This window comes from Mycobacterium sp. ML4 (assembly GCF_054515735.1).
On record NZ_JBTNSY010000001.1, the window covers coordinates 57672 to 173014 of the forward strand.

The following is a 115343-nucleotide window of genomic DNA, read 5'->3' on the forward strand; positions in this document are numbered from 1 at the left end:
CTCGCCGCCTGAGTGCGGGGAGTTCTTCGCACCCTGTCAATCCGAAATTCACCGTCGTCGGCGTTGGCGCGCAAACTCCTGATCCGGCCGCAAGGCAGCCGCCGGAGTGCCGGTATGCGGGCTCCGGAAATACCTGCGCCGCTGTGGCGAGCCTTCGACCACGATCCGGCGCCCAGCGCGGCGCGGTTCACTTCGGCGGTGTCCGGCGCGGCTGCAAAGCCCCCGGCGGCGGTCGGCTCACAGCGGCGCATCGGTAGCGACAGCAAAGTGACCAGTGGTCGTTTTTTATCCACCCGCTGGTTGCCCAGAGTCCCCCGGCTCGGTTTCTGAAGCACTGGCAGCCGCACGCTTGGGCGCTGCCAACTGCGAATCACAGCGCCGGTTCCGGCTGGGTATTCTGCGGATAACCTGTGAAATCCGGTCGATTTGTGGACACCCGGTCCTTTCGTTTAGATGCTCGTCGGGGGGGTTGCGGTCAATCGCCCCGCACGCTGGTAGCGGGTACGATCGGGTTTGCACTTGGTGGTGAACACGATCAGTCGCTACCATGATCAGCAAATACCTATTGATAACCGTTCCCTCATACAGCCCGGTGGAGGTCTTATCGATGAGCACGACGTTCGCTGCCCGCCTAAACCGCCTGTTTGACACGGTTTACCCGCCCGGAAGGGGGCCGCACACCTCCGCGGAGGTGATCGCCGCGCTCAAGGCGGAGGGCATCACGATGTCGGCTCCCTACCTGTCGCAGCTACGTTCCGGCAACCGCACCAATCCGTCGTCGGCAACCATGGCCGCCCTCGCGAACTTCTTCCGGATCAAGTCGGCCTACTTCACCGATGACGATTACTACGAGAAGCTCGACAAGGAGCTGCAGTTCTACGCCACCGTGCGCGATGACGGCGTGCGCCGTATCGCGGTGCGCGCGCACGGACTTCCCGCGGAGGCGCAGCAGAAGGTCCTGGACCGCATCGACGAGCTGCGCCGGGCCGAGGGCCTCGACAACTGAGACCGAAGGTCCACACCTGACCTGGCAGTCCGGCCGCACCCTGTTCGGATTAGGGTTGGCCCAGCGTCGCGCACACGCATCGCGTCAGTTCACGAGATACCGGGAGGCGGCCGGGAATGGGCCTGTTCCGCAAGCGAAAGAGCCGCGCGACCCGTCGCGCCGAAGCCCGCGCGATCAAGGCCCGCGCCAAGCTGGAGGCCAGGCTTTCGGCGAAGAACGAGAGGCGCCGCATCAAGTCCGCCCAGAAAGCGGCTGACAAGGCACTCAACGCGCAACTCAAGGCGCAGAAAGACAGTGACCGGGTCGCACTGAAGATCGCCGAAACCGAACTCAAGGCCGCGCGCGAAGGCAAGATTCTGTCGCCCACCCGAATCCGCCGGACTCTCACCGTATCCCGCCTGCTGGCACCGGTCCTGGCGCCCCTGATCTACCGGGCGGCCGTCGCCGCTCGCGGCGTGATCGATCAGCGTAGAGCCGATCGACTGGGCATCCCGTTGGCCCAGATCGGCCAGTTCTCCGGGCACGGTGCCCGGCTGTCCGCCCGCATCGCCGGAGCCGAACAGTCGCTGCGGGCAGTTCAGGAGAAGAAGCCCAAAGACCCCGAAACCAAGCAGTTCGTCGCGGCCATCGGTGACCGGCTCTCCGAACTGTCCGCGGCCGTCACCGCCGCGGAAAATATGCCGACGCAGCGGCGCCGGGCGGCCCATGCCGCCATCTCCGCCCAGCTCGACGGGATCGAAGCCGACCTGCTGGCGCGTCTCGGGGTGTGACGCGGATGAAACGTCTGGTACGCACGGCGCCGCTGTGGGTTGCCATGGCGGTGGTCGCTGTGCTGATGGCCGGGACGGCGTCTGCGCATTCCGCCGCACCCCAGGACCCCGACGCACAGCTTCCCACCTGGCCGTTCGCGGTGGGAGCGATCGCGGCGGTCGCCGCCGTCGCGATCTGGTCCGTACGGCGCAGACCGTAGCCCACAGCTGTCCTGGCATGATGGGACCCGAGTCTCGCGCGACCTAGCGACCAAGCTGCAAAGGAGCCGCCGCATGGCAGACCCGCAGGATCGACCCGACGGCGCACCCGAATCCGGTCCGCCGGCCAAGAAAGCACCCGCCAAAAAGGCCGCCGCGAAAGCGCCGGCCAAGAAAGCACCCGCCAAGAAGGCCGCCGCGGCTAAGGCGCCGGCCAAAAAGACGCCCGCGAAGAAGGCACCGGCCAAGAACGCCGCCGCCAAGCAGGCTGAGCCGGCCGCCCCGAAGTTGGTTGAGCAGCGTGTCGACCTACAGCAGCGCGCCGAAACCAATGGACAGCTCGAAGCTGCTAAAGATGTTGCCGCGCAGGCAAAGTCGACGGTCGAGAGTGCGCAGAACCCGTTGCCCCGGGAGGTCTCGGAGCCGTCGGCCCTGCAGTCCCCCGTCCCGTGGGTGGTCGCGGTCACCCTGAGCCTGCTGGCCCTGCTGCTGGTCCGGCAACTACGTCGTCGCTGACCTATGTCGATCGCGTTCCGGCCCACCGCTGACCTGGTCGACGACATCGGACCCGAGGTGCGTAGTTGTGATCTGCAGTTCCGGCAGTTCGGGGGTCGCGCGGAGTTCGCCGGTCCGATCAGTACCGTCCGCTGTTTCCAGGACAATGCGCTGCTGAAGTCGGTGCTGTCGCAACCTGGCGAGGGCGGGGTCCTGCTGATCGACGGCGGCGGCTCGTTGCATACCGCGCTGGTGGGTGACCTGATCGCCGAGCTGGCCCGGTCCAACGGGTGGGCCGGGCTGATCGTCAACGGCGCGGTGCGAGATGCCGCCGCACTACGCGGAATCGACATCGGTATCAAGGCGCTGGGCACCAATCCCCGCAAGAGCACCAAGACCGGTGACGGGCAGCGCGATGTCGAAATCACGCTGGGCGGCGTGACATTCGTGCCAGGCGAGCTGGCCTACAGCGACGACGACGGCGTTGTCGTCGTCGCTGCAGGAGATTGAGCGCGCGACTAGACCGCTACCGCGGCGGGCTTTTTGGCGAAACGCAGACCCTCGTCGGCGATCTTGCCCCGCCGGATCAGGTGAATATCACGCAGATAGTTCTGGTTCAGCCGCCACGGGGTCCGGGAGCCCTGTTTGGGCAACTGGTCCAGCGACCGCAGCACGTAGCCCGGGGTGAACTCCATGAACGGCCGGTCTTCCACATCGGGGGCCGGCTCGTCCACCACGACCGTGTCGAAGTTGTTGTCGTCCATGTAATTCAGTAAGCGACAGCCGAATTCGGAAACCAGGTCGGCTTTGAGTGTCCATGAGGCGTTCGTGTAGCCGACGGTGTACACCATGTTCGGGATGCCGGACAGCATCATGCCCTTATAGGCCATCGTTCTGGTCAGATCCACCGGCTCGCCGTCGATGCTGGTTGTCGCGCCGCCGAACAGCTGCAGATTCAAGCCCGTTGCGGTGACGATGATGTCGGCCTGCAGCTCGCTGCCGGAGTTCAGCCGGATACCGGTCGGGGTGAACCTCTCGATGGTGTCGGTGACGACATCGGCCTTGCCGTGCCGAATGGCACGGAACAGGTCGCCGTTGGGCACCAGGCATAGCCGCTGGTCCCAAGGGCTGTAGTGCGGACCGAAATGCTTTCGCACGTCGTAGCCCGCAGGCAACTGACGCTGGGCCAAACCCATGAACATCTTCCGCATCCGCCGCGGCCATTTCTGACACGCGCCGTATACCGCCGCTTGCCGAAGCACGTTCTTCCACCGGATCGCGGTGTAGGCCGCTCTCTCCGGAAGCCAGCGGTTGAGCTTGTCGGCGACGCCGTCCGTCTCCGGCTGCGACACGATGTAGGTCGGCGAGCGCTGCAACATCGTGACGTGCTTGGCGCCCGAATTCGCCAGTGCCGGAACCAGCGTGACGGCCGTCGCGCCACTGCCGATCACCACGACGTTCTTGCCCTGGTAATCGAGATCCTCGGGCCAGTGCTGCGGGTGGATGATCGGTCCGGTGAAGTCGCCGGCGCCGGCGAATGTGGGTGCGTAGCCCTCCTCGTAGTTGTAGTAGCCGCTGCACAGGAACAGAAAAGAGCAGGTAATCGTGCTCGGCGTGCCGTTGCTGTCGATCTGCAGCGTCCACTGGTTGTCCGCGGTGGACCAATCCGCGCCCGTCACCCGCTGCCGAAAGCGCATGTGCTTGTCAATGCCGTACATGGCGGCAGTGCTTTTGACGTAGTCGAGGATCGGTTTGCCGTCGGCGATGGCCTGACGCTCGGTCCAGGGGCGGAATCGGAAGCCCAACGTGTACATGTCGGAGTCCGAGCGGATGCCCGGATAGCGGAACAGGTCCCAGGTGCCGCCCATATCGGCCCGCTTCTCGAGGATGGCGTAGCTCTTCGCGGGGCACCGGTCCTGCAGATGCCAGGCCGCGCTGACCCCCGAGATGCCGGCGCCCACGATCACGACGTCAAGGTGCTCAGTCATACCGGCCACGCTATCAACACTATGTCGAGTCGGCCAACGAGATGTCGACAAGGAACGCGCCGATACGCTGATGGGGGGGGGTGGGCGGCCAGGACGGCAGCCAAGGCTGGCCGTGCCCGTTGTCGACATGGTGTCGAGATTCTCGACGCGGTATACGCTGCTTGGATGGCCACCTCCCCCGCGACCAGGACGTCGCTGCCGCGCGGGCGGCGCAGCGCACGACCGTCCGGGGATGAACGTGAGCTCGCGATACTGGTCACCGCCGAAAAGCTGCTGGAAGATCGCCCGCTGGCCGACATCTCGGTCGACGATCTGGCAAAGGGTGCCGGCATTTCCCGGCCCACCTTTTACTTCTACTTCCCATCCAAAGAGGCGGTGCTGCTGACCCTGCTAGACCGGGTGGTCAACGAGGCCGATACTGCGTTGCAGGCACTTGCGGAGCGTCCCGAATCCGGACGCGACGACATGTGGCGCACTGGCATCAACGTGTTCTTCGAGACGTTCGGCGCGCACCGGGCCGTCATTCGGGGCGGCCAGGGTGTCCGGGCCGTCAATGCCGAAGCCCGGGAGCTGTGGTCGGTGTTCATGCAGAAGTGGATCGCCTATACCGCTTCGGTCATCGAGGCCGAGCGGGAACGGGGAGCCGCGCCCGACACGCTGCCGGCCGCGGAGCTGGCCACCGCGCTCAATTTGATGAACGAGCGCGCCCTGTCGGCATCGTTCCTGGCCGAAGAGCCTTCGGTACCCGAGGCCAGCGTGCTGGACACGCTGGTGCACATCTGGGTCAGCGCCATCTACGGCGAGAAACGCTGAGCTGTCGGCCGCTTGTGCGAACATATGTTCGTGCGCTGTGAGGCGACCATTCTGCACGCGGACCTCGACTCGTTCTATGCCTCCGTCGAGCAGCGGGACGACCCTGGATTGCGGGGGCGCCCGGTGATCGTCGGCGGCGGTGTCGTGCTGGCCGCCAGCTACGAGGCCAAGGCCTACGGGGTGCGCACCGCGATGGGTGGGGCGCAGGCACGCCGGTTGTGCCCGCATGCGGTGGTGGTGCCGCCGCGGATGAGCGCGTACTCCAAGGCCAGCGACGCGGTCTTCGAGGTGTTCCGCGACTGCACGCCGCAGGTGGAGCCGCTGTCGGTGGACGAGGCGTTCCTGGACGTCGCCGGATTGCGCCGGATATCCGGAACTCCTATTCAGATCGGAGCCAGGTTGCGCACCGACGTGCGCGACCGGGTCGGCCTGCCGATCACCGTTGGCATCGCCCGCACCAAGTTCCTGGCCAAGGTCGCCAGCCAGGAGGCCAAGCCCGACGGGCTGCTGCTCGTGCCTCCGGATCGTGAGCTGGAGTTCCTGCATCCGCTGCCGGTCCGCCGGCTGTGGGGGGTGGGCGCGGTGACTGCCGAGAAGCTGCACATGCACGGCATCACGACGGTGGCCCAGGTCGCCGAACTCGGCGAATCCATGCTGGCGTCCCTGGTCGGACCCGCGATGGGCCGCCAACTCTATGCCCTCTCGCGCAACATCGACCGCCGCCGGGTCAGCGCCGTGGTGGGGCGGCGCTCGGTAGGAGCCCAGCGGGCGCTGGGGCGGGCAGGCACCGGCATGTCGCGCGCCGAGGTCGACGCGGTGGTGGTCAATCTGATCGACCGGATCACCGGCCGGATGCGCGCCGCGGGTCGCACCGGCCGCACGGTGGTACTGCGGCTGCGCTTCGAGGACTTCAGCCGCGTCACCCGATCGCACACCATGCCGTGGGCCACCTCCTCGACGGCGCCCATCCTGGCCAGCGCCCGCCGGCTGGTGGCATCGGCGGCGCCGTTGATCGCCGAGAAGGGGCTGACGCTGGTCGGCTTCGCCGTCTCGGGCATCGACCGCGGCGGCGCCCAACAGTTGGCGTTGCCGTTCGCCGGGGAGTCACCCGCCGTCGACGCGGCGATCGACGAGGTTCACCGCCGCTACGGCAAGTCGGCGCTGACGCGTGCCGTGCTGGTCGGGCGCGACCCGGGGCTGGAGATGCCGCACCTACCGGACTGACCAGGTCAGCAACTCCTCGACCGGCCACGTGTTGATGATGCGGTCGACGGGGACTTCCGCGTCCAGCGCCCGCTGCGCGCCGTAGCCAAGGAAATCCAGCTGCCCCGGTGAGTGCGCGTCGGTGTCGATGCTGAAGACGCAGCCGATATCGCGCGCGAGGTTGAGCAGCCGGCCGGGCGGGTCGCGGCGCTCGGGCCGGGAGTTGATCTCCACCGCGGTGCCGTGGTCGCGGCAGGCGGTGAACACCTTCTCGGCGTCGAACTTCGATTCCGGACGAATTCCGCGGTTGCCCGAGACCAGGCGACCGGTGCAGTGCCCCAGCACGTCGACATGCCCGTCGGAGACCGCGCGCACCATTCGCCTGGTCATCGCCGCCGGTTCCATCGACAGCTTCGAATGCACGCTGGCCACCACGATGTCGAGACGATCCAGCAGCTCGGGTTCCTGGTCCAAAGTGCCGTCCTCCAGAATGTCGACCTCGATCCCGGCGAGAATCCGCAGCGGCGCGAACTTCTCGCGCAACTCGTCGATCAGGTCGAGTTGCTTACGCAAGCGGTCCGGCGAGAGGCCGTTGGCGATGGTCAGCCGCGGTGAATGATCGGTCAGCGCACAGTACTCATGCCCGAGGCTGGCCGCGGTGGCCATCATCTCCTCGATCGGCGCCGATCCGTCCGACCAGTTCGAATGCAGGTGCAGATCCCCGCGCAACGCCACGCGTACCTCACCGCCACCGAGATCCTCTGCAGCGGCGCGCAATTCGACCAACTGGTCCGGCTCGTGACCGGCCCACGCCTGCGCGATGACTTTGGCGGTCTTGGGGCCGATGCCCGGGATCGACTGCCAGCTGCCGGCCTGGCCATGCCGTTCCAGCGCGGCTTCGTCGAGACGCTCGATGATGTCGGCGGCGTTGCGATAGGCCATCACCCGCCGGGAATCCTGGCGTTCGCGATCCTTGTAATACGCGATCTGACGCAGCGCAAAGACCGGATCCATCAGAGCAACTGCCCGGCGATGAACCCGGCGAACACCACGGCGAACCCGCCCATCTCACCGACGATCAACAATGTCATCATGACGCCGGTCCCTCGCACCGGCGGGTCGAATTGGTTCTCGGTGTCACGTCGCGCGCCATGCACGATGTAACTCACGATCGCGCCGACGAAGAACAACACCGCGACGCCGGTCGCTGTCAGGTTCACCCACACCGGCCACGCACTGAGTTCGACGAACGGCGCGAACAACAACGTGGCGAATGCATACAACAGCGCCGCCCGGTGGGCGATGTCGACGTACACGTGGGCGCGGTGGTCGTGGGCGGCCATGATCTGCCGGTACTTCCACACCCCGAGGCCGAGCGCGAGCAGAAAGATCAAACCCGTTGCGAGCAGGGTGAGTTTGGTATCGAGTCCGAGAAGCATCGTCTGACCGAGTCTAATGTCGGAATCATGCGATTCGCATTCAAGACCTCACCACAGAACACCGCCTGGGCCGACATGCTGGCCGTGTGGCGGGCCGCCGACGACATCGACGTCTTCGAATCGGGCTGGACCTTCGACCACTTCTACCCGATCTTCTCCGACTCAACCGGGCCCTGCCTGGAGGGGTGGACGACGCTGACCGCGCTGGCTCAGGCCACCAAGCGGCTGCGCCTGGGCACCCTGGTCACCGGCATCCACTACCGTCACCCGGCAGTGCTGGCAAACATGGCGGCCACGCTGGACATCATCTCGGGCGGCCGCCTCGAACTCGGCATCGGCGCGGGCTGGAATGAAGAAGAATCCGGGGCGTACGGCATCGAACTGGGCAGCATCAAGGAACGCTTCGATCGGTTCGAGGAGGCCTGTCAGGTGCTGATCGGACTGCTCAGCGACGAGACCACCACCTTCGACGGCACGTACTACCAACTCAAGGACGCTCGCAACGAGCCGAAGGGGCCACAACGGCCGCATCCGCCAATCGCCATCGGCGGCAGCGGGGAAAAGCGGACTCTGCCGATCACAGCGCGCTACGCGCAGCACTGGAATTTCGCCGGCGGGACGGCGGAGGAGTTTGCACGCAAGCGCGACGTGCTCGCCGCGCGGTGTCAAGATATCGGGCGGGACCCGACGGAGATCACCCTGTCGGCCCATCTGGGCCTGGGGCCCGATCGCAACTACGGGCAAGTCATGGAGACCGCGGCCGCGTTGGGTGCGGAAGGACTGGACCTCGGCATCGTCTACCTCGCTCCGCCGCACGACCCTGCCGTCCTCGAGCCGCTGGCCCAGGCGATTCGCCAATCAGGTTTGCTGAGCTAGCGCGAGCAAACCGCATGCCCGTGCGACCGCCAGATCGCGTCAGATGGCGAAACGCAGCAGCTCTTCGGCCGTGACCAGACGTTCGTGTTTTGCCGGAAACTCACGGCTCTTGACCGGGTGGCGAACCAGTGACCAGGCGATTCTCGCCATTCTTGTCCGGGGAACTGGGTTCATGCGCACGGTGGTGACTCCTGCGATCGATTGACGCAACCGTGGCTCCCGGGCGGCCCGAGCTCCCTGTGACGGAGACCACAGACAGTTATTAGACACCGATGCGCTGGCAAACGTTCGGCGGCGCGCCGAACATTTATCAAATGTTTCGGATGTGACGGATGAGGTTAAGCGAGTGGTGCCGCGGTCGGCTTGATCGGCGCCGGCAACGCACTGGCACCCATCAGATAACGGTCCACCGCCGCGGCGGCGGATCGGCCTTCGGCGATCGCCCAGACGATCAACGACTGGCCGCGGCCCATGTCGCCGGCCACGAACACACCCGGAATCGAGGTCTCGTAGTCGTCGCCGCGTGCCACGTTGCCGCGCTCGGTGAACTTCACCCCCAGGTCGGTGAGCAGACCCGGCTTCTCCGGCCCGACGAATCCCATCGCCAGCAACACCAGGTCGGCTTCGAGCTCGAAGTCGGTCCCTTCGACCTTGACGAACTTTCCGTCCTGCATCGCCACCTCGTGCACCCTGAGCGCCGTCACGTGCCCGTCCTCGCCGACGAACTCCTCGGTATTCACCGAGAACACCCGCTCGCCGCCCTCCTCGTGCGCCGAGGCGATGCGGTACATCAGCGGATACGTCGGCCAGGGCGTGGACGCGGCCCGGGTCTCCGGCGGCCGGGGCATGATCTCGAACTGGTGAATGCGCGCCGCGCCCTGCCGGTGCGCGGTGCCCAGGCAGTCCGCGCCGGTGTCACCGCCTCCGATGATCACCACCTTCTTGCCCTTGGCGGTGATCGGCGGCTCCCCGTCCGGCCCCAGCACGTCGTCACCCTCCTGGACCCGGTTGCCCCACGGCAGGTACTCCATCGCCTGGTGGATGCCGTCGAGATCGCGGCCCGGCACCGGCAGGTCGCGCCACGCGGTGGCGCCCCCGGCCAGCACGACCGCGTCGAAGTCGGACAGCAGCTGCTCGGCGGTGATGTCCTCCCCGACGTTGACGCCGGGCCGGAATTGGGTGCCCTCGGCCACCATCTGCTGCAGCCGGCGGTCGAGCACCCGCTTCTCCATCTTGAACTCGGGAATGCCGTATCGCAGCAATCCGCCGATCCGGTCATCCCGCTCGAACACGGTGACCTTGTGCCCGGCACGCGTCAGTTGTTGCGCCGCAGCCAATCCCGCGGGACCCGAGCCGACGACGGCGACCGTCTTACCGGTATCGCAATGCGGCGGTACCGGTTCCACCCAGCCTTCGTCGTAGGCCCTGTCGATGATCTCGAGCTCGATCTGCTTGATCGTCACCGGGTCCTGGTTGATGCCCAGCACGCACGCCGGCTCACACGGAGCCGGACACAGGCGTCCGGTGAAGTCGGGGAAGTTGTTCGTTGCATGCAACCGGTCGATCGCGTCGCGGAAACGCCCCCTGCGAACCAGATCGTTCCATTCCGGAATCAGGTTGCCCAGCGGACAGCCGTTGTGGCAGAACGGAATACCGCAGTCCATGCAGCGCGTCGCCTGCTCGCGCAACGTCTCGCCGTCGAACTCCTCGTAGACCTCTTTCCAGTCCTTGAGCCGCAGCGGGACGGGTCGCCGCTTGGGCAATTCCCGGTGCGTGTACTTGAGAAAGCCAGTTGGATCAGCCATGCGCCGCCGCCATAATCGCCTTGTCGACATCGGTGCCGTCGCGTTCGGCGTCAGCGATCGCCTGCAGCACCTTCTTGTAGTCGCGCGGCATCACCTTCACGAAATGCCGCTGCTGGTTACGCCAGTCGGCCAGGATACGTCGGCCGACAGCAGAATCGGTGGCATCCACGTGCGCCGTGATGATGCCGTGCAGGAACTCCGCATCGTCGGAGTCCAGTGCCTCGGCGTCGACCATCTCGATGTTGAGGTTGCTGGGCAGTTGCTCCTCGGGGTCATAGACGTAGGCCACGCCGCCCGACATGCCGGCGGCGAAGTTGCGCCCCGTGGCGCCCAGGATGACCACCCGGCCACCGGTCATGTATTCGCAGCCGTGGTCGCCGATGCCCTCGACCACCGCATGGGCGCCGGAGTTGCGGACCGCGAACCGCTCACCGACCACCCCACGCAAGTAGACCTCACCGCTGGTGGCGCCGAACAGGATCACGTTGCCACCGATGATGTTGTCCTCGGCGACATAATCCTCGGGTGCATTGTCGGACGGGCGCACCACGATCCGGCCCCCGGACAGGCCCTTGCCCACGTAGTCGTTGGCATCGCCGTAGATACGCAGAGTGATCCCCCTGGGCACGAAGGCTCCGAAGCTGTTGCCGGCCGACCCCTCGAACGTGATGTCGATGGTTCCGTCCGGCAACCCTTGTCCGCCATAGGCTTTCGTCACCTCGTGGCCGAGCATCGTGCCCACGGTGCGGTTGACGTTGCTGATCGTGGTGGAAAAACGGACCGGCTTCTGGGAATCCAGCGCTTCCCGGCTCATCACGATCAACTGCTGGTCCAGCGCCTTGTCCAAGCCGTGGTCCTGCCGCGAACTGCAGTACAGGTCCTGGTTCATGAACGCCGATTCCGGCTCGTGCAGCACCGGTGTCAGATCCAGCCGGTGGGCCTTCCAGTGCGCCCGGGCCAACGTGGTGTCCAGCGCTCCGGCCTGTCCCACGGCCTCGTTCACCGTCCGGAAGCCCAACTGCGCCAGGTACTCCCGCATCTCCTCGGCGATGAACATGAAGAAGTTCTCCACGAACTCCGGCTTGCCGGTGAACCGCTCGCGCAGCAGCGGATTCTGGGTGGCCACGCCCACGGGGCAGGTGTCGAGGTGACAGACCCGCATCATGATGCAGCCGGCCACCACCAGAGGGGCGGTGGCGAAACCGAATTCCTCGGCGCCGAGCAACGTCGCGATCATCACGTCGCGACCGGTCTTGAGCTGGCCGTCCACCTGGACCACGATCCGGTCACGCAACCCGTTGAGCAGCAGGGTCTGCTGCGTCTCGGCCAGACCCAGCTCCCACGGGGCGCCCGCGTGCTTCATCGACGTCAGCGGAGTCGCGCCGGTGCCGCCATCGTGCCCGGAGATCAGCACCACGTCGGCGTGTGCCTTGGACACGCCTGCGGCCACCGTCCCGACACCGTTCTCCGACACCAGCTTCACATGTACTCGCGCCGACGGGTTGGCGTTCTTGAGGTCGTGGATCAGCTGTGCCAGATCCTCGATCGAGTAGATGTCGTGGTGCGGCGGCGGGGAGATCAGCCCGACGCCCGGCGTGGAGTGCCGCACCGAGGCCACCCACGGATACACCTTGTGCCCAGGGAGTTGGCCGCCCTCACCGGGTTTGGCGCCCTGGGCCATCTTGATCTGGATGTCGGTGCAGTTGGTCAGGTAATGCGAGGTGACGCCGAACCGGCCGGAGGCGACCTGCTTGATCGCGCTGCGCCGCCAGTCGCCGTTGGGATCCTTCTCGAACCGCGTGACGTCCTCGCCGCCCTCACCGCAGTTGGACCGGGCACCCAACCGGTTCATCGCGATGGCAAGTGTCTCGTGCGCTTCGGCGGAGATTGAGCCGTAGCTCATCGCGCCGGTGGAAAAACGCTTGACGATTTCACTGGCCGGCTCGACCTCGTCGATCGGCACCGATGGGCGCAGGCCGGCACGGAACTTGAGCAGCCCGCGCAGCGATGCCATCCGCTCGCTCTGGTCGTCGACCAGCCGGGTGTACTCCTTGAAGATCTGGTACTGCCCGGTCCGGGTGGCGTGCTGCAGCTTGAAAACGGTCTCCGGGTTGAACAGGTGGTACTCGCCCTCGCGACGCCACTGGTATTCCCCGCCCACCTCCAGCTCGCGGTGCGCTCGCTCGTCCGGCCGGTCCAGGTAGGCAAGTGCGTGCCGGGACGCGACATCGGCGGCGATGTCGTCGAGGGTGATGCCGCCGGTGGGACAGGCCAATCCGGTGAAGTACTCGTCGAGCACGTCCTCGGAGATGCCGACGGCCTGGAAGAGCTGCGCACCGGTGTAGGACGCCAAGGTCGAGATGCCCATCTTGGACATCACCTTCAGCACGCCTTTGCCCGCGGCCTTGACGTAGTTGTTGAGCGCTTGGTTGCGTTCGATGCCGTCGATCAGGCCGCGGTCCAGCATGTCTTCGATCGACTCGAACACCAGGTACGGGTTGATCGCGGCCGCACCGCACCCGATGAGCATTGCCATGTGGTGCACTTCGCGGGCGTCGCCGGATTCGACGACCAGACCCACGTGCGTACGGGTGCGATCCCGCACCAAGTAGTGGTGCACACCAGCCACGGCCAGCAGCGACGGGATGGGAGCCATCGTCTGGTCGGAGTTGCGGTCGGAAAGGATGATCAGCCGTGCACCGTCGGCGATCGCCGCCGACGCCTGCGCGCGCACGTCGTCGAGTGCGGCGGCCAGCCCGGCACCGCCCTCGGCGACCCGGTACAGGCAGTGAATCACCTTGGACCGCAATCCATGTGGCCTGCCGTTGACCTCGTCCTCGGGGTTGAGGTTGATCAGTTTGGCCAATTCGAAATTGCGCAGAATCGGCGATGGCAGTGAGATCTGGTGGCAGGATGTCTCATCCGGGTTGAGCAGGTCGCGCTCCCCGCCGGTGGTGCCTTGCAGGCTGGTCACCACCTCTTCGCGGATCGCATCCAGCGGCGGGTTGGTCACCTGGGCGAACAACTGGTGGAAGTAGTCGAAAAGCATCCTCGGACGCTTGGACAGCACGGCGATCGGGGTGTCGGTGCCCATCGACCCGAGCGGCTCCGCGCCGGTGCGCGCCATGGGAGCCACCAGCAGGTTCAGTTCCTCGTAGGTGTAACCGAAGGTCTGTTGCCGTACGACCAGGCGGTGATGCGGCATGCGCACGTACTTGTTTGCCGGCAGTTTCTCGAGCGGAACCAGACCCTTGTCGAGCCACTCCTGATACGGATGCTCAGCGGCCAGTTCGGCTTTGATCTCCTCATCGGAGACGATGCGGCCCTGGGTGGTGTCCACCAGGAACATCCGGCCCGGTTGCAGCCGCATCCGCTTGACCACGGTGGAGGGGTTCAGGTCCAGCACCCCGGCCTCCGACGCCATCACGACCAGGCCGTCTTCGGTGACCCAGATCCGGGACGGTCGCAGGCCGTTGCGGTCCAACACGGCGCCCACGATGGTGCCGTCGGTGAACGTGATCGACGCGGGGCCGTCCCAAGGCTCCATGAGAGCGGCGTGATACTGATAAAAGGCTCGCCTACGCCGGTCCATACTCTCGTGGCGTTCCCACGCCTCGGGGATCATCATCAACACCGCGTGAGCCAGACTGCGGCCGCCCAGGTGCAGCAATTCGACCACCTCGTCGAAGCGGGCGGTGTCAGATGCCCCGGGCGTACAAATCGGGAACAGCTTCTCGACGTCCTCCTGCGAACCGAAGATGTCGGTCTTGATCAGCGCTTCCCGGGCCCGCATCCAGTTCTCGTTGCCAGTGACGGTGTTGATCTCGCCGTTGTGCGCGACCCGGCGGAACGGGTGTGCCAGCGGCCAGGACGGGAAGGTGTTGGTGGAGAACCGGGAGTGCACGATTCCCAGCGCGCTGGTCACGCGGTTGTCCTGCAGATCCAGGTAGAAGGCCTTGAGCTGGGGAGTGGTCAGCATGCCTTTGTAGACGAACGTCTGACCCGACAGGCTCGGGAAGTACACCGTCTCGCGGCCCGGGCCGTCCTGACCCGGGCCCTTGGTGCCGAGTTCATGCTCGGCCCGCTTGCGGACGATGTAAGCGCGCCGTTCCAGCGCCATGCCGGACGCGCCGGCCATGAAGACCTGGCGGAAGGTGGGCATCGCATCGCGCGACAAGGCGCCCAGCGAGGAGTCGTCGGTGGGCACGTTGCGCCAACCGAGCACCTGCAGGCCCTCGGATTCGGCGATCTTCTCGACCGCGGCGCACGCCGACGCGGCGTCCTTGGACGACTGGGGCAGGAACGCGATGCCGGTGGCGTAGCTACCCGCCTCGGGGAGCTCGAAATCGACGACCTCGCGCAGGAAGGCATCCGGGACCTGAATCAGGATGCCGGCGCCGTCACCGCTACGCGGTTCGGCGCCCGCGGCACCGCGGTGTTCGAGATTGAGCAGTGCGGTGATCGCCTTGTCCACGATGTCGCGGCTACGCCGACCGTGCATGTCTACGACCATGGCCACACCGCATGAATCGTGTTCGTATGCGGGGTTATAAAGCCCGACGCGCCTGGGCGTCATTCCCACCTAACCCTTCAGCAGACTTTCTGCACGGCCGCTTCGCGAATCGACTTTCCGAATCGATAGGACCGCACTCGGAGGTTGCGGGCTCGACCCCCTCGGTCTCATCGACAGGCTGTCCGCCAAGCGGAGATAATCCGGTCGGGGATTCGTCCGTGCAGCATTGAACGGTAGCCCCGAACCTGGTTTCGACAAGTCGTAAAACGATATGACAAAAACCGCCTGACATGCCAACTTACCAATACTAACCGTTCACCTGGCAGCGCCGTAAATTCGCTGTTACCAGCGCTTGACGGTGGCGTGGCTGTGGCGGGGATCGCAACGCCCGGGCGATCAGCGCAGCTGTCCGGTTCGACTTTGCTGCAACTACCCGGGGGCCGTCCCGTCCCGCGGTCACCCCATGGCCCCCGCGTGTCACACCGGCAACACCGCACGCAATAACGCGTGGCAGCAATGTCAGGGATATCGGCACCGGGCCTGCGGCCAGCCGGCGTGCCGACGCGAGACACGGCTCGGGCAGAGTTTGCACGGCCCGGGCCCGGCTGGCGCGGACCAGCCGGTAGCCGATACTGGAGGGGCCCATGAACGAGCCCCAGGAATTTCTGCGCAACCGTATCCGGCGCGATCAGCGGGGCACACCTCCGCCCGAACAGCGCACCGCGAGTCCCCGGACGCCGTCCCCCTCGCCCGCGCCCCCGCCGGTGCAACACGCCCCCGCTCCGCCGCCGAAACCCGTTCCGCCGGCTCCGCCCGAGCCGGCGCGGCGCGAAATGCCACCGCCGCCACTCCGCGCCGACGTTCCCGCCCGTGCGGTTCCGCCCCTGCCCGGACCGGCCCGCCCGGTGTCACCGCCCCGGCGTCCCGACCATCCCCCACTACCGGCCGGACCCTGGCCGGGCGCCGCGGCGTCACCGACCCACACGCGGGCCCAGCCGACCGAACGCGGTTGGCGACGCGTGGTGCGTGCGGCAACATTCGGCCTGTTCAAGCCCGGGCCGTCGGCCGCGCAGCGCGATGCGGCCCGATTCGAAGCCGCCATCCGAACCGCCCTGCACGGCAACCACAAGGTCGGCGTGCTCGGTAAAGGCGGCGTCGGCAAGACTTCGGTGGCTGCCAGCGTCGGCTCGATCCTCGCTGAGCTGCGCCTGCAGGACCGCATCGTCGCGATCGATGCCGACACCGCCTTCGGCCGGCTCAGCAGCAGGATCGATCCGGGCACCACCGGCTCGTTCTGGGAGCTGACCGCCGACAAGAACCTGCAGTCCTTCGCCGACGTGACCTCCCGCGTCGGCAGAAACTCCACCGGCCTCTACGTGCTAGGTGGTGAACCGCTGTCCGGACCGCGCCGGGTGCTGGACCCCGCCATCTACCGGGAAGCCGCGTTGCGGCTGGATCGGCACTTCGCCATCTCGGTCATCGACTGTGGCTCCACGATGGATGCGGCCGTCACCCGCGAAGTGCTGCGGGATCTGGACGCCCTGATCGTGGTCTCCTCGCCGTGGGCGGACGGCGCCGCCGCTGCCGCCAAGACCGTCGAGTGGTTGTCGGATCACGACCTCGGCGATCTGCTGCGGCGCAGCGTCGTCGTGCTCAACGACTCTGACGGCCACGCCGACAAACGCACCCGGTCGCTCCTGGCTCGCGAGTTCGTCGACCACGGACAACCGGTGGTCGAGGTGCCGTTCGACCCCCATCTGCGACCGGGCGGCGTCATCGACGTCACAGCGGAGATGGCCGCAGCGACGCGCCTGAAGTTTTTGCAGATCGCGGCGACCATCACCGGCTACTTCGCCTCGCGAGCCGAGGCACCCCGCCCTCGCGGCCGCGGCTAGCGCCTCGGATCAGCCGCTGCCTGGACCCTGGAGATCACGGCGCCGCGCACGGTCAACACGTTCACCCCGAACAGCTGCCGGTCGACGGCCGACGACGCGCGGCCGGTCTTGCGCGCATTACCCGCCAGGGTGCCCGTCGGCGGTGCCGACGGGTTCGAGTCACTGGCGGGCCGCTCGCCGCATCCGGTTCCACCCGGTCGATGCGTCGTAGCAACCCGCAGACGCAAACAGCGCGAGAAATCTCAATGATTTCTCGCGCTGTCGACGCAGTCGGCTGATCACGGCCCAGACCGCAGACCCCTCGAAGCAGGGGCTCGGAACTGTCGCGACCTATGCCGATTGGGCGGTCACCCGCTCACGGACGGTGAAACCGTTGCGCTCGGCCAGCGACCGCAGCTGGGCCAACGCGAACGCCCGCGGACGGCCCGAGTCAGGGATCACCACACCGGCCCAAAGCCCCTCAGCGCCAGGCGATTCCACAGCTTCCTTCGCGCACGGCCACCGGCGTGGGCAGGCCCGGCACAACGTCTTGGCCTCTTCGTCAGGGGTCGTCGTCCAGCGGTCGGGGTCTTGCGTGCACACGCCCAGCTGCGGGACTTCGTACAGCGTTGTTGCGGTCATGTCGTGCATTCCTCCATAAAGCGTTGCGCGTTCTGCCCCTCCGCCAGAAGGTTAGCGCAATCAACCGTCGCAGTGCAACAGTTCATTGTGCAGCGGGGCGCAGCTAGCGCTACGGCTTTCCGGCGGGACGGGCGAGTTTACCCATTCAACCTGCAATCACCAGGGGTTATCTGCTGGCAATCGGCTGTGCGTCGGCTGATGATCAGCTGCTTCGATCGACAGCATTCGAACAAAGTGTTTCGCGTAGCGACGGTTGGCGCTATGGTTAACCGTAGCGGTTGGCCGGTTTCGGCATCTCGGCACCTGGCGTGACGACCGCACGCAAAGCGTAGCGAAGGTATAGCAATAGAAGGGTGCAACGGTTACGATGTTGGTCAGCGGAAGGCGGGTCCCGCGGCTCGCCGTGCCGACCGCCCTGACCAGCGCGAGCGAGGATTCCACGCAGATGCCCAACGCCGAATCGACTGTGCGGCCGGCTGCGCCGGCCGTCGCCGGCGGTGTCGCGGCCACTGCGATCGCGACCGGCTACACCGTCGTGGACATCGGCCGTCCGCAGCGTTATGGCCCGCAGGCCGCCGGTGTGGACCTGCGGGCGGTGGCCAATCACGGAACGTGGCGCGTCGTCGACGATCACCCGAGCGGTATGTTCGTCGACGGACTGCACGAGAGCCCGTCCGTCAGCGACAACTACAACGTCCGGTTCGGCGATCCCACTGGAGGCAAGGCGTTGACGTTCGAAGTCGTCAGGCCGTCGAATCCGCCTGAAGAGCACCGTCAGGACGATCTGACCAATGACGCCGACCCCGGCGTGGTGAGAGCCGGTGCGGCTGCCGCCGCCCGCCGTCGCGAACTCGACATCAGCCAGCGCAGCCTGGCGGCCGACGGCATCATCAACGCGGGTGCGCTGATCTCCTTTGAGAAGGGACGCAGTTGGCCTCGGGAGCGCACCCGCGCCAAGCTCGAGGAAGTACTGCAGTGGCCGGCGGGCACAATCGCCCGCATCCGTGAGGGTGAGGCCGTCGCCAATCAACCCGTTCCGACACCGGCCCCCGATGGCGCAGCCCAGGCCCCGCCCGCCGGTGACGGGCCCGCGTCGCTGATCGCCCAGGCCGTGGCCGCCGCCGTCGACACCTGCAGCCTGGCCATCGCCGCGCTGCCCTCTCCCGACGATCCGGAGTTCACCGAGCGTGCGGCGCCGATTCTCGCGGACCTGCGCCAACTCGAAGGCATCGCCGTACAGGCCACGCGAATCAGCCGGATCACTCCCGAACTCATCAAAGCAATGGGGTCGGTGCGGCGATACCACGACGAATTGATGACACTGGGCGCAACGGCACCGGGCGCCACCTTGGCCCAGCGTTTGTATGCGGCCCGGCGGCGGGCCAATCTTTCCACTTCGGAAACGGCGCAAGCGGCCGGAGTCAGTGAAGAAATGATCGTCCGAGCCGAAGCCGAAGAAGTCTTGCCGGCCGAAACTGCCGAAGCGATCGAAGCCCTCATAAGTCAGATCAATTGACATGGTCGGGCGGCGCAATCACACGCTGACGCGGTGGGATGCGATTGTCCGGGGAACGTGCACGCCGTTGCCAAACGCAGCTGTGAAGTTGGATCCGTGGTGCGCCCGAAATGGCCCGCCCCACCCGAAAATTCGTGCATCTAGCCCTGTCAGAGCGCTGCTAAGCTCAACATACGGTGCGAAGGTGCATAAAGAAATGACCGTGCACACCAACAAGCCAACGTAAGGAACCACTCAAATGTCGGGTAGCGCGATGTGCAGGACCACCAGCAACTTCATCTATGCCCAGTTGTTTTTGCTGGGCGAGGGTATTCCTGACCCGGGTGACATATTCAATGCGGGTTCGTCATTGTTCAAAGGCGTAGCCGACAAGATCGGTCTGGCCATTCCCGGCACCAACTGGATTGGCAGCGCCGCGGACGCCTATTTGAACCAGAACACAGCCCAACAGCTGCGCGCCAAGTTGATGGGTGACATCGACAATCTCACGGGCAACCTGATCTCGAATCAGGCCGAGCATGTTTCCGACACGCGTGACGTACTGCGTGCCATGAAGAAGATGGTCGACGGCGTCTACAAAGCCTGCAAATGGCTCGAAGACCACCTCTGGTTTGTCGGTGACGCCCTGTCGGTGGCGCTGGCCATTCCGGCCTGCGGCCTCGCGATGGCCGTCGTCGGCGGCGCCCTGCTCTACCTGACCATCATGACCGCGATGAACGCGGCCAGCATGGTCGGACTGGGCGGACGATTGCTCGACATCCTGACCAACCTGCCCAACCTGGCCGGGCTGATCCCCGACATCATCGGCGGCATCATCGGCGACCTCTGGCCGCCGAAGCTGCCCGACCTCCCGATCCCCGGCTTCCCCAACATCCCCGGCCTGCCGGAATTCACCTGGCCCCCCACCCCGGGCATTCCGGACTTCAACCTGCCCATCCCGGGCCTACCCGACTTCCAGTGGCCGAACATCCCGGGACTGCCGAACTTCGGCGGCCTCATCCCGGGCTTCCCGGACTTCGGCGGCGGCGGCCTGATCCCCGGTTTCCCCAACCTGCCCGGGATGCCCGGCATCCCCAACCTGTTCCCCGGACTGCCCAGCCTCGGCGACCTGTTCCCGGGTGTCGGCAACCTGGGCGCGCTGCCCACCTGGACGGAATTGGCGGCCCTTCCCGACTTCCTGGGAGGCTTCGCCGGCATGCCGGCACTGAGCTTCAGCAACCTGCTCAGCTTCGCCCAGTTGCCCGGCGTCGGACAGATCACGTCGACGATGGGCCAGTTGCAGCAGCTCGTGGCGGCCGGCGGCGGCCCGGGCCAGATGGGAAGCATGGCCAGCCAGCAGGCCCAGATGATCTCCGCGCAAGCGCAACAAGGCGCCCAGAAGGACGACCAGCAAGACATGGGGGCCGCGGCAGCGGGCTCCGAAGGCGAGCGCGCACCCGTCGAGGCGGGTGCCGGCGGCCAGCAGGGCCAGCAGGGGACCGTCCTCTGATTGCGAACACTCGGCCACTAAACGGCCAAACCCATAGCAAGCCAAAGCCATAGCGAGTAAAACGTTAAACGTAGAGGAGGGTCTACCCCATGTCCGGAGTTCTCAGCGTCGCGCCATCATTTCTGAAGGTGCTGTCAGGCATGCAGAACGACATAGCGAACCAATTCAAAACCGCGACCGACTCGGTCAGCGGGATCAGCAGCAAGGTCTCGATGACCCATGGTTCGTTCACATCCAAGTTCAACAATGCGCTGCGCGAAGTGGAAACCAACCGAGGCAATACCGGCAAAGGGGTGCAGGGCGTGGCCACCGGACTTGCCACGAACCTGATCCAGGCCGCCACCGCCTACCTCAACGCCGACCAGGGGCTGGCCGGCGTCATCGACAAGATCTTCGGCTGATCATGTCCGGTCCGCTCGCATCCGGTCGCGCGGGCTTGGTCGACGACGTCGTGGGCGTCGAGGTGACCATCGACGGCATGCTGGTCATCGCCGACCGGTTGCACCTGGTGGATTTCCCCGTCGCGCTTGGGATCCGGCCCAACATTCCGCAAGAGGACCTGCGCGACATCGTCTGGGAACAGGTGCAGCGCGACCTTACCGCGCAAGGCGTGCTGGACCACAACGGCCAGCCCCACCCGAGCGTCGCCAGGATGGTGGAAACCATCAGCAGGGCGGACCGGACCTTGGAGTGCCGGTGGTGGCGCCGCGACCGCGCGGACGGCGTGATGGTGCGGTTTGCGGTGTGCCGCAAGGGCGATACCCATGTGATCGCGGCGCGCGACGACGACATGCTGGTGCTGCAGCTGGTGGCGCCACAGGTCGGTCTGGCCGGAATGGTGACCACCGTGCTGGGCCCGGCCGAACCGGCCAATGTCGAACCGCTGACAGGAATCGCCAGCGAGCTGGCCGAATGCACGACGGCCGCGCAGCTCACCCGGCACGGGGTCCCGCCCGCCCAGGCGCGCATCTACGCCGAGATCGTGAGCGACCCGACGAGCTGGGTCGAGATCATCGCTACGCAACGGCATCCCGGTGGCACCACCACCCATACCTCAGCTGCCGCAGGGGTTCTGGACTCAAAGCATGGCCGGTTGGTCTCGCTGCCGCGGCGGGTCGGCGGCGAGCTGTACGGCAGCTTCCTGGCCGGCAGTCAACAGAACCTGCAGCGTGCCCTCGACAGCTTGCTGGAGCTGCTACCCGCCGGCTCCTGGCTGGATCACGCCCAAGCCTCCGCCTGAGGACGACTTCGCAAACTTCCGATACGAGAAAGGGACCCGACAGTGGACCTGCCCGGGAACGACTACGACAGCGATGATCTCGGAGCGCTGGACTTCTCCGGTGGTGCAGCCGCCGTCGAGCAGTCACCTCTTGACGCGCTGAGCGACTATGCACCCCCGACCGAATCCGGCGACGACGGAACGGAGCTCGACGCGCTGCAGGGACTGACGGAGAAGGAAGAAGAACCCGACCTCGCGTTGTTCACCGTCACCAACCCGCAGGGGTCCGTCTCGGTCACCGCGCTGATGGACGGACGGGTCCAGCACATCACCGTGACGGACAAGGCGTCGAGCATGTCCGAACCCGCGCTAGCGGAAGAGATCTTCGTCATCGCCGACCTGGCCCGGCAGAAGGCGCGGGCCGCACAGCACACCTTCATGGTGGAGAACATGAGCGAAATGACCGGCGACAGCGACCAGCAGAACGCGCTGCTGCACGAGTTCGTCGGCATGACCTTGAACCTGCCCACACCGGAAGAGGCCGCCGCGCGCGAGGCCGAGGTGTTCGCCACCCGGTATGACGTGGACTACACGGCCCGCTACAACGGTGATAAATGACTGATCGCCTGGCCGGTATGTTCGATAGTGCCGTCGGCATGCTGCCGTTGTCGCAGGCACGGTCCCTCGACCTGTTCACCGAGATCACCAATTACGACGACGCGGCCTGCGATGCCTGGGTCGGGCGGATCCGCTGCGGCGACACCGACCGCGTGACCCTCTTCCGCGCCTGGTATTCGCGTCGCAACTTCGGGCAACTTTCCGGTGCCGCCCAGATATCGATGAGCACGCTCAACGCGCGGGTGCCCATCGGGGGCATATACGGCGACATCACCTACCCGATCACCTCGCCGCTGGCGATCACCATGGGTTTCGCGTCGTCCGAAGCGGCGCAAGGCAACTACGCCGACGCACTGGAAGCGATCGACGCCAGCGCGGTCGCCGGATCGGAGCATCTGGTGGCGTGGCTCAAGGCGGTGATCTACGGGGCCGCCGAACGATGGACCGACGTGATCGACGAGGTCAAGGGCGCCTCGAAGTGGCCGGACAAATTCCTCGCCGGCGCTGCCGGCGTCGCGCACGGGGTGGCCGCGGCGAATCTCGGCCTGTTCACCGAAGCCGAACGCCGGCTTACCGAAGCCAACGACTCGCCGGCCGGTGAGGCGTGCGCACGGTCCATCGCCTGGTTTCTGGCGATGGCGCGCCGCAGCCAGGGTAACGAGGATGCCGCCGTGGCGCTGCTGGAGTGGCTGCAGACCACTCATCCGGAGCCCAAAGTCGCCGCGGCACTGAAAGATTCGTCGTACCGGCTGAAGACCACGACGGCCGAGCAGATCGCTTCTCGCTCGGACCCGTGGGATCCGGGCAGCGTAGTGACCGACCACTCCGGGCGCGACCGGCTGCTGGAGGAGGCCCAGGCCGAACTGGACCGCCAGATCGGGCTCAGCCGGGTCAAGACGCAGATCGAGCGGTACCGCGCAGCGACACTGATGGCGCGGGTTCGCGCCGCCAAGGGAATGAAGGTCGCCCAGCCCAGCAAGCACATGATCTTCACCGGGCCCCCGGGCACCGGCAAAACCACGATCGCGCGCGTGGTGGCCAACATCCTGGCCGGGTTGGGCGTCATCGCCGAGCCGAAGCTGATCGAGACCTCCCGCAAGGATTTCGTCGCCGAGTACGAAGGACAGTCAGCGGTCAAGACCGCCAAGACGATCGACCACGCCCTGGGCGGGGTGCTGTTCATCGATGAGGCCTATGCGCTGGTGCAGGAACGCGACGGGCGCACCGACCCGTTTGGTCAGGAAGCCATGGACACCTTGCTGGCCCGCATGGAGAACGACCGTGACCGCCTGGTGGTGATCATCGCGGGGTACAGCAACGACATCGACCGGCTGCTGGAGACCAACGAGGGTCTGCGCTCGCGGTTCGCCACCCGCATCGAGTTCGACACCTACAGCCCCGAGGAGATCCTGGAGATCGCCAAAGTCATTGCCGCCGCTAATGACTCGACACTCAGCCCAGAGGCCGCGGACGAGGTACTGGAGGCCGCCAAGATGCTGCACGACCGGACGCTGCGCGGCCGGCCGGCCCTCGACATCGCCGGGAACGGCCGCTACGCGCGGCAATTGGTCGAGGCCGCCGAGCAGACCCGCGATATGCGTTTGGCGCAGGGTCTCGACATTGAGGCTCTCGACGTGGACCGTCTACAGGAGATCAACGGCACGGACATGGCCGAGGCGATCGCCGCGGTACATGGACACCTCAACATGAGAGAGTGACACATGGGGCTTCGCCTGACCACTAAGGTTCAGGTCAGCGGCTGGCGCTTCCTGCTTCGCCGAGTCGAGCACGCCATCGTGCGCCGCGACACCCGCATGTTCGACGATCCCCTGCAGTTCTACAGCCGCTCGGTCTGGCTCGGTGTGGTCATCGCGGTCATCATCCTGGCGGGCGCCGGGCTGCTGGCCTATTTCAAGCCTCAGGGCAAACTCGGCGGTACGACCCTGCTCACCGATCGCGCGACCAACGAGCTTTACGTGATCATCTCGGGGCAACTCCATCCCGTCTACAACCTGACCTCCGCACGACTGGTGCTGGGCAACCCGGCCAGCCCCGCGACCGTCAAGTCCTCTGAGCTGAACAAGCTGCCCCTGGGCCAGACCCTGGGCATACCCGGCGCACCGTACGCCACCCCGGTGTCCGGTGACACCACCTCGGTCTGGACCTTGTGCGACACCGTCGCCCGCGCCGACACCGCCTCACCGTCGATACAGACGTCGGTGATCGCGATGCCACTGCAGCTGGACTCCTCGAATGATCCGGTCGACTCGAACGAGGCGCTGCTGGCGACCTACCAGGGTCAGCAATGGATCGTCACCGAAAAAGGCCGTCACTCCATCGATCTCGCCGACCGCGCGCTTACTTCGGCGATGGGGATACCCGTCACCGCCAAGCCCGTCCCGATTTCCGAGGGGATGTTCAACGCGCTGCCCAGCCAGGGCGCCTGGCAGTTGCCGCCCATACCGTTGGCCGGCACGCCCAACACCCTCGGCCTGCCCGATGATCTGGTGATCGGCTCGGTGTTCCAGATCCACACCGACAAGGGTCCCCAGTACTACGTCGTGCTGCCCGACGGCATCGCCATGGTGAACGCGACCACCGCGGCGGCGTTGCGCGCCACCCAGTCACACGGGCTGGTGGCACCGCCCGCGGTGGTGCCGAGCCTGGTGGTTCGGATGCCAGAAAAGGTCTACGCCTCACCGCTTCCCAACGATCAGCTCAAGATCCTGTCCCGGCCTGACGAGCCGACGCTGTGCTGGAGCTGGAGCCGCGCGGCGGGTGACCAGGCCCCCAAGACGACCGTGCTGTCCGGCCGGCATCTGCCCATCCCGCCATCGCAGATGAACAACGGCATCAAGCAGATTCAGGGCACGGCAACCATTTACATCGACGGCGGCCGGTTCGTTCAGTTACAGTCCCCTGATCCGCGCTACGGCGAGTCGATGTACTACATCGACCCCGAAGGGGTGCGCTACGGGGTGCCCAATGCCGATGCGGCAAAGGCGCTGGGGCTGAGTTCGCCGAAAACCGCGCCCTGGGAGGTCATTCGGCTGCTCGTCGACGGGCCGGTGCTGTCCAAGGAAGCGGCCATGCTGGAGCACGAGACGCTACCGGCCGACCCGACTCCCCGAAAAGTTCCGGGCGGAACCCCGGGAGCCCCGCAATGACGACGGATGAATCATGACGACGAAGAAGTTCACCCCGACCATCACCCGCGGTCCCCGGCTGACGCCGGGCGAGATCAGCCTCACCCCGCCCGATGATCTCGGCATCGACATTCCGCCGTCGGGCATCCAGAAGGCACTTCCCTATGTGATGGGCGGTGCGATGGTCGGCATGATCGCGATCATGCTGGCCGGTGGCACCAAGCAGTTGTCGCCCTACATGCTGATGATGCCGCTGATGATGGTCGTGATGATGGTCGGTGGCATGGCCGGCGGCACCGGCGGTGGGGGCAAGAAAGTGCCGGAGATCAACGCCGACCGGAAGGAATACCTGCGGTATCTGGCGGGCCTGCGCAGCCGGGTGACCGCGTCGGCCACCTCGCAGGTCGCCTTCTTCAGTTACCACGCGCCACACCCGGATGACCTGCTGTCGATCGTCGGAACGCAGCGGCAGTGGTCCCGACCGGCCAACAGCGACTTCTACGCTGCCACCCGGATCGGCATCGGCGACCAGCCGGCGGTGGACCGACTGCTGAAACCGGCCGTCGGCGGCGAATTGGCCGCCTCCGCTGCGGCACCCCAGCCGTACCTCGAGCCGGTCAGCCACATGTGGGTGGTGAAATTCCTGCGCACCCACGGCCTGATTCACGATTGCCCGAAACTGCTTCAGCTGCGCACCTTTCCGACGGTCGCGCTGGGCGGCCACCGGCCGAACGCGGACCGGATGCTCGCTGCGATGATCTGTCACCTGGCGGTTTTCCATCCGCCGGACCTGCTGCAGATCCGGGTGCTCACCGACGATCCCGATGATCCGGATTGGTCCTGGCTGAAGTGGCTCCCGCATGTTCAGCACCAGACCGAAACCGACGCCTCAGGGGCGGTGCGGATGATCTACACCAGGCCCGACCAACTGGCCGATCTGGCCGCGCGCGGACCGCACGCACCCGACGCGCTGCCCACCGGCCCCTACGTCGTCGTGGTCGACCTCACCGGAGGAAAGGCGGGGTTTCCCCCCGACGGACGTGCCGGCGTCACCGTCCTCACACTGGGCAACCACCGCGGGTCGGCCTACCGCATCCGCGCCAACGAGAACGGGTCGGCAGAAGACCGGTTGCCCGGCCAACAGTTCCGGCTGGTGACCTCGACCGCCGACAGCATGACGCCGCTGGAAGCCAACCGGCTGGCCCGCAAACTCGCCGGCTGGTCCATCACCGGCACCATCCTGGACAAGACGCAACGCGTCCAGAAGAAGGTTGCCACCGAATGGCACCAGCTGGTCGGTGCCAAGAGTGTCGAAGAGGTGACGCCGGCCCGCTGGCGGATGTACACCGACACCGACCGGGACCGCCTCAAGATCCCGTTCGGCCACGAACTCAAGACCGGCAACGTCATGTACCTCGACATCAAGGAGGGCGCGGAATTCGGGGCCGGACCACACGGCATGCTCATCGGCACCACGGGTTCGGGCAAGTCCGAATTCCTGCGCACCCTCATCCTGTCGCTGGTCGCGATGACCCACCCCGATCAGGTGAACCTGCTACTCACCGACTTCAAGGGTGGTTCGACCTTCCTCGGAATGGAGAAACTTCCCCACACCGCGGCGGTCGTCACGAACATGGCCGAGGAGGCCGAACTGGTCAGCCGCATGGGTGAGGTGCTCACCGGCGAACTCGACCGGCGGCAGAACATCCTGCGGCAGGCCGGTATGCAGGTCGGTGCCGCGGGCGCCCTGTCCGGCGTGGCCGAGTACGAGAAATACCGGGAACGCGGGGCCGACTTGAAGCCGTTGCCAACGCTTTTCGTGGTTGTGGACGAGTTCGCCGAGCTGTTGCAGAGTCACCCGGACTTCATCGGTCTGTTCGACCGGATCTGCCGCGTCGGCCGGTCGCTGCGGGTACACCTGTTGCTGGCCACCCAGTCGCTGCAAACCGGAGGTGTCCGCATCGATAAGCTCGAGCCCAACCTCACCTACCGGATCGCGCTGCGTACCACCAGCTCTCATGAGTCCAAGGCGGTCATCGGTACGCCGGAGGCGCAGTACATCACGAACAAGGAAAGTGGTGTCGGGTTCCTCCGGTGCGGTATGGAAGACCCGGTCAAGTTCAGCACCTTCTACATCGGTGGTCCCTACATCCCTCCGGCAAAGGTGGAGACCAATGGGGACGGCAGCGGCCGCACCCCGGCCGTCAAGCACTCCGTGAAGATCCACCAGTTCACCGCGGCTCCGGTGATCGACACCGCGCCGGCTATCGAAGAGGCACTGATATGACCGACACGGAAGTTCGCGCGCTTCGCGAGGTGGTGCTCGACCAGCTGGGCACCGGCGAATCCCGGGCGTACAAGATGTGGCTGCCGCCGTTGGCGGACCCGACACCGCTGAACGAGCTCATCGCACGGGATCGGCGACAACCGCTGCGCTTCGCGCTCGGAATCATGGACGAGCCGCGCCGGCACCTCCAGGACGTGTGGGGAGTCGACGTCTCGGGGGCAGGCGGCAACATCGGCATCGGTGGCGCCCCGCAGACGGGGAAGTCGACCCTGCTGCAGACGCTGGTGATGTCGGCAGCCGCTACCCACTCCCCGCGCAACGTGCAGTTCTACTGCATCGACCTCGGCGGCGGTGGCTTGATCTACCTGGAGAACTTGCCGCACGTCGGCGGCATCGCCAACCGGTCCGAGCCCGACAAGGTTTACCGGGTGGTGGCCGAGATGCAGGCCGTCATGCGGCAGCGGGAGCAGATGTTCAAAGAGCACCGGGTCGGTTCGATCGCGATGTACCGACAGCTGCGCGATGATCCCAACAATCCCGTCTCGGCCGATCCCTACGGCGACGTCTTCCTGATCATCGACGGGTGGCCGGGTTTCGTCAGTGAGTTCAACGAGCTCGAAGGTGCGGTGCAGGACCTGGCCGCCCAGGGCCTGGCATTCGGCGTGCACGTCATCATCTCCACCCCGCGATGGACGGAACTGAAGTCACGCGTTCGCGACTACCTGGGCACCAAGATCGAGTTCCGCCTCGGTGACGTCAACGAGACCCAGATCGACCGGATCACCCGGGAGATTCCGGCGAACCGGCCCGGGCGGGCCGTCTCAATCGAGAAGCACCACCTCATGATCGGCGTGCCCCGATTCGACGGCGTGCACAGCGCTGAGAACCTGGTGGAAGCCATGACCGCGGGCGTCAACCACATCGCGTCGCAGACCACCGAGAAGGCACCGCCGGTCCGGGTACTGCCCGAGCGCATTTACCTGCACGAACTCGACCCGAACCCGCCAGGCCCGGAGTCGGACTACCGCACCCGCTGGGAGATCCCGATCGGACTACGCGAGACGGACCTCACCCCGGCCTACAGCCATATGCACACCAACCCGCATTTGCTCATCTTCGGCGCGGCCAAATCCGGCAAGACGACGATCGCTCACGCCGTCGCGCGGGCCATCTGCGCCCGCAACAGTCCCGACCAGGTTCGGTTCATGCTTGCCGACTACCGCTCGGGCCTGCTGGACGCCGTGCCGCAGTCACACCTGTTGCAGGCGGGCGCGATCAACCGCAACAGCGCGAGCCTGGACGAAGCGGTGCTGGCGCTGGCGGCGAATCTGAAAAAGCGGCTGCCGCCGACCGATTTAACGACCCAACAATTGCGCTCGCGTTCATGGTGGAGCGGTTTCGATGTCGTGCTGTTGGTGGACGACTGGCACATGATCGTCGGCGCCGCAAGTGGCATGCCCCCTATGGCGCCACTCGCCCCGCTGTTACCGGCCGCCGCGGATATCGGATTGCACATCATTGTCACCTGTCAGATGAGCCAGGCGTACAAGGCCACGATGGACAAGTTCGTCGGCGCCGCCTTCGGGTCGGGCGCCCCGACCATGTTCCTCTCCGGAGAGAAGCAGGAGTTCCCTTCCAGCGAGTTCAAAGTGAAGCGGCGGCCTCCTGGCCAGGCTTTTCTCGTGTCTCCCGACGGAAAGGAGGTCATCCAGGCGCCCTACATCGACCCCCCCGACGATCTCCAAGAATAAGTGCACGGACCACCCCCAAGTCCCGGTTAGGATTATTTCAGTGCCAGTCGACAAGCCGGCGGAGCTGGTTCCGGGGACTCCGAGTAATCGAACCCCAGGGAAACGCTGACCAACGGTTTAGTTTCCGGCAATAAACGGCGCAGTTTTTGCCCGGAGCACAATTGCAAAGGCCATAACTGAACGAATAGAAATGGCGTATTGCGCCTTCGCGTGATCGCCGGCAGGATCCAGAGGGGAGTTGATCACCATGCTGTGGCACGCCATGCCACCAGAGCTGAACACAGCACGGCTGATGGCCGGCGCAGGCCCGGCTCCCATGCTGGCAGCAGCGGCGGGCTGGCAGGCACTTTCGGCCGCGCTCGATGCGCAGGCCGTCGAGCTGACCGCCCGGCTGAACTCACTGGGCGAAGCCTGGACCGGTGGCAGCAGCGACAAAGCGATCTCCTCCGCTCTGCCGATGATCACCTGGTTGCAGACCGCGTCGACACAGGCGAAGACGCGTGGCCTTCAGGCCACCGCGCAGGCGGCGGCATACACCCAGGCCATGGCCACCACGCCGTCACTGCCCGAGATCGCGATGAACCACATCACCACCGCGGTGCTCACGGTCACCAACTTCTTCGGCATCAACACCATCCCGATCGCCCTCAACGAGATCGACTACTTCGTGCGGATGTGGACCCAGGCCGCCGTCGCGATGGACATCTACCAGGCCGAAACGCTGGCCAACACCATGTTCGAGCAGATCGAGCCGATGGCTTCGATCCTCGACCCGGGAATGAGCCAGAGCATGGCGTCCAGCCCCATGATGGGCATGCCCACCCAGCTCGGCAGTGTCACACCCGGCCAGTTGTCGGCGACCGCCGGCCAGGTCGCGGAGCTGAGCGGACCGATGCAGCAGCTCACCCAACCCGTGCAGCAGATGACGTCGATGATCGGCCAGATGGGCAGCAGCTCGGGCGGCAGCGGCACGGGACTCGGAAGCGACGAATCCCAGCTAGGTCTCGTCGGTGCCAGCCCACTGTCCAACCACCCGCTGGCCGGCGGGTCGGGCGCGAGCGTCGGCGCGGGCCTACTGCGCGGCGAGGCGCTGCCCGGCGCGGGCGGCACGCTGGCCCGCACGCCACTGATGACGGGCCTAATCGACAAGCCCACCGGTCCCGCGATGATGCCGGCGGCGGCCGGCGAGTCGGCCACCGGAGGCGCGGCCCCGGTGGGTGCGGGGGCGATGGGCCAGGGCGCGGGCGGAGGCGGCAGCTCCCGGCCTGGCCTGGCGGCTCCGGCCCCGGCCGCTCAGGAGCACGACGAATCGGAAGAAGACCTGTGGGACGACGAGGACGACTGGTGATCGCCCACAGCCACAACAGACTTCCCGGCCAAACCGGGCCGGAAGACTTGCCAACCCATGGCGAGGAATGGAATGAGAGAAAGTAGTCCAGCATGGCAGAGATGAAGACTGATGCCGCTGCCCTCGCGCAAGAGGCAGGTAATTTCGAGCGGATCTCCGGCGACCTGAAGACTCAGATCGACCAGGTCGAGTCCACCGCGGCTTCGCTGCAGGGTCAATGGCAGGGTGCCGCCGGCCAGGCCGCTCAGGCCGCCGTCCTGCGCTTCCAAGAGGCCGCGAACAAGCAGAAGGCTGAGCTCGACGAGATTTCGACGAACATCCGTCAGGCCGGCGTCCAGTACCAGCGTGCCGACGAGGAGCAGCAGCAGGCACTGTCGTCGCAAATGGGCTTCTAGATAAATCCCCCCAGATACCACCAAGAAACGGAGCAAGAAACATGACAGAACAGCAGTGGAATTTCGCGGGCATCGAGGCCGCGGCCAGCACCATCCAGGGGAATGTCACGACCATTCACTCCCTGCTCGACGAGGGCAAGCAGTCACTGACCAAGCTTGCCGCCGCGTGGGGCGGTAGCGGTTCGGAGGCCTACCAGGGCGTGCAGCAGAAGTGGGACGGCACCGCTCAGGAGCTGAACAGCTCCCTGCAGAACCTGGCCCGGACGATCAGCGAGGCCGGTCAGGCCATGCAGTCGACCGAGGGCAACGTGACGGGAATGTTCGCGTAAGTAGGGCCTTCCTACGCGTAGAATCTCGAAGCACGAGATCGGGCGAGTTCAACCCATCCGGGGGATCTCGCCCCTTCTCGTGCTTCGTGTTTTTTGCCTACTGTGACGACCTTCAGAGAGGTTCTCATGCCGGCCGACTATGACAAGCTCTTTCGGCCGGCTGAGGATTTCGATTCGTCCGACGACGACGCGGGCGCGACTTTCTTCGACCCGAATGCGTCCGTTACCACAGCGCCTTCGGGCAATGGTGGTGCAGGCGTGCCTGCGGTCGATTGGTCGCCGCCGGCCTCCCCGTCGCCGCCGAGCGCTGCGGCGGAGCCCGCCCATGCCCCACCGCCGGACCTGCCCCCGATGCCGGTGAGCGAAGCATCTCCCGAACCGCCCGAACCGCCGCCGGCCGCGTTCGAGCCGCCGCCGGTAGCCGCTCCGGTGACCGGGCCTGCGGGGGCAGGGCCGAGGTCGTCGCGACCGCCGATGCCGATCGGCGGCCCGCCCCCGGCACCGCCCGAACCCCCCGCCCCCGAGCCGGTCGCACCGCCTGCTGAGGTTGCCGAGCCGGCGCCGGCGGCTTCCGAGCCGACTGCCGCAGGCAAACCACCCCGGCCACCGATGCCCGTGGCCGGACCGCCGCCGGCGGCGGGTCCGCAGCCTTCCGGCGAGCCGCGGTCGGCACCACCGAGGCCGCCGATGCCGATCGGCGGCCCGCCTCCGGAACCTCCACCGCCGCCTCCCGAACCGCCGCCGGCACCGCGGCCGGCCGCGCACCAACCGCCCCCGGCACCGCCGGAACCTCCACCGCCGCCTCCCGAACCGCCGCCGGCACCGCGGCCGGCCGCGCACCAACCGCCCCCGGCACCGCCGCCCCCTCCGCCGGCGCCGCGCGAGCGGCCGCCGGGTCCGGTACCCGGCAACGGACCGCCGCAGCCGAATGCCGGCGAGGCACCGCCGGCCCAGCCCGACGCCAACCGTCGGGTCCGGCTCGGCGCAAACAAGCAGCAGCCCGGCCCGCCGCCGGCACGACCGCAGGCCGAGGCGCCCCCGCCATCACATCGGGCCCGGCGGGGTCACCGCTACCTGCCCGACCCGGACTCCGGCGAGGTCGATCCCGACGCCGGCCCCTACTTCCGGGTCCCCATGCCACCGGATTCCCCCACGAGGCGAACACCCACCGGACAATCGTCGCCGCCGCCGTCTCAGGGCGGCAAGCGGCGAGCACCGTCGGGTCCGATTCCTGTCCATTCCCCGCAGGCACCACCCGCGAATCGATCGCCGACGGCCGCGCCACCGCCGTGGGCCCGCGCTCCCGGAACCCTGATGCCGGCGCCCGCCGCCGAACCTGCGCCGGTCAGCCCGGCCGCGGATTATGAGCAGCGGCCGACGCCCTCGAAGGGCACCAAACCCGTGCCGCATCGCGGCTGGCGGCGCGTGCTGTACACACTGACGCGCATCAACGCCGGTCTGTCCCGCGACGAGAAGTACGAACTGGAGCTGCGTGAGCGGGTCAGCCGCAAACCGCGCGGCTCCTATCAGATCGGCATGCTCGGACTCAAAGGCGGCGTCGGCAAGACGACGACGACAGTCACCCTGGGTACCATGCTGGCCCAGGTGCGCGGCGACCGGATCCTGGTACTTGACGCCGACCCCGGATGCGGCAACCTCGCCGAACGCGCCGGTCGCACCTCTTCGTCATCCATCGCGGATCTGATCGCCGACAAGAATCTGTCGCACTACAACGACGTGCGGGCGCACACCAGCGTCAGTGCGCACAATCTCGAGATCCTGCCCACCGCCGAGTACACCACCGCTCAGCGCGGGCTCAGCGGTGAGGACCTCCGGTTCGCGGTGGACACCGTTTCGAAGTTCTACAACCTGGTGCTGGCCGACTGCGGGCCCGGTCTGTTCGACCCGGTGACCCGCGGCGTTCTGGAGACGGCCTCGGCGATCGTGATCGTGACCAACGTGTCGCTGGACAGTGCGCGCCAGGCCGAGAGCGCCCTGGAGTGGTTGCGTAACAACGGTTACCAGGACCTGCTGAGCCGCGTCGTGGTGGTCGTCAATCACGTCGCGGTTGGTGAAACCAACGTCGCGGAGAAGCAGTTGGTGAGACAGTTCCAACAGCTGGTCCAACCGAACCGCGTCGTGCTGCTGCCCTGGGACAGGCACATCGCAGAGGGAACTGAGATTCAGCTCGACCGGCTCGGCCCCGTCTACAAGCGGCGGGTGCTCGAGCTGGCCGCGGCTTTGTCCGACGATTTTGAAAGGGCTGGACGTCGTTGAGCGCACCTGCTGTTGCTGCCGGCTCTGCCGCCACGGGGACTGCCCCCGCCCGTCCCGCCACCACGCGGGTGACAATCCTGACCGGTAGACGGATGACCGACCTGGTGCTGCCGGCGGGAACGCCGATGGCCACCTACATCGACGAGACCGTATCGGTGCTGGCCGACCTGCTGGAAGACACCCCGCAGGAGGTGCTGGCGGGTTTCGACTTCGCCGCCCAGGGCGTGTGGACCTTCGCCCGCCCCGGCTCACCGCCGCTCAAGCTCGACCAGTCGCTCGAAGAGGCCGGGGTGGTTGACGGCTCGTTGCTGACGCTGGTGTCGGCGAGCCGGACCGAGCGGTACCGGCCTCTGGTCGAGGACGTCATCGACGCGATCGCGGTGCTGGACGAGTCCCCGGAATTCGATCGCTCGGCGGTCGATCGTTTCATCGCCGTGGGGATCCCGATTCTGACGCTGCCGATCACCGCCATCGCCCTGCGTGCGTGGTGGGTCACCGGGCGGAACTGGTACTGGGCGGTGGCGCTTGCGGTGGTGGGGGCCGCGGCCCTGATGGCCTCGTTCGTTGCGAAGCGGTTCTACTCCAGGGCCGAGCTGTCGGAATGCCTGCTCATCGCGGCCTACCCGTTACTTGCCGCCGCGGCGGCCATCGCCATACCACTGCCGCGAGGAGCCACTTCGCTCGGAGCGCCTCAGCTCGCCGCTGCGGCGGCAGCGGTGCTGTTCCTGACGCTGGCGGTCCGTGGCGGTCCGCGGCAGCGTCATGAGGTGGCGTCGTTCCTCGTGGTCGCGATGATCGCGGTGGTCGCCACCGCCGTCGCCACCGGGTACGGCTTCAAGGACTGGGTGCCGGCCGGTGCGATCGCGTTCGGGCTGTTCGTCATCACGACCGCGGCGAAGTTGACCGTGGCGGTGGCCCGAATCGCGCTGCCTCCCATTCCCGTCCCCGGTGAGACCGTCGACAACGAGGAACTGCTCGACCCGGTGACCGCCGACCCCGCTATGGCCGACGCCGCCAGCGATGAAACTCCGACCTGGCAGGCGATCATCGCGTCGGTGCCCGCATCGGCGGCCCGGCTGACCGAGCGCAGCAAACTGGCCAAGCAACTACTGGTCGGGTACGTGACCGCGGGCGCGTTGATTCTGGCCATTGGTGCGATCGCGGTCGTCGTGCACGGTCACTTCTTCGTGCACAGTCTGGTGGTCGGCGGCCTGCTCACCGTGCTCTGCGGGTTCCGGTCGCGCCTCTACGTCGATCGTTGGTGCGCCTGGGCGTTGCTGACCGCGGCGGTCACGATTCCGACGGGCCTGGCCGTCCGGCTGAGCCTGTGGTATCCGAACTGGGCTTGGCTTATCCTGACCGGCTACCTCGTGCTGGTGGTGGTCGCCCTGACCCTGTACGGCGCGATGGCGTCGCTCCGCCGGCTGTCACCGGTGATGAAGCGCATTTTGGAACTGGTTGACGGTGCGGTGGTGGCGTCGATCATCCCGTTGCTGCTGTGGATCACCGGCGTCTACGACATGGTCCGTAATCTGCGGTTCTAATTTTTCTAGATCGGTGCCGCGACCGAACCCGCCGGTTGCGTGCCCCCGCCCGCGGTTTCGACGGGTGCGCTGACCAAGGTCGCGTTGCCGGCCGCCGCACCGTCGACCGGCTGACCGTCCGCCTCGTCCTTGCCGTCGTCGTCCTTCTTGTCCTCATCCGCCGGCTTGGTGTCACTGGCGAGCTGCGCCGGGGCACCGCCGCTCTGGCCCGCCTGCGAGGCGGCTTGCTGCACACTCTGGCCGACCTGCTGGCCCATCGGCGCCATCTGCTGAGCCAGCGGCGCGAGCTGAATCAACTGCGGAACGGTCGCTGCGATCTGCGGCGACATCGCCTGAGCCTGCGCGCCGACATTAGCCACCTGCGCCGCCGCGCCGGCTGTGGCCGTACCCAGCAACTGTTGTGCCGCGCCGGCCGGCCCGCCCAGCATCGCGGCCGCCGCACCCGCACCAGCACCGGAGCCTGCGCCGAGCAGCCCGCTGGACTGACCCGTCATGGCTCCTGTGACAGTGGCGCTCAGCGATTGACCGCCCGCAGCGAACCCGTACTGCGACAGTGCCTGACCCAACGACTGATCAGCCTTGGCGTAGATGTCGGCCGCGGTGCCCATGCTGGTTGCGGTGCGCTTCAGCGAGGCGGTGACGCCGGGCAGCCCGTCAGTGACGAGCGATTCGATGCTGGAGATGGTCTGGTTGATCGCGGCCGAGACCGAGTCCGATCCCGTCACGGCCATCGGGGCCGGCGGCGTCGGAAAGACGAGCTCGGTGAGTTTGCTTGCCGCGGCGATCAGGCGGGCCGGGTCAACGGCTAGCGGTTCCGCCATCACAGCGTCCCTTCTGTACGTTTCCCATCGGGAAAATCTTACCCTCGCCGCTGCGGCCCCCCGCGCGGCAATTCGCGCAGGTTTGCCGGCGAGCAGGTTACGGCTTCTCGGTCAGCGCGCTGTCGAGCAGTCCGGCGATGAAACGCCAGTACAGGAAGTCGACGACCGCCGGACGTTGGGCCGCCGGATCGGCGGCGGCGTAGGCCTGGTGCAGCGCGAGATCCCGGCTGTGTGCGGCGTAGGCATGGAACGCCCGCAGGTGCGCGACTTCACGGCCGGTCGCCGTGCTGGTCATCGGCGTCATCACGTCGAACCACAGCATGTGCCGCTCGTCGTCGGGTGCCTTGGCGTCCACCGGCGCCGGCGGCAACAGGTCCACCAGGTGCAAGTCGTCGGTCTCTTGCAGCTGAGCCGCGGCCGAGGGATCGACCACCTCGAGCCGGGACCGGCCGACCATCTTGCCGCTGTCCGGAATGTCGTCCTCTTCGAGGATGACCTTGGGCACGCCGGGGTCGGAGTTCGCCAGCTGCTCCGCGGTGCCGATCACCGCGCGCAGCTTGAGGTCGTGGAACGCGGCCCAGCCCTGTATCGCGAGCACCGGGTAGGTGGCGCAGCCGGCCTTCTCATCGGCGGGGACGTTGCGGTCGGCGCTGGCCATGTGAACCTTGGCGGGTAGTTCGACGCCCTCCGGGATGTAGGCCAGTCCATAGCTGTTTGCCACCACGATCTCGCCGTCGGTGGTGACCGCGGTGATCCAGAAGAAACCGTAGTCGTCTTCACCGCCGCTGTCGCTGGCGTTCAGTGCGGCGGCGACGCGCCGCGCCAGCCGCAGCGGGTCCTTCTTGGCGCCGCGCGCCGACGCCGCGGCCACCGCGTCGCGTGCCGCGCGCGCTGCCGAGATCGGCACGGACGGCAACACCGTCACGTCGTCCGCGGGCGGGCTCTTCTCCTTCTGCGCGTCATCGCTGCGCTCTGGCGCAGCCGGACGCGCCGGCGGCGCGGTGCGCGCCGAGACCGGACGCGGTGTCGCGCCGGCAGGGGCCCTACCCGCCGCGCCCAGCGGTGCCCGGCCGCCCGCGGCACGCGACCCGGCGCCGGGTGCGGCGGCCGCACCACCGGCGGGGCCGGCGCCTGAGGAGGCGCCGCCGCCTCCCAGGCCGGCCGAGGAGCCGCGGGCGGCGGCCGGCGGAATGCCGGTGGCCGCCGCCGGTGCCATGGCCGGCGACCCGTCGTCGCTGCGATGCGAGGAGCCCGAACCGGTCGCCTGACCGGGGTGAGTGGGCGCCTCCGCCGCCGCCGCCGGCTTGACGTGCGGGGTGTCGGTGGACGGGGTGAACGGGGTCGACGGCGTGCTGGGGTCGGTGGGCAGCGACGGCGCGTCGGGCGACGGCGGACCGACCGGTGTGGGGGCCGGGCCGGTACCGGGCGCCGGGTTCGCCGGGGCCGGCGCAGGAGCGGGGGTCACCGGGGCCGGCGCCGGTGCCGGCGCGACCGGGGTGACCGGCTTGTCGTCCGGCTTCGGCTTGACCGGCGTGATCGGGCTGATCGGGGTCCCGGGCGTGGACGGATTGACCGGGGCGGCCGGGATGGACGGGTTGAGTGGGGACACCGGCGTGCCGGGAGTGGTCGGGTCCAGCGGGTTGAATGGTATGCCGGGATTGAGCGGGTTGTACGGGTTGGCGGGCACGGGCTCGAACGGCCGCGGCGTCACCGGCTTCGACGGCGCGCCGGGGGTCACCGGGTTGTACGGGTTGGCCGGTACGGGCTCGAACGGCGTTGGGGCCGGACCGACCGGGGTCGGCCTTGCCGGTGTGGGCACGACGAGCGTCGGCACCTCCGGGGTCGGCGGCGCGACCTGATGCAGCAGATCCTCGAGCGCGTTGTGCGGCGGCTTCCAATTCCTGGATTCCAGCACCTGCTGGGTCGTTTCGGCGATCAAACTGGCATTGGCCTGCTGGGTGGCCCGCACCAGGGAATTGATTGCGTTTTGACGCTCCTCGGGTTCCAGCTCGGTGTCGTTCTCCAGAATGGAGATTTCCCGGTGTGCGCCGTCGACATTGTTTCCGATTTCCGATTTCGCCTGCACCAGCAAATCACCGATGTGCTGGTGCCAGGTAATGACGGTCGCGAGATAATCCTGCAGCGTGCTGATTTCGTTCAGATTCGCGCCCAACGCGCCGTTCGCGGCGTTGGCGGCACCGCCGGACCAGACGCCGCCCTGAAATACCTCGACCTGCTGGTGCCGGGCGGAATCCATCACGTCGGCGACCTGGTGCAGCATCCCGTTGAACGCCTGGGCCCGGTCGTAGAAGGCGTCCTCGTCAGCCTCGGGCCAGCCGCCCTCCAGCATCTGACCGGCATATTCGCCAGTCGGTCGTGGAATGCCCATTGCCTACTCTCCTACCGGGCGTCGGGGAGCCGGAGGGAATCCGGCCCCGCTCGGTGCCACCCGAACGTCATGGTTACCAAGCCTAACCGAGCTTAAAGCCTGCCAGCTGCGGCAATTTCGCGGTGCCGATGCGATTGCGGCATACTCATAACGATCTCAGATTTCGCTCGATAAACTCTCGGGTGCGCACCACGAATAATTCCGCAATTAGGGCGCGATCCATCCAGCAGGCACACCGCCGGATGAGTTCCGCTCGATGCTGTGGTCAGCCGCGGTTGTTGCTGGCGGCCTTGGTCATGGCCTCGAGCGCAGCGGTGAGCTGCTCACCGGCGGCGGAGTTGTACTGAGTCGCCGCCTGTTGCGCGTTCTGCAGGGCCTCGTTGATCCGGGCACCGACCACCTCGGCGCCCAGTTCCTTGATCAGACCTTCGTTGATACGCACACCGGTGAGCCACTGGTGGCCGTTGATGTTGACTTCCACAGTTGCGGCTTCGTCCTCGCCACGGAAGTTCCCGCTGTTCATCTGGTTCAGCGTGCCTTCCAGCGCCTGCTGAAACCGCGCCGCCAGCGCCAACGCCGCCGCGACATGCGGGTCCATATCCATGTCCATTATTTCGACTCCTTCATGTCCTGCCGGCGGCGCTGACCGATAACGGCCTCGGTCCACGCCCTGTCCTCGGTGTAGAGCGCTTCCTCATCCTGTTGCGCGCCCTTGGATTTGGAGCCTCCCCCACCCTGACCGTGACCACCCATCGGCATTCCCATGCCGCCGCCGGCCGCAGCGCCGCGGCCGGCCGCGCCGGCCGCACCTGCGGCGCCGAGGTCGCCGGCACCCGCCGGCCGCATCGATTCGCCCTCGATGCCACCGGTTGCCGGTGCCAGCGGCATCGACGGCATACCACCGCCGCCTCCACCGCCGCCCAACGACATCGGTTTCATACCAGGCTCTTTGGGCAGGTTCGCGGCGGCGTCACGTGCCGCGGCCAGCTCTGCGCCCACACCAGCCGGCATGCCGCCTCCGGTACCGGCGCCACCCATGGGCGACATCATTGGAGCCTGCATCCCGGAGCCCGAACCGCCGCCGGCCATGGCCGCCGCCTGCATCACCTGGGGGGGGATGAGGCCCGGTGTCTGCGCGGGCGGTGGCGGGTCAATCTTGATGGCTGGCGGCGGCTTCTTCAGGTTGAACGCCTTGACTTGTGCGGATTTGGTGTCGTATTCCTCCAGCACCTTCTCCGAAGTCTGCTGGTATTCGGCGTACACCTTGATGGCTTCTTTGTTGCCATCCGCGACCATCTTTTTCAGTGCCGCGATGTCCGCTGACGAGGGGTGGGCGCGTTTGGCGTAATCCTGCAGCTTCGCCATGAAGTAGGCCTGCTGGGCCAGCGCCGTCGCATTCTCCGACATGTAGACAATCCATTGGCGCTGCTGCTCCAGCGACTCTTCGCACGCGGTGGCGGCGTCGCCTTCCCACTTCTGAAAGATTCGGAACCGCTTGACATCTCCTTGCAGTGCGAAGCTGAACTTGTTCCATGCGTCGGACACGTTGTAGAGCGACAAACCCTGATCGCCGGTCTCGATCTTCTTCGCCGCGGTTTCCAGATCGGTGTAGCCCGCGTCGCCCGCCGCCGCCACCTGCTCGGTGTCCTGCAGGCCCGCCGAGCTGTCGCCACCGGCGCCGCCGGCGGATTCTCCGGTCACCTCACCGCCATCGTTGTCGAGGGCGGCCGCGCCCTCCTCGTCGACGTCGCCGTAGGCCTTCGCCGCGTTGCGCAGGGAGGTCGCCAGGCGGCTCCGCTCGCGGGCACCGGCCTCCAGGAAGGTCCGCATGTTCTCAGCGTTCAGCCGGATCTGCTCGGTCGCGTTGGTCGCGCAGGTCAGTGCACAGGGTGCGACCGGAACGTCGGTCGGCGGGTCGCCCATCGGCGCCTCGACCTCGTTGGCCCGGTCCAGAATCTCTTGCTGATCGACCGTCACGGTCTGTGGCTGAGTCATATCGGATCATCCTCCTTAATGCTCTAACCATTATCGTCGCTAAAGTTCGAGGTTCTTGCACCAAAAATCTCGGATGCGCACTATTTCGGCAGTGCCAGCTGGAAACGGCTCTCCTCCGGCGGCGAGACGCGGCGTATCGGCAACTTGCGGTGGCGCGGTGTGCTCACCATGTTGTGGCGCAGCACCACTTTTTCCACCCCCGGGTGCGGACCCAGATAGGTCGTCGCGTTCGGCCATGTCACCTTGGCGACCGGACCTACGGCAGCGCCGACGAGCCGGGCGAACTCCTCGAAATGCGGCCCCAGGATGACGTGCCCGCCGGCCGCCGCTGCGCGCACCACGAACTGGGTGAACGTCTGAGCGTCGCCGAGGTTCAAGCTGGCGTCGACCTCGTCGAACGGCAGATACACCGGACACCGGTTCACCGTCTCGCCCACCAGCACGCCGGCCGGCCCGATGGGGACCTGGCAATGCCGGTCGGCGATCAGGTTTTGGCCCGTCAGCGCCGGTCGCTGCCCGCCGAAGAGACGGGAGAAGCCGCGTGGCGTCTTCGGTTTGCCCGCCGTAGTGAGCAGCACGGTGGCCTGCGGCGCCCTGCCGGGCGCGATGCGCACCCGGGTGATGGTGTGGTCGGCCCGCGCCGACCACCACAGGTCGGGTCCGCCGGGCGCGGTGTAGGCCGCGGTGTAGGAGTCACGGCCCTTGATCATCGACCACTTCTCCCGCACGAATCCGATGTCGATGGCATGGTCGTAGTCGTCGAAGCTACGTCCGCAGACCGCGTCGACGCCGTGGCCGGCCAGGTTGTCGGCGATGCGGGTTGCCGAAGCCACCAGATAGCGGGCCAGGCCGGCGACGCCTTTGTCGCGGCGTTGTGCTGACTTGCGGGTGCGTTCCGGATCGGCGCGCAGCATGATCCACGTGCGGCGGTTGGCCGGTGCCGGGTCGGCGCCGATCACCTGCTGATAGAGGTTCACCACCTCGGGGCTCGCCGTCCTGCCCACCCGGAACCCGGCAGATACGATATCGGCCTCCAGGTCGGGGCAGTGCACTTGCAGCAGGTGTTCCAGCAGCCTGGTGTCCAGCACGTCGTCCGTGTGGGCCTGCCCGTCGACGACCACGGTCGGCGTGAACGGCCGAGGCTTGAGTTCGATGACGGCGATCAAGGTGTTGCGGCGCCACCTCACCGCGACGTGGTCGCCGGGTTTCACCGTCGCCCCGACTTCGGGCTCGGACGGCACGTCCGGCGGCTTGCGTCGACGCCGCAGCCAGGCGAACACCGTGGCCACCCATCCGGTCACGCGCCGGCCGAAGAACGTGACGAACACGACGATGGCCCCCGCCGCCACCAGCGCAATCCCCACCCACCAGTGCCGCATCGGCAGGAACACCAAAATGACCGCCGGCGCCAGTACCGCCCACACCAGCGTGTGTCCGGTACTGAACTTCAGCCGAAGCGGATTCCTCATCGCCGGCGCCTCAGCGCCCTGGCCAGCAGCGACCCGAAGCCGAGCGCCAGCAGCAGCCCCCCGACGGCGAGGGTGACCACCGTGATCGGCAGCCGGTCGGGTGCCGGTGCCATCACGGGTGGCGGCATCCGGCGGACGTCGTACGGGATGGTGGCCGGGCCGGGCGCGATGTCCCACGTCAAGGCCGCCAGGGCGTTCACAGTGCCCGAACCCACGAGGTTGTCCACGCCGCCACCGGGGTGTCGCGCCGTGGCTTCGATCCGTTGCATCACCTGCACCGGCGTCAGCTCGGGGAACCGTTGTCGCACCAGGGCCGCCACCCCGGAGACGTAGGCTGCGGCGAAGGAGGTCCCCGCGATCGGTACCGGTCCTTCCTTGCCCTGCAGGGCATTCACCGGGTCGCCGCGCTCACCGAGCGATTCGATGTTCTCCGCCGGGGCCGCCAGGTTGACCCACGGGCCGTGCATGGAGAAGGTGCTGGGCACACCGGTTTGGCCGATGCCGCCCACGGTGATCACCGAGTCGCCGTACCACGCAGGGGTGACCACGGTCTGGACCTTGTTCCATCCGCGGGGGTCGCCCGGGTTGGCCGCGTCGGGCGGCGGATTCTGAGCGCAGTCCCCGCCGGTGTTGCCGGCCGCGACGATCACGACCGCGTTCTTGACGTTGACGGCGTAATCGATGGCCGCTCCCAGGCTCGCCTCGTCGATGGGCCGAGTCACCTTGTAGCAGGCGGCTTCGCTGATGTTGATCACGCCGGCGCCGAGGTTGGCGGCGTGCACCACCGCGCGGGCCAGGCTGCGGATCGACCCGGCGGCCGGGGTGGCGTTGGGGTCGTTCGGATTCGATTGTGCGCCGACGGGTTCGAAGGCCTCCGAGGTTTGCCGGATGGAGAGCAGGCGCACGTCGGGCGCGACGCCGACGTAGCCGTCGGTGGGAGCCGGCCGGCCGCCGATGATGGCCGCGGTCAGCGTGCCGTGGGCGTCGCAATCGGACAACCCGTTGCCGGCCTGGTCGACGAAGTCGCCGCCCGGCTCCGCCGGGACGCGGGGTGAGGCGTTGACCCCGGTGTCGATGACGGCGACCGTCACGCCGGCGCCGGTGGCGAACTTGTGGGCCTCGGAGACGCCGATGTAGGCGTTGCTCCACGGCGCATCATGAAAGCTGGACTCCGGCAGCACCGTGGGACTCGAACACTGGACGCGTTGCTCGGTGGGCTGGTCGGGACCGGTGACATCCGGTGGCAACGCACCGGGATCGATCGGGGGCGGAGTCACTGCCAGTGCCGGCGGCGCGGTGAACGGTGCCGTTGCGACGGCCAGCGCCACCGTCATCAGCAAGATCCGGTGCACCCCCGAATCACTCCATTCATTGAGTTCGTGCGGCGTGTCAAACCCTGGCAGCAGTTTAGACGTAACGGCTGCGTGAACGGCGCTATTCGGGCCGCGTCGTTATGCGATGGATAGGGTGCCCGTCCACGCCGTTTGCGGACCCGCCACGACAAGTCCGATGCCCAGTCGGGCGCACCGCCGTATCCTCTCCCGCCCTCCCTCGATGCTGTGGCACTAATCCGTTTCCGTGCCAACCAATTTCCTGTCGCCCGGCGATGGTTTCGAGGTGCCGGCGCTCGCGGGGTTCATGGCGAAGTGATGACAGCGGCGGGTTCATCTTCTCGGGCCCGTTCATGGTGTACGGCGGCGTCCACTCGCTCACCCGCGAGCCGGCTCAATGTGGCTCGAGCACTACGCATTCCACTGACACCTGCGTTGAACTCTTCCGTTCGACCGGACACAGCAGCGCCCGGGCTGGGTGTCGAGCTGTTTGCCTTTCGGTGTGGTCGTCGGTGATCGTCATCGTCCGGATGAGAAGGGGCCGGGCGCCCCCTCAGCGGCTATGGCCGCGGCCATGGGTAGCGTTACACCTCTGTTTACTATTGTAAATACGGTACTTGCTACGATAGGCCTCGATCCCCCAGGAAGGGTTAGCAGATGCCCACACCCGTAATCGTTGGCGCCGTCCGCACGGCGATCGGCCGGTCCTTCAAGGGCACGCTCGTCAACACCCCGCCCGAGACGCTGATCACGGCGGTACTGCCCGAGGTGGTGCGGCGCTCGGGTGTCGACCCGTCGGCCGTCGACGACATCATTTTCGCCGAATCTCATTACGGCGGAGGTGATTTAGCCCGCTATGCGGCCACCGCGACCGGTCTCGAGCACGTGCCCGGCCAGTCGGTGAACCGACACTGTGCGGGCAGCCTCACCGCGATCGGCAACGCCGCCGCGCAGATCGGCTCGGGTATGGAGCGGGTGCTCATCGCCGGGGGCGTGCAGTCGCTGTCGATGACGCCACTGACCAACTGGCGCATCCCGGGCCCGGAGCTGAAGTTCGAGGAGCGGTGGATGCCGCCCACGCATGTCGAGACGCCGGATGCCCCGGCCAAGGACATGTCGATCACCGTCGGCTGGAACACCGCGCAGTCGGTCGGCATCACCCGCGAGGAGATGGACGCCTGGGCGGCTCGCTCCCATCAGCGGGCGGTCGGCGCGCAGGACGCCGGCAAGTTCGCCGACGAGATCCTGCCGCTGAAGATCACCCAGTTCGACGGGTCGGTCACCGAGTTCGCCGTCGACGAGCACCCGCGCCGGAACACCACGGTGGAGAAGCTGGCCGGACTGAAGGTGCTGCACCCCGAGATCGAGGGCTTCTCCATCACCGCCGGCAACAGCAGCGGCACCAATGACGCCGCCGCGGCAGTTGCGTTGGTGGATGCCGAGTATGCCGCCGCCGAGGGGTTGCACGTGATGGGCAAGGTCCGGGCCTGGGCCGCCGCGGGCGTGGCACCGCGCGACTGCGGGCTGGGCGCGGTGAAGGTGATCGGCAAGGTGCTGCAGCGGGCCGGCCTGTCGCCCGGCGACGTGGCGCTGTGGGAGATCAACGAGGCCTTCGCCTCGGTGCCTATCGCCGCGTGCCGGGAGTACGGCCTCGACGAGGAGAAGGTCAACTTCTCCGGCAGCGGCTGCAGCCTGGGCCACCCCATCGCCGCCTCCGGTGCGCGGATGGTGACCACGCTGACTTACGAGTTGATGCGGCGCGGCGGCGGGATCGGTGTGGCCGCGATGTGCGCTGGCGGCGGTCAGGGCGGGGCGGTCGTCATCGAGGTGTGATGTCCAGCGAGACATGCTTTTCCGCGCACGCCTCCAGTACCGCGGCCACCACGTCCTGACTGTGTAACGTCTGCAGGTCCTCGACAGTCACCGACCCTTTGGCGCTGCGGTGTTGAGCGGCCACCCGGGAATCGCGCAGCCGCTCGGCCCGTTCGACAACATTGCGTGCGAATCGTCCGTTCTGCATCAGATCGATTCCGTGCCTGCCGTCGGGTGCGCGATGTGACCGTAGCGTTGCGCAGGCCGCGGTCAGCGACTCAGCCGCACTCGGATCGATGATCGTCGCCCTCGGACTGCCGTAGCGCACCGCAATTTCCACCAGTTCGTCCGGCGTGTACGACTCGAAGCGCAGCTTGCGATTGAACCTGCCGGCCAGGCCGGGGTTCACGGTCAGAAACTCGTCGACTTCCTTCTCATACCCCGCTCCGATAAAGCAGAAGTCGAAACGGTGCACTTCTAGCGCCACCAGCAGTTGATTGACCGCCTCCATGCCGATCATGTCCGGCCGGCCGTCCTGATGCCGTTCCACCAGTGAGTAGAACTCGTCCATGAACAGGATCCGGCCCAGCGAACGGCTGATCAGTTCGTTGGTTTTGGGTCCCGAGGCCCCGATGTGCTCGCCGCAGAAGTCGGCCCGCTTGACTTCGATGATCTCGGGGTGGCGCACGATCCCCAGCCCCGCATAGATCTTGCCCAACGCTTCGGCGGTCGTCGTCTTGCCGGTACCAGGCGGTCCGACCAGCAGCATGTGGTTGGTTTGGTTGGTCACCGGCAACCCGGCCGCGAGTCGCAGTGCCCGGACCTCGATCTGATCCTCCAACTCGGCGACCGCGCGCTTGACTTCGGCGAGCCCGACTTGGTTGTTCAACAGCGCACGGCCCTCCTCCAGCAGCTGGTTGCGCCGTTGCTCCTGTTCGGCTTCGGTTCGCTGCTGAGCCGACCGCTGGGTGCTCACGTCCCACTTGTCTGTCCGGGTACCGATCGTCTCCTCGTCAGAGATCACCAGCCGCAGGGTGGTGTCGGTCAATGCCTGCTTCGCCGAAACCAACAACGCCCCATTGATCGTCGCTTTGGACAACCACATCTGTGCCTGCGGTTCATCGCCGAGGTGGCGGTACGCCATCCCCCGCACGTAGGCCAGATCTGCTGCGATCAGTGGAAAGTTTCCGGAATCAATTGCAGTGGTGGCGTTTTCGTTGCGGCCCTGCCGTGGTGGGCCGGTCACGTTATGCACCTCGACCCGATCGGCCCACTCGAGTGCCACCCGCGCCTGCCCGAGATGGGCGGCCGCATGCGCCGCCAGGGCACAGGTGGCGGCGCTGACCGCCGACATGATGATTGCTTGTGGTGGCAGGACCGCCGCCGCGACCGCGATGACGTCGGGCCACCGCTGTGTGACGAACATCAGGTACGCCTCGATGTGTTGCTGCCATTGGTAGTTTTCCCAGTTGTCCAGCAGGGCTGGATTTTTCAGCAATACGTCGGCCTCGTGGTACCGACCCGCATCGATCAGCGCGCTGGCCAGGGCCAGCCCGGCGTGTGATGACTCGCTCACCGAAATCGACAGGTAGGGGCCGGCTTTGATGGGCGCCGACAGTCGCACTCCGAGCCGGTTGGTTTCCCGGTGTAACCGCGGCCCGTACGTGTAGAGCTGCTGGACCGTCGTCAACGACTCGTCGCCACCGGCGATCCGGCCCAGCCACGCGTCGGCCATCGACGGATCGATATCGGTGGCCTCCCGGAATCTTTCGGCCGCCGCCGCGGGATCCCGGTCCAGCAATGTCATGGCGTGATCGAAGCGCTTACGCGCGGCGGTGATCACGGCACTGCTCGTCATGGCGAGTCCGCCGCTGCCAAGTCGCCGCTGCGTAAGCTGGTGGGCTCGAAGGAGACATAACGGTTTTCGGCACGGAAGAGTTCGATCTCCACCGAGTAGTCCTTGCCCGCGGCCGCTACCCTCACCGTTGCCGGACCGGTCTGGGCGATCAGCACATTCGCGGTGCCCCGAGCTTCGGTGTCCGGTTCGCCGACGGAAACAACGGTATTCGGGCGCGGTGCCGGTGTCACCGTGCCGTCCACGACACTGATCGTGGTTCCGGCCATCGGCCGGGCCAGCTCGGTGACCGCAATCTCCGGTGTCCGAACACTGGCCCAGCGCTGGGCGCTGCGGGTGTGCACGGTGATCCGCTCGCCTGCGCCGGCCAGCCGGACCACGATGCGCTTGGCCAGCGCGTCGTCCGCGGCGATATGCACACGGGTGAACTCGCCGGGGTCATCCAGCGGCAGCATCATCCGATTGCCGGCGTCCACTTTGCCAAGTAGCACACCCGAGGGTCCGATCGGGACGACCAGCGGACCCGCCATCGGCCCGCGGCGAATACCACGCAGCCGCGGCAAAGGACCGCACAAGTTGGCCGCAAGGGCCGCGGCTTGTTCGCCGGGTAGGGTCTGCCACAGCACGCTCGGTGGGGCGGTCGGGGGTTGCGCATTGCGCACAGTCACGGTGGCTGTGACATTCCCGTCGCCGAACAGGGTGACATTCTGTGTGATTCCGTCGGCGCGAATCGCCCACGCCTGCGCCAGGTTCTCGGTGCTGATGTCGGCGGGACGGTACCAGTAGGTAGTCAGCCAGCCCCCTTCCCCGCGCACCGATCGCCAACGGCGATTGAGCACCTGCAGCGCCGAAACCCCCAATCGGCGCTCCAATTCGACGATGTCCGTGGCGGTTGCCACCCTCGCGCGGATTCCGGCTTGACGCATTGCGGCGGCGATCCGCTGCGCGGCAGCCAGCGTCGTCGTCCCGATCGAGCTCCGGGAGCGCAGCGCCTCGACGTTGTCCAGTGCCGAGACGCGAAGCACAAGCCAGGTTTCACGCTGCCCGGCGTAGGGCGGGGTTCCGATGAGGGTGTCGTATACCCGGGGATAGTCGCCGGTCGGTCGTCGTCGCGCTCCGCTGCTGACGATGCTGAGCGACCCCACCCGCAACCCGAGGCTCTGCCGCAGCAACGGCACCAGATCGGCTATCTCGAGCGCATTCTCGGTGTGTGTCGACGTCGATCCGGTGAAGAGGGTCGGAGCATGGGCCTTGCCGAGCAGTTGCACCGCGGCGACCGCGATCCCGTCCTGGAAGCGGACTCCCCCGCCGGCGCGGTCGTTGGCCACCACACATGGCTCGATCAGGTGGATCACCCGTTTGCGCCGCCACCACAGGGAGAACCACGACCAGGGCGTCTGACGTCGCCAGGGAACGACGGCGATGACTGTCGCCAGCACCAATCCCGCAGCCGCACAAAGAGTTCCACCGATAGCATAACCAGCCAGGGTGGTGAGAAAGATGGCGACGATGACCGTGCGCCGGTGCCCGTCCGTCATCGCCCCCGCCGCGCCCGCGCGATCAGCGCGCCGCCCACCACGACGACAACGACGATCCCGGTGAAGATCATCGCAACGTTGCGAGCGCGGTGGTCCGGCATCGGCGGCGGCGCGGCCGGCGTGATGATCCGGCTGTGTGCCGCAGGTGGAAGTCGTTCGCCTGCAGGCACATCGAAGGTCAGCGCCGCCACCGGATCCACCACGCCGTAACCGACCTGGTTGTCGACTCCGCGTGGTGGATTGTGCGCCGTCTGCACGATCCGGTTGATGATCTGGTGCGCGGACAACCGGGGATACTTGGCACGCACCAGCGCCGCGACCCCGCTGACATAGGCGGCCGAGAAGCTGGTGCCCCAGATCGGCATGTTCTTCTCCCCGGGCCGGATCGGAGGATAGGCGTTGACGGGCCCGCCGGATTGCGGCGACAGGCCCATGATCCCGACGCCGGGGGCCGCCACCGCCACCCAGGGTCCGGCCAGACTCTTGGCGATGGCCGCACCCGTGTTGTCGACTGCCCCGACTGAGAGCACAAAGTCGGAGAACCACGATGGCGATGACACCGTTTTCACCTGATGCCAGTCGCGGGGATCGGACGGGTCCAGGGGGTCGAACGAAGGATTCTGGGAACAGCCGTCTTCGCTGTCGTTGCCCGCGGCAGCCACGATCACCGCATCCTTGACAGTGGCGGCGTACCACACCGCGGCGCCGATGGCGGCCTGGTCCAAGGGGTCGGCGGCGGGCACGCACGAGGTGACGCTGATGTTGATCACTTTGGCGCCTATGTTGGCCGCGTGCACGATGGCGCTGGCCAGGGTGGCGATGGAACCGGCCTTCTTCCGGACCTCCATGTCGCCGGGTCCGGGATTGATCGGCTCGTACGCCCGTGACGACTGGCGGACGGAAATGACCACCGCGTGCGGTGCGACGCCCACGACACCGTCCGGTGCGCCCGGAGGCGGACCGGGGACCTCGGCAATGTCGGTCCCTCCGGTGCCGGGATCACCCGGTGCGTTGGACGGTTCATCGGCGGGCGGAGGTGGCGGCGCCGGTTTGGTCTCGGTCACCGTTACGGGGGTGGGCGGTGGCGGGGGCGCGGGCGGCGGCGGCGGCCCGCCTGGCGGAGGCGGCGCCCCATCGACGGCCGGCGGCGCGGCCGGTGGCGGAAACGCCGGGGCGCTGGGCATCGGCACCGGCATGGGGCTTCCCTGCGGTGCGGCGCCGATCACCGAAGCCACGATGGTGCCGTGCGCATCGCAGTCGGTCAGGCCGTCGCCACCCATGATGTAGTCGCCGCCGGCAACCACCCGCAACCGGGGGCTCGGATTGATACCGGTGTCGATGATCGCCACCGGCACCCCGTTGCCCGTCGAATACTGCCAGGCCTTGCTGATGTTGAGCATCGTGAACCCCGGAGCCGTGACTGACACGTTGGGATCGGCCACGGTGATCGTGCGTGCGCACATGTTGCTCTGCCGCATCGGTTGATCGGACGCGGGTCTGCCGTCGGCGGGTACCCGCGCCGGGTCGATGGTCGGCGGCGGAACCGCTTGGGCGATCGGATAACTCGCCAACAGGCCGACGATCGAGCCCACCAGCACAAGCGCACACATTCGCTGTACCACAGCGGCTGTCCGGCTCATCGCATGCGCACCCAGGTGAACAGCCCGCCGATCCAGGCGGCCAACGGAAGCGCGGCGATGATCGCCGCGATCTCAAGCCATTCCGCGGCCATCCGAACCAGTGGAGTGAACCTGGTGACCGGAACGAGCAACGCAGCCAACAGTCCGGCGCCGGCGAATGCGACCAGCAGCAGCGTTCCATTCACCAGCGCCTGACCCGAGGAAGCCGGCTCGTGGACAACGTATTTCACGACACCGGCACAGGTCGCCGCGGCGGCACCGGACACGAGCGCAACGGCTTGGCGCTTGTCTGCGTACGCCCGGCCGCGACTGATGAAGATCACGACGAACAGCGCGGCGAGTACCGCGGCCGCGGTATCGCGATCGCGACCCGGCATCAGCGACGACCACACCGCGACCGGCAGCGCCGCCGCGGCGCCGGCACAGATTCCGGTGAGCACGCTGTTGGCGCGTATCGCAGCCGTGGCGATCTGCGCGCCCCGCGGCGTGGTGTCGGAAGTCACGTCATCATCGACGGCTTCACTCACCGGAGCGACCGCGTCGGCCGGGAGTCCGGCGCTGCGCCGGAACAGGTCCCGGCCGGTGATGGAGCCGAAGTAGGGGGGCCGGATCCGCGCCACCCAGAGCGCCACCGTCGGGGCCGAGGTCAGCACGAACAGCAAGGCGACCAGGGTGCACATCCCCAGCCACTGGGCCGGAACGGGCCACCACATCCGCACCGCGGCAACCGTTCCGCTCAGTGCGCACAACGTCACCACCGCCGCCGCCACATCGGCATGTCGTCCCGTGAACGCAGTGATTGTCCAGATCATCACGGCCGCGGCCAACACGGCGATCACGACATGGGCCGATCCCAGCCGACCCGGGGCACCGGCACCCAGGCTCGCCGCGATCAGCGGTGCGCCCAGCCATGCCAATGCGTCCAGCATGTCGGTGCGGTGCGGCCACCACCGCCACACCACGACTACCCCTGCGGCAGTGAGCAGGCCGACACCACCGGTGACGACGGTAGGCATCAGTGTGTCGGTCGATAAACGTTGGCGCACAGCAAGTCCCAGCACCGTGATCACGACGGCGGCGACGATGGCCAGGGCGGTACGAGCGGCGGTTTGCACCGTGACCGGTTCGAAGAGTTTCTTGCCCACCCGCGCCAGCCCGGTCGACAACGACTCGTATTCCGGTTCGAAAGAGTCTCCTTCGATCGCGGGTACCAGAGTCAGCGTCGCGCCGTCCTCGACGCCGAGTTCATCCAGTGTTTTGGTCACATCCAGGCGCACACCGTTGGCTTTGTGCAGTTCGTAGCCGACACCGGCTTCCAGCCCGCTGAGGCCACGGCGCTTGAGCTCGTCGTTGAGGAGTTCGACAGCGTTGTCGATGAACACCTCGATCGGAACCGACGCCGGGTAAACCTGCGAAAGCAGGTGATCACCGCAGACCACCGCGACCGCGCAGCGCGCCGGGAACGAGACCTTCGCCATCAGCGTGGCCTGTCGGCATCCGGAATGTACTTATCGGCCAGCGCCGCGGTGATCTCGAACGCCCGCAACCGCGTTGCCTTCTTCAGTTCATGACGGGTGTCGATGATGCCGCCCTTGGCCAGATACGGGTCGTAGGGCATGAATTCGACGGTCGCTCCGGATTGCCGGAAGCGTTCGGTGAGGTACTTACGCGCGTCCGGGTCGTACTTGTTGCGGCTGTCGTTGAGCACGACGGTGCTGCGGGACACCAGTTCGTGATAGCCCATCGAGCGAAGCAGATCGATCGCGCGGGTCACCGGCAGCGACGTGTCTGCTGTCAGACCCGAAACGAAAACCAGTGCGTCACACGCGTCGAGCACCGCCTTCATCACTGGGTGCTCGAGGTCGTCCGACGTGTCCACCACGATGACCGTGTGGGTGCGGCGCAGCCGCGACAACACTCCGGTGAACATCGAGGGCACCAGTGGCCGCGGTTGGTCCGAAGCCCGGTTGCCGGCCAGCACATCAAGGCCAATGCTGTTCTGCCCCAGATGTTCCCGGATGTCGGCGTAGCCCTGAACGTCGGTGTCGTTCAGGACCGCCGAATAGTCACCGGGCGGAGATTCGTCGATCCGCCCGGCCAGCGTACCGAATCCCGGTGCCGCGTCGATGGCGACGACGTTGTCCGGCCGGCATTCCCGGAACACTCCGCCGATGCAGGCGGTCATGGTGGTCTTGCCGACTCCGCCTTTGCCTGAGGTCACTCCGATCACGTACTGCTTGCGGATGTGGCGCCGGATCCGTGCCCGCAATTCGCGGTAATGACGTTCGGCCGGGGACTCGCCGAGGTTGATGGTCTGAAAGGACACGGCGTACAGGAGCTTGCGCCAGCCCGATCCCGGCGGAATCTTGCGCGGCGCCACCATATCGGAGATCCGTAGGGTGCCGGACACGGATTCTTGCTGCTGGTATCGCCCGCCGGAGTCCTCCCGCGGGCGAGCCGCGGTCTGGTCCGCGGCACTGGGGCCTGTGGTCCACGAATTCGTCACGGTGCGACTGCTAACACTTGATACCTCTCGACTACACGACTTTGCGGTACGAATGCCAGTGCTGTTGAGCGGGCAGGCGTCGCACCATGCGATTGATCGCGGTGGCGATGTTGGTCTTGATGCCGGGCGCGATGATGATCCACTTCTTCCCCGCCGATTCGACGTCCTCTACGAGGAGTCGCCCTTCCGGAGTGTCGATGATCGTCACCGCACCCGGTTCGATGTGGGTGCGCAGCAACCGTCCGGTGGGCACCCCGGACTGAATCGCAACGATCGAGGCCTGTGCGGAGCGCTCCGGATCCGCGGCCACCGTCAGCGTCCGCAGTTGATCGGCGTCGAGGGGTTGTCCGGCCAGGAAGGCGCCCAGCGCCTCCCTCCCGGTTGCGTCCCTGCGCAGCGCCTCGGCATCGAGAGTTACCGGGCGCAGCGGCGCCGGCGCGTTGGCGCCGCACAACCGCTCGATTTGCGCGACGACAACCGTGCTCGCCGCCCGCTCGGCGCCGGCGATGCCGGCTCCGCTGAGGCGAATCATGTCCTCCGATCGTTCCAGGGCAACCCACCACTGTGCGAATCTGGCCAGCAGCGCCCGGGCCGGTTCGTCCCCACCCGGAACGCGCATCTGCAGGCACAGTGCGACGTCCCGGCGCGAGAGGACGGTCAACCACTCCACCACCGTCGGGTCGACGGCATCGAACTCGTCGATGACTCCGACGGCGCGCAACTCGGCGGTGACCGGATGGTGCAGCGCCAGGTGCTTGGGTTCCACGCTGGGCAGGTGCGGCCGCAGGCCCAACTCCGGTGCCAGCGTCTCGATCCCGGTGAGTACTTGCAGGGCCCAAAGCCCGTCGACGGTGGTGGTTAACACGATGTCCTCACACGCGGGCCAAGGGCGCACGCTGTGCGTGCGCCCCGCCGGCCCGCTTCAGTGGCTAGGTGAACAAGGTGCCCATCTGGGCGTCGGTGGCTTGAGCCATCTCGTCCACGTTGTGCACGGTGTGGGCGTGACGGCTGACCGTCTGGATCAGGTCTTCCAGGCCGCGCAGCATCTGCTGCTGGGCGTCGAAAAACGCCGTGGCGCCGTGGCCCTGGAAGAAGTCCCCGAGCGCCTGGGTCATGTGCAGGACGTCGGCGTGGATCTCCATCAGTTGCGCGGCCTGGGCACCAACCTCGCCCGCGAAGCCGATGACGGCACCGTGGTTGTAGACGATCTGATCTGTCATGACGACTGTTTCCTTTTCTTCGATTGCGGAAGCGGTTTCAGGGTGTGGGTCCGACGCGTGCTAAACCGCCTGCACTCCCCCGCCGAACACACCGTTGAGATCATGGGCGGCGTCCGCTTCGTGGTTCTCCATCAGCACCGCCGCCCGGCCCAGCCCGTGCGCCAGCCGCTGTCCGCCCGTCATGATCTGCTGCAGGTCGTGGTGAATGTGACCCGCGGTACTCAGTGAGGTGGAACCTGCGTCGCCCGCCCACCCCGTCGCACTGATGATGTTCTCGTGGCCGCTCAGGTACTGGTTGGCTATCACAACCGCCTCCTGCAGTCGCGTTTCAATCCGTTGCTGAGTACTGCGCAGCAGTTCCGGAGTGACAACGGTCGCATTTGCCATTATTTACGTCTCCCTCAATTATCTGGGCTCCCCGAGCCTCGGTCTGCGTAAAGCTAGACCAGCTACCGCAAGCTGTCACTTCAGCTGATGCCGGTGCTACACAGGGCTTTAACAGGCTGTTCAGTGCACATGAGAATCGACCGCGTGTCAAACGCTGAGGGGTGTCATCGCGCGTTGACGGGCGTCGGTGGAACGGCTCGAACGCGCTTCTTCGGTTAGCTGCCATTCTTCTTATCTGGATTCATAGGGCAGTGGCTCCGTCGGCGGTCCCGTCAGCGTCGGTATCCATAAGGCGAACGTTCCAGCGCCCGTCGCCGTCGGTATCGACGTATCCGGTCACGCCCTGCGGCCCGGCACTCAGCACGCGGTCGGCCGTTCCGTCACCATCGGTATCGAACAATCGATCGTCGGCCCGACCCTGGCCATCGAAGTCCACGAGGGGACCGCCGGTATGTTCGGCGCCGTCCAACCCGAACCAGCGCAGCTGTCCGCCGCGGTCGACCGCTACCGACCACGTCCCGGTGCCGTCATCGACGAAGTAGCTTTCCGGCGTCCCGTCGTTGTCGATGTCCAGCACCGCGTGATCGGCTAGTCCGTCGCCGTCGAAGTCGGCCAGGGCGTCGTCCCGCATGCCGTCGGCATCGAGGTCGAGCCCCACCGCATCGAGCGTTCCGTCGCCGTCCAGGTCGAGGTCAGGGGGACGGGTCCACATCGAGGCCGCGCCGTCGTCGGCGCCCAAGCAGTAGTCCATGCGGGCTTCGACGGAACCCGACGCCCTGCGGTTCCCCGGGGTTGTCGTTCAGTGTCGGCCTTATTCCTTCGGCGGTACCGATCGTCGAAACTTCGCCGCGCTCATCGAAGCCGTCCGCTTCTGTGCTGGACACGATCTTGCAGCGGATCACCTACGCCGCCGCATGCAGAGTGTTGGCACTAATCCGACGAGTCGGCGCCTCGCGTCTGCCACCAGGCCAGCAGCTCCGCCGTCGCCTCCTCATGGGACAGCGGCCCGCGGTCCAGCCGCAGCTCCTTGAGGAACCGCCACGCCTCCCCCACCTGCGGGCCGGCCGGGATGTCAAGCAGCCGCATGATCTCGTTACCGTCCAGGTCGGGACGCACCCGGTCCAGGTCCTCCTGGGCGGCCAGCTCTGCGATGCGTTCCTCCAGCCGGTCATAGGACGCGCGCAGCCGGGCGGCCCGGCGCTTGTTGCGCGTCGTGCAGTCCGCGCGCACCAGCTTGTGCAGCTGCGGCAGCAGCGGTCCGGCGTCGGTGACATAGCGACGCACCGCCGAGTCGGTCCACTTGCCCTCGCCGTAGCCGTGGAACCGCAGGTGCAGATACACCAGCTGCGACACGTCGTCGATCATCTGCTTGGAGTACTTCAGCGCGCGCATCCGCTGGCGCACCATCTTGGCCCCGACCACCTCGTGGTGGTGGAAGCTGACGCCGCCGTTGGGTTCGTGGCGTCTGGTGGCGGGCTTGCCGACGTCGTGCAGCAGCGCGGCCCACCGCAACACCAAGTCAGGTCCTTGAGCGCCCTCCAGTTCTATGGCCTGGCGCAGCACCGTCAGCGAGTGCTGGTAGACGTCCTTGTGCTGGTGGTGTTCGTCGATGGCCATCTGCATGCCGCCGATCTCGGGCAGCACCACCTCACCCATCCCGGTCTGCACCAGCAGGTCGATGCCGGCCACCGGGTTGGCCCCGCACAACAGCTTGTCCAGCTCGGCGGCCACCCGCTCGACGCTGATCCTGGCCAGCTGCGGGGCCAGCTGCTCGATCGCCGCGAGCACCGGCGGTGCCACGGTGAAGCCGAGTTGGGAGACGAACCGCGCCGCGCGCAGCATCCGCAGGGGGTCATCGCCGAAAGACACCTCCGGGGGCATCGGAGTGGCGAGCACCTTGGCCCGCAGGGCCACCAGCCCGCCCAGCGGATCCAGAAATTCGCCCAGCCCGTCCGCGGTGATGCGCACCGCCATGGCGTTCACCGTGAAGTCGCGGCGCACCAGGTCGTCTTCGAGGCGGTCGCCGAAGCGCACCTCCGGATGGCGCGTCACCTGGTCATAGGTGTCGGCCCGGAAAGTGGTGATCTCCAGGCGGTGCCCGCTTTTGCCGACGCCCACCGTGCCGAACTCGATGCCGGTGTCCCATAGCGCGTCGGCGAACGGCCGCACGATCTGCTGGATCTGCTCGGGCCGCGCGTCGGTGGTGAAGTCCAGGTCCGGGCTCAGCCGGCCCAGCACCGCGTCCCGCACCGACCCGCCGACCAGGTACAACTCGTGGCCGGCGGCGGCGAAAGCCGCACCCAGTTCGCGCAGCTGCGGCGCGTACTGATGCAGTGCGACCGCGGCGGCGGTCAGCAGTTCGGCATCGGGGACGGGTTCGGCCACGTTCGGTGAGCCTAATAGGAACGCGGCGGTGACTCAGCGCACGTCCGGGCGGCACTCGGGCTTCGAGTGTGCGTTCACAGACTCGCGTGTGCTCCCACCGCGGCCTGAGGGCGAATATCCCGCAGCCACCGCACACTCGACTTAGCCACCGCACACCCGACTTAGCCACCGCACACTCAACGCCACCGCCGCACACCCGCCACTTGAGGCGGGCAAACGCCCACCCTGCCATTCCAGCGACTGCTGTGACAGCTGAGCCACATGCGACACACGTGACCAAAGGTGCCCGCCGACGGCGAGTGCATCAGGAAGACCGCCCTGTGCCAGCTAATATCGCTTGGGTGTCGGACGGCGAACAGCCCAAACCACGTCGGCGCCGGGGACGGCGTCGCGGTCGTGGCGGCGCGCGCCCGGCTGAGAACAATACGGACGGCCAACCGGCCGGCGACACGGCGCCCACCCCCGCCACCGCGGCCAACCGCCGGCCGCGACCGCGCCGCGCATCCGAGCGGATGCGCACCGTGCACGAAACCTCGGCCGGCGGCCTGGTCATCGACGGGCTCGACGGGCCACGCGAATCGCAGGTTGCCGCGTTGATCGGACGCATCGATCGGCGTGGCAGGATGCTGTGGTCGCTGCCCAAGGGCCACATCGAGATGGGTGAGACTGCCGAGCAGACCGCCATCCGTGAGGTCGCCGAGGAGACCGGGATCCGCGGCGGCGTGCTTGCGGTGCTGGGACGCATCGACTACTGGTTCGTCACCGACGGGCGGCGGGTGCACAAAACCGTGCACCACTATCTGATGCGGTTCTTGGGCGGGGAGCTGTGCGACGAAGACCTGGAGGTCGCCGAAGTGGCGTGGGTACCGATCCGGGAGCTGCCATCGAGGTTGGCCTACGCCGACGAACGCCGCCTGGCCGAACGGGCCGACGAGCTGATCGACAAGTTGCAGAACGACGGAGAGGAAGCACTGCCGCCGCTGCCACCGAGCGCGCCGCGGCGCCGCCCGCAGACCCACTCCCGCACCCGTCACGCCAAGGACCCCGAACCGGGCAAGAAGAACGGTCACGGGCGAGGGCCGTGACGGCGCCACGATCTCGCCGGGCCAGATTGGTGCGACTCGCCGCAGTGATCGGCATCGTGGCCGGTTTCGGGGTGTTGCTCACCGCACCCGTCACCACACCGCACGCGAACGCGGGCGAGCCCACCGCGACGCCCTTCGTCCAGGTACGGATCGATCAGGTCACTCCGGACGTCGTCACCACCACCAGCGACCCGGTCGTCACAGTCAGCGGCATGGTCACCAACATCGGCGACCGCCCGGTGCGCGACGTGATGGTCCGCCTCGAGCACGCCGCGTCCGTCACGTCCTCACCGGGGTTGCGCACGTCGCTGGACGGCAGCACCGATCAGTACGAGGCCGCCGCCGACTTCCTCACCGTGTCCCCGGAACTGCAGCGCGGTCAACAGGCCGGATTCACCCTGTCCGCGCCGCTGCGTTCGCTCGACCAGCCGTCGCTGGCCGTCGACAAGCCCGGCATTTTCCCCGTCCTGGTCAACGTCAACGGCACCCCCGACTATGGCGCGCCCGCCCGGCTGGACAATGCCCGGTTCCTGCTGCCGGTGGTCGGCGTCCCGCCGGATAAGGCCGCGGGCGCCGAAGTCGCTGCCGCCGTGGCGCCGGAAACCGGCAAGCCGGTGTGGATCACTATGCTCTGGCCGCTGGCCGACCGTCCCCGACTGGCGCCCGGCGTGCCCGGCGGCACCATACCGGTGCGCCTGGTCGACGACGAGCTGGCCAACTCCCTGGCCGGCGGCGGTCGCCTGGATACCCTGCTGTCCGCGGCGGAACTGGCCACCAGCCGCGACGTCGACCCCGACGGCGCCGTCGGGCGGGCGCTGTGCCTGGCTGTGGACCCAGACCTGATCGTCACCGTCAACGCGATGACCGCCGGCTACGTCGTGTCCAATTCCCCCGACGGACCGGCTCAACTCCCCGGCACCCCCACCCATCCGGGCACCGGCCAGGCCGCCGCGACCAACTGGCTCAACCGGCTTCGGGCCCTGGCCCACCGCACCTGCGTAGCGCCGCTGCCCTACGCCCAGGCCGACCTGGACGCGCTGCAACGGGTCAACGATCCCGGCCTGAGCTCCACGGCCACCGTCAGCGCCGGCGACATCATCGACCGCATACTGGACGTGACCTCGGTGCGCGGCACCGCCCTGTTGCCCGACGGGCCGTTGACCGGCCGCGCCGTCACCCTGCTCAACGCCAACGACGACACAGTCGCGGTCGCGGCGGCCGACCTGTCCGCTCAAGACGCCGTCGATGGCGGCGGCGCCAACGTCACGCCGCGCCGATTGTCGCCCCAGGTGGTGGAGGCGCCGTTCGATCCGGCCGTGGGGGCCGCGCTGGCCGCGGCCGGAACCAACCCGATCGTCCCGACCTATCTGGATCCCTCATTGTCCATCCGGGTCGGCCACGACTCCGCCACCGCCCGCCGCCAGGACGCCCTGGGCGCCATACTGTGGCGCAGCCTCACCCCCGAAGCCGCCCCGCGCACCCAGATCCTGGTGCCGCCGGCGGTGTGGTCATTGCAGGGCGACGACGCGCAGTTCATCCTGACGGCGCTGGCGACGTCCATCCACTCCGGTCTGGCCGTGCCGCGTCCCCTGCCCGCGCTGGTCGCCGACGCGGGCGCCCGCATCGAAACCCCGGTGCCACCCGCCGTCTACCCGTCCGAGCGGGGCAGATTCAGCGACGACGTCACCGGGCAGATCGCCGGCCAGGTGGGCCGGCTGTGGAAGCTGACCTCGGCCTTGATGACCGACGAGCGCACCGGTCTGACCGGACCTCAGTACACCGCGCCACTGCGCGAGGACATGCTGCGCGCGCTGAGCCAGTCGGTACCGCCGGACACCCGCAACGGGCTCGCCCAGCAACGCCTCGCGGTGGTCGGAACCACCATTAACGAGTTCTTCGGTTCGGTCACCATCGTCAACCCTGGCGGCTCCTACACGCTGGCCACCGAACACAGCCCGCTGCCACTCGCGTTGCACAACGGTCTGGCCGTACCCATCCGGGTGCGGCTTCAGGTCAACGCCCCGCCAGGGATGACGGTCACCGACGTCGGCGAGATCGAGTTACCGCCGGGCTACCTGCCGCTGCGGGTCCCGATCGAGGTCAATTTCACCCAGCGGGTTGCCATCGACGTCGGGCTGCGCACCCCGGACGGGACGGCGCTGGGTGAACCCGTACGGCTCTCGGTGCACTCCAACGCCTACGGCAAAGTGCTGTTCGCGATCACGCTCACGGCGGCAGCGGTCTTGGTCGCCCTGGCCGGGCGCCGACTGTGGCACCGCTTCCGCGGCCAGCCCGACCGCGCCGACCTCGACCGCCCCGACCCTCCGGCGGCCGAACACCTGCGCCCCCCGAGTAAGCGGGTGATCGAGCCGCGGGTGCACGAAGAGCACCGCGTATGAACTCCGCACCCGGGGGGGTGCAACCGGCGCCGCAGCGGCCGACGCCGCAGTCCCCTCGTCATCAGCTGTCCCAGCCGCGAAGCACCATGCCGCCGCCCGGCCTGCCGCCGCAGCCCGGCTGGACACCGCAGCAACGGCGCCCCGCGGCACCGCAGCGGCCCCGGCAGGAAGAGCTTTCCGATGCCGCGGTGGTGTCGCGGTCCTGGGGCATGGCTTTCGCCACCCTGATCAGCCGAATCACCGGTTTCGCCCGGATCGTGCTGCTGGCCGCGATTCTGGGTGCGGCGCTTTCCAGTTCGTTCTCGGTGGCCAACCAGCTGCCCAACCTGGTCGCCGCGCTGGTCCTGGAGGCGACCTTCACCGCGATCTTCGTGCCGGTGCTGGCCCGGGCGGAGCAGGACGACCCCGACGGCGGCGCGGCGTTCGTTCGCCGGCTGGTCACTCTCGCCACCAGCCTGCTGATCGTGGCCACCGTGCTGTCGGTGGCTGCGGCGCCCCTGCTGGTTCGGCTGATGCTGGGCCGCAACCCCGAGGTCAACGTGGCCCTGACCACCGCGTTCGCCTACCTGCTGCTCCCGCAGGTGCTGGTCTACGGCCTGTCCTCGGTGTTCATGGCGATTCTGAACACCCGCAACGTCTTCGGGCCGCCGGCGTGGGCGCCGGTCGTCAACAACGTCGTCGCCATCGCGACGCTGGGGATCTACCTGGCCGTGCCGGGCGAGCTGTCGGTCGATCCCGTGCAGATGGGCAACACCAAGCTGCTGGTCCTCGGTATCGGCACCACCCTCGGCGTCTTCGCGCAGACGGCGGTGCTGCTGGTGGCGATCGGACGCCAGCACATCAGCCTGCGCCCGTTGTGGGGAGTCGACGACCGGCTCAAACGATTCGGCACGATGGCCGCCGCCATGGTGCTCTACGTGCTGATCAGCCAGCTGGGACTGGTGGTCGGCAACCAGATCGCCAGCTCGGCGGCGGCGTCGGGACCGGCGATCTACAACTACACCTGGCTGGTTCTCATGCTGCCGTTCGGCATGATCGGCGTCACGATCCTGACGGTCGTGATGCCGCGGTTGAGCCGTAACGCCGCCGCCGATGACATCCCGGCAGTGCTGGCCGACCTGTCGCTGGCCACCCGGCTGACGATGATCACGCTGATCCCTGCGGTGGCTTTCATGACCGTCGGCGGACCGGCGATGGGCAGCGCGCTGTTCGCCTACGGCCACTTCGGTCAGGTGGATGCCGGATACCTGGGCGCGGCAATCGCGTTGTCGGCGTTCACGCTCATCCCCTACGCCCTGGTGTTGCTGCAGTTGCGTGTCTTCTACGCGCGCGAGGAGCCGTGGACGCCGATCGTGATCATCATCGTGATCACGTCCGTGAAGATCGCCGGCTCGCTGCTGGCGCCGCACATCACCGGCAACAAGGATCTGGTCGCCGGATACCTCGGAACGGCCAACGGGCTGGGCTTCCTGGCGGGTGCCGTCGTCGGCCATCTCCTGCTGCGGCGCAGCCTGCGCCCCAGGGGCGGCGCACTGATCGACCTCGGCACGCTGCGCACCGTCCTGGTCGCGGTGTCGGCGTCGCTGCTGGCGGGCCTGTTCGCCCACGTCGCCGACCGGTTGCTGGGACTGCACCGGTTGACCGTGCACGGCGGCATGGGCTCGCTGCTCCGCCTGTTCGTGCTGGGCGTGATCATGGTGCCGATCCTGGCCGCTGTCATGCTCGGCGCGCGCGTCCCCGAAGCGCAGGCGGCAGCAGCGGCTGTCGGGCGCCGCATCGGCCGCGTACGGTCGCTTCCCGCCACCGCCACTGTGTCGTCCGCACGTCGCGCCGTCACGTACCCTGAGCAAAGTAATTCGTCCCTGCCGGGGGGACATACGGTCCAGGAGCCGATCCGGCGCAGACCTCCGGTGGCCAGGACCGGGCTAGCGAAAGGACCGGAGGTGACCGACCGCACTTCGGATAACGCCTCACCCAGTTCGATGGCGGGCGATAGACCGCAACGGCCGCGCGCCGACGACTTCCAGCCCGACATTCCGACGCGGGGACCGCATGATCCGGCCAACAGCGGCCCGGACCTGCGCGGTCCGACGCCATTCGACGCCCCCCGCGAACGGGATGCCGAGCCGTCCCCGGACGATCTCAACCTGGTGCCCGGGGCCCGCATCGCCAACGGGCGCTACCGCCTGCTGATCTCGCACGGCGGCACTCCTCCGCTGCACTTCTGGCAGGCGCTGGATACCGCTCTCGACCGCCAGGTGGCGCTCACCTTCGTCGACCCCGAAGGCGCCCTGCCCGATGACGTCCTGCAGGAGATCCTGTCGCGAACCTTGCGACTCAGCCGGATCGACAAGCCCGGCATCGCACGCATCCTCGACGTCGTGCACACCGGATCCGGCGGTCTGGTGGTCTCGGAGTGGATCCGCGGCGGTTCGCTGCAGGAGGTCGCCGACACCTCACCGTCTCCGGTGGGGGCCATCCGGGCGATGCAGTCGCTGGCCGCGGCCGCTGATGCCGCGCACCGCGCCGGCGTCGCACTGTCCATCGACCATCCCAGCCGGGTGCGGGTCAGCATCGACGGCGACGTCGTGCTTGCCTATCCGGCAACCATGCCCGACGCCAACCCGCACGACGACATTCGCGGGATCGGCGCCTCGTTGTACGCGCTGCTGGTCAACCGGTGGCCCCTGCCGGAGTCCGGCGTGCGCAGCGGGCTCGCCCCGGCCGACCGCGACGCGAACGGGCTGCCGATCGAACCTACCGTAATCGACCGCGACATACCGTTCCAGATTTCCGCGGTCGCCGTCCGCTCGGTCCAGGAGGATGGCGGAATACGAAGTGCATCAACGCTTTTGAACTTGATGCAACAGGCCACCGCGGTGGCTGACCGGACCGAGGTGATCGGTCCGATCGCCGAGGCTGCGGCACCTGCGACGCGACGCCGAGCGGCCGAACCCGACAGCGAGGTCTACTCGCGACGGCGCCGCAACCTGCTGATCGGACTCGGCGCGGGCGCGGCCGTCCTGCTGGTTGCGCTGCTGGTGCTCGCCTCAGTGGTGAGCAAGATCTTCGGCGATGTCGGCAGCGGCATTAAAGGAGACCAGCTTGGCCTGAACAACCCGACGTCCTCGGCCGCCTCCGAATCACCCGGCACCTCGGCGCCGGCGGGCAGCGTCGTCAAACCCACCAAAGCGACCGTCTTCTCCCCGGGCGGCGACGCCGACAATCCCGGGGATGCGAACAACGCGATCGACGGCAACCCCGGCACCGCATGGCAGACCGACACCTACTCCGACGCGGTTCCCTTCCCCGGGTTCAAGAACGGGGTCGGACTGATGCTGCAGCTGCCCAAGCCGACCGTGGTCGGCGTGGTCTCCCTCGACATCTCGAGCACCGGCACCAAGGTGGAGATCCGTTCGTCGGCCTCTCCCACGCCGTCGAAGCTGGAAGACACCACGGTGCTCACGCCGGCCACCGCGCTCAAGCCCGGCCACAACACCATCCAGGTCAAGGCGTCCTCCCCGACGTCGAACCTGCTGGTCTGGATCTCCACGCTGGGCACCACCGACGGCAAGAGCCGCGCCGACATCTCAGAGGTCACCATCCAAGCCGCTTCATGATCCGGGTGAAGTGCTGGGCGGTCACCGATTGGTTACCGTCCGGCGGTGGGTTCCCGGGGAGCGGCACGTAGCGACACAGAACTGCTCGCGGCACACGCCGCCGGCGACCGCCGCGCCTTCGCCGAGCTCTTCCACCGCCACCACCGCCGGCTGTACCGGCTGGCACGCCTGTCCAGCCTGACCCGCGAAGACGCCGACGACGCGCTGCAGGACGCAATGCTCTCGGCCCACCGGAGTGCAGCCAGATTCCGCGAGGATGCCGCGGTCAGCACCTGGTTGCACCGCATCGTGCTCAACGCCTGCCTGGATCGGCTCCGGCGTGCCCGCGCCAAGCCCACGGTTCCCATCCGCGACGAATACCCGGTGGCCGACCGCAGCGGCCAGGTGGAAACGGCGATCCTGGTGCAGCGGGCGTTGCAGCAACTGCCGGTACAACAGCGCGCGGCCATCGTCGCCGTCGACATGCAGGGTTACTCCATTGCCGAGACCGCGCGGCTGCTCGGGGTGCCCGAGGGCACCGTCAAGAGCCGCTGCGCCCGGGGCCGGGCCCGCCTCGCGCACCTGCTCGGCTACCTCGAGGTGATCGGGGCCGGTTAGCCGGCGCCGCGGGCGCCTCCGGCCTGCGGTAACCGGGCCGTCCTCACGGCCCGCACGTCCATGGCGGACACTGGGTGCGATGAGTTCAGCCGAGGACGCGGACCCGCCGTTGACTGTTGAGGTCCTCGCCGACCTGCAGGCGGGTCTGCTCGATGACGAGACCGCCGAGCGCGTTCGCCGGCGAATCCGCGCCGACCCCCGGGCGGCGGCGGCGCTCGAGGCACTTCACCGGGTGCGCCGCGACGTCACCGCCGCCGGTGCGGCGCCGGCGCCGCAGGCACCCCCGGAGGTCGTGGAACGAATCGCCGAGTCACTGACCGGCGCGGGGGCCGCCCACGCCGCCCGCCCGCCGCTGCGACCGGCCCGCATCGCCGCCGGTGTCGCCGGCCTGGGCGCGGTGGTGGCAGCCGTCGGTCTGGGCACCGCGGCGCTGCTCGGCGAGCCGGACTCCGCGCCCAGCGCGGCGGTCACCGCCGATCACATCACCGTGTCCACACCGGTCCCGGTGATCCCGCTGTCCGACCCGGAGATACGTGAGCTGACCCGTCGTCCGCCGGATTTCGGTGCGCTCGCCAACGCCTCCCTGCGAGCGTCCTGCCTCGGCGGACTGGGCTACCCGGCGACCGAAGAGGTGCTCGGCGCCCGGCCCGTCGAAGTCAACGCCCGCCCGGGTGTGCTGCTGGTGATGCGAGGCGACACTTCCGACACCCTGGTGGCCTACGCAGTGGCGCAGAACTGCAGCGCCGCCGACACCGGGTTGCTGGCGACTACTGCCATTCCGCGCGCGTAAGCCGCGCTTCAGTGTCGTGCGTCGCACCCGGGAACACCCGCGCCTACGCTGGCGTTCGTAGGATTTGCAGATCACGCTCCGATCAGCTTTCGCTCCGAAAGGCAGGCATGACCGCTTCCTCAGACACCATCCACGACGTCATCGTCATCGGTTCCGGTCCCGCCGGCTACACCGCGGCGCTGTATACCGCTCGCGCGCAGCTCAAGCCGCTCGTCTTCGAGGGCACTTCGTTCGGCGGGGCGCTGATGACCACCACCGAGGTGGAGAACTATCCCGGATTCCGCGACGGCATCACCGGCCCCGAGCTGATGGAGCAGATGCGCGAGCAGGCGCTGCGGTTCGGGGCGGACCTGCGCATGGAAGACGTCGAGTCGGTGTCGCTGGACGGTCCGGTCAAATCAGTCGTGACCGCCGACAGCGAGACGTTCCGGGCCCGCGCGGTCATCCTGGCGATGGGAGCCGCGGCGCGCTACCTGCACGTACCCGGCGAGCAGGAACTGCTGGGCCGCGGCGTGAGCTCGTGTGCCACCTGCGACGGATTCTTCTTCCGCGACCAGGACATCGCCGTCATCGGCGGCGGCGACTCCGCGATGGAGGAGGCCACCTTCTTGACCCGCTTCGCCCGCAGCGTGACCCTGGTGCACCGCCGCGAAGAGTTCCGCGCCTCCAAGATCATGCTCAACCGGGCCGAGGCCAACGAGAAGATCACCATCCTGACCAACAAGGCCGTGCTGGGTGTCGACGGCGACACCACGGTCACCGGGCTGCGCCTGCGCGACACCGTCACCGGAGAGGAATCCGCCCTGGCGGTAACCGGCGTCTTCGTCGCGATCGGCCACGAACCTCGCTCGGCGCTGGTGCGCGATGCGGTAGAGCTGGACCCCGACGGCTACGTCCTGGTGCAGGGCCGCACCACCAGCACCTCGCTGGAGGGCGTGTTCGCCGCCGGCGACCTGGTGGACCGCACCTACCGGCAGGCCATCACCGCCGCGGGCAGCGGCTGTGCGGCCGCCATCGACGCCGAACGGTGGCTGGCCGATCACGAAGCGACCGGACCGGCCGACACTACCGAGTTGATTGGAGCACAGCGATGAGTGAGAAATCCGGCACGATCGAAGTTTCCGACGCTTCCTTCTCCACCGACGTGCTGTCCAGCAATAAGCCTGTGCTGGTTGATTTTTGGGCGACGTGGTGCGGACCGTGCAAGATGGTGGCTCCGGTGCTGGAAGAAATCGCCGCCGAACGGTCCGCGGACCTCACGATCGCCAAGCTGGACGTGGACGCCAACCCCCAGACGGCCCGCGACTTCCAGGTTGTCTCGATCCCGACGCTGATTCTTTTCAAGGACGGCGAACCGGTGAAGCGGATCGTCGGCGCCAAGGGTAAGGCGGCTTTGCTGCGCGAGCTGGCCGACGCCGTTCCCAACCTGGGCTGACCGGCGGTCGCACGCAATTCTCGTGCAGGAAACAGGCGCCCGATTGGCCTGGGGTTTTCTCGAAATGGACGAGGTCTGCGACAATATCGGTTAACTGCGCTGCTTTTAGCAGCGATGTCAATTAGTACCGGAGGGCCCTTGGTATGCCGAGTCCGCGCCGCGAAGACGGCGACGCGCTGCGCTGTGGCGACCGCGGTGCAGCTGTCACCGAGATCCGGGCGGCGCTGGCCGCGCTGGGAATGCTGGAGCACTCCGACGACGACCTGACCACCGGCCGGCATGTCGCGGCTGACGTGTTCGACGGCGAACTCGATCACGCCGTGCGCGCTTTTCAGCAGCATCGTGGGCTACTGGTTGACGGCGTGGTGGGCGAGGCGACCTACCGTGCACTGAAGGAAGCCTCCTACCGGCTGGGCGCCCGCACCCTGTATCACCAGTTCGGTGCGCCGCTGTACGGCGACGACGTGGCGACGCTGCAGGCCCGGCTGCAAGACCTCGGTTTCTACACCGGGCTGGTCGACGGACATTTCGGCTTGCAAACTCACAACGCGTTGATGTCCTATCAACGCGAGTACGGCCTGTCCGCGGACGGTATCTGCGGCCCGGAAACGTTGCGGTCCTTGTACTTTCTGAGCTCGCGAGTAAGCGGCGGTTCGCCGCACGCGATTCGCGAGGAGGAGCTGGTGCGCAGTTCGGGGCCCAAGCTGTCGGGTAAACGGATCATCATCGACCCGGGTCGTGGCGGAAGCGACCACGGTCTGATCACCCAAGGCCCGGCGGGCCCGATAAGTGAAGCAGACGTGTTGTGGGACTTGGCAAGTCGACTCGAAGGCCGGATGACAGCCATCGGCATGGAGACCTTCCTGTCGCGGCCCACCAATCGCAGCCCGTCGGACGCCGAACGTGCCGCCACCGCGAATTCCGTTGGCGCAGATCTGATGATCAGCCTGCGCTGCGAGACCCAGACCAGTCCGTCGGCCAACGGTGTCGCGTCGTTTCACTTCGGGAATTCGCACGGCTCGGTGTCCACCATCGGGCGCAACCTCGCCGACTTCATTCAGCGGGAAGTGGTGGCTCGCACCGGATTACAGGACTGCCGGGTACACGGGCGAACGTGGGATCTGTTGCGGCTGACCAGGATGCCGACCGTTCAGGTGGACGTCGGTTACATCACCAACCCCGGCGACCGCGAGATGCTGATCTCGTCACAGAGCCGGGACGCCATCGCCGAGGGCATTCTCGCCGCGGTCAAGCGGCTCTACCTGTTGGGCAAAAACGACCGGCCTACCGGCACTTTCACTTTCGCCGAACTGCTGGCCCATGAATTGTCCGTAGAGCGCGAGCGGGCGAGTAGGCTCAGCGGCTCGTAAACCCCGGGGTCCCACCCGGCGCGGACGCCGGGGAAGAAGCCGCACCCACCGGTTGCTGCAACTGAGCGTTTTCCAGCAGCCGCTCCAGCGCCGCCTCGACCTCGGCCTTCCACCCGAGCCCCTTGTCCAGTTCAAGGCGCAGCCGTGGAAAGTAGGGATGCGGTGCGACCACCACAAACCCGGCGTCGATCAAGAAGTCAGCGTCGATGATGCAGTGTTCCACCGAGCAGTCTCCGAGGGCTTCCAGTACCGGACGGACGTCGTCGTCGACCGGCTCCTGCAACTTGGTGGCCGCCTGGGTGCGCCCGAAAGCCTCCAGCGCGCGCACACCGCGGCGCACCAATTCGTCGATGACGCCGGTGATCAGGTGGTGCGGCAGATCGTCGTCGGCCTGCCCACGCTCGATACCCATGGAGGTCAACAGCACGGCATCCGCCGAAACGGGAGCGGTGGGAAAGCGGCTGGCGCGCGGCACCGCGCGCGGCGGCGCATAGAGAACGTACCCCAGGCAAGGCGGATCGGCCTGGCTTCGCTCATCGGGAATTGCTGTCGCGACCTGCCCACAGGACCCCCACTCCAGCATCACCATCGAAAGCCAGGCTTCCTTCTCGAACTCCGGGTCGGCGAGATGGTCGTCCTTGCCGAGGGTGGCCGGATCGACTTCCCAAAAAACGCAGCGACGCGCATGCTTGGGAAGCTGCTCGAAGGCCTCGAGCCGCAGCGCTGTAATCCGAGCTGACACTAGTCTCCTAGCCTCCGTGCGGTACCCGAGCCCATCGCCTCACTCCTGCGCGGGCTTGGGCCCGCTCCTCACAGTGCGAGGCTTCTCCTGTGTCCCGCCCACGTCTCGGGACATTGCCTGACAATGCGATCTAACTGACTCCTCCGCAGCCGGATGCGCATCGACAACCCCTCCAGAATAGGAGAGTCGGTCGCTTCACGGCCAGTGTTGACCACCCAACTCCCGCATTCGCGATTGGCCCGGGCCGGCCGCGGCCCAACTAGGGTCCGGACTCGCGCCGCCGGCGGTCAATCCTCGAATTACCTTGATTCACAACAACTTCCCGTGAGGTGCACTAGCCGACCGGGGACGTTTCCCGACTCCGCAGCGGCTGAGTGTCACAGTGACGTAATTACAGGATATGACCCGGTCATCCCTTTTCACGGCTTGTTTGCGGTCATCAGATCGATGATCCGTTGCAGGTCCTCGACTGAACCGAACTCCACCACGATCTTGCCCTTCCGTTTGCCCAGCGCGACCGTCACCCGGGTATCGAAGGCGTTCGACAGCCGCTCAGCAACATCTTGCAGGCCGGGCATCTGAATGGGCTTGCGCCGCGGCGGCGTCGGTGTGGCTCCGCCTCCGCGGTTTGCCAGCGTCACCGCCTCCTCGGTGGCCCGCACCGAGAGTCCCTCCGCAACGATGCGGGTCGCCAACTCCTCCTGTGCCTCCGGGCCGGCGTCCAGCGACAGCAGCGCCCGGGCATGACCGGCCGACAGCACTCCCGCGGCCACCCGCCGCTGCACCGGGATGGGCAATTTGAGCAGCCGGATCATGTTGGTGATAAGCGGACGTGACCGTCCGATGCGGGCGGCGAGTTCGTCGTGGGTGACCCCGAACTCGTCGAGCAACTGCTGGTATGCCGCCGCCTCTTCCAACGGGTTCAGCTGGACTCGGTGGATGTTTTCCAGCAGGGCGTCGCGCAGAAGATTGTCGTCTCCGGTCTCCCGCACGATCGCCGGAATCGTCGACAGGCCGGCCTCTTGGGCGGCTCGCCAACGGCGCTCCCCCATCACGATTTGGTAGCGCGCTCCACTTTGCGAGCCGGGCACCTCGCGAACAACAATCGGCTGCAGTAACCCGAACTCACGGATCGAGTGCACCAGCTCCGACAGTGCCTCGTCGTCGAAGACCTGCCGGGGCTGACGCGGATTGGGTTCGATATCCGACGGCGCGATCTCCCGGTACACCGCACCCATCACAGCAGCATCGGGAAGCGGGCCGCCGATGACGACGTCGGCGGCGGCCGACCCCATTCGGGGTCCGAATGTCGAGGCATCACCCTCGACCGGGCCGGTGGGGATCAGCGACGCCAACCCGCGGCCGAGACCGCCTTTTCTGCGTGACGGATTGGTCATGACTTATCCCCTCCCGGCTGGTGGTCGATCGCGCTGCGCGAGTTCACGGCTGGCGTCGAGGTAGCTCATGGCGCCACGCGAACCGGGATCGTATTCGATGATCGTCATGCTGTAGCCCGGCGCCTCCGACACCTTCACGCTGCGTGGAATGACGGTCCGCAGCACCTTATCCCCGAAATACCGGCGTACCTCCTCAGCTACCTGGTCGGCGAGCTTGGTCCTGCCGTCATACATGGTGAGGATGACGGTGGTGACATCCAGCCTGGGATTGAGGTGTGCCTTCACCATGTCGATATTGCGCATCAGTTGCGACACACCTTCGAGCGCGTAGTACTCGCACTGAATAGGTATCAACACCTCTGGCGCGGCGACGAGCGCGTTGATGGTCAGTAGGCCCAACGAGGGCGGGCAGTCGATGAAGACGTAATCGAAGTCGAACTCGTCCAACTCCGCCAGGGCATTGCGGAGCCGATTCTCCCGGGCCACCATGCTGACGAGTTCGATCTCGGCCCCCGCCAGATCGATCGTGGCCGGCACACAGAACAACCGTTCGCTGTGCGGGCTGCGACGCAACGCCTCCCGTAGGGAGACCTCGCCGATGAGTACTTCGTACGACGACGGCGTGCCCGACTGACGATCAGCGATCCCCAACGCGGTACTGGCGTTGCCCTGCGGGTCAAGATCGATCACCAGAGTTCTCAGCCCCTGGATAGCCAACGCGGCGGCCAGGTTGACCGCGGTCGTGGTCTTGCCTACCCCACCCTTCTGGTTCGCGATGGTGAACACTCGCCGCTGGCGTGGTCGTGGCAGGGGTTCGTAAGTGGTGTGGAGCACCCGCATCGCACGTTCGGCGGCGGCGCCGATCGGTGTATCGAACTCGGTTGATGTTTCACGTGAAACATTCACCGTGGGATTGTGCACCCTATCTCCCGTCGCCGCTACCCCGACCGCCGCTTGCGGCGCCGGCAGCTGCGCCTCCGCCACAACGACCTCCGCCGGAACCCGAGCCTCGTCGGCTGCCGGAGCTGCCGGCGTCACCGCAGGCACGCTTCCGGCACCGCGAAACAACTTCATCCCACTCACTTCGCCACCCGCCGGTTTCGCTGCGGCAGCACGCCGCGCCGCGCCACGACCGCGGTCGCGGGGTGCTCCAAATACTTCACGCCACACGTCACCACCCTGACATCGACCGCCCCTGAAGCGGACATCACACGCCGGTGCTCCTGGACTTCGTCAGGAGCCCGCTCCCCTTTGATGGCGATCATCAATCCGTGTTGCCTCAGCAACGGCATACTCCACTTCGTCAGCTTGTCCAGTCCCGCAACGGCCCGGGACACTACTGCGTCCGTTCCACCCAATCGCTGCCGCACCGCAAGCTCCTCGGCGCGGCCTCGTACGACCTCCGCCGGTACTTTGAGTTCATCGACTACTTCACGAAGGAACGCGCTGCGCCGCAGCAACGGCTCCAGCAGCACGATGTGTAAATCCGGCCGTGCGATCGCCAGCGGTATCCCCGGCAGACCTGCTCCGCTACCGACGTCCACCACCCGAGATTCAGGAGCCAGGAGCTCCTCGACAACGGCGGAGTTCAAGATATGCCGTTCCCAGATCCGGCTAACTTCCCGCGGTCCAAGCAATCCTCGTTCCACCCCGTCCGTCGCCAAGATCTCCGCGTAGCGTACGGCCACGCCAAGACGCGGCCCGAAGATCTCGGCTGCCGAGACCGGCGCATCGACCGACTGTGCCGGCTCGTTCGGCTGGGACGGACAGTCATGTTTCACGTGAAACATTCCTCCCGCTCTTCCGAAATTTTCACGCGGCGACGAGCTCTGGAACTACACGCCTGTAACTCCTGGGATCACGGCACGGTCACACCACATCACGGCACGGTCACCCATGGTCACGAATCAGTCACGCAGCACAACAACCCGACGAGACGGCTCCACGCCCTCGCTCTCGCTGTGCACGCCCGGCACCGCCGCCACGGCGTCATGCACGATCTTGCGCTCAAACGGCGTCATCGGTGACAGCGCCTCGCGCTCGCCTGTTTCCGCCACCCGGCGCGCCACCTTGTCACCCAACGACGCCAACTCTTCGCGACGCCGCCGACGCCAGCTAGCGATGTCGAGCATCAGCCGGCTACGCACCCCGGTCTTCTGGTGCACCGCGAGGCGGGTGAGCTCCTGTAGGGCATCGAGTACTTCCCCGCCGCGACCGACCAACTTGTTCAAGTCGTCGCTGCCGTCGATGCTGACCACGGCACGGTTGCCCTCGACGTCCAGATCGATGTCACCGTCGAAGTCCAACAGGTCCAGCAGCTCTTCCAGGTAGTCCCCGGCGATCTCGCCTTCGGCGACCAAGCGCTCTTCGAGATCGTCCGATTCATCGGCCTCGTCATCTTCGGCGCCCTTCGCGGTCGTGTCCGACTCGAGGTCCGATTCGAGTTCAGTCGTGTCAGCGTCCGTCATGGCTTCCTCTCCCCTCATCCACGGGTTGGTGTTCGCGGCGTCGCGCCGCGGTTGTCTTGCTGGGTGTTCATGGGGATGTCCAGCGAGGTGGACCGCCCCGGCAAGTTCCGGCGCGTCGGCTACCGTCGGCGCTTCTTCGGCCGTGCTCCGGGCCGCGGCGCTCGGCCCGGACCGCTACTTCGGTTCGACGAGTTGGCTTTGTTCGCGGGAGCCTGCGGCGCCTTGGGTGTCGGCTTGTCCTCGACCGCATCGTCGGCCACGGCCTCCCCCACATCGGCCGGGCCCGACTCCCCGGACTCGGTGTCGACAGCCTGTCCGCTGCCGGCCGCCGAAGCCGTTCGGGGCCGCTTGGGCTTGGCGCCGGGCGCTGGCGCGTTCGCCGCCCGGCGTGCGAGTGCCTCTTGCTTCTTGGCGTCGTCTTCTTTTTCGATCATCCCGAAGACGTAGTGCTGCTGGCCGAACGTCCAGATGTTGTTGGCGAACCAGTACAAGATGATGGCCAGCGGCAGGAAAGGACCACCGACTACCACGCCCAAGGGAAAGACGTACAGCGCCAGCTTGTTCATCATCGCCGTTTGCGGGTTCGCCGCCGCCTCGGGACTCTGCCGGGCCACCGAGGCGCGGCTGTTGAAGTAGGTCGCGACTCCGGCCAGGATCATCACCGGAACTCCGACCGCGATCACCGCGGGCCGGCTGAAGTGTTCGAACGCATCCAACCCGCCGCGTTGCGTCATCGACGCCCCGATCGGCGCCCCGAACAGGTTGGCTTTCAAAAAGTTCTGCACATCGATCGCGGTGAAAACGTAGTTCCCGATGAGCTTGTTCTGCTCCACCGACATCGACTGCAGCCCGATCCCGCCCGTCGTGCGGTTGAAGGAGCGCAGCACGTGGTAGAGCCCCAGGAAAACCGGGATCTGCGCCAGCATCGGCAAGCAGCCCAGGATCGGATTGAATCCGTGTTCACGCTGCAGCTTCTGCATCTCCAAGGCCATCCGCTGCCGGTCTTTGCCGTACTTCTTCTGCAGAGCCTTGATCTGCGGCTGCAGTTCCTGCATCTGCCGGGTGGTCCGGATCTGACGAACGAACGGCTTGTACAGCAGCGCCCGCAACGTGAAAACAAGGAACATCACCGACAGTGCCCAGGCGAAGAAGTTATCCGGACCCAGCAGGAATGCGAACGCCTTGTACCAGAGCCACATGATCCATGACACCGGGTAGTAGACGAAGTCCAGGCTGAAGAAATCAAACAACAGAGTCACTCTCCCCTTGCTTCGCCGAGTGGTCCTCGACCACACCAGCCGATACGTCCACGTGGACCGGGCACCCACGGCGCTCCGGAATCGGATCCCATCCTCCCCGATGCCAGGGGCCACACTTGGCGAGCCGGGCTACCGTCAGCCAAGTCCCGCGGAGAAGTCCGTACTCGGCAAGCGCGTCGACGGCGTATTGACTGCAGGTAGGAATGAACCGGCACGACGGTGGGCGCAGCGGCGACACCATGTGCCGGTAGAGCTCGATCAGGTAGATCAACCCCCGCGCAACCGCGGTGCCTACCGCACCACGCGACCGAACCAGGGCTACCGGGTCGCTCATCGAGCCGCTCACCGCTCGGTACCCGCCAGTTCGAACGCGCGCCGCAACCCGCTCCGCAACTGCTCCCCCAACCACGCCGACGACACGTTCCGGCTGCTGGGTAATGCGCGGATCACCACACGATCACGCGGATGCAACCTCTCCACCATCGGACGCGCGACATGCCGTAGGCGCCGTGCCACGCGGTGCCGTTGCACCGCGGTGCCGACGCGCTTGGCGATGATCAGGCCGACCCGTGGCCCCTGGCTGTCTTCCCGCTCACCCGCCCGACGGACGTGCACGATGACGTCGGGCTGCACCGTGCGCATCCCATACTTCACCGTCGCGTCAAACTCGGTCGACCGCCTCATGCGGTTCCGTGCGGAAAGCACCGCTGGAAACCCGAATTGCGATCAGGCAGTTAGAGCGCGGCGACCCTTAGCACGCCGGTTGGAAACAATGGCACGCCCGGCACGGGTGCGCATCCGCAGCCGAAATCCATGAACGCGGGCACGCCGCCGATTGTTCGGCTGGAAAGTCCGCTTGCCCTTGGCCACCGCGTTCTCCTCGCTGTGTATGGCATAAACAGTCCGCCCGCTGATACTCACTCGTGGGCGAAGGTGTTCTCGCTTGCTGGCCGGCGCGGTCCCCGGGAATACTGATTCCGGGTCGCAGCCGTATCGCCGACGTTCGGGCGACTGTTCGAGGGTACTGACGAGGCTTCGCCTGGTCAAACCTCGCCCGCCCCAACTGACTCAGAACAATCAACCAGCTCGCGCAGACCGCGCTATCCCAGGACACCGCCGGATCGCAGGATCATGAAGAACGCCAGCAGAATACAAAGAACTGTTGGCAGCCGCAGCGAAAACTGTTAGCTTCGGGCGGGGTAGTTTCCAAGCCGATACGAACTTGGAACTCTGTCGACAATGACACTGAAGCGAGGATGGCGGATCGACTAGCTGATCGGACAATCTCATGGTTGTCTACAGCACGAAGATCGCGAGCCGTGGCCGGTAGGCTGCGGCTTGTTACAGACCTTCCTTTCCACATCTGTGGATAACCATGTGGACAGGTTCATTGTTGCTTACCGAATGTTGTACTTCGGCCGTCGGAGCAGGGAGATGCGTCGTTGACCGATGACCCCGGCTCCGGATTCGCCACGGTATGGAACGCGGTCGTCTCCGAACTCAACGGTGAGTCTGGTAACGGGTCCACCCTCGCCGCTCCCCTGTCCGCCCAGCAAAGGGCATGGCTGAAGCTTGTGCAACCACTCACCATCGTCGAGGGGTTTGCTCTGCTTTCCGTACCGAGCGTGTTCGTCCAGAACGAGATCGAACGGCATCTGCGCGCGCCGATCACCGACGCCTTGAGCCGTCGCCTCGGGCAACAGATTCAACTCGGCGTGCGGATTGCCCCGCCGCCCGCCGACGACGACGGCGCCTTCGCCGCTGCCGACACGCCGGCCGAGGATCCGGACCCGGCCGACGGCCCAGCCGTCGACAACGACGAGGATCACGGCGACACCGTGGCCGGCACTGGCCAGACCTGGCCGAGTTACTTCACCGAACGCCCCAGCGCCACCGACACGGCCGCCGCCTCCGGAACCAGCCTCAACCGGCGGTACACGTTCGACACCTTCGTCATCGGCTCGTCCAACCGGTTCGCTCATGCGGCCACCCTGGCCATCGCCGAAGCGCCCGCTCGGGCCTACAACCCGCTGTTCATCTGGGGTGAGTCCGGCCTGGGCAAGACCCACCTGCTGCACGCCGCCGGCAATTACGCCCAGCGGCTGTTCCCCGGCATGCGAGTCAAGTACGTCTCCACCGAGGAATTCACCAACGACTTCATCAACTCCTTGCGCGACGACCGCAAGGTCTCCTTCAAACGCAGCTACCGCGACGTCGACGTGCTGCTCGTCGATGACATCCAGTTCATCGAGGGCAAGGATGGCATCCAAGAAGAGTTCTTCCACACCTTCAACACGCTGCACAATGCCAACAAACAGATCGTCATCTCCTCCGACCGGCCGCCCAAGCAACTCGCCACGCTCGAAGACCGGCTGCGTACCCGCTTCGAGTGGGGATTGATCACCGATGTGCAGCCGCCCGATCTGGAAACCCGCATCGCCATCCTGCGCAAGAAGGCACAAGTCGAGCGGCTCGCGGTACCCGACGATGTCCTCGAACTCATCGCCAGCAGCATCGAACGCAACATCCGCGAACTCGAAGGCGCCCTCATCCGGGTCACCGCATTCGCCTCGCTGAACAAGACCGCGATCGACAAGTCACTCGCGGAGATCGTGTTGCGCGACCTGATCGCCGACGCCAGCGGTATGCAGATCAGCGCGGCCACCATCATGGCCGCCACCGCCGAGTACTTCGACACCACGGTCGAGGAATTGCGGGGCCCCGGCAAGGCCCGCCCGTTAGCCCAGTCCCGGCAGATTGCGATGTACCTCTGCCGCGAACTCACCGACCTTTCGCTGCCCAAGATCGGCCAAGCGTTTGGACGCGATCACACGACCGTGATGTACGCCGAACGCAAGATCCGCAACGAGATGGCCGAACGCCGCGAGATTTTCGACAACGTGAAAGAACTCACCACGCGTATCCGGCAGCGCTCGAAGCGCTGAAACGACGTCCCCAGCGCGATTTTCTGCAAAAAACTTCTCTCCCTCAGGTCACATCCGCAACACTGCGATCGTGTGGGTAGCTCTGTGCACAAACGGCCCACAATGGAGTGCACCACCCGCGCGCCGGTGCACACCGGTCATTTCTCCCCAACCGTGCACCGCGACGCACACAGTCGCATCCACAGTCATCCATAACCTCAGCCGCCCTCACGCTGGGGCAAGACCCGGCTGTCCCCAGATTGCACAGCCCTTAATACTGTTATTGAGTTCTCTACGTTGTTTCTCGTTCGAAGCAAGCGCCTGGGGACATCGATAGCCGACGGTGCGCAGCGCCCCTGCCAACCTGATTTGTCGCCCTTGCCGGTTAGCTTTCAAGTTGGCCGCAGAAGCTCTACGGTTGTTGTTCGACTGCTGTTGCGGTTGTCGCGGCGAATGACTCGCCGTCGGCGTTCGTCACGGAGGGTCCCCAACGCCACGCGGGGGAGCTGGGCACTACTTGGAAGTCACGTTAGGTGAAGGGACGCAATGGACGCGGCTACAACACGGGCTGTCACCGACTTGAAGTTTCGTTTAGTGCGGGAGTCCTTCGCCGACGCGGTGTCGTGGGTGGCCAAGAATCTCCCGTCCCGGCCGACGGTGCCGGTGCTCTCCGGTGTGTTACTCACCGGCTCGGACGACGGCCTGACCATCTCCGGCTTCGACTACGAGGTTTCCTCCGAAGTTCAGGTTGCTGCTGAAATCGCCTCTCCGGGAAGTGTTTTGGTATCCGGTCGGCTGCTCTCCGATATCACCAGGGCGTTGCCCAACAAGCCGGTCGATTTTTACGCCGATGGCAATCGTGTCGCACTGACCTGCGGCAGCGCCCGGTTCTCGCTGCCGACGATGGCGGTGGAGGATTATCCCACGCTGCCGACACTGCCGGAAGAGACCGGAACGCTGCCCGCGGAGTTGTTCGCCGAGGCGATCGGGCAGGTGGCCATCGCGGCCGGGCGGGACGACACCCTGCCCATGCTGACCGGTATCCGGGTCGAGATCTCTGGCGAGACGGTAGTTTTGGCGGCGACGGACCGGTTCCGGCTGGCGGTGCGCGAACTCACCTGGGCGGCGTTATCGCCGGACATCGAGGCCGCGGTGCTGGTACCGGCCAAGACGCTGGCCGAAGCGGCAAAGGCCGGCGCGGACGGTTCGGAGGTTCGGTTGTCATTGGGCGCCGGCGCGGGAGTCGGCAAGGACGGGCTGTTGGGTATCACCGGCAGCGGAAAGCGCAGCACCACTCGACTGCTGGATGCCGAATTCCCGAAGTTCCGCCAGCTGCTGCCCGCCGAGCACACCGCGGTCGCCACGATCAACGTCGCAGAGTTGACCGAGGCGATCAAGCTGGTGGCGCTGGTGGCTGACCGGGGTGCCCAGATCCGGATGGAATTCGAAGACGGAATGCTGCGCCTGTCCGCCGGCGCCGATGATGTCGGCCGCGCAGAGGAAGATCTTGCGGTGGATTACGCCGGCGAACCGTTGACGATCGCTTTCAATCCGACCTATCTGACCGACGGGCTGGGCTCGTTGCACTCCGAGCGGGTGTCGTTCGGTTTCACCACTCCGGGTAAGCCTGCGTTGCTGCGACCCGCCTTCGCCGACGATCCGGTGCCCACGGGCAGCGGCCCGTTCCCCGCTGTGCCCACGGATTACGTGTATCTGCTGATGCCGGTGCGGCTGCCCGGCTGATCGGTGGGGGCGTGTACGTCCGGCATTTGGGATTGCGGGATTTTCGATCCTGGGCGCGTGCGGATCTCGACCTGGCTCCCGGACGCACCGTGTTCGTCGGGCGCAACGGTTTTGGCAAGACCAATCTTGTTGAAGCGCTGTGGTATTCGAGCACGCTGAACTCACATCGAGTCGGTACCGACACACCGTTGATCCGTTTCGGCGCCGACCGTGCGGTGGTGTCGACCATCGTGGTGAACGACGGGAGGGAATGTGCGGTCGATCTCGAGATCGCCGCGGGACGGGCCAACAAGGCGAGGCTGAACCGGTCCCCGGTACGCGGTACCCGCGAAGTCCTCGGGGTGCTGCAGACGGTGTTGTTCGCTCCGGAGGACTTGGCGTTGGTGCGGGGTGATCCAGCGGATCGACGCCGATATTTGGACGATTTGGCGACGTTGCGGCGTCCGACCATCGCTGCGGTACGGGCCGACTACGACAAGGTGCTCCGACAGCGCACCGCATTGCTGAAATCGTTGTCCGGTGCCCGGTTCCGCGGCGATCAGGGCGCGTTGGACACCCTCGAGGTGTGGGACAGCAGACTGGCCGAGCACGGTGCCGCGTTGATGGCCGCGCGAATCGACTTGGTGAACCAGTTGGCGCCGGAGGTGGCGAAGGCCTACCAGCTATTGGCACCCGAATCTCGTTCGGCCGCAATATGTTATCGGGCCAGTACGGATTTCGTCGAGCCAGGTTCTGGCACGGACCGGCAATCCCTGGAGGCCGTGTTGCTGAGTGCCCTGGCGGCGCGCCGAACCGCCGAACTGGAACGAGGCGTCTGCCTGGTCGGTCCGCACCGCGACGAACTGGAATTGCGGCTCGGTGACCAGCCCGCGAAGGGTTTCGCCAGCCACGGTGAATCGTGGTCATTCGCGGTCGCGTTGCGGTTGGCCGCTTACGAATTGTTGCGCGCCGAGGGCAGCGACCCGGTGTTGCTGTTGGACGACGTCTTCGCGGAGCTGGACACCAGGCGCCGCCGGGCGCTGGCCACCGTCGCAGAATCCGCTGAACAGGTGCTGGTGACTGCGGCCGTGCCCGAGGACGTGCCCGACGGGTTTGAGACGAGACGGGTGCGCGTCGAGCTCCATGACAGTCAAAGCGGTCCGGTATCGGAGGTGTGGGAATGACGGACGACGATCAGGGCACCGTCAACCAGCGCGGTATCGATCTGGTGCGCCGCACTCTCGAGGAGGCCCGCGCCGCCGCCCGCGATCGGGGACAAGATGCCGGGCGCGGCCGGACCGCGCCTATGCCGCGCCGCCGCGGCAACGGGAGTCGGCGCAGCTGGTCGGGGCCGGGACCGGATTCGCGTGATCCCCAGCCACTGGGACGGCTGGCCCGCGACCTGGCCAAGCAGCAGGGCTGGACCCCACACGTCGCCGAAGGCGCCGTCTTCGGCCATTGGACGGCGGTGGTCGGCGCCCAGATCGCCGAACATGCCGCCCCGAGGGCACTGCACGACGGCGTGCTCAGCGTGACGGCCGAATCGACCGCGTGGGCGACCCAGCTGCGACTGATGCAGGCTCAGATTCTGGCCAAGATCGCTGCCGCCGTCGGCAACGGTGTGGTGATGTCGCTGAAGATCACCGGCCCGGCGGCGCCGTCGTGGCGCAAGGGGCCTCGTCATGTCGCCGGCCGGGGCCCGCGCGACACCTACGGCTAGACCGGTTGCACCGGGTGAACAGGACACAAACCGCAGCCGTCTGAGAGCCGCCAGAAATTGACGAACCCTTGGCTGGAACGTCGGGACGCGGCGACTGTGCAGAAATTAAGCGCACGGCGCAATCAGATGGGCGGAAACGCGCCCACAAAATCGGTCCTGACGGTGGTTCACGGTAGAGTAGACGGATGCGACCGCTGCGGTGAGGTGACCGCTCGCATGCAACCCCAAGGAGACCATTCCGACCGTGGCTGCCCAGAAGAAGAAGGCACAAAACGAATACGGCGCTTCCGCCATCACCGTCCTCGAGGGTCTGGAGGCCGTCCGCAAACGCCCGGGCATGTATATCGGCTCCACCGGGGAGCGTGGTTTGCACCACCTCATCTGGGAGGTCGTCGACAACTCGGTGGACGAGGCGATGGCCGGTTACGCCACCAAGGTTGACGTGCGTCTGCTCGACGACGGCAGTGTCGAGGTCGCCGATGACGGTCGCGGGATTCCGGTGGCCATGCACTCCACCGGAGCGCCGACGGTGGACGTGGTCATGACGCAACTGCACGCCGGCGGCAAGTTCGGTGGTGAGAACAGCGGCTACACCGTCAGTGGCGGTTTGCACGGCGTGGGTGTGTCGGTGGTCAACGCGCTGTCCACCCGGCTGGAAGTCGACATCAAGCGCGACGGGTACGAATGGTCGCAGTACTACGACCGCGCGGTGCCGGGCACCCTCAAGCAAGGAGAGGCCACCAAGAAGACCGGGACCACGATCAGGTTCTGGGCGGACCCCGAGATTTTCGAGACAACCCAATATGACTTCGAGACCGTTGCCCGCCGGCTGCAGGAAATGGCGTTCCTGAACAAGGGTCTGACCATCAATCTCACCGACGAGCGGGTCGAGCAGGACGAAGTCGTCGACGAGGTGGTCAGCGACACCGCCGAAGCGCCGAAATCCGCGGAGGAGAAGGCGGCCGAATCCAAGGCGCCGCACAAGGTGAAGCACCGGACCTTTCACTACCCCGGCGGTCTGGTTGATTTCGTCAAGCACATCAACCGCACCAAGAGTCCGATCCAGCAGAGCATCATCGACTTCGACGGCAAAGGCACCGGCCACGAGGTCGAGATCGCGATGCAGTGGAACGGCGGTTACTCGGAGTCGGTGCACACCTTCGCCAACACCATCAACACCCACGAAGGTGGCACCCACGAAGAAGGGTTCCGCAGCGCACTGACGTCAGTGGTCAACAAGTACGCCAAAGACAAGAAGCTGCTGAAGGACAAGGACCCCAACCTCACCGGCGATGACATCCGGGAAGGGTTGGCCGCGGTGATCTCGGTGAAGGTGGCCGAGCCCCAATTCGAGGGCCAGACGAAGACCAAGCTGGGCAACACCGAGGTCAAGTCGTTCGTGCAGAAGGTCTGCAACGAGCAGCTGACCCACTGGTTCGAGGCCAACCCTTCGGAAGCTAAAACGGTTGTGAATAAAGCGGTCTCGTCGGCCCAGGCGCGAATCGCCGCACGCAAGGCGCGAGAGTTGGTGCGGCGTAAAAGTGCAACCGATCTCGGCGGGCTTCCCGGTAAGCTGGCCGACTGCCGGTCGACCGATCCCCGCAAGTCCGAACTGTATGTCGTGGAGGGTGACTCGGCCGGCGGCTCGGCCAAGAGCGGCCGCGACTCGATGTTCCAGGCGATTCTCCCGCTGCGCGGCAAGATCATCAACGTGGAGAAGGCCCGCATCGACCGGGTACTGAAGAACACCGAAGTCCAGGCCATCATCACCGCGCTGGGCACCGGGATTCACGACGAGTTCGACATCACCAAACTCCGCTATCACAAGATCGTGCTGATGGCGGACGCCGACGTTGACGGACAACACATTTCGACGCTGCTACTGACGTTGTTGTTCCGCTTCATGCGGCCCCTGCTCGAGCACGGCCATGTGTTTCTGGCGCAACCGCCGCTGTACAAGCTGAAGTGGCAGCGCTCCGAGCCCGAGTTCGCCTACTCCGACCGCGAGCGCGACGGGTTGTTGGAGGCCGGTATGAAGGCGGGCAAGAAGATCAACAAAGAAGACGGCATCCAGCGCTACAAGGGTCTGGGCGAGATGGATGCCAAGGAGCTGTGGGAAACCACCATGGACCCCTCGGTGCGAGTGCTGCGCCAGGTGACCCTGGACGACGCCGCCGCCGCCGACGAGCTGTTCTCCATCCTGATGGGCGAGGACGTGGAGGCCCGCCGGAGCTTTATCACCCGTAATGCCAAGGACGTTCGCTTCCTTGATGTCTAGCGACGTCTGACCCTTATCCGCGTTTCGACCGGTAGACGAGGAATCTATGACTGACACAACGCTGCCTCCCGGTGACGGGCCGGTCGACCGGATCGAACCGGTCGATATTCAGCAGGAGATGCAGCGCAGCTACATCGATTACGCGATGAGCGTGATCGTCGGGCGCGCCCTGCCGGAGGTTCGCGACGGCCTCAAGCCGGTGCACCGTCGGGTGCTGTATGCCATGTACGACTCCGGTTTTCGGCCAGACCGCAGCCACGCCAAGTCGGCACGCTCGGTCGCCGAAACGATGGGTAACTACCACCCGCACGGTGACGCCTCGATCTACGACACTCTCGTGCGGATGGCGCAGCCGTGGTCGCTGCGTTATCCGCTGGTCGACGGGCAGGGCAACTTCGGCTCGCCGGGCAACGACCCGCCGGCCGCGATGAGGTACACCGAGGCCCGGCTGACCCCGCTGGCCATGGAGATGCTGCGCGAAATCGACGAGGAGACAGTCGATTTCATCCCCAACTACGACGGGCGGGTGCAGGAGCCCACCGTCCTGCCCAGCCGGTTCCCCAACCTGCTGGCCAACGGGTCCGGCGGCATCGCCGTCGGCATGGCCACCAACATCCCGCCGCACAACCTGCGCGAGCTCGCCGAGGCGGTGTTCTGGTGCCTGGAGAACTACGAGGCCGACGAAGAGGCGACGCTCGCCGCGTGCATGGAACGGGTCAAAGGGCCCGACTTCCCCACCTCCGGCCTGATCGTCGGAAACCAGGGCATCTCCGATGCTTACACGACCGGCCGCGGTTCCATCCGGATGCGCGGAGTCGTTGAGGTAGAAGAAGATTCGCGCGGCCGCACGTCGCTGGTGATCACCGAATTGCCGTACCAGGTCAACCACGACAACTTCATCACCTCGATCGCCGAACAGGTCCGCGACGGCCGGCTGGCCGGTATCTCCAACATCGAGGACCAATCCAGTGACCGCGTCGGGCTGCGCATCGTGGTGGAGATCAAGCGCGACGCCGTAGCCAAGGTGGTGCTGAACAACCTCTACAAGCACACCCAGCTGCAGACCAGCTTCGGGGCCAACATGCTGTCCATCGTCGACGGGGTGCCGCGCACCCTGCGCCTGGACCAGATGATCCGCTACTACGTCGAACACCAACTCGACGTCATCGTCCGGCGCACCACCTACCGGTTGCGAAAAGCCAACGAGCGGGCACACATTCTGCGCGGTCTGGTCAAGGCGCTCGACGCACTCGACGAAGTGATCGCGTTGATCCGGGCCTCGCAGACCGTCGACATCGCCCGCCAAGGCCTGATCGAGTTGCTCGACATCGACGAGATCCAGGCCCAGGCCATCCTGGACATGCAGCTGCGGCGCCTGGCGGCCCTGGAACGCCAGCGCATTGTCGACGATCTGGCCAAGATCGAAGCCGAAATCGCCGATCTGGAAGACATTCTGGCCAAACCGGAACGTCAGCGCGGCATCGTGCGCGACGAACTCGGTGAGATCGTCGAAAAGCACGGCGACGACCGTCGCACCCGGATCATCGCCGCCGACGGCGACGTCAGCGACGAAGATCTGATCGCCCGCGAGGACGTCGTCGTCACCATCACCGAAACCGGCTACGCCAAGCGCACCAAGACCGACCTGTACCGCAGCCAGAAGCGCGGCGGCAAGGGCGTGCAGGGTGCCGGGCTCAAACAGGACGACATCGTGCGGCACTTCTTCGTGTGCTCCACCCACGACTGGATCCTGTTCTTCACCACGCAGGGCCGGGTCTACCGGGCCAAGGCCTATGAGCTGCCGGAGGCCTCCCGCACCGCGCGCGGTCAGCACGTTGCCAACCTGCTGGCCTTCCAGCCCGAGGAGCGCATCGCGCAGGTCATCCAGATCAAGAGTTACGAGGATGCGCCCTACCTCGTGCTGGCCACCAGGAACGGATTGGTGAAGAAGTCGAAACTCACCGACTTCGACTCCAACCGTTCCGGCGGGATCGTGGCTGTCAACCTGCGCGACGGCGACGAACTGGTCGGCGCGGTGTTGTGTTCTGCCGAAGAGGACCTGTTGCTGGTGTCGGCCAACGGGCAATCCATCCGGTTCTCGGCGACCGACGAGGCACTGCGGCCGATGGGCCGAGCCACGTCGGGCGTCCAGGGCATGCGGTTCAACACCGACGATCGCTTGCTGTCGCTCAACGTCGTACGGGAGGGCACCTACCTACTGGTCGCCACCGCCGGGGGCTACGCAAAGCGCACCGGCATCGAGGAATATCCGGTGCAGGGCCGCGGCGGCAAGGGGGTGTTGACGATCATGTACGACCGTCGGCGTGGCCGGCTGGTCGGAGCATTGATCGTCGACGACGAGAGCGAGCTTTACGCGATCACCTCCGTCGGCGGAGTCATCCGTACCACCGCCAAGCAGGTCCGCAAGGCCGGGCGGCAGACCAAGGGCGTCCGGTTGATGAACCTGGGCGACGGTGACACGCTGCTTGCCATCGCGCGCAACGCCGAGGAAAGCGCCGACGCGGACGTCGACGGCGAGGAGCCGGGTAGCTGACCGGGCGGGGGTCGCCACGCCGCGAACCCGGCATAGACTCAGCTACCTGAGCAGACATGTAAGGAGTCGGGGTGAGTTCACCGAACGAGCCGGGCGTCCCCAGTCAGGGTGATAACCCGAACGGGGACGGGGCGGCCGAACGGGCCGCTGCGCGTCATGCGGCGATCGGTCCCGGTCGCTTACCCGAGGGCGCGGACTCGCCGCCCTGGCAGCGGGGGGCGGCCCGTGCCGGGTCCCAGACCGGGCCTCGTCCGGCGGCCGACCCGCCCACCGATGTCCGGACTCCGACCAGCTCCGAAGCCCGGCTGAACCGTTTCATCTCCGGTACGTCGGCACCGACGCCCGGCCCACAGGTGGAGGTACCTGCCGTGCGTAACGAAAGCCCACCGGCCGAGGCGTACGCCAGCGAACTGCCGGACCTCTCCGGCCCGATCCCGCGAGCGACGCAACGCAAGTCCGCTCCCGAGCGCACCGCCGAAACGCCGGCGACGACGGGACGGTCAGCGGGCGGCGAGGCCCGGGAGTCTCGCGGCGTGCAGGTCAGCTCCCGGCGCACCCGCGGGCCGGTCCGGGCCAGCATGCAGATCCGCCGCATCGACCCGTGGAGCACCCTGAAGGTGTCACTGTTGCTGTCGGTGGCGCTGTTCTTCGTGTGGATGATCGCGGTAGCGTTCCTCTACCTGGTGCTGGGCGGCATGGGCGTGTGGGCCAAGCTGAACAGCAATGTCGGGGATCTGCTGAACAACACCAGCGGCAGCAGCGGCGAGCTCGTCTCGAGCGGAACCATCTTCGGCGGCGCCGTTCTGATCGGTCTGGTGAACATCGTGTTGATGACGGCGATGGCCACCATCGCCGCGTTCGTCTACAACCTGACCACCGATCTGATCGGTGGGATCGAAGTGACGTTGGCGGACCGGGACTAAGGCGGGAGACGTTTTGGGAGTCCGGCGGCCGGTGCGGTAATCTCGTCGCTCGGCCGTACCCGCAGTACGGGCCTATAGCTCAGGCGGTTAGAGCGCTTCGCTGATAACGAAGAGGTCGGAGGTTCGAGTCCTCCTAGGCCCACGACCATGTGCCCGTCAAAACGTCGTGTCAAGTTCACGTTGCCACTCGCAGCGGCCGCTGCCCTGGGCGCGGCCACTGCGGCGGTGGTGCGCTCGCGACGCGACGTCGAGGTCTGGCATGTGGCGCCGGATGTCGCCCCTGGCGACGTGCCCGACAAACCGGAGGGGCCTTAGCTCAGTTGGTAGAGCACCGCCTTTGCAAGGCGGGTGTCAGGGGTTCGATTCCCCTAGGCTCCACAAAGCAAAAGTGCAGCTCAAGCGCTTGTGACGACGTTACCGAATCGGTCGCGCTGAGCACAATCGCGAGTTGATAGGGCATTGATGGCCACCCCGACGGCCTCGACATCCGACCCGTACAGGGGGCCGTCGTTTAGTCCGACTGTAGGAAGCGCGTCAGCAGTGGGTTGACCAGATCGGGGCGGTCCAGGTTGGCCAAGTGCCCAGCACCCGGGATGACCTCAAGCCGGCACAACGGGTCAGCTGCCGCGCGCCGGCGCATTGCCTTCGCGATGTTGCCGGTTCGGTCCTTGGCGCCGAGAACCAACAGGGTCGGACACCCGAACCGGTGCCCAGGCTCGGCGATCAACGCGTCCGGAGCAAACCGCATGATGTCGACGAACCTGCGCTTGCCGGTGCGTGTCAGCGCCTCGCGCAGGTAGGACCGGGCGGCCGGAGTGACCGCGGCGGTGGCAGCAGACTGCCGCAGCAGCATCCGTGTCGGGTACGCAGCCAGGATCGGCCCGGCCACCGCGAGCTCGATTCGCTCCAACCTGCTGAGCTGCTGCGCGTTGTCGGTGCAGTCAATCAGGACCAGTCGCCTCACCGCGCGTGGCCGTTGCCGGGTTACCGTCTGCGCCAGATTCCCACCCAGGGATTGCCCCACCGGGATCAGCTGCTCAACGCCCTCCGCCGCGCACACAGCCCAGAAGTCCGCCACCATCGCTGAATACCGAAATCGCACACGTGGGGGCAGCACCGAGCGGCCATGCCCGCGGGCGTCCCAGGCGATCATGCCGACCTCCGCGGGGACCGCGCCCAGGTTCGAATTGAACATTTCGTGATCAACCCCGGCGCCGTGAAGCAAAAACACGGTTAGCTTCCCGGCGCCCGGCCGCACCCAGTAGTGCACGGTACAGTCCGGCCGCTCGATCCAGCGGTGCTCCACGACACCCCAACTTAGCGACTGAATCAGCGCCAGGCCGACTGACGATCCGGCGCCGTCATGGACCTCAATGCCAGGCTGAAGTCAGGGGCGCGGCTGCACGTCCACGCTCGGCGGCAGCGGCGAGGGCTCCGGCTGCGACGAGCGCCGCACGATGCTGAACGCGATTGCGCCGCCGGCCAGTACCACGACAACCCCACCGGCGATCAGCCACGGCTTCTTGCTGCGGCGCTGTTTGCGCCGGGCTTCCTGCAACAGCTGCGGCAGGTTGGCGACCACTTCCTGGGCCGCGGCCAGTTCCTGCCCGATCGTTTCCTGCGCGGTGGCCAGTTCGCGCGCCAGCCGGCCCTCCCGGTAGCGGCGGCGAAGGTCCGTCGCGGTGGAGTGGGCTGACTGAACCCCGAGGCCGACGACGCCGCGAGTGACATCCACCGGTCCCACCGCCGAATAGGTCAGGCCGCGGGTCAGTCGCTCGCGTGGGGTCAACGAGGCTTGCGCCTTCTCGCTCATCTGCGGCCTTTCGCTGTACTGCTCGAGTCTTAGCAGTCCTATCAGGTAACGAGGCCCTAGAGCTAGAGGGCCGCCCCTGGCGCGCCGCCGACCGTGTACCGGCTGCGGGCCGGGCGGCGCCTAGTGGCAGACTGTGATCCCGTGACTAACAGCCCCATTCAGACCGCTACCGCCACACTGCACACCAACCGCGGAGACATCAAGGTCGCCCTGTTCGGGAACCACGCGCCCAAGACCGTCGCGAACTTCGTCGGCCTGGCACAGGGCACCAAGGAGTACTCCACCCAGAATGCATCGGGTGGTCCGTCGGGCCCGTTCTACGACGGCGCGGTCTTCCACCGGGTGATCCGGGGCTTCATGATCCAGGGTGGCGACCCCACCGGAACCGGTCGCGGCGGCCCGGGCTACAAGTTCGCCGACGAGTTCCACCCCGAGTTGCAGTTCGACCGGCCGTACCTGCTCGCGATGGCCAACGCCGGCCCGGGCACCAACGGCTCCCAGTTCTTCATCACCGTCGGCCCGACTCCGCACCTGAATCGGCGTCACACCATCTTCGGTGAAGTCATCGACCCCGACTCGCGAGGTGTCGTCGACGCGATCTCCAACACCGCCACCGACGGCAACGACCGTCCGACCGAACCGGTCGCCATCGAGTCCATCACCATTTCCTGACGCGGGCCCTGCCGCGAGGGTCCGCGAATTGCCACCCGCACCGGCGTGTCGCTGGACAAACGCGGGCACTCGCGGCCGGTGAGGCCAACCCGGGCGGAGCTAGCCCGCGTAACCGGCGTCGGTCAACGCATCGAGCACGTCCAGCGGGTCGGTGCCCAGGTCCCAGCGGGACAACACGAGCAGTCCCCCGTCGACGGTTTCGAGCTCCAGCAGGCGCACCCGGCGGCCGTGGCGGCGGAACTCCGAGATGCGGATGATCTTGATGACATCCCGCCGAAATACCTGCGTCCGGAACCAGCCGCGCACAGCCAGGCCGTCGGGTGTGATTGCCAGTTTGGGTCGGGCGCGCCAGGAACCGCCGGCAAACAGGAGCAAACCGCCCGCGGCAATCGCCGCGATAACACGTCCCGGCGGGTCTGTGACCAGCGTCACAGCGGCGATAGCCAGCGCGATACCGCCGATCCCGCAACCAGCGATTCCGGCCGTCGGGGGCGACCACTCAGTTTGCTGCATGAGCTACCGGGTCCCCCTCACCATTGCAGATGCGGTTATCCACAGACGCTATCAACAGTGGGGATGAATCACACGCGTGTGATTGGGTGACCGGAAGGTTGCTGGCGCACCGCGGGAACCACCCCGATTTGAATGCATTACGCTCGCGTCAATCCTGGTCTAAGACGATTCCGCACGCTCAGTGCCAGCGCATCGTGAGCAACAACCCGCTGATCATGAAAGCGAACGCGATCGCGTAGTTCCACGGACCCAGCTCGGTCATCCAGTGCAGCGCCGCGGGAGCGTTCGGACCGTAGGCGGCCAGCTGAAAGACCATGAGCCAGACCAGGCCGATCAGCATCAGCCCGATGAACAGTGCGACGAACCACACGCTCGACGGCCCGACCTTAACCTTCACCGGTGTGCGGCTTACCGCGCCGACCGTGAAGTCATTCTTCTTGCGGACCTTGGACTTGGGCATGTGTACCTCTGATACCTCAACAAAGATCTGGACGGGTGCAACGATTACGGTTGCATGCAGGTAGAGCTCGGCTTCGAGACTAGCTCACAGGAGACACGATGATCGATCGGCGCCGTTCGCCGTGGCGCTTCGGTGTCCCCCTGGTGTGTCTGCTGGCCGGGCTGTTGCTGGCTGCCACCCACGGGGTCTCCGGCGGGGCGGAGATCCGACGCAGCGACGCGCCCCGCCTGGTCGATCTGGTGCGGGAAACCCGCTCGTCGGTCAGCCGCCTGGATGCCGAACGGGAGACGTTGACCAGGAAGATCGACGCCGCGCACGGCCGGTCTTCTGACGTGGCCCTCAAGGCGATGCTGAAACGGGCCGCCGAACTCGCCGGCGAGGCGGATATGAACCCGGTGCACGGACCGGGTCTGGTGGTCGTCCTCAACGACGCGCAGCGCGACGCCAACGGGCGGTTCCCCCGCGACGCGACTCCCGACGATCTGGTCGTGCATCAGCAGGACATCGACGGGGTCCTCAACGCGCTGTGGAGCGCCGGCGCCGAGGCGATCCAGATGCAGGACCAGCGGATCATTGCCTCCTCGGTGGTCCGATGTGTCGGCAACACGCTGCTGCTCAACGGCCGCACATACAGTCCGCCGTATTCCATCACCGCGATCGGCAACGCCGATGCGATGCAGGCGGCCCTGGCCGCGGCTCCCCTGGTGACGCTCTACAAGCAGTATGTGGTCCGCTTCGGCCTCGGCTACCGCGAGGACGTCAAGCCCGAGATCACCGTGGTCGGGCACGCCGAACCGGTGCGCCTGCACTACGCCCAGCCCATCGGTCCGATCGGCTACTGACCGCGATCACCGCGGGCGAACGGTACCCTGTCACGATGCGGATCCTGGTCGTCGACAACTACGACAGCTTCGTGTTCAACCTGGTGCAATACCTGGGCCAGCTGGGCGTGGAGGCTGAGGTGTGGCGCAACGACGACGAGAGACTCGCCGACGCCGCCGCTGTGGCCCGCGCTTTCGACGGCGTACTGCTGAGCCCCGGACCGGGGACCCCGGAACGTGCGGGCGCCTCGATCAGTCTGGTGCGTGCCTGCGCCGCCGCGCGCACACCGTTGCTCGGCGTGTGCCTGGGACACCAGGCCATCGGCGTGGCGTTCGGCGCCACCGTCGACCGCGCACCCGAGTTGCTGCACGGCAAGACCAGCAGCGTATTCCACTCGAACGTCGGTGTTTTGCAAGGACTTCCGGATCCATTCACGGCCACCCGGTACCACTCGCTGACCATTCTGCCCGAGTCGCTGCCGGCCGAGCTGGAGGCCATCGCCCACACCCAGAGCGGGGTGATCATGGCCGTCCGGCATACCGAGCTACCGATCCACGGCGTCCAATTCCACCCCGAGTCGATCTTGACCGAAGGCGGACACCGGATGCTGGCCAACTGGCTCAGTTACTGCGGATGGGCGCGCGACGACACCTTGGTGCGCCGCCTGGAGAACGAGGTCCTCGCTGCGATCCGGCCGCATTTCCCGACCGACTCGGGCGCTACTGACCGAACTTCAGCGTGATCACACCGTCCCGGTTCACACCGCTGCCGGCGGACGGACTCTGATAGACCACCTTGTTGTGCTGGGACCCGCCGGCATCGACGTCGGCGCCCTTGTCCAGCACCCCGGTCCAACCCAGCGCCCGCAACCGCGGTTCGGCATCGGTCCAGAACATGCCGGTCAGATCCGGCATGACGAACTGATTGCCCTTGGACACCTGCAATTCGATGACCGAGTCGACCGGAACAGTCTGGCCCTTGGGCGGATTTGTTCCGATCACCTCGCCGGCAGGGCGGGTGCTGTCCACCTGTGACTGACTGAACTTGGTGAAGCCGTACACGGTCAGGTTGGTCTGCGCGACGTCCACCGTTTGTCCCGCGACGTCAGGAACCTGCTTGGTCTCGGGACCGGAGCCCACGATGATCGTGATCACGTTGGTGATCGCCGAAGTCTGATTGGCCGGCGGATTGGTCCCGATCACCTTGCCCTGCAATTCCGGGGTCGACGGTGAATTGGACTGCTTGAATTTAGCGAAACCGGCTGCGGTGAGCTTCTTGACGGCTTCGGAGTAGGTCAGCGACGACACGTCGGGTACTTCCCGCTGCTCGGGACCGGTGGAGACGTTGATCGTGATCTCGTCACCGGCGCCGACGGAGGCGTTGGCGGCCGGGTCGGTACCGATGACGTGATCCGGCAGGATCTGCGAATCGGGCCGCTGCTGGGTCCGGGTCTTGAAGCCTTTGTTCTGCAGGGCGACGATCGCGTCGGCGGACGTCTGTCCCCGAACGTCGGGAACTTGAACGCTGCGAGTACTACCGCCGAACGTGTTGATCGCGATGGTCACGACGATGGTTAACACCGCCAGCACCGCGACCACGGCCACCCAACGACCCACCGAAGCGGCACTGCGGTCACGGTCGGAATCGTCGAAGTTCTGCCGGGGCAGCGGATCGGTGCGGGGACCGCCGTGCCCCGCGCCCGAGGACGACATGAACGCTTTACGTTCGGCACCGGTCAGCACCTTGGGCGCTTCGGGCGGCTCACCGTTGTGCACGCGGACCAGGTCGGCGCGCATCTCGGCCGCGGTCTGGTACCGGTTCTCCGGGTTCTTGGCCAGCGCTTTGAGCACGACGGCATCGAGGTCGGCCGAGATGCCCTCGTGGCGCTCCGACGGGGGAATCGGATCCTCCCGCACGTGTTGGTATGCCACCGAGACCGGCGAGTCGCCGGTGAAAGGTGGCTCTCCGGTGAGCATTTCGTAAAGGACGCAGCCCAGCGAGTAGACGTCGGAGCGGGCGTCGACGGAGTCGCCACGCGCCTGCTCGGGTGACAGGTACTGCGCAGTGCCGATCACCGCCGCGGTCTGGGTGACGCTGTTGCCGCCGTCGGCGATCGCGCGCGCGATGCCGAAGTCCATCACCTTCACCGCGTTGGTGGAGCTGATCATGATGTTGGCTGGCTTCACATCGCGGTGGACGATGCCGTTCTGGTGGCTGAAGTTCAGCGCCTGGCACGCGTCGGCGATGACCTCGATGGCGCGTTTGGGCGTCATCGGTCCTTCGGTGTGCACGATGTCGCGCAACGTGACGCCGTCGACGTACTCCATGACGATGTAGGGCAGCGGTCCGGCGGGTGTCTCGGCTTCGCCGGTGTCGTAGACCGCGACGATCGCGGGGTGGTTCAACGCGGCGGCGTTCTGCGCCTCACGCCGGAAACGCAGATAGAAGCTGGGATCCCGGGCCAAATCGGCGCGTAGCACCTTGACCGCGACGTCGCGGTGTAACCGGAGGTCGCGGGCCAGGTGAACCTCGGACATACCGCCGAACCCGAGGATGTCGCCGAGTTCGTAACGGTCGGACAGGTGCCGTGGGGTGGTCATCGCGGTGTCTCGAATCGGGCCGGCGAGGCGTGCAGAACCGGACCACCCCTCTGGGGTCCGCCGGCCGAGTCGAGGTCGGGGCTGGGTGCGGAGCCGATCCGGTCGATCTGTGCGCTGCCGGTGTTGGTGACAGTGGGCGGCGGGGACGGAGTGGTATCCGCCTTGGAATTGATCACGATGAGCACCGCGATGATGATCGCCAGCGCTCCAAGCACGCCGGCGGCCCACAGCAGCGCCCGCTGTCCGGAGGAGAAGGTACGCCGTGCCGGCGGTGGCCGATGTCCGCTGGCACGGCGCGGCGCGGTCGTCCGGGTCGCGGGAGCGGACGCGATCCGCGCCGGGGTGGCCGACGGGATAGCCGCCGGCGCCGCCCGCCCCGGCGGCGGTGACTGGCTCGGTCGCGGTGGACGCCGCCCTGCGCGCACCGCGGCCACGGCGTCGGCGAACGGCCCGCCGCTGCGGTAGCGCTGACTGGGATTCTTCACCAGGGTGATCTCGATGAGTTCCCGGACGTTGGGCGGCAGGTCGGCGGGCAGCGGCGGCGGCGGCTCCTTGATGTGTTTCATCGCCACCGTCAGAGCACCGTCACCGGTGAACGGCCGCTTGCCCGAAACCACTTCGTAGCCAACAACTCCCAGTGCGTAGACGTCACTGGCGGGGGTGGCGTCATGGCCGAGTGCCTGCTCGGGTGCGATGTACTGAGCGGTGCCCATCACCATGCCGGTCTGGGTCACCGGGGCGGCGTCGACCGCCTTGGCGATGCCGAAGTCGGTGATCTTCACCTGTCCGGTGGGAGTGATCAGGATATTGCCCGGTTTGACGTCGCGGTGTACCAGGCCGGCCGCGTGCGCGACCTGCAGCGCACGGCCGGTCTGTTCGAGCATGTCCAGTGCATGGCGCAGCGACAGGCGTCCGGTGCGCTTGAGCACCGAGTTCAGCGGCTCGCCGTTGACCAGCTCCATCACCAGGTAAGCGGTGCGGCCCTCGCCGTCCATCGCGCTCTCGCCGTAGTCGTGCACCTGGGCGATGCCGGGATGGTTGAGCATCGCGGTGGTGCGTGCCTCGGCCCGGAACCGCTCGATGAACTCCGGGTCCTGGGAGAACTCCTGCTTGAGCACCTTGACTGCGACGCGCCGGCCCAGGCGGCTGTCCACCGCCTCCCACACCTGGCCCATGCCACCGGTGGCGATGAGCCGCTGCAGGCGATACCGGCCTGACAGCGTGACCCCAACGCGGGGACTCATACTGTGCCTCCCGCTCGCTCCGGTCTTCGCGCGTTCCGCGCTGATATCGCTGTGCCTATCTGGTGGCGACCGGTCCCCCGCGCGCGGGAGGTACCCCCAGCGCCCGGCTGCGCCGCGCTTGCCATCGCCACGGTCACTCGTCGGTGGCGACTCATGGTCCCCCTTGCAAAGCAGCCTCGATCACTGCCCGCCCGATCGGCGCGGCGAGCGCGCCCCCGGTCGCGGACAGGCGATCGCCACCGTTCTCCACCAGCACCGCCACGGCAATCTTCGGAGCCTGCGCGGGAGCAAAGGCGATGTACCACGCGTGCGGTGGAGTGTGCCGCGGGTCGGTGCCATGCTCGGCGGTACCCGTCTTGGATGCGATCTGCACGCCGGGGATGGCCCCTTTCTGCTGTGCGACTTTCTCGGCGCCGACCATCAGCTCTGTTAGCTTAGCGGCGACCTGCGGCGACACCGCGCGGCGCTGCTGGTACGGGGCAGTGGTGCTGATATTGGCCAGATCCGGCCCCTTGAGGCTTTCTACCAGGTACGGCTGCATCATGACGCCCCCATTGGCGATAGTCGCGGCTACCTCCGCGTTCTGAAGCGGCGTCAGCGCCACGTCCTTCTGGCCGATGGCGGTCATACCCAGCGCGGCGCCGTCCGGGATGGCCCCGACAGTCGATTCGGCGACCTGCAGCGGAATCGGTTCCGGCGGTGTGTCCAGCCCGAAGGCGTGCGCCATGCTGCGCAGCGCATCGGTCCCGGTGAGTAGGCCCAGCTGGACGAACGCGGTGTTGCACGATTTGGCGAACGCCTCACTCAGCGACACCGTGTCGCCGGGACCACAGGCGGTGCCGCCGTAGTTTTCCAGTGTCGCCGTGCTGTTGGGCAGCGGGATTCTGGCTGCCGCGGTCAGCTGCTGGGTCTCGGTGCTCCCCGCCTGTAGGGCCGCGGCGGTGGTGATCACCTTGAACGTCGATCCGGGCGGATACGTCTCGGAGATCGCCCGGTTGATCAGGGGGTTGTCCGGATTGTCCCGCAGGCTCTGCCAGGCCTGAGCCTGCACGTCCGAGTTGTGCGACGCCAACAGGTTGGGGTCATAGGACGGCGACGACACCAGCGCCAGGATCTTGCCGGTGGACGGTTCGAGGGCGACGACGGCGCCCCGGCAGGGTGAACCTGCGCAGCCCGTCTGCATCGCGTCCCAGCCGGCCTGCTGGACGCGCGGGCTGATCGTCGTGCCGACGTTGCCCCCGCGGGGATCGCGTCCGGTGAAAAAGTCGGCCAGGCGCCGGCCGAATAGCCGCTCGTCAGACCCGTTCAGCAACGAATCCTCGGCGCGCTCCAGTCCGGCGCTCGAATAGCGCAGTGAGTAGAAGCCGGTGACCGGCGCGTACGCCATTGGGTTGGGATAGACCCGAAGGAAACGGTAGCGGCTGTCGGTCGCCACGGAGTAGGCGAGCAGTTGGCCCCCGGCGATGATTTGGCCGCGCTGGCGCGAGTACTCATCGAGCAGCACCCGCTGGTTGCGGGGGTCGGCGCGTAACCCGTCGGCGGTGAAGACCTGGGTCAGCGTGGCATTCAGCAGCAGCAGCACGATCAACGCCATCACGGTCATGGAGATTCGGCGCAGCGAGGTATTCATGTGCGCTCGATCACCTCGGTGCTGGCAGCTGCGATCGGCGCCTTCTTCTTCGGGCGGGTGCGAAGCGGACGGCGGGCGCCGTCGGAGATGCGGGCCAGGATGCCCAGCAGCACGTAGTTGGCCAGCAGCGATGAACCGCCGTAGGACATCCACGGGGTGGTCAGCCCGGTCAGCGGAATGAGTTTGGTGACGCCGCCCACGACGATGAAGAGCTGGATCGCCAGCGTCGAGGCCAACCCGGCGGCCAGCAGCTTGCCGAAGCTGTCGCGGGTCGCGATCGCGGTGCGCATGCCGCGGATGATGATGATCGTGTACATCATCAAAATGCTGGCCAGGCCGACCAGACCGAGCTCCTCACCGAAAGCGGCGATGATGAAATCGGTGGAGGCCGCCGGAACGGTGTCGGGCTGGCCGTTGCCCAGCCCGGTGCCGAAAATGCCGCCGGTGGCGAAGCTGAACAACGCTTGCACCATCTGATAGCCGGTGCCGTCAGGGTCGGCGAACGGGTCCAGCCAGGTCTGCACGCGCACCCGGACGTGCGCGAAGAGGTGGTATGCCACCAGGCTTCCCGCGGCGAACAGCACCAGGCCCAGCATCACCCAGCTGAACCGCTGCGTGGCCAGGTACACCACCACCAGAAACGACGCGTACAGCAACAGCGAAGTGCCAAGATCTTTCTCGAACACCATCACGCCCACCGAGATCACCCAGGCGGCCAGCAGTGGGGCGAGGTCGCGCGGACGCGGCAACGTCAGGCCCATCAAATGCTTGCCCGCACTGATGAACAGGTTGCGCTTGGCCACCAGCACCGCCGAGAAGAAGATGAGCAGCAGGATCTTGGAGAATTCGGCGGGCTGAATTGAGAACCCCGGCAACCGAATCCAGATCTTGGCGCCGTTCTGCTCGGACAACGACGATGGCAGCAGGGCCGGAATCACCAAGAAGACCAGTCCCGCCAGACCGCAGATGTAGCCGTAGCGCGCGAGCTGGCGATGATCCTTGAGAAACGTCACCACCAACGCGAACGCGGTGACGCCGACCAGCGTCCACAGCATCTGTTGGTAGGCGCTGGGGTGTCCGTGCCGGCCGACCTGCTTGTCCACCAGGTCGAGGCGGTGGATCATCACCAGCCCCAGCCCGTTGAGCAGGGCCACCACCGGAAGCAGCAGCGGATCGGTGTAGGGCGCGAAGCGCCGGATGGCCAGGTGCGCGATGCCGAACAGGGTCAAAAAACCCAGTCCGTAGGTGGTCAGATCCCAGTGCAGCCCGCGCTCTTGGTTGGCTTCCACGATGAACAGCGCTGCAATGGTGATGACGGCGGCGAAACACAGCAGCAGCAACTCGGCATTGCGCCGAGTGGGCAGCGGGGGTGTCACCGCTACCGGTGCCGGCAGTTCCGTTGTGGTCATGCCGCGGGTCGGCACTCGGCCTGCTGTTGCGGTGTCTCGCTCGCTGTCGGCGCGGTGGTGGCGGGCGTGATCGATGACGGCGTAGCAGGCGTTGCCGGGGTGGTGCTGGGGCGGGTGGCAGGCGTGGTGCTGGGGGCCGGGCTCGATGCGGAGGGTGCACTCGAGGACGGAGTCGCCGACTGCGTGGCCGAGGCCGCAGAGGACGGCACATAACTCGACTCGGGTGTTCCGCTGCTATTGGTCGAGGGTGCCGACGGTTCGGGTGCGGAGGAGACACCCTGATGGCACTTCGGCAGCAGCCCCTTGGCCAACTCGTGGAGCTGTTTGCGGGCGCCCTCGAGGGTGTCGGAGGGCAACTGACCGGCCTGCACCGAGGCCCTGGCGGCACCGTTCAACAGCCCGACCTTCAGCAGCCGGCAGTTGCTGCGGTCAGGGGGTTGGCTGGGGCTGATGTCGGAGATCTCGTCGTTGGGGCTGAGGCAGCCCAGCGAGTAGACGTCGTGCAGGGACAGCCCCAGTAACGACCCCTGAACGCCGCGCATGATGGCGACGGTTCCGTTGTAGTCGGCGACGTAGTAGTTGTTTCGGATCACCGCCCGGCTGATCAGCAGTCCGGCGACCAGCACCAGCGTCAGCAACCCGACCACCAGCGCGATCCGCCGTCGCGACCAGCGCCGCTTCGGCGGCGGTTCGATCTGCGGCGCAACGCGTTTGGTGGCTTCGCCCCTACGCGGGCCGATCGCCGAGGCACGGCCGGCGGCGGTGTTGGGCAGCGTCAGCTGGTCGTCGTCGCCGTCGCCGGACACCGCCCCGGCCAGGATGGGCTGAGTCTGGCCGAATTCGTCGTCAACGACATCGGCGACGACGACGGTGACGTTGTCGGGGCCGCCTCCGCGCAGCGCTAGCTCGATCAGGCGGTACGCGCTTTCGGCTACATCGGGGATCTGCAGAGCTTCGGCGATGGTCTCGTTGCTGACCGGGTCGGAAAGGCCGTCCGAGCACAACAGGTAGCGATCGCCGGCGCGGGCTTCCCGCATGGTCAGGGTCGGTTCGACTTCATGTCCGGTCAGCGCACGCATGATCAACGAGCGCTGCGGGTGGCTGTGGGCCTCCTCCGCGGTGATGCGGCCCTCGTCGACGAGGGTTTGGACAAAGGTGTCGTCCTTGGTGATCTGGGTGAGCTCACCGTCGCGGAAGAGGTAACCGCGCGAGTCGCCGATGTGGACCAGGCCCAGCCGGTTGCCGGCGAACAGGATTGCGGTCAGCGTGGTGCCCATGCCCTCGAGGTCCGGTTCCATCTCGACCTGCGCAGCGATCGCCGCGTTGCCGGCTCGCACTGCGGAGTCGAGTTTGGCCAGCAGGTCGCCGCCGGGCTCGTCGTCATCCAGGTGGGCCAGCGCCGCGATCACCAGCTGGGAGGCCACCTCGCCCGCCGCGTGGCCACCCATGCCGTCGGCCAGAGCCAACAGTCGGGCGCCGGCGTAGACCGAGTCTTCGTTGTTGGCGCGTACCAGTCCCCGATCGCTGCGGGCGGCATATCGCAGGACTAAGGTCACGGGCGCCGCTCTCCCCCGCTAGCGGGAGGTACCCCCACGATCCCGGCCGCCGGGCCGGCCTCGTCGTCGTAGGCTGGGTTCACGGACGCAACTCTATTGCTGTCTTGCCGATCCGAACCGGCGTACCTATGGGAACTCGTACCGCAGTCGTCACCTTGGCCCTGTCGAGGTATGTGCCGTTGGTCGATCCTAGATCTTCCACATACCATTCCGAGCCGCGCTGAGACAGCCTGGCATGCCGCGTCGAGGCGTAATCGTCAGTCAATACCAAGGTTGAGTCGTCTGCACGTCCGATTAGCACCGGCTGGCCGCTCAGCGTGATCCGGGCACCCTGCAGGGCGCCTTCGGTCACGACCAGGTACCGCGCCTTGTCGCGGCGCTGCCTGGGAGACAGCAGGTTGCCGCGCAGCGTCAGGCCGCGACGCACCATGACAGCGCCGGTCGGCGCGTAGATGTCGGTGCGTAGGATCCGCAACACCGACCAGATGAACAGCCACAACAGCATCAAGAACCCGGCACGCGTCAGTTGCAGTACCAACCCCTGCATCCGGCGGTCCTTTCCGTCCCGGCACTGCCCACCCCGCGCCCCTGATGCCGGGCACCTCAGCAAAGTCACGATACTTCGGCGGTGGCCGGCGTGGGGAAGACGCGCGGCGGCTTCGGGTCAGTGGGTTCAGTGAATGCGGACGATGATCTCTGAATGGCCCAGGCGGATCACGTCACCGTCAGCCAGCTGCCACTCCTGAACGGGTGCGTTGTTGACGGTGGTGCCGTTGGTGGAATTCAGATCCGAGAGCAACGCGACCTGACCGTCCCAGCGGATCTCCAGATGCCGCCGCGACACCCCGGTGTCGGGCAGCCGGAACTGGGCGTCCTGCCCGCGACCGACGATGTTGGAGCCGTCGCGCAGCTGGTAAGTCCGGCCGCTGCCGTCGTCGAGCTGCAGCGTGACCTGCGCCCCGGCCGACCCGTAGCCACCCGGACCATAGCCGCCGTAACCGCCCCCGGCCTGGCCGTAATCCGGCGCGGCCTGCTGGCCGTAATCCGGCGCCGGCTGCCCGTAGTCGCCGTATCCACCCTGCGGCTCGGCGTAACCGCCCTGCGGTTCGCCGTAACCACCTTGGGGGGCGTACCCGCCGGGCGCGGAAGCCTCGGCGTACTGGGTGTAATCCCCGGCGCCGTAGTCCTGGCGGCCGTAGCCACCGCCGCCCTGCTGGTAGCCCTGGTCCTGGCCATAACCGCCCTGCTCGTAGGACGGCCGTGGCGGCTCCGGCGGAGCCTGGGGTGCGCTGGGCGCCGGGTACCCCTCGTCCTGGCGAGCCGGCTCGCGTCCATAATCGCCGTAGCCGCCGCCGTAGCCCGGCTGACCGCCCTGCGGCTGGCCGTAGCCACCCTGCTGGTAGCCCTGGTCGTAACCGCCCTGACTCCCGTAACCTCCGGCAGGGGGACCCTGCGGCGCGGCGGGTGGGGGCGCCTCGTAGGTCGGCGCGTAGCCGCCCTGTCCCGGCTCCCCATAGCCACGGTCGCCGTAGCCACGCTGCTCATAGCCGCCCTGGTCGCCGTAGCCGCGCTGGTCGCCATAGCCACCCTGGGGCTGGCCCGGCGGCTGGCCCTGAGGCTGACCCGGAGGCTGACCCGGAGGCTGACCGTAGCCGCCCTGACCCTGACCGTAACCGCCCTGATCCTGGTAGCCGCCCTGGCCGTAGCCGCCCTGCGGAGGCGGCGGATAGCCCTGCTGCGGTGGGTAACCACCAGCGTCGGGCGGATACCCCGGCTGCCCGCCCTCCTGCGGGCGCGGGTAACGGTCGTCGTAGTACTCGTCGGGCCGCCCCTGCCCCTGACCGCGGTAGCTTGGATTGTCAGTCATCGGTCGTACTCCTGGTTCTGCGCCAAACGCATGATTTGATTGTGGCTGGGCGGAATCGGTAGTCGTCGGGCGGGGCTCGACGTCGGGGTTGACAGTCCCGCGGGCGCGGAACTGGCCGGTATGCAGGTTCGAGGCCTGCTCGAACCGGACGACCACATCACCATACGTTTGCCACCCCTGTTCCTGGATATAGTCCGCCAAGTACCGAGCAAAAGCGTTCGACGTGAGCTCCGGGTCGCCGCCCAACTTCTCGAAGTCGTGCACACTGAGGGTAATGATGTATTCGTTGGGTGCCAAAAGGCGATTTCCCTGGAGCGAGCGCACTCCATCGGCAGCCTCGCGACGCAACAGGGCTTCCACCTCTTGCGGCACGATCGATCCGCCGAACACACGGGCAAACGCATCACCAACCGTCGATTCAAGTTTGCGCTCGATGCGCTGAACGAGCCCTCGTTGGCTACCCATTTTGGTGTGCTCGCCTCACTACTGTGCCGGGAGATCTTGGGCCGAAGGCGAATGAACTCGGCCGTGTGACGTGTTGACTCACAATCGTATCGGGATAGCGCGACGCGGCGGCACCGCGAGAGTCCTCAAAATCACATCGATACTGTTCAGAGACCTAGGCGCGGGCCGCGGAGCTGGGCCCCCGACCGCGCGGTTGGGGCGCGCGGCCACTACAGTGATATGGTCCTCCGGTTGTTTCGGGCGAGTGGCGGAATGGCAGACGCGCTGGCTTCAGGTGCCAGTGTCCTTCGGGACGTGGGGGTTCAAGTCCCCCTTCGCCCACGGTGAGCGGTTCTACGAGCCGCAGGCGCTTAGGTCACGAACTCGAAAGAGGGCGTGACCTTTGGGTTTGGGGTGACGGGCGGATGCTCGGACCGGAACGACGTGATCCGCGTACTTTGTCGGGCAAGTCCTCCAAATGCCAGCAACGCTGTCAGCGATGGGCACCCCCACCGGACAAAGGTGGGGTACGTACAGGGAGCCCTGTTTCGCCAGACATTTGGCTAATTTGCTACAACGATGAGACATCAGTCAGTCGGCAGTGCACCCGTACGCGCCTCCGAGTGAATTGCACTGGGTGGGGGTACAAGAGCAGTGATGACACACATGGTTGTGGCGTTCTTGCAGCAGTGCCGATTTGAACGGGATTGTTCCAAAGCCACGGAGTCGCTGACGTGGTTCCCTTCCGCCGTGGCTCTGAGGGTGCGGACTGGTCGTGACGAACGGGTCTGACGGACACAGCTCCGGGGTTTCGTCCGAAGTCTTGAGCGGTTTCACCGACGGTTCCTGGCAGAGCCTGGAAGCAGACAGCGGTACGGATGACGATGCGAGGGCCGCCAGCGCTGCAGCGAAGTCGAGTCTTCACGACGAGTTGGGGTTGGTTGTCAACGCCGAAACGTTGGTTGTACTGGCAGGGTCAGGAACATCCCTGGGAATCACCTCGGAGGTCGAGGAGCATACTCCCCCGCGAATGTCAGATCTGTGGGCGGCGGTGTCAGGCATCGCCGCCTTCAAGGATGTCGAAAACAAGCTGAGTGCCGATGTATTCGCAACAAAGAATCTTGAGCACGTGCTTTCCGATGCCCAAGCGCGCCTCGCTCTCGCTCTGTCTGACAGCGATCTCGAGGCCTTTGTCGCTGAAGCCGAGGACATCGTCTGGCAACGGTGCAACTTTATTGATGAGAACTCGGACGTCGGCGCCCACGAGCTGTTCCTCAGGAAGGTCGCGCGTCGTTCGACGCGGTTACAGCGTTCTCAAATCTTCACGACGAACTACGACCTAGCGTTCGAGACTGCGGCCCGTCGCGCGCGGTTCAACGTGATTGATGGATTCGGGTACGGAGGGCATGAGTTCGACGGCGGATCCTTCGACCTGGATTACGTTCGGCGACGGCCGAATGAGCAGCTGATCCTGGAGCCCAGCGTATTTCAGCTACTCAAGCTACATGGATCTGTCGACTGGACAGCCAACGGATCGACCGTGAGTAAGACCGTTGGGAGGCCTGACAATCCAGTTTTGATCTATCCGTCCGCAGCCAAGTACCAGATGTCCTACCAGCAACCGTATTTGGAGTTCATGTCACGGTTCCAAATCGCATTGCGTCAGCCGGATGTCGGTCTTCTCGTGGTGGGCTTCGGATTCAATGACGAGCACCTCAACGCGCCGATCGCTGCTGCAGTGAGGAGCAACATCGGGCTTCGAGCCGTCGTTGTCACACCTGGCGCACGGGATTCTGGGCGCGCGCCGTCGATCGCTTGGATTGAAGACCTCATTACTCGGGGCGACCGGCGACTGTCCATCCTCAGCGGCACCTTTGACGATCTTGTGCGCCACCTCCCGGATGTTCCTCCGCAGGAAGAACGAGACGCACACGCTGAGCGGATGGCGCCTCGCCGACCTGGAGAAGTGCAGTGAAACTGCACCCGTTCGCTCCCGAACGGCAAATAGGCGCCATCTTTCAGGTTGAAGGATCGTTTGCAGACGTGACCTTCTCCGCTGCCGCCAAATTGCCACGGTCCCACTATGGCGAGTACCTCGGGCGAGGAGAGGTGGGCGAATTCGTCGTCGTTGATGTCGGCGGAGCCGGGGTATTCGGGCGGCTCATGCGTGTGGGATCGGCGACCGATAATTTCGAGGCGCTTACCCGTACCGAGCGACGTCTTGCAGTTGACGGGCGCATCCAGCTTCTGTCGACGCTGCGCCTTGACGGAACTGCTACTCGGGGCATTCTCAAATACCCGAAAGTCAGCGACCCTGTTTATGCGGCGAGCTCAGAGTCGATTATGGCCGTTCTCGGCACAAGCGTGGCAGACCCGCAAGCAAAGCTTGTCTTGGGGCGGCTTTCGGTTGACGAGTCCGTCGAGGTGGCTGTGCCGTTGGCGCGTCTATTCGGACGCCACCTCGCGATTGTGGGCGCCACTGGATCGGGCAAGAGTTGGACACTCGGCCATCTTGCTGAGTGTGTAGGCCGCCTGCGGGGCAAGATGATCCTGATCGATGCTACTGGTGAATTCCATACCCTAGGAATGCAAGCCACCCATATCGCGTTGGGAGCAGACACAAACGAGCCGGACGGAACCAAACTCGTCGGGCTGCCGCATCACATGATGCGCGAGTCTGACCGTAACGCGTTTCTGAACCCATCAACCGGAACGCAGCTGCCCAAACTTCGGGAGGCGATGAGAAGCCTCCGTCTCGCCAGAGCGATACAAGAGGACGACGGGGCCGAGGCGGATCATGCCAGTCTCGTGGCCCCAGACGGCACGATCGGCAAGGCTGGCGTGAGAATTGCCCGATTCGGGAGCGCCTGCCGTAAATACGTTGAGGTGATGGAAGATCCACACGCTCCCTTTGACCTGAAAGTCCTGTCTAAGCAGATCCAGTGGGAGTGCGTTTGGCCGACAGACCGGAACGCCCCTGACCAGTTCGGGACAATGGATTTCACCCAAATTGGTTACGTCAGTACTCTTGTCAGCAGAATGAATGACTTGATCCAAACCCCAGAAGTGATGGGGGTCATCGATCCGCGACCCGGTACCTTGGATGCCCTCGAAGAGACCAAGACCTGGATTGACGCGCCGAACGGTCACTTGCTTCGGATTTCGTTGCGCAACTTGACGTTCGCTAATCACCTACGCGAGATTGCGGTGAATATCCTTGGCCAGGCCTTGATCGGATGGGCAAGAAGCGGCGTGTTTCGTGCGATTCCGGTCGTGGTGGCCATCGACGAGGCCCATCAGTTCTTCGATGTAACTGTCGGTGACGAGTTCGCCAACACACGGTTGAACGCCTTCGACTCGATTGCCAAGGAGGGGCGGAAGTACGGCCTCACCGTTTGTCTCGCCACTCAGCGACCAGGAGATCTTCCTGCCGGTGTACTTAGTCAGGTGGGTATGACCGTTGTGCATCGGCTCGCTGACGGGCGCGACCGTCAGCGGGTTGAGCAGGCAGCAGCTGAACTTGATCACTCAGCCACGAGGCTATTGCCAGGGCTTGTCCCCGGTGAGGCAATTCTTATGGGTGTTGATTTTCCGGTTCCCGTCAGCGTCCACGTGAGCAGACCTCTGGCACCGCCTGCCTCAGAAGGGCCGCGTTACGAAAACTGGGGTACCAACGAATGAGTTCGGCCGAGTCTGGCGAGAACGACCGGTTAGGCGGTGGGATATGGCGGCTGGTCGTGCCCCCAAGCGCTTGAAACTTTCAGTGGCAGGCCTTTTCGTCTACGAGAGCTCGTCCACGATCTTCATTGTCTCGACCGCGACTGTCGTGATCTTCGCGATGAGGTCGATGATGTACCGGGGGTGCTGGTGCTCGTCGCACCAGTCGTTCGGATCGTTGACGATGCCTGATGGCTTGTCGACCTTGACCTGGTAGCGGTCGATGATCCAGGCGAGTGCGGACCGTGAGCCAAGCATGTACCGATCTGCAGCCATGGGGATTCCGCTGATGGTGACCTTCGGGTTGTAGACCAGCTTCGTGACGTCGTCGACGTTCCGACCGGTCTCGGGATCCCTCTTCTTCGCCCACTTCAACTTCGTCACTCGCCAAGTCTCGCGATCCTCCGGATCCGCGCCGGGCTTGAGCTGTAGATCCACCGGATACGGCTCCACACTCTCGTAGCCGACGTGGAGATCACTCAGGGCGCGGCCGGCGGCGGCGAGCTGCTCGAACCGTTCCCTGGAGTCCGGGGTGGGGATGCGCGGCAGCACCTTCTTCAAGTCCGCGGCGAACTTGGTCCGGTAGGCAGGATCGTGCAGCAGGCCGTAGACGTAGAAGAAGATATCGTCTTTTTCGACTTGGTCGCCGACCGCGTCCTGGTAGAGGGCGAGGATGGCGTCGGTGATGTTGTCGACGCGGCGGTACCCGAACTCATCGACATCGCTAGTGTCCGTCGTAAATCCGAGTGTGCCATCCTCGGGGGCCGCCTTCTCATATGTCCAGCGGGGGAAAAATTGACCGGTATCAAGCAGGTGCAGATTGGGCAATAGGTCTGTGATGAACGGCGTGAACTCGAAGTGCGACGCCGGGCCAGTCAGCACGACACCGGTGTTCTCGTGGTGCGGTGTGGGAAACATCAACGGCAACTGGTAGTGCATCGCATTTAATTGGCGGTTGAAGTACACCCACTGGGACTGGAACGGCCGATAAGAGCCAAGGACAAGCGACTGAGAATCGAAGAGGTAACGCTTCCCGCGTGCCAGGTCTTGTTTAGCGTTGCGATTCCAGCTGATCTTCGTTGGATCGGAGTCGGCGAACCAGTCCACCGCCTTCTTCCGATCGGTGAGATGGTTGCGCTCGCAGTACTGCTCGAAACTATTGACTTGCCCGTTGTAGAAATTGATCATGCGCCGGATGTTGCCCTGGACCTTGACTGCGGAGAAGTTGCAACACCAGGCGTCGCGTCCCGTAGCGAGACCGAGCGAATAGTTTCTGAAGACCGACAGACCGCCAGATTTGTCACCGATCGCTGGCCAGGACGCGAACGCACCGCTGCGCTGGCTGATCCAGTCACCATGCTCGTTCGGACTTATCCGTTGCCAATCAACCGATTCGAGACTCCCAGCTGCGACGATCTCCAACTTGCGCTCGCGGGTTTGATAGTCACCGATGTCTCGATAGTAGATTTCGCACGCCCCGGTTCTGGTGGCGTCCTTCACACCGATAAGGATGGCGACAGTGTTGCGGCTGCCGGATCCGAACATCTTCCCACCCTCCTTGCGGGCTAGCTCGCCGGCGGTGCGTTGGTTACCGCGCAGGTTGTAGACGTAGATTCGGCTGTACTCGTCAGCCAACGATAGGCGGATCCCGTCTGCGGTATTGCCGTCGATCCATCCACCGTTCGATACGAAAGCAACAACGCCATGGTCGCCGACACGGTCTGTGGCCCATCTGAATGCGCGCACGTACGAGTCGTATAGCGTTCGCTGACTGGTAGCTGTCGACCTTTCAGCGTAGGTAGCCGCGATGCGCCTATCGAGCGTCGGATACTTGAGGTTAGCGTTGAGGTCATTCGCCGAGGTCTGTCCTACCGAATACGGCGGATTCCCGACGATGATATGGATCGGCGCGGTGAGCTGCTTCAGAATCCGAGAGTTGTTCTGCGGGAACATCTCCATGTCCATCGAATCACCGTCCTCGGTGATTTGAAAGGTGTCGGCGAGCACGATCCCTTCGAACGGGCTGTACTCCTGCGCGGTGATCGCGTGGTAGGTGGTCTCGATGTTGACGGCGGCGATGTAATACGCGAGCAGCATGATCTCGTTGGCGTGCAGTTCGCCGGCGTACTTGCGGGCCAAATCTCCTGGACGCACCAGGCCTGACTGCATGAGTCGTGTCATGAACGTGCCTGTGCCGGTGAACGGGTCGAGGACATGCACGGCCTCGTCGGTGAGACCGCGGCCGAATGCCTCGCGGGAGGCGTGGTCAGCGGCGTGGAGGATGAAGTCGACGATCTCGACGGGAGTGTTGGACCTTCACGAAGTTGGACTCGTCGGTGCCCTCCAACGTCACACCGGTGGTGCGGTGCGCCTCGTCGCAGATCACCAGATCGAACGGGGCCACGCCGAGCTTCTGAGCGTCTGCGACGACCGGCAGCGACTGGTAGGTGGTGAACACCACCGTCAGGCCCTTGGTGCGTTTGCGGTGCTCCATCTCGTGCGCCAGCTTCGCCGCATTCGTGGTGACCGGAATCGCTACGTCGTACGTATTGATGTCCTCCGCGGCGCGGGACACTTTGGTGTCCGAGCAGACGGCGAAAGCCCGCAGGTCCAGCTGGGACTGGGCGGTCCACTCGCGCAGCGTCTGGCTCAGCAGCGAGATCGACGGCACCGCGAACAAAATCCGTGCGCTGCCGCCGTTCTCTGCCGCAGTGCGTTCGGCGATCTTGAGCGCCGTGAAGGTCTTGCCGGTGCCGCACGCCATGATCAGCTTGCCGCGGTCGTTGCCGGCGGCGAAGCCGGCGAAAACCTTCTCGATCGCTGTCGCCTGATGTGGCCGCGGCTCGTGACGGGTCGCTTCGGAGACGTCGATTTGCAAGTCGCCGTCGACCCACGCGATGTCCCAGTCGATAGGTGAGTCGGCGATCTCGGCTAGGCCGATCCGCTGCACCGGAACGGTCTGATCCTCAAGGGCGTCTTCGGCGTTGCGGCCCCACCGGTCGGTGGTCGATATGATGATCCGGTTCGTGAACGGGTTCTTGCCCGACGCGGTGAAGAACGAGTCGATGTCCTCCTTGCGGAGCTGGTGCGTCGGCTCGTAGAACTTGCACTGGATCGCGGTGAACTCACCGCTGTCGCGTTCTCGGGCAACGAGATCAATCCCGGTCTCGGGCTTACCCTTCCGGCCCGGCCAGTCGATCCAGCGCCAGACCCCGTCATACTGCTGCGACAGCAACGGGTCTAGGTCGAAGTAGCGGACCATCAGCTTCTCGAACTTCGTCCCACGTTCCGAGTTCGACGGGGCCTTGCGAAACGCCTCCATCACCTCGTGGATCGAACCCATCGTGCCCCCCAACATCTCAACGTGTGCATCTTGAGCGTAGGCGTCGGCGACGGCCACGACTGATGGTTCACCGTGCGCGCGTGTCGTGCTGTGCTGTCCTAAAGAAGGGTCTGTCGTTGCTTTGGACCTCAGGGGGAGCAGGTCCCAAACGCTTACCCGCCAACGGTAATCCGCGACCTAGCCATGCTTCCTGACGCCGCGTTGTGCGCTTAGAGCGGAGGTGTCGACGCGCCAGTTCGTAATCTGGATCCATCTGGGTAGATCTGCCCATTCTCGGCGGGCAATTTAGCAATGAGACTGAGGTATTGGCGGCCTCTGTCAGTGAGCACAAATATCTCGTTGACGACAGATACGTCCATCGACGTGTGCCCTTTCGCTTCCAGCTGTCTGAACGATTCTAGAAGTTCGGCCTTGACTGCGATCAGGCCCATTCGCCTCAGCTTGTCGACATGTTGGATAGTCGAACCGCCTATGCCATCCTCGATCTTTACCGAGTCACCACTTGCAAGCCGTAGTAAGAGCTGTCGTTCGGGCTCTGACAAGAACCTCGCGAGCAGGAATTGCATCGTTTCGATCTGGTCTGCCTGCCGCTCTTGTTCTTCCTCTACCTCGCGCCGCCACTTGACGCTCGCGCCAGCGAACCCGAGGCTCTCGAATACGGCGCCCAACCACGGCAGAAACAAGATGACGAGCAACGCGACCGTCCAGCCAGTGACTCGTGCAGTCGGGTCTACCAGATGCCAGGCAAGAAACCCCCCGGCGGTCACAGATATCAGTATCGACGGGATGATGCGCGACTTCGGCCAGCGTTCCTTTGCCACGTTTGCAAGATTACGAGTAATCAATACGGCACGGATGCTCCCGACGCTTGTCGAGCGCAGCGGTAATTTTGATCCTTAGAAGCGTGTCGGCCCTTCAGGAGGTTCGCAGATCCTGGCTCGCGTTCTATTGCTGTCCGGCCGAGCATTGAGTTCACCTGCGCACCACGTTGCGATCGGAAGCACCTTCGGCCCAGCGCGTTTGAGGACCAAGTCGAGTTGACCGTGGGACCTGAATCGGGGGCGGTCGGGTCGGCCGTGTCCTACAGGTTGGAGGACCACCAGGCCCCCTGGCGCGGTCAACGCCCCGCATCTGGTCGCCGTGGTGCGGTGTTCCGCAAAGGCAAACTAGCTAGTTAGAAAACCATATATTCACCGCAGAGGCGATCTGGGATGCGACCCGCCACGCTGGACGTGGCCGGTTGGCCCCAGCCTTTCCCAGAAAACTGCGCAGGGCGCGGGCGGGGAGCCAACCGAAGATACTGGCGGCCGCTTGTCGGCCGCGGCATGCAAGCGTGTCGGGGAAGCAACAGCGCAGTGGTTCTACGCGTCGACGCCGACTTCGCTACCGCCCTAATCGACTCGCACACCGCACGGATACCACGTCCCTCGAACGAGGTGCGTGTTTGCCGCAGCGCCTGCACAACTAACCTGAAACGATTTCTCCGTGGGTGTCGCCTTATAGCGCATCGGCGATGACGGCCTGGTGGCAGTTGATGGTTCCGTGCTGACGGCCTGGTGGCAGTTGATGGTTCCGTGCTGACGGTCGATCAGTTCGATGATCGCGTTGCGCGCAACGATCTTGGCGGTGGCGTCGACGGCGTCCAGGCTGGCGACGGCGTCGTTCTGGGCTTGGCTGGGATAGAGGTCATCGCCGGCTAGCGGCCGGCTAGCGGCGGCCGCCCGCAGCTCGCTGTGACGCTGCGGGTCATTGCGACCGTTACGTCGATGGTGCTGTGCGAGTGTCGATTACGGGAGTGAGTGCGTAGTCGATCACGTGCTTGTCGCTCGTGGCGATCGTCAGGTTTCGGCGGGCGGCCTGAGTGACGATCATACGGTCGAAGGGGTCTTTGTGGTCCCAGTTGATCTGGCCGGCCATTGCTCCGTCGGCGGATTCGATGGTCAGGTCGTCGGCGTGCATGCTTGCGAGAGTTTCGGCCCAGGTGGAGAGCAGCGGGCCGCCATCAAGGCGGCCGATGCGGGTCTTGATCGCGATTTCCCAGGCGGAGGCTGCAGATACGAGCAGGTCGTTGGTCTGGTCGGCGAGGTGTTCACGAACGGACTGCGCGAGACGGTCAGGTGCGGAAACCAGCCACAGCAGGACGTGGGTATCGAGCAGGATCGCGGTCATGGCGTCTGCTCCCAACCCGCAATTTCGGACTCGGGAAGCGGGTCGTCGAAATTTTCCGGTACAACCAGAGCGGGAAGCTGCCCAAAGGTGCGCGGTCGGCTTTGTGCAGGTGACAACACTGCGACAGGTCGCCCATGGTTGGTGATCGTTACCGACGCACCGGTCTTCTCAATTTCAGCCAGCAGGGCGTTGAGCCGTGTTTTGGCCTCAGTGCTGGTAACGATCTTCACAACGGCAATACTAGGCCAATAAGACTAGTCATACTAGTCCTTTTACTTGACTGTCGATTGCGGCTGGTTTCTAAGTTAGGAGGCTTCAAGGGAGCGGTGCCGGGCTGCGCGCCGATGACGGCGGCACGCGAAACACGACCCTTCTGGGCACTGCCCGAAGCTTCGCACCTACATTCTCTTCGACACTATCGAAGGAGTCGCAGCGTGAACATCGATCCCGCGGCCACCGCGTGGTTACTCGCCAGCACTGCGCTCGTGCTGCTGATGACGCCGGGTCTGGCGATCTTCTACGGCGGCATGATGCGCACCACCGGCGTGCTCAACATGATCATGATGAGCTTCATCTCCATCCCGCTGGTCACGGTGGCATGGCTGCTGGTGGGCTACAGCCTGGCCTTCTCCGACGGCGGGGCGGGCGGCTTGCTGGGCGGGCTGGCTCATGCCGGGATGAGTGGCATCGGCCCGGAGACGCTGCACGGGCAGGTCCCCGAGCTGCTGTACGCCACCTTCCAGCTGAGCTTCGCAATCATCACCGCCGCCCTGATCAGTGGCGCCATCGCCGACCGCGCCAAGTTCGCCGCGTGGATGGTGTTCGTGCTGTTGTGGTCGGTGGCCGTGTACGCGGTGATCGCCCACTGGGTGTGGGCGCCCACCGGGTGGCTGGCCAAGCTGGGGGTCCTGGACTACGCGGGCGGTCTTGTCGTCGAAATCGTCTCGGGCTCTTCGGCTTTGGCGCTGGCATTGGTCCTTGGCCCGCGCATCGGATTCAAGGTGGAAGCCATGCGTCCGCACAACCTGCCGTTTGTGCTCCTCGGAGTGGGGCTGCTGTGGTTCGGCTGGTTCGGGTTCAACGCCGGCTCGGCGATGGCCGCCAACGGATTGGCGTCCGCGATCTTCCTCAACACGCTGGTTGCCGGCTGTCTGGGGATGCTCGGCTGGCTCACGGTCGAGCAGTTCCGCGATGGCAAACCCACCACCTTCGGTGCCGCCTCGGGCGTCGTCGCCGGACTGGTAGCCATCACGCCGTCGTGCGGCACGGTGAACACCCTGGGCGCCGCGGTGGTCGGATTGGTCGCCGGGGTCGTGTGTTCGTACGCGATCCTGGTCAAGTTCAAGCTCAACTACGACGACTCGCTCGACGTGGTGGGTGTGCACTTCGTCGGCGGCGTTGTCGGCGTCTTCCTGATCGGGCTGCTCGCCACCGCGGTGATGACCGGCGGCCCCAAGGGCCTGTTCTACGGCGGCGGGCTCGGCCAACTCGGCAAACAGTCTCTGGCGATGGTTGTGGTCGCCCTGTACGCGTTCGCGGTGAGCTTCGTGCTGGGCAAACTCATCGACCGGATCATGGGATTCCGGCTCAGCGCCGCCGACGAGAAGGGCGGCATCGACCTCAGTCAGCACGCCGAAACCGCCTACCCCGAAGGGGTATACGGGCACCAGGCGCCGCGCCGTCCGTCCAGCGGCGACCGAGACGACTCTCGACCGCGGTCGTTCGAGGACGACGACGAGTTGCGCGGTTAGCCTGGCGTGGTGAGCAGCCCGCAAGTGCCAGGCGGTGTCGTGCACGAAATGCCTACCGACCTCCGCCGTGCCCTGGTCGCCAACTCGGCAGCCTTGGAACTCTGGAAAGACATCACTCCCCTGGCGCGCAACGAGTTCATCTGCTGGATCGAGGACGCCAAGCAGGCGGCCACCCGTGAGCGCCGCATTCGCCGCACCCAGGAGGAACTCGAAGAAGGCAAGCGCCGCCCGTGCTGTTGGCCGGGATGCAAGCATCGCCAACGCAACGGTCGATGACGCGGCATCCGGCAGGTCCGTTGCTGGACTCGCCCCCGGGCCGCTAGAGTTTGGTTAGGCGAACCTAAGCTGGCGATACCCCTTCCGCCGGTTCAGCGGGGACGCCCGTTGCCGCACTGCCGCGGCGGCAGTAGCGACACACCGGGAAAGGACCAGTTGTCGATGGGTGTGATGCCGAGGGGTCGACCGGCGGTGAACGCGCCGTGACGACCCCGATCTGGATGGCCTCACCCCCCGAAGTGCATTCGGCCCTGTTGTCCGGCGGCCCCGGGCCGGGTGCCGTGTTGGCGGCCGCGAGCGCGTGGCACGCACTGGGTGCCCAGTACGCCGACGCGGCCGCGGAGTTACTCGGTGTGCTGGGCGCGGCGCAGGGCTCCTGGCAGGGCCCAAGCTCCGCGGCCTATGTCGCCGCGCACGCGCCGTACTTGGGGTGGCTGACCCAGGCACAAGCCACAAGTCAGGCCGCCGCGGCTCAGCACGAGGCAGTGGCGGCCGCCTACTCGACCGCGCTGGCCCTGATGCCGACGCTGCCGGAGCTGGCCGCCAACCACATCGTGCACGGGGTGCTGGTCGCGACGAATTTCTTCGGCATCAACACGATTCCGATCGCCCTGAACGAAGCCGACTACGTCCGCATGTGGCTGCAGGCCGCCGCGGTGATGAGCGGCTACCAGGCGGCAGCCGCGGCGGCGGTCGCTGCGGTCCCGCCCACTTCTGCGGCGCCGGCGGTGTTGAAGTCCGAAACCACCCAGGCCGGCGCCGTACCCGGTCAGCTGGCCGCTGCCGCACCGGCCGCCGACTCCGCGAGCCAGCTCAACCCCATCGACATCATCGTCCAATTGCTGCAGGAGTACCTGCAGTACGTACAGCAGATCTATCAGCCCATCATCAACTTCCTGCAGAACCCGATCGGTAACACGACCCAGTTGATCTACGACTTCCTGACCAACCCGGCGCAGGCCCTGGTGACCTGGGGGCCGTTCCTGTTCGCGGTCGCCTACCAGGCCTTCTCGTGGGTCGGAGCGTCGCTCACCTATCCTCAGCTGCTGCTGGATCCGCTGCTGGCGGTCACACTGGGCGTGGTGATCGGGGCGGGCTATGAGTACCTGCAGCGGGTGCCGGTCGCGGTCGCGGAAGGCGCGGTACCGGTGGCGGTGTCCGTGGCACCGAGTCACTCGTCGAGCTGGCCGCTGGCGACGCTGGCACCGACGGTCGCGGGTCCCGCAGCCGCACCGGCGGCTTCGACGGCCGCGAGTGCCGGTGCCGCACCCGCCTCGGCCGCGCCTGCGCCGGCTGCCTCGGCCGTACCGTATGCCGTCGCGGGGATCGACCCCGGCGAAGGATTCACGCCGACATTTCGGGAGGGAACCGGGGCCAAGGCACCGGCGCAGCGGATCCCGGCAGCGGCCGCCGCGGTGTCGGCCCGGGACAAACGCCGGTCCCGACGTCGGCGCACCGCCACGATGCCTGAGCATCAATACGCCGACGAGTTTTTGGACTACGACGCGCCGCCGGCCGAGGAGCCGTCGGTGACCGCGTCCAGCAGCCATGCCGGCGCGATGGGCTTCGGCGGCACCGCGGTCAAGGCTGACGTGGCGGCGGCCGGGCTGATGACGCTGCCCGGCGATGAATTCGACAACGGCCCCACTGTTCCCATGCTGCCCACCACCTGGGAGTCAGACGGCCGTTAGCGCTCAGCGGTTCGGCTGCGTGTTGACCCACCCCACGACCTCGGCCGTCACGGGATCGGTGATGTCCTGGTACTCGGGATGCTTCTTGAGCACCGTGACCACCATGGAACACACCGGCACGATGCGCTTCCCGTCGGCCCGGGTCGCCTGCAGCGCATCCTCGAGCAGCAGGGTGGCCAGGCCGCGTCCGCCGAACGCCGGATCGATCTCCGTGTGATGGAAGACGCGCTGATCGCCGCGGTCGGCGAAGTCGGCGAAGCCCACATCCCGTCCGCCCACGGCGATCGTGTACCGCCGGTCCTGCGCTCTGATGTCGACTTCTGCACCCGTCTTGTCGGTCGTCATGTGTGCTCCTTCGGATTCGTTGGGGCCCTGGGTACGAGCCGGGTGGTGGGCATCGGTGGGGCGGGCAGGCGCGCCGGCGAACCCTGGTAGCCCGTGACGGCGCCGAAACGGTCAGCGGAGTCCTGCCAGAGCCGTCGGTAGTTGACGATCTCGTCGTGGCTGCGCCCGACGAAGTTCCACCACATCACCAGCTCTTCGCAGAACGGGGTACCGCCGAGGACCAGAGCCCGCGCCGGCCGCTCGCCCCTATTGCGCAGGCGCAGCACGGAATCGCCCGGGGCCTGATACCCAAGCTCTGCCGCAGACAGGGTGATCCCGCCCAACGCGACATCACCCCGATCGCACAGCACGCCGTGCTCGAACGCCGGGTCGATACCGAGTTCGAGCTCGGCGTGCGCGTCGAGGTCGACCTGTGCGCCGAGCAGTGGCGTGAATGTGCGCACCGGAGAACGACTTTCGGACAACTCGCCCAGGAAGACCCGCACTTGCGCGCCCGGCAGTGCCACCGGTTCTGGTCGGTAGTGTGCGAAGTCGCGGCCGGTATCGCGTACCGAATCGGGCAGTGCGACCCACAACTGCGCGCCGTGCAGCACGCCGGAACCCACCGACACCTCGGAGTGACAGATCCCGGCTCCGGCCGTCATCAGGTTGAGTTCGCCGGGCCGTACCATCGCGTGCACACCGGCGCTGTCCCGATGCTCTACTTCCCCGCTGAACAACCAGCTCACCGTCTGCAGCCCGGTGTGCGGATGCGGCGGTACATCCATCCGCGCGGCGTCGCCGGTCACGGGTCCGTAGTGGTCGACGAAGCACCACGCCCCGATGAGTGAACGTTGCCGCTGCGGAAGG

General features: G+C 66.3%; 99 protein-coding genes and 3 tRNA genes (2 of these 102 cut by a window edge). 52 read left to right on the top strand and 50 right to left on the bottom strand.

Annotated features, from left to right (window positions below):
* From ACX9NE_RS00235 to rraA, 6 genes are all read left to right on the top strand, one after another.
* A protein-coding gene (locus ACX9NE_RS00235) for a peptidase (protein WP_459360306.1) crosses the window boundary here: on the top strand, positions 1-12 show its 3' end. The gene continues 522 nt to the left of window position 1, outside the view; the window shows 12 of its 534 coding nt (coding positions 523-534); the start codon falls outside the window, past its left edge; its stop codon occupies positions 10-12.
* A gap of 595 nt (positions 13-607) precedes the next feature.
* Entirely contained in the window at positions 608-1006 is a 399-nt protein-coding gene (locus tag ACX9NE_RS00240) for a transcriptional regulator (RefSeq protein ID WP_459360305.1), read from the top strand.
* A 116-nt stretch (positions 1007-1122) separates the two neighbouring features.
* Positions 1123-1776: a DUF6474 family protein gene (locus ACX9NE_RS00245; protein WP_459360304.1), complete on the top strand. Its 654-nt coding sequence runs from the start codon at positions 1123-1125 to the stop codon at positions 1774-1776.
* A gap of 5 nt (positions 1777-1781) precedes the next feature.
* Positions 1782-1976 (top strand): hypothetical protein, encoded by a 195-nt coding sequence (locus ACX9NE_RS00250; protein ID WP_459360303.1) that lies wholly within the window; start codon positions 1782-1784, stop codon positions 1974-1976.
* 73 nt (positions 1977-2049) lie between these two features.
* Entirely contained in the window at positions 2050-2490 is a 441-nt protein-coding gene (locus ACX9NE_RS00255) for an Rv3852 family protein (RefSeq protein ID WP_459360302.1), read from the top strand.
* Between the two features lie 3 nt (positions 2491-2493).
* A complete protein-coding gene (gene rraA / locus ACX9NE_RS00260; protein WP_459360301.1) occupies positions 2494-2979 on the top strand; it encodes a ribonuclease E activity regulator RraA in 486 nt (161 codons plus the stop codon).
* An 8-nt stretch (positions 2980-2987) separates the two neighbouring features.
* Here the strand turns inward: rraA and ACX9NE_RS00265 are convergent, their stop codons facing one another.
* Complete coding sequence (locus tag ACX9NE_RS00265) at positions 2988-4457, bottom strand: flavin-containing monooxygenase (RefSeq protein ID WP_459360300.1); 1470 nt, start codon at positions 4455-4457, stop codon at positions 2988-2990.
* Between the two features lie 165 nt (positions 4458-4622).
* Between ACX9NE_RS00265 and ACX9NE_RS00270 the strand changes: the two genes are divergently transcribed.
* Both ACX9NE_RS00270 and dinB read left to right on the top strand, forming a co-directional pair.
* The gene (locus tag ACX9NE_RS00270; protein WP_459360299.1) at positions 4623-5270 is read left to right on the top strand and encodes a TetR/AcrR family transcriptional regulator; all 648 of its coding nucleotides are present in this window, start codon (positions 4623-4625) and stop codon (positions 5268-5270) included.
* A gap of 24 nt (positions 5271-5294) precedes the next feature.
* Entirely contained in the window at positions 5295-6494 is a 1200-nt protein-coding gene (gene dinB / locus ACX9NE_RS00275; RefSeq protein ID WP_459360363.1) for a DNA polymerase IV, read from the top strand.
* Here dinB and ACX9NE_RS00280 read toward each other — a convergent pair.
* Entirely contained in the window at positions 6483-7487 is a 1005-nt protein-coding gene (locus ACX9NE_RS00280; RefSeq protein WP_459360298.1) for a PHP domain-containing protein, read from the bottom strand. The genes dinB and ACX9NE_RS00280 overlap by 12 nt on opposite strands.
* Complete coding sequence (locus ACX9NE_RS00285) at positions 7487-7912, bottom strand: hypothetical protein (RefSeq protein WP_459360297.1); 426 nt, start codon at positions 7910-7912, stop codon at positions 7487-7489. The genes ACX9NE_RS00280 and ACX9NE_RS00285 overlap by 1 nt, the downstream gene beginning before the upstream one ends.
* Positions 7913-7939: 27 nt before the next feature.
* Between ACX9NE_RS00285 and ACX9NE_RS00290 the strand changes: the two genes are divergently transcribed.
* Positions 7940-8788, top strand: coding sequence for an LLM class F420-dependent oxidoreductase (locus ACX9NE_RS00290; RefSeq protein WP_459360296.1), 849 nt, complete (start codon positions 7940-7942; stop codon positions 8786-8788).
* A gap of 338 nt (positions 8789-9126) precedes the next feature.
* On the opposite strand, the gene ACX9NE_RS00295 is transcribed toward ACX9NE_RS00290, so the two are convergent.
* From ACX9NE_RS00295 to ACX9NE_RS00305, 3 genes are all read right to left on the bottom strand, one after another.
* Entirely contained in the window at positions 9127-10593 is a 1467-nt protein-coding gene (locus tag ACX9NE_RS00295; protein WP_459360295.1) for a glutamate synthase subunit beta, read from the bottom strand.
* Positions 10586-15169 (bottom strand): glutamate synthase large subunit, encoded by a 4584-nt coding sequence (gltB, locus tag ACX9NE_RS00300; protein WP_459360294.1) that lies wholly within the window; start codon positions 15167-15169, stop codon positions 10586-10588. Before gltB ends, ACX9NE_RS00295 begins: the two co-directional genes overlap by 8 nt.
* A 625-nt stretch (positions 15170-15794) precedes the next feature.
* The gene (locus tag ACX9NE_RS00305; RefSeq protein WP_459360366.1) at positions 15795-16091 is read right to left on the bottom strand and encodes a hypothetical protein; all 297 of its coding nucleotides are present in this window, start codon (positions 16089-16091) and stop codon (positions 15795-15797) included.
* Between ACX9NE_RS00305 and ACX9NE_RS00310 the strand changes: the two genes are divergently transcribed.
* On the top strand, positions 15991-17001 hold the full coding sequence (locus ACX9NE_RS00310; protein ID WP_459360362.1) for a MinD/ParA family ATP-binding protein: 1011 nt from the start codon (positions 15991-15993) through the stop codon (positions 16999-17001). The genes ACX9NE_RS00305 and ACX9NE_RS00310 overlap by 101 nt on opposite strands.
* A 330-nt stretch (positions 17002-17331) precedes the next feature.
* On the opposite strand, the gene ACX9NE_RS00315 is transcribed toward ACX9NE_RS00310, so the two are convergent.
* Entirely contained in the window at positions 17332-17622 is a 291-nt protein-coding gene (locus ACX9NE_RS00315) for a WhiB family transcriptional regulator (protein ID WP_459360293.1), read from the bottom strand.
* Between the two features lie 445 nt (positions 17623-18067).
* On the opposite strand from ACX9NE_RS00315, the gene ACX9NE_RS00320 reads away from it, so the two are divergent.
* From ACX9NE_RS00320 to eccD (ACX9NE_RS00385), 14 genes are all read left to right on the top strand, one after another.
* On the top strand, positions 18068-19138 hold the full coding sequence (locus tag ACX9NE_RS00320; RefSeq protein WP_459360292.1) for a helix-turn-helix domain-containing protein: 1071 nt from the start codon (positions 18068-18070) through the stop codon (positions 19136-19138).
* A 238-nt stretch (positions 19139-19376) separates the two neighbouring features.
* Positions 19377-20627, top strand: coding sequence for an EspA/EspE family type VII secretion system effector (locus tag ACX9NE_RS00325; RefSeq protein WP_459360291.1), 1251 nt, complete (start codon positions 19377-19379; stop codon positions 20625-20627).
* 89 nt (positions 20628-20716) lie between these two features.
* Positions 20717-21028, top strand: coding sequence for an ESX-1 secretion-associated protein (locus ACX9NE_RS00330; RefSeq protein ID WP_459360290.1), 312 nt, complete (start codon positions 20717-20719; stop codon positions 21026-21028).
* Positions 21029-21030: 2 nt separating this feature from the next.
* A complete protein-coding gene (locus ACX9NE_RS00335) occupies positions 21031-21867 on the top strand; it encodes an ESX secretion-associated protein EspG (protein WP_459360289.1) in 837 nt (278 codons plus the stop codon).
* 42 nt (positions 21868-21909) lie between these two features.
* Positions 21910-22464: a DUF2694 domain-containing protein gene (locus ACX9NE_RS00340; protein WP_459360288.1), complete on the top strand. Its 555-nt coding sequence runs from the start codon at positions 21910-21912 to the stop codon at positions 22462-22464.
* The gene (gene eccA / locus ACX9NE_RS00345) at positions 22461-24182 is read left to right on the top strand and encodes a type VII secretion AAA-ATPase EccA (RefSeq protein WP_459360287.1); all 1722 of its coding nucleotides are present in this window, start codon (positions 22461-22463) and stop codon (positions 24180-24182) included. Before ACX9NE_RS00340 ends, eccA (ACX9NE_RS00345) begins: the two co-directional genes overlap by 4 nt.
* A 3-nt stretch (positions 24183-24185) precedes the next feature.
* On the top strand, positions 24186-25631 hold the full coding sequence (eccB, locus tag ACX9NE_RS00350; RefSeq protein ID WP_459360286.1) for a type VII secretion protein EccB: 1446 nt from the start codon (positions 24186-24188) through the stop codon (positions 25629-25631).
* Between the two features lie 13 nt (positions 25632-25644).
* The gene (gene eccCa, locus ACX9NE_RS00355; protein ID WP_459360285.1) at positions 25645-27897 is read left to right on the top strand and encodes a type VII secretion protein EccCa; all 2253 of its coding nucleotides are present in this window, start codon (positions 25645-25647) and stop codon (positions 27895-27897) included.
* Positions 27894-29648: a type VII secretion protein EccCb gene (gene eccCb / locus ACX9NE_RS00360; protein ID WP_459360284.1), complete on the top strand. Its 1755-nt coding sequence runs from the start codon at positions 27894-27896 to the stop codon at positions 29646-29648. The genes eccCa and eccCb overlap by 4 nt, the downstream gene beginning before the upstream one ends.
* A 247-nt stretch (positions 29649-29895) precedes the next feature.
* Positions 29896-30996, top strand: a complete 1101-nt coding sequence (locus ACX9NE_RS00365) for a PPE family protein (RefSeq protein WP_459360283.1) — start codon at positions 29896-29898, stop codon at positions 30994-30996.
* A 92-nt stretch (positions 30997-31088) separates the two neighbouring features.
* Positions 31089-31391, top strand: coding sequence for a WXG100 family type VII secretion target (locus ACX9NE_RS00370; protein ID WP_459360282.1), 303 nt, complete (start codon positions 31089-31091; stop codon positions 31389-31391).
* Between the two features lie 41 nt (positions 31392-31432).
* A complete protein-coding gene (locus tag ACX9NE_RS00375; RefSeq protein ID WP_459360281.1) occupies positions 31433-31720 on the top strand; it encodes a WXG100 family type VII secretion target in 288 nt (95 codons plus the stop codon).
* A 126-nt stretch (positions 31721-31846) separates the two neighbouring features.
* Positions 31847-33997, top strand: a complete 2151-nt coding sequence (locus tag ACX9NE_RS00380) for a MinD/ParA family ATP-binding protein (RefSeq protein WP_459360280.1) — start codon at positions 31847-31849, stop codon at positions 33995-33997.
* Entirely contained in the window at positions 33994-35541 is a 1548-nt protein-coding gene (eccD, locus tag ACX9NE_RS00385; protein WP_459360279.1) for a type VII secretion integral membrane protein EccD, read from the top strand. Before ACX9NE_RS00380 ends, eccD (ACX9NE_RS00385) begins: the two co-directional genes overlap by 4 nt.
* A 5-nt stretch (positions 35542-35546) precedes the next feature.
* Here the strand turns inward: eccD (ACX9NE_RS00385) and ACX9NE_RS00390 are convergent, their stop codons facing one another.
* The 6 genes from ACX9NE_RS00390 to mycP (ACX9NE_RS00415) all read right to left on the bottom strand — a co-directional run bounded on the left by ACX9NE_RS00390 (position 35547) and on the right by mycP (ACX9NE_RS00415) (position 43567).
* Positions 35547-36362 carry a hypothetical protein gene (locus tag ACX9NE_RS00390; protein WP_459360278.1) on the bottom strand — a complete coding sequence of 272 codons (816 nt, stop codon included), beginning with the start codon at positions 36360-36362 and terminating at the stop codon, positions 35547-35549.
* A gap of 97 nt (positions 36363-36459) precedes the next feature.
* Positions 36460-38751, bottom strand: coding sequence for a DUF1542 domain-containing protein (locus ACX9NE_RS00395; protein WP_459360277.1), 2292 nt, complete (start codon positions 38749-38751; stop codon positions 36460-36462).
* Positions 38752-39016: 265 nt separating this feature from the next.
* Positions 39017-39361, bottom strand: a complete 345-nt coding sequence (locus ACX9NE_RS00400) for a YbaB/EbfC family nucleoid-associated protein (protein ID WP_459360276.1) — start codon at positions 39359-39361, stop codon at positions 39017-39019.
* Positions 39361-40746, bottom strand: coding sequence for an EspB family ESX-1 secretion system-associated protein (gene espB / locus ACX9NE_RS00405; RefSeq protein WP_459360275.1), 1386 nt, complete (start codon positions 40744-40746; stop codon positions 39361-39363). Before espB ends, ACX9NE_RS00400 begins: the two co-directional genes overlap by 1 nt.
* An 80-nt stretch (positions 40747-40826) precedes the next feature.
* Complete coding sequence (gene eccE, locus ACX9NE_RS00410) at positions 40827-42215, bottom strand: type VII secretion protein EccE (RefSeq protein WP_459360274.1); 1389 nt, start codon at positions 42213-42215, stop codon at positions 40827-40829.
* A complete protein-coding gene (gene mycP / locus ACX9NE_RS00415; protein WP_459360273.1) occupies positions 42212-43567 on the bottom strand; it encodes a type VII secretion-associated serine protease mycosin in 1356 nt (451 codons plus the stop codon). The genes eccE (ACX9NE_RS00410) and mycP (ACX9NE_RS00415) overlap by 4 nt, the downstream gene beginning before the upstream one ends.
* Before the next feature lie 636 nt (positions 43568-44203).
* Here mycP (ACX9NE_RS00415) and ACX9NE_RS00420 point away from each other — a divergent pair.
* A complete protein-coding gene (locus tag ACX9NE_RS00420) occupies positions 44204-45379 on the top strand; it encodes a thiolase family protein (RefSeq protein ID WP_459360272.1) in 1176 nt (391 codons plus the stop codon).
* Here the strand turns inward: ACX9NE_RS00420 and eccA (ACX9NE_RS00425) are convergent.
* The 10 genes from eccA (ACX9NE_RS00425) to ACX9NE_RS00470 form a co-directional block, all read right to left on the bottom strand.
* The gene (eccA, locus tag ACX9NE_RS00425; RefSeq protein WP_459360271.1) at positions 45366-47216 is read right to left on the bottom strand and encodes a type VII secretion AAA-ATPase EccA; all 1851 of its coding nucleotides are present in this window, start codon (positions 47214-47216) and stop codon (positions 45366-45368) included. The genes ACX9NE_RS00420 and eccA (ACX9NE_RS00425) overlap by 14 nt on opposite strands.
* A complete protein-coding gene (eccE, locus tag ACX9NE_RS00430) occupies positions 47213-48751 on the bottom strand; it encodes a type VII secretion protein EccE (protein ID WP_459360270.1) in 1539 nt (512 codons plus the stop codon). Before eccE (ACX9NE_RS00430) ends, eccA (ACX9NE_RS00425) begins: the two co-directional genes overlap by 4 nt.
* A complete protein-coding gene (gene mycP, locus ACX9NE_RS00435; protein ID WP_459360269.1) occupies positions 48748-50391 on the bottom strand; it encodes a type VII secretion-associated serine protease mycosin in 1644 nt (547 codons plus the stop codon). Before mycP (ACX9NE_RS00435) ends, eccE (ACX9NE_RS00430) begins: the two co-directional genes overlap by 4 nt.
* A complete protein-coding gene (gene eccD / locus ACX9NE_RS00440) occupies positions 50388-51869 on the bottom strand; it encodes a type VII secretion integral membrane protein EccD (RefSeq protein WP_459360268.1) in 1482 nt (493 codons plus the stop codon). The genes mycP (ACX9NE_RS00435) and eccD (ACX9NE_RS00440) overlap by 4 nt, the downstream gene beginning before the upstream one ends.
* Complete coding sequence (locus ACX9NE_RS00445; protein ID WP_459360267.1) at positions 51869-52897, bottom strand: AAA family ATPase; 1029 nt, start codon at positions 52895-52897, stop codon at positions 51869-51871. Before ACX9NE_RS00445 ends, eccD (ACX9NE_RS00440) begins: the two co-directional genes overlap by 1 nt.
* 31 nt (positions 52898-52928) lie before the next feature.
* On the bottom strand, positions 52929-53762 hold the full coding sequence (locus tag ACX9NE_RS00450) for an ESX secretion-associated protein EspG (protein WP_459360266.1): 834 nt from the start codon (positions 53760-53762) through the stop codon (positions 52929-52931).
* A gap of 64 nt (positions 53763-53826) precedes the next feature.
* The gene (locus ACX9NE_RS00455; protein WP_459360265.1) at positions 53827-54117 is read right to left on the bottom strand and encodes a WXG100 family type VII secretion target; all 291 of its coding nucleotides are present in this window, start codon (positions 54115-54117) and stop codon (positions 53827-53829) included.
* Positions 54118-54177: 60 nt separating this feature from the next.
* The gene (locus ACX9NE_RS00460; protein ID WP_459360264.1) at positions 54178-54504 is read right to left on the bottom strand and encodes a WXG100 family type VII secretion target; all 327 of its coding nucleotides are present in this window, start codon (positions 54502-54504) and stop codon (positions 54178-54180) included.
* 241 nt (positions 54505-54745) lie between these two features.
* A complete protein-coding gene (locus ACX9NE_RS00465; RefSeq protein ID WP_459360263.1) occupies positions 54746-55255 on the bottom strand; it encodes a pullulanase in 510 nt (169 codons plus the stop codon).
* 179 nt (positions 55256-55434) lie between these two features.
* A complete protein-coding gene (locus ACX9NE_RS00470) occupies positions 55435-56889 on the bottom strand; it encodes a CCA tRNA nucleotidyltransferase (RefSeq protein ID WP_459360262.1) in 1455 nt (484 codons plus the stop codon).
* 341 nt (positions 56890-57230) lie between these two features.
* Here ACX9NE_RS00470 and ACX9NE_RS00475 point away from each other — a divergent pair, with 341 nt between their 5' ends.
* From ACX9NE_RS00475 to ACX9NE_RS00510, 8 genes are all read left to right on the top strand, one after another.
* Positions 57231-57974: an NUDIX hydrolase gene (locus ACX9NE_RS00475; protein WP_459360261.1), complete on the top strand. Its 744-nt coding sequence runs from the start codon at positions 57231-57233 to the stop codon at positions 57972-57974.
* Positions 57971-60373: a hypothetical protein gene (locus ACX9NE_RS00480; RefSeq protein ID WP_459360260.1), complete on the top strand. Its 2403-nt coding sequence runs from the start codon at positions 57971-57973 to the stop codon at positions 60371-60373. Before ACX9NE_RS00475 ends, ACX9NE_RS00480 begins: the two co-directional genes overlap by 4 nt.
* 101 nt (positions 60374-60474) lie before the next feature.
* Positions 60475-63993 (top strand): murein biosynthesis integral membrane protein MurJ, encoded by a 3519-nt coding sequence (gene murJ / locus ACX9NE_RS00485; protein WP_459360361.1) that lies wholly within the window; start codon positions 60475-60477, stop codon positions 63991-63993.
* A gap of 45 nt (positions 63994-64038) precedes the next feature.
* Positions 64039-64590 (top strand): RNA polymerase sigma factor SigM, encoded by a 552-nt coding sequence (gene sigM, locus ACX9NE_RS00490; protein WP_459360259.1) that lies wholly within the window; start codon positions 64039-64041, stop codon positions 64588-64590.
* A gap of 79 nt (positions 64591-64669) precedes the next feature.
* Positions 64670-65380 (top strand): hypothetical protein, encoded by a 711-nt coding sequence (locus tag ACX9NE_RS00495; RefSeq protein WP_459360258.1) that lies wholly within the window; start codon positions 64670-64672, stop codon positions 65378-65380.
* A 107-nt stretch (positions 65381-65487) separates the two neighbouring features.
* A complete protein-coding gene (gene trxB, locus ACX9NE_RS00500; RefSeq protein ID WP_459360257.1) occupies positions 65488-66474 on the top strand; it encodes a thioredoxin-disulfide reductase in 987 nt (328 codons plus the stop codon).
* Positions 66471-66815, top strand: a complete 345-nt coding sequence (gene trxA, locus ACX9NE_RS00505) for a thioredoxin (RefSeq protein WP_459360256.1) — start codon at positions 66471-66473, stop codon at positions 66813-66815. Before trxB ends, trxA begins: the two co-directional genes overlap by 4 nt.
* Before the next feature lie 143 nt (positions 66816-66958).
* Positions 66959-68185, top strand: coding sequence for an N-acetylmuramoyl-L-alanine amidase (locus tag ACX9NE_RS00510; RefSeq protein WP_459360255.1), 1227 nt, complete (start codon positions 66959-66961; stop codon positions 68183-68185).
* Here ACX9NE_RS00510 and ACX9NE_RS00515 read toward each other — a convergent pair.
* From ACX9NE_RS00515 to rpmH, 9 genes are all read right to left on the bottom strand, one after another.
* Complete coding sequence (locus ACX9NE_RS00515; protein ID WP_459360254.1) at positions 68172-68927, bottom strand: acetyltransferase; 756 nt, start codon at positions 68925-68927, stop codon at positions 68172-68174. The two genes, ACX9NE_RS00510 and ACX9NE_RS00515, sit on opposite strands and share 14 nt — an antisense overlap.
* A 419-nt stretch (positions 68928-69346) precedes the next feature.
* Complete coding sequence (locus ACX9NE_RS00520) at positions 69347-70324, bottom strand: ParB/RepB/Spo0J family partition protein (protein WP_459360253.1); 978 nt, start codon at positions 70322-70324, stop codon at positions 69347-69349.
* Between the two features lie 3 nt (positions 70325-70327).
* A complete protein-coding gene (locus tag ACX9NE_RS00525; protein ID WP_459360252.1) occupies positions 70328-71398 on the bottom strand; it encodes a ParA family protein in 1071 nt (356 codons plus the stop codon).
* 5 nt (positions 71399-71403) lie between these two features.
* Positions 71404-72114 (bottom strand): 16S rRNA (guanine(527)-N(7))-methyltransferase RsmG, encoded by a 711-nt coding sequence (rsmG, locus tag ACX9NE_RS00530; protein WP_459360251.1) that lies wholly within the window; start codon positions 72112-72114, stop codon positions 71404-71406.
* Between the two features lie 117 nt (positions 72115-72231).
* Complete coding sequence (locus ACX9NE_RS00535) at positions 72232-72792, bottom strand: Jag family protein (RefSeq protein ID WP_459360250.1); 561 nt, start codon at positions 72790-72792, stop codon at positions 72232-72234.
* A 119-nt stretch (positions 72793-72911) separates the two neighbouring features.
* The gene (gene yidC / locus ACX9NE_RS00540) at positions 72912-74051 is read right to left on the bottom strand and encodes a membrane protein insertase YidC (protein WP_459360249.1); all 1140 of its coding nucleotides are present in this window, start codon (positions 74049-74051) and stop codon (positions 72912-72914) included.
* Positions 74035-74385, bottom strand: a complete 351-nt coding sequence (gene yidD / locus ACX9NE_RS00545; RefSeq protein ID WP_459360248.1) for a membrane protein insertion efficiency factor YidD — start codon at positions 74383-74385, stop codon at positions 74035-74037. Before yidD ends, yidC begins: the two co-directional genes overlap by 17 nt.
* An 8-nt stretch (positions 74386-74393) precedes the next feature.
* Complete coding sequence (gene rnpA, locus ACX9NE_RS00550) at positions 74394-74756, bottom strand: ribonuclease P protein component (protein ID WP_459360247.1); 363 nt, start codon at positions 74754-74756, stop codon at positions 74394-74396.
* 21 nt (positions 74757-74777) lie between these two features.
* Positions 74778-74921, bottom strand: coding sequence for a 50S ribosomal protein L34 (gene rpmH, locus ACX9NE_RS00555; protein ID WP_082986523.1), 144 nt, complete (start codon positions 74919-74921; stop codon positions 74778-74780).
* A 572-nt stretch (positions 74922-75493) separates the two neighbouring features.
* Here rpmH and dnaA point away from each other — a divergent pair.
* From dnaA to ACX9NE_RS00600, 9 genes are all read left to right on the top strand, one after another.
* On the top strand, positions 75494-76996 hold the full coding sequence (gene dnaA / locus ACX9NE_RS00560; protein WP_459360246.1) for a chromosomal replication initiator protein DnaA: 1503 nt from the start codon (positions 75494-75496) through the stop codon (positions 76994-76996).
* Between the two features lie 525 nt (positions 76997-77521).
* Complete coding sequence (gene dnaN / locus ACX9NE_RS00565) at positions 77522-78718, top strand: DNA polymerase III subunit beta (RefSeq protein ID WP_459360245.1); 1197 nt, start codon at positions 77522-77524, stop codon at positions 78716-78718.
* Between the two features lie 11 nt (positions 78719-78729).
* Positions 78730-79881 (top strand): DNA replication/repair protein RecF, encoded by a 1152-nt coding sequence (recF, locus tag ACX9NE_RS00570; protein ID WP_459360244.1) that lies wholly within the window; start codon positions 78730-78732, stop codon positions 79879-79881.
* On the top strand, positions 79878-80417 hold the full coding sequence (locus ACX9NE_RS00575; RefSeq protein WP_459360243.1) for a DUF721 family protein: 540 nt from the start codon (positions 79878-79880) through the stop codon (positions 80415-80417). Before recF ends, ACX9NE_RS00575 begins: the two co-directional genes overlap by 4 nt.
* A gap of 244 nt (positions 80418-80661) precedes the next feature.
* Positions 80662-82695: a DNA topoisomerase (ATP-hydrolyzing) subunit B gene (gyrB, locus tag ACX9NE_RS00580; protein ID WP_459360242.1), complete on the top strand. Its 2034-nt coding sequence runs from the start codon at positions 80662-80664 to the stop codon at positions 82693-82695.
* A gap of 46 nt (positions 82696-82741) precedes the next feature.
* A complete protein-coding gene (gene gyrA, locus ACX9NE_RS00585; protein WP_459360241.1) occupies positions 82742-85249 on the top strand; it encodes a DNA gyrase subunit A in 2508 nt (835 codons plus the stop codon).
* A 71-nt stretch (positions 85250-85320) separates the two neighbouring features.
* A complete protein-coding gene (locus tag ACX9NE_RS00590) occupies positions 85321-86172 on the top strand; it encodes a DUF3566 domain-containing protein (protein ID WP_459360240.1) in 852 nt (283 codons plus the stop codon).
* Between the two features lie 68 nt (positions 86173-86240).
* Positions 86241-86314 (top strand) — tRNA-Ile (locus ACX9NE_RS00595).
* Positions 86315-86477: 163 nt separating this feature from the next.
* A tRNA-Ala gene (locus tag ACX9NE_RS00600) sits at positions 86478-86550 on the top strand.
* 133 nt (positions 86551-86683) lie between these two features.
* Here ACX9NE_RS00600 and ACX9NE_RS00605 read toward each other — a convergent pair.
* A complete protein-coding gene (locus ACX9NE_RS00605; protein WP_459360239.1) occupies positions 86684-87478 on the bottom strand; it encodes an alpha/beta fold hydrolase in 795 nt (264 codons plus the stop codon).
* 81 nt (positions 87479-87559) lie between these two features.
* Positions 87560-87985 (bottom strand): cell wall synthesis protein CwsA, encoded by a 426-nt coding sequence (gene cwsA, locus ACX9NE_RS00610; protein ID WP_459360238.1) that lies wholly within the window; start codon positions 87983-87985, stop codon positions 87560-87562.
* 123 nt (positions 87986-88108) lie between these two features.
* On the opposite strand from cwsA, the gene ACX9NE_RS00615 reads away from it, so the two are divergent.
* A complete protein-coding gene (locus ACX9NE_RS00615) occupies positions 88109-88657 on the top strand; it encodes a peptidylprolyl isomerase (protein ID WP_459360237.1) in 549 nt (182 codons plus the stop codon).
* 99 nt (positions 88658-88756) lie between these two features.
* Here the strand turns inward: ACX9NE_RS00615 and ACX9NE_RS00620 are convergent, their stop codons facing one another.
* Complete coding sequence (locus ACX9NE_RS00620) at positions 88757-89170, bottom strand: PH domain-containing protein (RefSeq protein WP_459360236.1); 414 nt, start codon at positions 89168-89170, stop codon at positions 88757-88759.
* Positions 89171-89348: 178 nt separating this feature from the next.
* Positions 89349-89630 (bottom strand): cell division protein CrgA, encoded by a 282-nt coding sequence (crgA, locus tag ACX9NE_RS00625; protein WP_459360235.1) that lies wholly within the window; start codon positions 89628-89630, stop codon positions 89349-89351.
* A gap of 98 nt (positions 89631-89728) precedes the next feature.
* Here crgA and ACX9NE_RS00630 point away from each other — a divergent pair, with 98 nt between their 5' ends.
* Together ACX9NE_RS00630 and ACX9NE_RS00635 are read left to right on the top strand one after the other, a co-directional pair.
* On the top strand, positions 89729-90472 hold the full coding sequence (locus tag ACX9NE_RS00630; RefSeq protein ID WP_459360234.1) for a DUF881 domain-containing protein: 744 nt from the start codon (positions 89729-89731) through the stop codon (positions 90470-90472).
* 35 nt (positions 90473-90507) lie between these two features.
* Positions 90508-91194: an aminodeoxychorismate/anthranilate synthase component II gene (locus ACX9NE_RS00635; protein ID WP_459360233.1), complete on the top strand. Its 687-nt coding sequence runs from the start codon at positions 90508-90510 to the stop codon at positions 91192-91194.
* Here ACX9NE_RS00635 and pknB read toward each other — a convergent pair.
* The 7 genes from pknB to ACX9NE_RS00670 form a co-directional block, all read right to left on the bottom strand.
* On the bottom strand, positions 91172-93052 hold the full coding sequence (gene pknB, locus ACX9NE_RS00640) for a Stk1 family PASTA domain-containing Ser/Thr kinase (protein ID WP_459360232.1): 1881 nt from the start codon (positions 93050-93052) through the stop codon (positions 91172-91174). The genes ACX9NE_RS00635 and pknB overlap by 23 nt on opposite strands.
* Complete coding sequence (locus ACX9NE_RS00645; protein ID WP_459360231.1) at positions 93049-94296, bottom strand: serine/threonine-protein kinase; 1248 nt, start codon at positions 94294-94296, stop codon at positions 93049-93051. Before ACX9NE_RS00645 ends, pknB begins: the two co-directional genes overlap by 4 nt.
* 151 nt (positions 94297-94447) lie before the next feature.
* Entirely contained in the window at positions 94448-95926 is a 1479-nt protein-coding gene (gene pbpA, locus ACX9NE_RS00650; RefSeq protein WP_459360230.1) for a D,D-transpeptidase PbpA, read from the bottom strand.
* On the bottom strand, positions 95923-97335 hold the full coding sequence (locus ACX9NE_RS00655) for an FtsW/RodA/SpoVE family cell cycle protein (protein WP_459360229.1): 1413 nt from the start codon (positions 97333-97335) through the stop codon (positions 95923-95925). Before ACX9NE_RS00655 ends, pbpA begins: the two co-directional genes overlap by 4 nt.
* Entirely contained in the window at positions 97332-98891 is a 1560-nt protein-coding gene (locus ACX9NE_RS00660) for a PP2C family protein-serine/threonine phosphatase (RefSeq protein WP_459360228.1), read from the bottom strand. The genes ACX9NE_RS00655 and ACX9NE_RS00660 overlap by 4 nt, the downstream gene beginning before the upstream one ends.
* A 79-nt stretch (positions 98892-98970) precedes the next feature.
* Positions 98971-99438, bottom strand: a complete 468-nt coding sequence (locus ACX9NE_RS00665) for an FHA domain-containing protein FhaB/FipA (protein WP_459360227.1) — start codon at positions 99436-99438, stop codon at positions 98971-98973.
* A 126-nt stretch (positions 99439-99564) separates the two neighbouring features.
* A complete protein-coding gene (locus ACX9NE_RS00670) occupies positions 99565-101223 on the bottom strand; it encodes a DUF3662 and FHA domain-containing protein (RefSeq protein ID WP_459360226.1) in 1659 nt (552 codons plus the stop codon).
* Between the two features lie 238 nt (positions 101224-101461).
* On the opposite strand from ACX9NE_RS00670, the gene ACX9NE_RS00675 reads away from it, so the two are divergent.
* The 3 genes from ACX9NE_RS00675 to ACX9NE_RS00685 all read left to right on the top strand — a co-directional run bounded on the left by ACX9NE_RS00675 (position 101462) and on the right by ACX9NE_RS00685 (position 104883).
* Positions 101462-101544 (top strand) — tRNA-Leu (locus ACX9NE_RS00675).
* 481 nt (positions 101545-102025) lie between these two features.
* The gene (locus ACX9NE_RS00680) at positions 102026-103177 is read left to right on the top strand and encodes an SIR2 family protein (RefSeq protein WP_459360225.1); all 1152 of its coding nucleotides are present in this window, start codon (positions 102026-102028) and stop codon (positions 103175-103177) included.
* Complete coding sequence (locus tag ACX9NE_RS00685) at positions 103174-104883, top strand: ATP-binding protein (protein WP_459360224.1); 1710 nt, start codon at positions 103174-103176, stop codon at positions 104881-104883. The genes ACX9NE_RS00680 and ACX9NE_RS00685 overlap by 4 nt, the downstream gene beginning before the upstream one ends.
* 99 nt (positions 104884-104982) lie before the next feature.
* Here ACX9NE_RS00685 and ACX9NE_RS00690 read toward each other — a convergent pair whose 3' ends face one another.
* From ACX9NE_RS00690 to ACX9NE_RS00700, 3 genes are all read right to left on the bottom strand, one after another.
* Entirely contained in the window at positions 104983-107139 is a 2157-nt protein-coding gene (locus ACX9NE_RS00690) for a type ISP restriction/modification enzyme (RefSeq protein WP_459360223.1), read from the bottom strand.
* 46 nt (positions 107140-107185) lie between these two features.
* Positions 107186-108319: a restriction endonuclease gene (locus ACX9NE_RS00695; RefSeq protein WP_459360222.1), complete on the bottom strand. Its 1134-nt coding sequence runs from the start codon at positions 108317-108319 to the stop codon at positions 107186-107188.
* Positions 108320-108471: 152 nt separating this feature from the next.
* Positions 108472-109083 (bottom strand): hypothetical protein, encoded by a 612-nt coding sequence (locus tag ACX9NE_RS00700; RefSeq protein WP_459360221.1) that lies wholly within the window; start codon positions 109081-109083, stop codon positions 108472-108474.
* A gap of 753 nt (positions 109084-109836) precedes the next feature.
* Between ACX9NE_RS00700 and ACX9NE_RS00705 the strand changes: the two genes are divergently transcribed.
* A complete protein-coding gene (locus ACX9NE_RS00705; protein ID WP_459360220.1) occupies positions 109837-109962 on the top strand; it encodes a hypothetical protein in 126 nt (41 codons plus the stop codon).
* Positions 109963-110020: 58 nt separating this feature from the next.
* Here ACX9NE_RS00705 and ACX9NE_RS00710 read toward each other — a convergent pair whose 3' ends face one another.
* Entirely contained in the window at positions 110021-110431 is a 411-nt protein-coding gene (locus ACX9NE_RS00710; protein WP_459360219.1) for a type II toxin-antitoxin system VapC family toxin, read from the bottom strand.
* A complete protein-coding gene (locus ACX9NE_RS00715) occupies positions 110428-110661 on the bottom strand; it encodes a type II toxin-antitoxin system Phd/YefM family antitoxin (RefSeq protein WP_459360218.1) in 234 nt (77 codons plus the stop codon). The genes ACX9NE_RS00710 and ACX9NE_RS00715 overlap by 4 nt, the downstream gene beginning before the upstream one ends.
* A gap of 204 nt (positions 110662-110865) precedes the next feature.
* Here ACX9NE_RS00715 and ACX9NE_RS00720 point away from each other — a divergent pair, with 204 nt between their 5' ends.
* The 3 genes from ACX9NE_RS00720 to ACX9NE_RS00730 all read left to right on the top strand — a co-directional run bounded on the left by ACX9NE_RS00720 (position 110866) and on the right by ACX9NE_RS00730 (position 114149).
* Positions 110866-112182 carry an ammonium transporter gene (locus tag ACX9NE_RS00720; RefSeq protein ID WP_459360217.1) on the top strand — a complete coding sequence of 439 codons (1317 nt, stop codon included), beginning with the start codon at positions 110866-110868 and terminating at the stop codon, positions 112180-112182.
* Between the two features lie 9 nt (positions 112183-112191).
* Positions 112192-112458 (top strand): YdeI/OmpD-associated family protein, encoded by a 267-nt coding sequence (locus tag ACX9NE_RS00725; RefSeq protein ID WP_459360216.1) that lies wholly within the window; start codon positions 112192-112194, stop codon positions 112456-112458.
* A 203-nt stretch (positions 112459-112661) separates the two neighbouring features.
* Complete coding sequence (locus ACX9NE_RS00730; protein ID WP_459360215.1) at positions 112662-114149, top strand: PPE domain-containing protein; 1488 nt, start codon at positions 112662-112664, stop codon at positions 114147-114149.
* 3 nt (positions 114150-114152) lie between these two features.
* On the opposite strand, the gene ACX9NE_RS00735 is transcribed toward ACX9NE_RS00730, so the two are convergent.
* A complete protein-coding gene (locus ACX9NE_RS00735; RefSeq protein WP_459360214.1) occupies positions 114153-114494 on the bottom strand; it encodes a GNAT family N-acetyltransferase in 342 nt (113 codons plus the stop codon).
* A protein-coding gene (locus ACX9NE_RS00740; RefSeq protein WP_459360213.1) for a pirin family protein crosses the window boundary here: on the bottom strand, positions 114491-115343 show its 3' portion. The gene runs 137 nt beyond the window's last position; the window shows 853 of its 990 coding nt (coding positions 138-990); its start codon lies off the right edge, out of view; the stop codon is at positions 114491-114493. Before ACX9NE_RS00740 ends, ACX9NE_RS00735 begins: the two co-directional genes overlap by 4 nt.

What these genes read in the sequence shown, in the direction of transcription:
- ACX9NE_RS00240 (WP_459360305.1), top strand. Translation starts at nt 608, where the DNA reads ATGAGCACGACGTTCGCTGCCCGCCTAAACCGCCTGTTTGACACGGTT.
- ACX9NE_RS00245 (WP_459360304.1), top strand. Translation starts at nt 1,123, where the DNA reads ATGGGCCTGTTCCGCAAGCGAAAGAGCCGCGCGACCCGTCGCGCCGAA.
- ACX9NE_RS00250 (WP_459360303.1), top strand. Translation starts at nt 1,782, where the DNA reads ATGAAACGTCTGGTACGCACGGCGCCGCTGTGGGTTGCCATGGCGGTG.
- ACX9NE_RS00255 (WP_459360302.1), top strand. Translation starts at nt 2,050, where the DNA reads ATGGCAGACCCGCAGGATCGACCCGACGGCGCACCCGAATCCGGTCCG.
- rraA (WP_459360301.1), top strand. Translation starts at nt 2,494, where the DNA reads ATGTCGATCGCGTTCCGGCCCACCGCTGACCTGGTCGACGACATCGGA.
- ACX9NE_RS00265 (WP_459360300.1), bottom strand. Translation starts at nt 4,457, where the DNA reads ATGACTGAGCACCTTGACGTCGTGATCGTGGGCGCCGGCATCTCGGGG.
- ACX9NE_RS00270 (WP_459360299.1), top strand. Translation starts at nt 4,623, where the DNA reads ATGGCCACCTCCCCCGCGACCAGGACGTCGCTGCCGCGCGGGCGGCGC.
- dinB (WP_459360363.1), top strand. Translation starts at nt 5,295, where the DNA reads ATGTTCGTGCGCTGTGAGGCGACCATTCTGCACGCGGACCTCGACTCG.
- ACX9NE_RS00280 (WP_459360298.1), bottom strand. Translation starts at nt 7,487, where the DNA reads ATGGATCCGGTCTTTGCGCTGCGTCAGATCGCGTATTACAAGGATCGC.
- ACX9NE_RS00285 (WP_459360297.1), bottom strand. Translation starts at nt 7,912, where the DNA reads ATGCTTCTCGGACTCGATACCAAACTCACCCTGCTCGCAACGGGTTTG.
- ACX9NE_RS00290 (WP_459360296.1), top strand. Translation starts at nt 7,940, where the DNA reads ATGCGATTCGCATTCAAGACCTCACCACAGAACACCGCCTGGGCCGAC.
- ACX9NE_RS00295 (WP_459360295.1), bottom strand. Translation starts at nt 10,593, where the DNA reads ATGGCTGATCCAACTGGCTTTCTCAAGTACACGCACCGGGAATTGCCC.
- gltB (WP_459360294.1), bottom strand. Translation starts at nt 15,169, where the DNA reads ATGACGCCCAGGCGCGTCGGGCTTTATAACCCCGCATACGAACACGAT.
- ACX9NE_RS00315 (WP_459360293.1), bottom strand. Translation starts at nt 17,622, where the DNA reads ATGACCGCAACAACGCTGTACGAAGTCCCGCAGCTGGGCGTGTGCACG.
- ACX9NE_RS00320 (WP_459360292.1), top strand. Translation starts at nt 18,068, where the DNA reads ATGCCCAACGCCGAATCGACTGTGCGGCCGGCTGCGCCGGCCGTCGCC.
- ACX9NE_RS00325 (WP_459360291.1), top strand. Translation starts at nt 19,377, where the DNA reads ATGTCGGGTAGCGCGATGTGCAGGACCACCAGCAACTTCATCTATGCC.
- ACX9NE_RS00330 (WP_459360290.1), top strand. Translation starts at nt 20,717, where the DNA reads ATGTCCGGAGTTCTCAGCGTCGCGCCATCATTTCTGAAGGTGCTGTCA.
- ACX9NE_RS00335 (WP_459360289.1), top strand. Translation starts at nt 21,031, where the DNA reads ATGTCCGGTCCGCTCGCATCCGGTCGCGCGGGCTTGGTCGACGACGTC.
- eccA (WP_459360287.1), top strand. Translation starts at nt 22,461, where the DNA reads ATGACTGATCGCCTGGCCGGTATGTTCGATAGTGCCGTCGGCATGCTG.
- eccB (WP_459360286.1), top strand. Translation starts at nt 24,186, where the DNA reads ATGGGGCTTCGCCTGACCACTAAGGTTCAGGTCAGCGGCTGGCGCTTC.
- eccCa (WP_459360285.1), top strand. Translation starts at nt 25,645, where the DNA reads ATGACGACGAAGAAGTTCACCCCGACCATCACCCGCGGTCCCCGGCTG.
- eccCb (WP_459360284.1), top strand. Translation starts at nt 27,894, where the DNA reads ATGACCGACACGGAAGTTCGCGCGCTTCGCGAGGTGGTGCTCGACCAG.
- ACX9NE_RS00365 (WP_459360283.1), top strand. Translation starts at nt 29,896, where the DNA reads ATGCTGTGGCACGCCATGCCACCAGAGCTGAACACAGCACGGCTGATG.
- ACX9NE_RS00370 (WP_459360282.1), top strand. Translation starts at nt 31,089, where the DNA reads ATGGCAGAGATGAAGACTGATGCCGCTGCCCTCGCGCAAGAGGCAGGT.
- ACX9NE_RS00375 (WP_459360281.1), top strand. Translation starts at nt 31,433, where the DNA reads ATGACAGAACAGCAGTGGAATTTCGCGGGCATCGAGGCCGCGGCCAGC.
- ACX9NE_RS00380 (WP_459360280.1), top strand. Translation starts at nt 31,847, where the DNA reads ATGCCGGCCGACTATGACAAGCTCTTTCGGCCGGCTGAGGATTTCGAT.
- ACX9NE_RS00390 (WP_459360278.1), bottom strand. Translation starts at nt 36,362, where the DNA reads ATGGCGGAACCGCTAGCCGTTGACCCGGCCCGCCTGATCGCCGCGGCA.
- ACX9NE_RS00395 (WP_459360277.1), bottom strand. Translation starts at nt 38,751, where the DNA reads ATGGGCATTCCACGACCGACTGGCGAATATGCCGGTCAGATGCTGGAG.
- ACX9NE_RS00400 (WP_459360276.1), bottom strand. Translation starts at nt 39,361, where the DNA reads ATGGACATGGATATGGACCCGCATGTCGCGGCGGCGTTGGCGCTGGCG.
- espB (WP_459360275.1), bottom strand. Translation starts at nt 40,746, where the DNA reads ATGACTCAGCCACAGACCGTGACGGTCGATCAGCAAGAGATTCTGGAC.
- eccE (WP_459360274.1), bottom strand. Translation starts at nt 42,215, where the DNA reads ATGAGGAATCCGCTTCGGCTGAAGTTCAGTACCGGACACACGCTGGTG.
- ACX9NE_RS00420 (WP_459360272.1), top strand. Translation starts at nt 44,204, where the DNA reads ATGCCCACACCCGTAATCGTTGGCGCCGTCCGCACGGCGATCGGCCGG.
- eccA (WP_459360271.1), bottom strand. Translation starts at nt 47,216, where the DNA reads ATGACGAGCAGTGCCGTGATCACCGCCGCGCGTAAGCGCTTCGATCAC.
- eccE (WP_459360270.1), bottom strand. Translation starts at nt 48,751, where the DNA reads ATGACGGACGGGCACCGGCGCACGGTCATCGTCGCCATCTTTCTCACC.
- mycP (WP_459360269.1), bottom strand. Translation starts at nt 50,391, where the DNA reads ATGAGCCGGACAGCCGCTGTGGTACAGCGAATGTGTGCGCTTGTGCTG.
- eccD (WP_459360268.1), bottom strand. Translation starts at nt 51,869, where the DNA reads ATGGCGAAGGTCTCGTTCCCGGCGCGCTGCGCGGTCGCGGTGGTCTGC.
- ACX9NE_RS00455 (WP_459360265.1), bottom strand. Translation starts at nt 54,117, where the DNA reads ATGACAGATCAGATCGTCTACAACCACGGTGCCGTCATCGGCTTCGCG.
- ACX9NE_RS00460 (WP_459360264.1), bottom strand. Translation starts at nt 54,504, where the DNA reads ATGGCAAATGCGACCGTTGTCACTCCGGAACTGCTGCGCAGTACTCAG.
- ACX9NE_RS00465 (WP_459360263.1), bottom strand. Translation starts at nt 55,255, where the DNA reads ATGGACTACTGCTTGGGCGCCGACGACGGCGCGGCCTCGATGTGGACC.
- ACX9NE_RS00495 (WP_459360258.1), top strand. Translation starts at nt 64,670, where the DNA reads ATGAGTTCAGCCGAGGACGCGGACCCGCCGTTGACTGTTGAGGTCCTC.
- trxB (WP_459360257.1), top strand. Translation starts at nt 65,488, where the DNA reads ATGACCGCTTCCTCAGACACCATCCACGACGTCATCGTCATCGGTTCC.
- trxA (WP_459360256.1), top strand. Translation starts at nt 66,471, where the DNA reads ATGAGTGAGAAATCCGGCACGATCGAAGTTTCCGACGCTTCCTTCTCC.
- ACX9NE_RS00510 (WP_459360255.1), top strand. Translation starts at nt 66,959, where the DNA reads ATGCCGAGTCCGCGCCGCGAAGACGGCGACGCGCTGCGCTGTGGCGAC.
- ACX9NE_RS00520 (WP_459360253.1), bottom strand. Translation starts at nt 70,324, where the DNA reads ATGACCAATCCGTCACGCAGAAAAGGCGGTCTCGGCCGCGGGTTGGCG.
- ACX9NE_RS00525 (WP_459360252.1), bottom strand. Translation starts at nt 71,398, where the DNA reads ATGAAGTTGTTTCGCGGTGCCGGAAGCGTGCCTGCGGTGACGCCGGCA.
- rsmG (WP_459360251.1), bottom strand. Translation starts at nt 72,114, where the DNA reads ATGTTTCACGTGAAACATGACTGTCCGTCCCAGCCGAACGAGCCGGCA.
- ACX9NE_RS00535 (WP_459360250.1), bottom strand. Translation starts at nt 72,792, where the DNA reads ATGACGGACGCTGACACGACTGAACTCGAATCGGACCTCGAGTCGGAC.
- yidD (WP_459360248.1), bottom strand. Translation starts at nt 74,385, where the DNA reads ATGAGCGACCCGGTAGCCCTGGTTCGGTCGCGTGGTGCGGTAGGCACC.
- dnaN (WP_459360245.1), top strand. Translation starts at nt 77,522, where the DNA reads ATGGACGCGGCTACAACACGGGCTGTCACCGACTTGAAGTTTCGTTTA.
- ACX9NE_RS00575 (WP_459360243.1), top strand. Translation starts at nt 79,878, where the DNA reads ATGACGGACGACGATCAGGGCACCGTCAACCAGCGCGGTATCGATCTG.
- gyrA (WP_459360241.1), top strand. Translation starts at nt 82,742, where the DNA reads ATGACTGACACAACGCTGCCTCCCGGTGACGGGCCGGTCGACCGGATC.
- cwsA (WP_459360238.1), bottom strand. Translation starts at nt 87,985, where the DNA reads ATGAGCGAGAAGGCGCAAGCCTCGTTGACCCCACGCGAGCGACTGACC.
- ACX9NE_RS00620 (WP_459360236.1), bottom strand. Translation starts at nt 89,170, where the DNA reads ATGCAGCAAACTGAGTGGTCGCCCCCGACGGCCGGAATCGCTGGTTGC.
- crgA (WP_459360235.1), bottom strand. Translation starts at nt 89,630, where the DNA reads ATGCCCAAGTCCAAGGTCCGCAAGAAGAATGACTTCACGGTCGGCGCG.
- ACX9NE_RS00630 (WP_459360234.1), top strand. Translation starts at nt 89,729, where the DNA reads ATGATCGATCGGCGCCGTTCGCCGTGGCGCTTCGGTGTCCCCCTGGTG.
- ACX9NE_RS00635 (WP_459360233.1), top strand. Translation starts at nt 90,508, where the DNA reads ATGCGGATCCTGGTCGTCGACAACTACGACAGCTTCGTGTTCAACCTG.
- pknB (WP_459360232.1), bottom strand. Translation starts at nt 93,052, where the DNA reads ATGACCACCCCACGGCACCTGTCCGACCGTTACGAACTCGGCGACATC.
- ACX9NE_RS00645 (WP_459360231.1), bottom strand. Translation starts at nt 94,296, where the DNA reads ATGAGTCCCCGCGTTGGGGTCACGCTGTCAGGCCGGTATCGCCTGCAG.
- pbpA (WP_459360230.1), bottom strand. Translation starts at nt 95,926, where the DNA reads ATGAATACCTCGCTGCGCCGAATCTCCATGACCGTGATGGCGTTGATC.
- ACX9NE_RS00655 (WP_459360229.1), bottom strand. Translation starts at nt 97,335, where the DNA reads ATGACCACAACGGAACTGCCGGCACCGGTAGCGGTGACACCCCCGCTG.
- ACX9NE_RS00665 (WP_459360227.1), bottom strand. Translation starts at nt 99,438, where the DNA reads ATGCAGGGGTTGGTACTGCAACTGACGCGTGCCGGGTTCTTGATGCTG.
- ACX9NE_RS00670 (WP_459360226.1), bottom strand. Translation starts at nt 101,223, where the DNA reads ATGGGTAGCCAACGAGGGCTCGTTCAGCGCATCGAGCGCAAACTTGAA.
- ACX9NE_RS00710 (WP_459360219.1), bottom strand. Translation starts at nt 110,431, where the DNA reads ATGACCGCGATCCTGCTCGATACCCACGTCCTGCTGTGGCTGGTTTCC.
- ACX9NE_RS00735 (WP_459360214.1), bottom strand. Translation starts at nt 114,494, where the DNA reads ATGACGACCGACAAGACGGGTGCAGAAGTCGACATCAGAGCGCAGGAC.